Origin of the sequence: Bradyrhizobium sp. STM 3566, from assembly GCF_045571445.1 — a bacterium.
Taxonomy (GTDB): domain Bacteria; phylum Pseudomonadota; class Alphaproteobacteria; order Rhizobiales; family Xanthobacteraceae; genus Bradyrhizobium; species Bradyrhizobium vignae.
Map to the genome: position 1 here is coordinate 4,291,400 of NZ_CP120692.1, position 111,983 is coordinate 4,403,382.

A 111,983-nucleotide genomic window follows, 5' to 3' on the forward strand; every position below is an offset into this window, starting at 1 on the left:
GTGGCGCTGCGGCTCGCAGCATCATTGAGCCTCGTCGGCGCCATCGTCGGTGAATGGTTCGGCGACACCACCGGCCTCGGCGTGCTCTTGCTCCAGGCCATGTTCACTGAGAACGTCGTCGCGATCTGGGGCGCTCTGCTCGCCGCGGCCCTGCTCGGCACGGGCTTCTATGCGGTGGTCGCCGCGGTGGAGCGGCGGCTGGTGTTCTGGAGCGCCGAGCAATGAGCCGCGCGCTCGCCTCCCCTTCGCTCGCCGTCCAGCGCGGCATTCTCGGCGCCGTCATCCTGATCGCATGCTGGGAAGGCATCGCGCGCGGACTGCATCTGCCGGCCTATGTTCTGCCCGCGGTCAGCGACATCTTGGTGGGTCTCTGGTCCAAGCGCGCGATACTCATTGACGCCGCCGGCTACACGCTGCTCGAAGCACTAGCGGGATACGGCCTCGGCTGCCTGATCGGCATCGGCCTCGCCGTCGCCATCGCGCTGGCGCCGGCGTTGCGCAGCGCGATCCTGCCGCTCGCGACCGCCATCAATTCGGTGCCCGTGGTCGGCTATTCGCCGTTGATCCTGCTCTGGTTCGGCATCGGCGTCAGCTCGAAGATCGTTATGGTGGCGATGGCGGTGAGCTTCACCATCCTGCTGTCGATGCTGGCAGGGCTCGACCGCGTCGATCGCCGCGCCGTCGACCTGATGAAGAGTTTTGGCGCGAGCCGCCTCAGCGTGCTGTGGCGATTGCGCCTGCCGACCGCTCTGCCGCTGCTGCTGGCGGGCATGCGCGTTTCCACCGTGCGCAGCGTGATCGTGGCGATCGTCACCGAGATGTTAGGGGCCCATGGTGGGCTCGGCTGGGTGATCTACCAGGCCGTGCTCCAGATCGACTTCGTCCAGGTCTGGTCCGCGATCTTCGTCGCCTCGGCGGCGAGCCTCGCCTTCTTCGGCCTGATCGGCTTCCTCGAGCGAAAAATCTTGTTCTGGACATGACGCCATGAAACGACAGATGCATCTCGGATTGTTCATCCTCGGCACCGGCAGCCACGTCGCGGGTTGGCGCTATCCCGGTGCAGTCGAGAGTTTTCAGGACTTTGCGGCGATCCAGGAGATCGGCCGCACCGCCGAGCGCGGCAAGTTCGACCTGATCTTCATGGGCGACAATCTCTACGCCGATGCCGCCGCCCATCCCTCCTACGCGCTGCGGCTGGAACCCCTGACGATGCTGGCCGCGCTTTCGACTTCGACCAGCCATATCGGCCTTGGCGCGACCGTCTCCACCACCTACAGCGATCCGTTCTCGGTCGCACGCGTGTTCGCTTCGCTCGATCACATCTCCAATGGCCGAGCTGCGTGGAACGCGGTGACGACGGCGAATCCGGCAACGGCGGCGAATTTCGGCACGAGGCATCCCGACCACGCCAGCCGCTACGAGATGGCGGGCGAATTCCTCGATGTGGTCAAGGGCCTGTGGGATGGCTGGGCGGATGATGCCATCGTCGCCGACCGCGGCAGCGGCCTTTACATCGATCCGGCAAAGCTGCGCCCGATCGACCATGACGGCGCCTTCTTCAAGGTAAAGGGCCCGCTCAATATCGGCCGCAGCCCGCAAGGCCAACCCGTCGTGCTCCAGGCCGGCGGCTCCGAAGCCGGACAGGCGCTCGCCGCACGCACCGCCGATATCGTGTTCTCGGTGGTGCAGGATATCGACGAGGCCAAGGCCGGCTATACCTCGTTGAAGGCTCGCCTGCCGTCGTTCGGCCGCAAGGCCGAGGACGTCACCGTGCTGCCGGGCGTGATGCCCGTGGTCGGCCGCACCGACAAGGAGGCGTTCGAGAAGCTTAACGTGCTCCAGAGCTTTGTCAGCGGCAACAACGCGCTCGCGATCCTGTCTGACCGCTTCGGCCGGGACATGTCGGCCTACGATCTCGACGGGCCGATCCCCGACATCGCGCCCTCGGACAGCTATCACAGTTTCGCCAGCGTCATGCTCGCCAAAGGGCGCCGCGAGAACATGACGCTGCGCGATCTCTACAATCTCACCGCCGCCGCCCGCGGGCATTGGGTGCTGTGCGGCTCGGCCGAGCGCATCGCCGACACGCTCCAGCTCTGGTTCGAGGAGCATGCCGCCGACGGCTTCAACGTGATGCCGCCCTATTTCCACGAAGGCTTCGAGGATTTCGTCCAGCTCGTCGTGCCGATCCTGCAGGAGCGCGGGCTGTTCCGTCCGGACTATGAGGGCACGACATTGCGCGATCATCTCGGTCTTGCACGGCCGGCGAATCCGTTCTTCGCGGCTTAGAGCACGCCGACGACGCGCAGTGCCTGCTCGAGCGCCTTTAGCTCGCCCGGTGTCGCCGCCGGCTGCGGCGGCCGCGCCGCGTCGCACGACAGACGGCCGAGCCGCTTCAGGCAGGCCTTGAGCCGCACGGTCGCCCGTCCTCCCGGCGCATCCCGATAGATCGCGACAGCCAGCGGATAGAGCTTCTCATGTGCGGCGCGCGCCCGCTCCCAATCGCCGGCCTCCGCCGCATTCCAGAGGCCGACGACAAGTTCCGGGACGACGCAGGCAAGGCTGACCTGGCTGCCGGCCGAGCCGACGAGATAGCTGGTCAGCAGGTGCTCGTCGCCGGAGCCGAGCACGACGAAGTCCTGTCGCAGTTTCCGGATCAGCCTGAGATTCTGTTCGTAGGCCGCAACCTCCCAGCTGCCTTCCTTCACCGCAACGAAGCGCGGATCGGCAACGAGCCGCGTAAGCAGCGGCGGCGCGTAGGCCATCGCACCCGCGCCGACGGGCGCGGCGTAGAGCATCAGCGGAGCGGTCGTCGCATCACGGATGCGGCGATGATGCTCGATCACGCAGTCATCGGCGTGGCCGAGCGCCCAGCTGTTGGGCGGAAATACCAACAGCCCGTCCGCGCCGGCCTGTTCCAGTGCAGCCGCCTCGCGCGCCGCTTCCAGGCTCGATTCATGATTGACCCCGGAGACGATCAGGCAGTCCTTCGGCGCGTGCTGGCGCGCCAGCTCCACCACGCGCCGCTTCTCGGCCAGGGACAGCACAAAATTCTCGCCGGCGTGGCCGTTGACGAGGAGCCCATTAATGCCGAGTGTGGACGAAACCGACGCGAGATGGTTTGCGAGCTGCGCCTCATCGATCTCGAAATCGGGCGTCATCGGCACGATGGTCGCGGCGTGAATGCCGCGCAGGCGGTCGCTGAATGTCCGCATCTTGGCCGATCAGTGAATGATCTGGTCGAGGAACGTCCGCGCCCGCTCGGACTTCGGATGCTTGAAGAATTCCTTCGGCGCAGCCTGTTCGACCACCTTGCCCTCGTTCATGAACACGATGCGGTCAGCGACCTCGCGGGCAAAGCCCATCTCGTGGGTCACGCACAGCATGGTCATGCCCTCTTCCGCGAGCTTCTTCATGGTCTCCAGCACTTCCTTGACCATCTCGGGGTCGAGCGCCGAGGTCGGCTCGTCGAACAGCATGATCTTGGGACGCATGCACAGCGCCCGCGCGATCGCGACGCGCTGCTGCTGGCCACCTGAGAGCTGCCCGGGGAATTTCTCGGCCTGATCGGGAATCCGGACTTTTGTCAGGAAATGCATGGCGAGGTCCTTGGCCTCCGCCTCGCTCATGCCCTTCGCGGTCATCGGCGCCAGGGTGCAGTTCTCCAGCACCGTCATGTGCGGAAACAGATTAAAACTCTGGAACACCATGCCGGTGTCGCGCCTCACCGCATCGATGTTCTTGCGCTGATGGTCGAGCTCGACGCCGTTGACGTAGATCAGGCCTTCGTCGTGCTTCTCGATGTGGTTGATGCAGCGGATGAGCGTCGACTTGCCCGAGCCGGAAGGACCGCAGACCACGATCTTCTCGCCCCTGGCGACCTTGAGATCGATCTGGTCGAGCGCGGTGAAATCGCCGTAGTGCTTGTAGACGGCCTCCATGCGAACCGCAGGCACCTCGCGAAGCTGCGGCTCCACTGTTGCACCTTCCGTCGTCGTCATCGATATCTCGCTCATGCGCGGGCCTCCACACTCGCCTGCGCAACCGGCGCACTCGTTCTGACCCGCCTGGTTTTTGCGGCACTCGATCGACCGAAATGCTTTTCCAGCCGGCGTTGCACCGCATCCCAGACCGAGGTGAGGATCAGGTAATATGCCGTTGCCGCCGCATAGACCTCGAGGATCTGGAAATGCTCCTGCATCAGCATGTCGCTGCGGCGCATCAGCTCCTCGACCGAGATCACGGAGGCCAGCGAGGTCGCCTTCAAGAGCGAGTTGATGGAGTTGCCGAGCGGCGGGATCATCAGGCGGAACGCCTGCGGCAGGGTCACGCGACGGAACGTGACCCAGGGCGACAGGCTGAGCGCCCAGGCGGCTTCGCGCTGCCCCGCCGACACCGCCATGAAGCCGCTGCGTACGATCTCGGCGAGATAGGCCGCTTCGTTGAGGATCAGGCCGATGAGCGCGCAGGTGATCACACTGAACTTGATGCCAAGCTGCGGCAAGCCGCTGTAGATCACCACGAGCTGGATCAGAAGCGGCGTGCCGCGGAAGAACCAGATGTAGAAGCGCGCCGCGCCTGCGAGCACCGGATTGGACGACATGCGCAGCAACGCGATGCCCATGCCGAGGATCAATCCGCCGACGACCGCCGCCACCGTCAAGCCGATGGTGACGAGCACTCCCTTCATCAGGAAGTAGTTGAAGAAGTAGCTGACGGCGGCCGTCGGACTGAAATGGCTCATCGACTCGTCTCCGTAAGTATCAGGCCGGACCGGGACCGGCGATCGCGAGCGGCTGATCAGCCGGCATGGCGGTCAGGCCGAACTTGTCGAACAGCGCCTGATAAAAGCCGTCGGCGCGCATTGCGTTCAGCACCTTGACGACGGTATCGGCGACTGTCTTGTTGCGGAAACCAAGCGTGGTCCTGGCCGTGCCGAGCCCGCTCAGGACTTCCTTCACGCGGCCACGGCCGACCAGATCGCGCGCCACGCTGTCGACCAGCAGCGCATTGTCAACCTGGCCCGCGAGCAGCGCGCTGACGACGTTGGTCGCGGTGGGGAACGTCCGCATTTCGACGGCGGCTCCGCCTTTCGCAACGCTGGCCTCGCTGAGCTTCTTGAGCCAGTTCATCTGGTAGCTGCTGACCTCGACGGCGGACGATTTTCCAAACAGATCGCTTTCGGTAGCAATTCTTGTGCCGCTATCGGGGGCCACCACGACCGAGATCGCCTGAATCGCATACGGCACCATGTACATCAGCTTCGAGCGTTCCTCGGTCCAGAACATGCCGGTGTTGACGCCGTCAATTCGCGCTGCGCCCAAGGCAGGAATCATGGCCGGAAAATCCATCCGGACGAGTTCGACCGGAAGGCACAGCCGCTTGCCGAGCTCGGCGGCGAGCTCGACGTTGAGGCCCTGCAGCTGGCCGTCCTTGTCGACGAATTGCTGCGGCGGATTGGTCGGGTTGATGGAGAGCTGCAATTTGCCGGGCGCAATCAGATTGTCGTCGGTGATTGCGGGCGTGCAGGCGGCATGCACCGCCGTGGACGCGAGAACGAATGCGGCGGCCGCACTCAAGCGAAACAGGGTCGAGACCATGGATACCTCCAGTAAGACGCCAATGACCGATGCAATTCCTCGCCCGGGATTCCCCCTCGGTGCTTCTTGGATGCGGCCGGCCGGATCTCTCGACACGGCAGGCAGCATCGTCCTTGATCCGCTCAAGCCGGTCCCGACATCGGCCTGAGCTGGATGCGCATGAAATTCTTCACCAGGGACTCGAACGGACCAAAGCCCTTCACCTTCATGAACTCCGGCGTCTCGAATGCCCATCGCCCCGCGACTTCGTACATCGCGGCGTATTTCGGCCCATCGCCGATCGAGACGAAGCGCTTGGCCGAGAGCCAGCCGGGACAGGCGAGCAGATCAGGAAAATGCGTCTGCTCGTACCAGGCGTTGAACGCAGCCTCGTGCTCGGGATCGACGTCGACCCGCACGATATGGATGAAGGCCTCGTCCGGCATCTTCTCGTTCCTCATGCCAGACGGATGTCGCCGGCCGTGCGCGCTGCGCCGACTGTCGTTGCGATGGCATCGCACAACGCGGGCAGAACCGGCAGCAGCGGCGGCCGCGGATCGGCGTTGCGGATCAGGCCGAGCGCCTTAAGCCCGACCTTCATGCGCGTGTGCATGTCCATGATCGGCGCAGGCCCGTAGATGGCGCGGACGATCGGATAGAGCCGCTCGTTGACGGCGCGCATCGCCTTGAGGTCGTCGGCGAGCGCGGCCTGCCACAGCGCTGCGAACAGATGCGGCGCAAGGCTGACGAGACCGGACAGAATGCCGTCGCCGCCGACGGCGAGCTGCGGCAGGAACCAGTTGAAATTCGACGGCAGGATCGCCACGGAGGGATCAGCCTGCTTCACCGCCCGTCGGTTCTCGTCATAGGCCAGCATGGTATCGCTGCCTTCCTTAATGGCGATGACGCTGTCAATCGCTGCAATCTTCGCCAGCGTCTCCGGCGAATAGCCGAAGCCGGACGCGAGCGGATACTGGAAGACGGATACAGGAATGCCGATGGCGGAGCTCACCGCCTGCACGAACGCCACCGGCGCACGCGACGTCGCCGAGGCTCCGCCGCCGAGCGGCGCGGGCGGGAACAGAACGGCGCAATCGGCGCCGGCAGCTTCCGCGAGCTGCGCCTGATGAATCGCTTCCGCCGTGGAATGCGCGATGATGCCGGCCAATAGCGGCTTGCCGCCGATCTGCCGGCGCGTCCGCTCGATCACGGCCTGACGTTCCTCGTCCGAGAGCGACCCACCCTCGCCGGCGTGGCCATTGACGAACACCGCCGCGATTCCATCCGGGCACGCGCAATAGTCCAGCACGCGGGCGTATCCGTCCCAGTCGATCGAGCTGTCGTCCCTGAAGGGCAGCACGGTCGCGACCGTGACGCCGCGCAAATCCGGTTTCTTCATCGGCTTGCTCATGACGGTTTACGCCGCGGAAATTTCAGGCTCGCGCGCGCCTTCAGCACTTCGAGGCCGCCTTCGTTGCGCGCGCTCGCTTCCCAGATGATTGTGCGGGTCTCGTCGTGCTGCTCAGCGATCCAGACGTCGAAGGTGAGCGTGTCGCCGTAAAACACGGGACCCGTGAACCAGAAGCGGTCCTCCACCGATATGCCAATGGTGCCGACCAGCTCAGAGGTGAGGATGCTGGTGCAGAGGCCCGCAACCATGATCCCCGGCGCCAGCCTGCGGCCAAAGCGCGTCGCGCCGGCATAGACCTCGTCGACATGAACAGGGCCGAAATCGCCGGTCGCGGCGATGTAGAGCGCGCCATCGGCTTCGGTGATGGTCTTGCTCAGGCTGACCCTGTCATTCACCTTGAGATCGTCGAAGGATCTTGGTTCGTACATGGCTCAGGCCTTGGCAAAGGGAACCAGCGTCGCGGTGCCGTCCACCACGGTCGTGCCGGATGGCGACAGCGTGCAGGTGACCCGGCAGGTCGCATCGTCGCCCTCAACGGAGACGATCTCGGCCCGCGCTTCGACGGACTCGCCGACGATCACGGGCGCCGCAAAATTCAGTACGATGCTGCCGATCCGCCGCGTCGGCCCCCCGAGCTGGCCGAGACAGGTGGTGGCGAGACCGCCGACGGCAAGCTCGAACGCGACCATGTTGGAGGCGCCCGCCTTTTTGGCGCGCACCGCGTCGACATAGAGACCGCCGAGATTGCCGCTGATGCCCGTGAACATCGCCTGCTCGGCCACCGTCATGGTCTTGCGGAACGCAAAGGCGGCGCCGGGCTTGAGAGGTGCGTGCGACATGAGACGTTCCCTAGAGCTGCAAGCCGTTCTTGATGGTGCTGCGCGCGACCAGCATGCGGTGAATTTCGGAGGTACCGTCATAGATCCGGGTGACACGGGCATCGCGATACATCCGCTCCAGCGGCAGGTCCTTGCTGAAGCCCATGCCGCCGAACACCTGGATGGCGCGATCGACCACTCGGCCCTGCATCTCGGAGGCCGCGACCTTGATCATCGAAACCTTGTCGCGCGCATCTTTGCCCTGATCGATATCCCAGGCGGCGTTCATCACCATCATCTTGACGCCAAAAATCTCGGTGGCGGAATCGGCGATCAGCTTCTGCACCATCTGGAAGTCGCCGATGAGCTGGCCGAACTGGCGCCGCTCGCCGGCATGCTTGCGCATCATCTCGAGCGCGCGCTGCGCCATGCCGACCGCGCGGGCGCCGATATGGGCGAGCCGGATCTGCAGCACGCTCTGCATGATCAGCTTGAAGCCGCCCCCGACCTCGCCCAGCACGGCCGCTTTCGGAATGCGGCAATCCTCAAAACTCAGCTCGGCATGGCCATAGCCGCGATGGCCCATCATCGGCTGCGTGCGCGCGACCTTGAAGCCGGGCGTGCCGCGGTCGACCAGGAACAGCGTGATGCCGCCGCGGGCGCGCTTCTCCTTGTCGGTCAGCGCCATCAGGATCACATAATCGGCGATGTCGCCGTCGCTGATGAAATGCTTGGTGCCGTTGAGCACCCACTGGTCGCCGTCGAGATGCGCCGTCGTGCTGATCGACGCCGCGTCGGAGCCGGCGCCCGGCTCCGTGATCGCCATCGCGCAGATCTTGTCGCCCTTGACCGTCGGCAGCAAATAACGCTCGACCTGATCGCCCTTGCAGGCCATCAGCATCGGATAGACTTGGCCGAACACGCGGCGGATCAGCGCATCCGAGGTCTTGCCAAATTCTTCCTCGACCAGGCAATGCTCGACGCAGGATAGCCCGCCACCACCGACATTTGCCGGCATATTCATGGCGTAAAGGCCGAGCTTCTGTGCCTTGGCCTTGGTGACCGCAAGCGCATCGGCCGGCACTTTTGCTGTTTGCTCGACGACGTCTTCGAGCGGCTGCACCTCCGTCTCGACGAATCTGCGGACGGTGTCGACCAGGAGGCGCGTCTCCTCAGGGAGCGAAAAATCGATCATCGCGCCACTCCGACCGCCTTGCCGGCGACCATCGCGTCGATCTCTGCAGCGCCGTAGCCGATCTCGCCGAGCACCTCGCGCGTCTGTGCACCCAATCGCTGCGGCACAAGCCGCACCTCCGGCGTCCGGCCGTCATAGCGCGCGGGATGGGCGACCATGCGGATCGGCGCGCCGCCTGCGCTCTCGGCGCTCTTGAACACGCCGAGGTGCTTGAGCTGGGGATCGGATTCGAGGTCGCGATAATCCTGCACCGGTGCGTGCCAGACACGCGCCGATTCCAGCGCGGGCAGCCAATCGGCTGTCGACTTCTGCTTCAGACGCGCCGCGACGATCCGCGTGATCTCCTCGCGCTTCGAGAAACTGTCACCCTCCTCGAACTGCTTCAATTCCTCATTGTCGAGCGCGACCGCCAGCGCCTTGGGCGCTGCCATGGAGATCGCCATATGACCGTCCGCCGTGGCGTGAACGCCGTAAGGCCCGGGACTGAACCAAGCCGCGATGCCGGCCGGACCGCGCGACGTCGGCGACGGCGCGCCGTTCAGCCATGCGGTCAGCGGTTCGACCTGGAGATCGAGCGCGGCCTGGTAGAGGTTGACCTCGACGAGCTGCCCCTTGCCTGTCTTGGTTCTTGCAAACAACGCCGCGAGGATGCTCATGGCATATAGTGAGGCGGCGTGCTGATCGACGATGACAGCGCCGACCGCCGTCGGCTCGCCGTCCGCCCGCCCCGTCCGCATCGCAAGACCCGACATCGCCTGGAGCAGAAGATCCTGGCCGGGGCGATCCCTGTACGGCCCCTCCGATCCGAAGCCGGTTGCGACCGCGTAGATCAGGCCGGGGTTGATCGCCTTGAGCGTGTCGTAGCTGAGACCGAGCTTGGCCATCGTGCCCGGCCGAAAGTTCTCCATCACGACGTCGGCGGTCGCGACCAGCTTCTTCACCGCGGCAATGCCGTCGGGATGCTTGAGATCGACGGCGAGGCTGCGCTTGTTACGCCCGGTCGCCAGATGATTAACGCTGTCGCCTGCGACGAAATGATTGGCGACCGCCCAGTTGCGCTGAAACGCACCCTCGATCGGCTCGACCGCGATGACGTCGGCGCCGAGATCGGCGAGCGTCTGCGCGGCCAGCGGTCCCGCGAGATAGTGATTGAAGCTGAGGATCTTGACGCCGTCGAGCAGGTTCATCCGTTCACACCTCGGTTCAAGCAGCCGCGATTGGCGCGTCGCGCCAGGCGAGATCGAACGTCTTGACCAGCACGCGCGCAGCCGCATCCTGCACAGCCGGCAGCGGCAGACGTGGCGGGCGCGGATGGCCGGCTGCAAAACCCATATGACTGAGCAGCGCCTTGGTGCCGGCGACATAGGCCTGGCCGCCGACGAATTCGATCACCGGCAGGTATTTCAGATAAAGCTCGCGCGCTTCCCTGATCGCGCCGTGGTCGGCGACGAGGCTGAAGATGCGGGCCATCTCCGCCGGGACCACGTTGGAGGCAACGGCCACCCAGCCCTGCGCGCCCTCGACGAAGGATTCAAAGCCGAGGATGCCGCCGAACACCGTCATCCTGTCGCCGCAGAGACGGATGATGTCGCGCACGCGCGTCACCTCCAGCGTCGACTCCTTGATATAGAGGCAGTTGTCGATCTCGGCGATGCGCGCCACCAGCGGCGGCTTGAGATCGACATTGGCGGTCGCCGGATTGTTGTAGACCATGATCGGCAGCGCGATAGCGTCGGCCACCGTCTTGTAGTGATGGACGAGCTCGTCGTCGGTCGGCGTCGAATAGAACGGCGGGATGATCATCACACCGTCAGCGCCCAGTTTTTCGGCACGGCGACTGAGGCGCACCACCTCGCGCGTGTCCTCCGCGCCGGTGCCGATCAGCACGGGGACGCGGCCCGCGGCCTGGCAAATGACAACCTCGGCAACCAGCGCTTTCTCGTCATCGTCCATGGACAGGAACTCACCGGTCGAGCCGAGCGGGATCAACCCGTGAATACCTTCCGCGATCTGCCAATCGACGAAGGCGCGCAAGGCCGCGACATCGACCTCGCCCGCAGCCGTGAACGGGGTGATCATGACGGTGTAGGTGCCGCGGAACGTCTTCATCAGGGAACCGTCGGATGCTCGGGTGGAATCAGGCGATGGGCGCAGCCTGCGGAATATCCGCACGATTTATGCAATCGTTTGCATAAATGGCTCTGCATTGGGCAACACCATCCATTTTTTGAGCTTGATAAGCGTAGAATTAGCTCATAGCGTTTCTGCAATCGTTTGCAGTCTATCGGCAGGTTTGATGAGCGTCACGCTCAAAGATGTGGCACAGGCGGCCCGCGTTTCAGTCAGCACTGTTTCCCGAGCGCTGACGGGAACCGGCCTGACCAGCGAACGTACGCAGCAGCGCCTGGTGCGCATCGCGCGCGAGCTCGGCTATAGACCGAACCCTATCGCGCGAGGTCTCAAGACCGGACAGTCGCGGCTCGTGGCGCTTCTCGTCCACAACCTCACAAACGCTTCGTTCCAGGTGATGGCCGAAGTGGTGCAGGCACGCCTGAAGGCGCTGGGTTATCAAATGCTCCTGTGCATCGGCGGCGACGATCCGCAGCAGGAGAGCGACACCCTCGCCACACTGGTCGACCACCGCATCGACGGGCTGATCGTGGTGCCCACGGGAAAGAACGGCGCGCAGCTCAAGACGCTCTCGAAAGACGTGCCCATCGTCTGCCTGGTGCGACGCGATGACGCGACCGATCTCGAGACCGTGCTCGCCGACGATCCGCAAGGCGCTTATCTGGGCACGCGCCATTTGATCGAGCTCGGGCACAAGCGCATCGGGCTGATCGTCGGCCGCCAGGACACGACGTCCGGCCGCGAACGCTTGTCCGGCTATGTCCGCGCCCTGCGCGAGGCCGGCATTGCCAGGGACGACACCTTGATTCATGCCGGCCATTTCGAGCCCGAGACCGGCGCGACGTGCGCCCGCAAGCTGCTCGACCTCCCCCGGCCGCCGAGCGCGATCTTCGTCGCCAATCACGAGGCAACGCTCGGCGTGCTGCGCGTCACCGCGGAACGGAACATCGCCATTCCCGACGATCTCTCGCTACTCTGCTATGAAGACATGCCGTGGTTCGAGTGGCACCGCCCGGCCATCAGCATCGTCGACAACGGCGCGCGGGACCTTGCCAATCTCGCCGTCGACCGGCTGCTGCACCGCATGGACGCCAAGGGCAACGGCAATGACGGCGTTCGCGAATATCGCGTCGGCGCCCGGCTGATCAAGCGCGACTCCTGCCGCCAGATCGACGCCCTGGCCCCCGCGAAATCCGCCAAGTCCAAATCGTCTTCATCCAAATCATCTGCGGCCAAGTCGTCAGCAGCGAGGTCCGCGAAGGTCTGATCGATGCCCTATGTCGAAGTGCTCGGCCCGCAAGTCCCTTCTGATCGCAAGGCCGCGCTGGCGCAGTCCGTGACCGACGGCCTGATGTCGGCCTTCGGCGTCACCGCTGATACGGTCACGCTCTATTTCCTGAACATTGCGGCCGATGACTACGCCCACGCCGGTACGTTCGGCGCTCAGGCCACCGGCCAACGCATCCTGCTCAAGATCCATGCCTTCCGCCGCAGCGAGGTCGAGCGGCGCGCCGCCGCCATCGCGCTGACCCGCGCCGTATGCAGTGCCTATGGCGTGCCGGGCGACGATGTCGCGGTCTATTTCCTCGACCGCGACCGCAGCGAGGTCTCCCACGATTCCAAGCTCGCCAGCGACTGACGGGAGCACGCCATGGACCGCTTCTACAGCCAAGACCAGAAAGCCCTGCGCGACACCGCCCGCCGCTTCGCGGAAGCGGAGATCCTGCCGCGCGCGGCCGCGATCGATCGCGAGGACCGGTTCGACCGCACGCTCTACAAGAGCATGGCCGATCTCGGCCTGTTCGGCATCTGCCTGCGCGAAGGCGCCGGCGGCGCCGGGCTCGACGCGGTCGCGGCCTGCATTGCGATGGAGGAATTGGCGCGCTGCTCCGGCGCGGTCGCCAACGCCTTCGCGATCCCGGTCGAGGCCGTGCTGTTCTTCGACCATCACGGCACCGACGCGCACAAGGCGCTGATCCCCAAGATTCTCAGCGGCGACATCATTCCCGCCACCGCCGTCTCCGAGCCCGACCACGGCTCCGATGTCGCGAGCATCCGCACCAGCGCGGCGCGCGAGGGCAATGGCTGGCGGCTCAACGGCACAAAGGCCTGGGTGACGCTCGGCGGCGTCGCCGACCGCATCATGGTGTTCGCGCGCACCGGCGCAGATGCCGGCCATCGTGCCATCTCGTGTCTTCTGGTCGACGGCGCCCTGCCCGGCATCGCCCGCGGCAAGAACGAGGAGCTGCTCGGCATGCACGGCCTCGACGACTGCCAGATCACCTTCTCCGATGTGCGCCTGCCCTCGGACAGCGTGATGGGGCCGGAGAACCAGGCCTTCAAGATGGCCATGAGCAATTTCAACTTCAGCCGGCTGATGATGGCCTCGATGGCGCTCGGCATGGCGCAGGCCGCGTTCGAGGACGCCACCGCCTATGCCAAGGACCGCAAGCAGTTCGGCCAGGCCATCATCGGCTACCAGGCGGTGCAGTTCATGCTCGCGGACATGTCGACGGACATTGCGGCTGCGCGCCTCCTGATCCACCACGCCGCGCGCCTGCACGATGCCGGCGAGCCGATCGCCAAGGAAGCGGCGCAGGCAAAGCTGTTCACCACCGACATGGCGATGAAGCACGTCTCCAACGCGCTGCAGATCCACGGCGGCAACGGCTATTCGCGCGAGTACCGCATCGAGCGGATCTTCCGCGACGTCCGCCTCGCCCAGATCTACGAGGGCACCAACCAGATCCAGCGGCTGATCATCGCCCGCCAGGTCGAAAAGGAGGCCGCGTGAGGGCATGCTGAGCATCATCACGGCGAAAGAGGCTGCAGGCCTGATCCGCGACACCGATACGCTGATCGTCGGCGGCAATGGCGGCACGGGCGCAGCCGAAGCCATCCTCGATGCGCTGGAGCAGCGCTTCCTCGGCGGCCAGGGCCCGCACAATCTGACGCTGATCAATATCACCGGCGTCGGCGCCGTGACCGAGAAGGGCCTCTGCCATCTCGCCCATGAAGGCCTGATCGCGCGCGTGATCGGCGGTAATTTCGGCCTCCAGGTGCCGTTCATGCGCCTCGTCCGCGACGAGCTGATCGACGCCTACAATTTCCCGCAAGGCGTGATGAGCCAGCTCTGCCGCGCCATGGCCGCGAAACATCCGGGCGTGCTCACCCATGTCGGTCTCAACACCTATATGGACCCGCGCCGGGATGGCGGGCGCATGAACAAGCGCACCACCGCGCCGCTGGTCGACCTGCTCGAGCTGCACGGCCAGTCCTGGCTGCTCTACCGCGTCCCCACCCCGCCCGATGTCGCCATCATCCGCGGCACCTCCGCAGATGAAGATGGTTACATCAGCATGGAGCACGAGGGCACGACGCGCGAGGATCTCTCGATCGCACAGGCCGTGCACAATGCCGGCGGCACCGTGATCTGCCAGGTCAAGCGCATCGTGAAACGCGGCTCGATCCATCCGCAGATGGTGAAGATCCCGGGCTTCCTGATCGACCACGTCGTGCTCGAACCCGAGCAGATGCAGACCTACGGCACCGCCTACGATCCGGCACGCTGCGGCGAGACGCGCGTGCCGGTAGCGATGATCATACCCGATCCACTCACCGAACGCCGGGTGATCGCCCGCCGCGCCGCCTTCGAATTGCGCCCGCGCGACGTCGTCAATCTCGGCGTCGGCATCTCCGCGATGATCCCGAATGTCGCGGCCGAGGAAGGCATCTCCGACCTGATCACCCTGACGGTGGAATCCGGCGTCGTCGGCGGCGTGCCAGGTCACGCCCGCGAGTTCGGCACCGCGATCAATCCGCGGGTCATCCTCGACCAGGCCTATCAGTTCGACTTCTACGACGGCGGCGGCCTCTCCTGCGCCTTCCTCTCCTTCGCGGAGGTGGACGTAACAGGCAATGTCAACGTCACTCGCTTCGGCGAGCGCCGCGACGGCTCCGGCGGCTTCATCGACATCACCCAGAATGCCAAGCGGCTGATCTTCAGCGGCACCATGACCGGCGGCAAGTTCGACATCGGTGTCGAGAATGGCCGCCTCGCGATCCGGCGCGACGGTGCCTTCCGCAAATTCGTCCCACAAGTCGGCCAGATCAGCTTCAGCGCTTCGCTTGCCGCACAGCGTGGCCAGCATGTCAGCTACGTCACCGAGCGCGCCGTGTTCGAGCTCGAGAACGGCCACGTGACGCTGACGGAGATCGCACCGGGCGTGCGGCTGGAGGAGGACATCCTCGCGAACATGGGCTTCAGGCCGCGCATCAGCCCTCAGCTGAAGGACATGGACCCGCGAATCTTCCGTTCCGGCCCGATGGGAATCGCGCAGAGCTTCAAGGCGCTGCCGGCGCGGCCACGGAAGGTTGCCTGAGGGATCAGCATGGACACGAGCGCCTCGATCAATCTCCGTTACGAAGATATCGCGCTCGGTGCCGAGTTCGAGACCGCCGCGCACACCGTGACGGAAGCCGATATCGCGGCCTTCGCCGACGTCACGCGCGACCATCATCCGCTTCATGTCGATGGTGCCTACGCAAGGTCCCGCGGCTTCCCCGCCGTGATCGGCCACGGGCTGTACGGCCTGTCACTGATGGAAGGGCTGAAGTCGGAGCTGAAGCTGTACGAGGAGACCTCGGTCGCCTCGCTCGGCTGGGACGAGGTGAAATTCAAGGGGCCGATCGTCGCCGGCGATTCCTTGCGCGTCCGCTTCCGCTTCGTCGAGAAACGCCCGACCAAGAATCCCGGGCGCGGCATCGTCATCGAGACCCTCGACCTCCTCAACCAGCGCGACGAGGTGGTGACCGCGGCCCGCCACATCTCGCTGATCCTGACCCGGCAAGCCGACGCGACGGCGGCCACACGATGAGACAATGAAGAAGACTTCGGACCGGAGAACGGCTCCTCTGCCACCCACGATTTGATCGGAGTATTCAGATGCGATTTCCAAAAACCTTCTCCGCCATCGTCCTTCTGGTCGGCCTGACACAGGCCGCCGGTGCCCAGACCTGCACGCCGAAGGTGCCGGCGTCGAGCCTGATCGAGGCGCCGAAATGGCAGATGTCGATCAACCCGACGCTGCCGCCGCAGCAATTCGTCGACGACAAGGGTGAGTTGCAGGGCCTCAATGTCGAGCTCGCCCGCGAGATCGCCAAGCGCATCTGCGTCGAGCCGGTGTTCCTGCGCATGGACTTCCCGCCGATGATCCCGGCGCTGCGCTCGGGCCGGTTCGATGCCATCAACACCGGCCTGTTCTGGACCGAGGAGCGCTCGAAGATGCTCTACCTCGTGCCTTATGCGCAGCAGGCGATCAGCATTTACACCGACCCCTCCTCCAGCCTCAAGCTGGAGAAGTTCGAGGACCTCGCCGGCCGCGTCGTCGGCGTAGAATCGGCAACCTACACCGAGCGCAAGGCGCGCGAGTTCAACACCGCGATGGAGGCCAAGGGCCTCAAGCCGATCGAGCTACGCACCTTCACCACCGTCACCGCCACCTCGGCGGCGCTGCGCGCCGGGCAGCTCGAGGCCGCGCTCAACATCAACGAGACCGCCAACTCGCTCGAGCAGAAGGGCATCGCAAAGATCTGGGTCCGCGACATCGCTGGCACAGACATTACGTTTGCCTTCCGCGACAAGCTGCTGGCCCAGGCCGTTGCCGACGCGATGACGGCGATCCGCGCCGACGGCACCTATGACAAGCTGTTCGACAAGTTCGGCATGACCAAGCTGAAGGCGACGACGTTTGCAATCCGTGGGGACGGGCCGACGAACTGATTGTACACCATGTCGCAGTCATACCATGAATGTTGTCGCATGGGGCTACGCGCGTGCAGCAGAGGCGAGCGAGAACGAGAAGTGAACTTCTTAGCAAATTTGATGACGTCGAAAGCCGGTGCGGTCCATAAGGCCCACCACACGTTCAAATATGGTCTAAGCGACGCAAGGCTCGGCAGTCGCTCAAGCGGTATGCACGAGCAACTTCTTGGGCCGCGTAGTGAACATCGGCGAACCGCCGGAGGCCGCAGACGAATTCGATCGTAAAATCAGTCTGTTAATTCGTGCAATTGGATAGAACGGGATAGTCCCGGACGGGCCTGAATTATTCCCACTCGATCGTCCCTGGCGGCTTGCTCGTCACGTCATACACCACCCGGTTCACCCCCTTCACCTCGTTGATGATGCGCGTGGCGGTCTCGCCTAAGAACTTCATGTCGAACTGGTAGAAGTCCGCGGTCATGCCGTCGGTTGAGGTGACGGCGCGCAGGCCAACCACATAATCGTAGGTGCGGCCGTCGCCCATGACGCCCACCGTCTTCACCGGGAGCAGCACGGCAAAGGCCTGCCAGATCTCGTCGTAGAGGCCTGCTTTCCGGATCTGGTCGATGTAGACGGCGTCCGCCTTGCGCAGGATGTCGAGCTTGTCGCGGGTGATCTCGCCGGGGCAGCGGATGGCAAGGCCCGGGCCCGGGAACGGGTGGCGGCCGACGAAGATTTCGGGAAGGCCCAGCTCGCGCCCGAGCTTGCGGACCTCGTCCTTGAACAGCTCGCGCAGGGGCTCGACGAGCTTCATGTTCATGCGCTCGGGGAGGCCACCGACATTGTGGTGCGACTTGATCGTCACCGAGGGGCCGCCGGTGAAGGAGACGCTCTCGATCACGTCGGGATAGAGCGTGCCTTGCGCGAGGAAGTCGGCGCCGCCGATCTTCTTGGCCTCAGCCTCGAACACCTCGATGAAGAGGCGGCCGATGGTCTTGCGCTTCACTTCGGGGTCGGTGACGCCTTCGAGCTCGCCGAGGAATTGCTTGGAGGCATCCACGTGCACGAGCGGGATGTTGTAGTGGTGGCGGAACAGGTCGACCACCTGCTCGGCCTCGTTGAGGCGCATCAGGCCGTGATCGACGAACACGCAGGTGAGCTGGTCGCCGATGGCCTCGTGGATCAGCACGGCCGCGACGGCTGAATCGACGCCGCCGGAGAGGCCGCAGATCACCCTGCCCTTGCCGACCTGCGCGCGGATCTTCGCGATCTCCTCCTCGCGGAAGGCGCGCATGGTCCAGTCGCCGGTGAGGCCGGCGATCTTGCGCACGAAGTTGCGGATCAGCTTCGCGCCATCGGGCGTGTGCACCACTTCGGGGTGGAACATCAGGCCATAGTACTTGCGCTTCTCGTCCTGGATGATCGCGAACGGCGCGTTCGGCGAGGTGCCGGCGACGGAGAAGCCCGGCGGCATCTTGGTGATGCGGTCGCCATGGCTCATCCAGACCTGGTTCTTGCTGCCCGACGACCAGACGTCCGCGAACAGCTGGCTCTCGGCCTTCACCTCGACATCGGCGCGGCCGAACTCGCGGTGATGGCCGCCCTCGACCTCACCGCCGAGCTGGGCCGCCATGGTCATCTGGCCGTAACAGATGCCCATCACCGGCACGCCGGAATCGAAGATCAATTGCGGGGCGCGGGGCGAGCCGGCTTCATGCACCGACTCGGGGCCGCCCGAGAGGATCACCCCTTTCGGCTTCATCTCCTTGAAGGCCTCTTCGGCCTTGTTGAACGGGACGATCTCGCAATAGACGCCGTCCTCGCGCACGCGACGCGCGATCAGCTGCGTCACCTGGCTGCCGAAGTCGACGATGAGAATCTTGTCGTGCGCCGAGGCCACCGAGGGCGTCGACGCGGAGCGGTCGTTCTGTGCTGCTGTCATGGCCAGCCAATACGCTGGCCGCGCGCGGGCCGCAACCGCGGTCGCCGTGCGCCCACATGCTTCTTTGGGCATGGACAAACGAATATAGGTAAGTATTGTTGACCTATTATGCCCCACTCGCAAACAGGGGCGGTCAGGGAGAATGCCATGTCACAGCATCATCAGCCATCAACGCTCGCCGCGCTCGGCCGGACCTGGCGCGCGATCTCGAGCGCGTGCTCACGCTCTACGACGAGGCGGCCGTGATGACTTCGGACCGCATTCCGGCACTTGGGTTCGATGCCAGCGGCACCGTGCGCGGCAAGGATGCGCTTCGCGCCTATTGGGGCAAGGCGCTGCCCCTGCTGCCCAACCTCCATTTCTCGCTGATCGATCTGTTCGTCAGCCCGGACAGCCTCGTGGTGTTCTACGAGAACGAGCGGGGCAAGAAGATCTGCGAATATCTGCGGGTGAACGAGGCGGGGCTGATCGTGCAGGGCTCGGCGAACCATTTAGCGCATTGACGCTGGCGCGCGGGCCATCGCAGCAGCGCGCTTGGCGTGTGCGGACGATGCCGGCCCACCCAACGCTGTCATTCCCCGCGAAAGCGGGGAATCCAGTACGCCGCGGCTTCTCGATAGGCTACCGACGTCTCGGAGTACTGGATGGCCCGGTCAAGTGTTCAGCCCGGGGACATGACCGACGGGTGTTCGGGGACATAGCCGACACATCATAGTGCAGGGATTTGGCAGTAAAGGAGGCCAAGTCCATGCCCTGGCGAGAGGTGTCGGTGATGGATCAGCGGCGGGAGTTCGTGCGGCTTGCGATGCAGGAGGGAGCGAACCGGCGGGAGCTCTGCCGGCGGTTCAATATCCATCCCGACACGGGCTACAAATGGCTTGCACGATGGCAAGCGGATCAGAATGTCGACGACCGCTCGCGCCGACCGCATGCGAGCCCGGGACAGACCGATTGCGAGCTTGAGGCACGTATTCTCGCGGTACGCGATGCCCATCCGGCATGGGGAGCTCGCAAGATAGCTCACTGCCTGGAGCGCAATGGCTTGCGTTCGCCAGCAGTCTCAACAGTTCATCAGATCTTGCGTCGGTCTGGCCGCATCAAGCCTCCGATCGGCGGCCCGACGGCAAGCCAGCGTTTCGAGATGCCGGCCCCCAATCTGTTGTGGCAGATGGACTTCAAAGGCTGGGTTCGGCTCGGCAATGATACCCAGTGCCATCCTCTGACGGTGGTGGATGACCACTCCCGCTATGATCTGTGCCTGCAGGCCTGTGCCGATCAACGCACAGATACCGTGCGCAGCCGCTTGGAGAAGACCTTTCGCCACTACGGGCTCCCGGAGGCTTTCTTCGTCGACAATGGTTCGCCCTGGGGTGATCCTTCCGGCGAGCGATGGACACGGTTCTCGGTGTGGCTGCTCAAGCTTGGCGTCGCCGTCATCCACAGCCGCCCATATCACCCGCAAAGCCGCGGCAAGAATGAACGATTCCACCGCACCCTCGCGGCTGAGGTGTTCGCACTGCGACAGTTCCGCGATCTCGCAGAGACGCAGCGTGCCTTCGACGCCTGGCGGGAAGTCTACAACTTCGAACGGCCACACGAGGCGCTCGGACAACAGGTCCCGGCCAGTCGATATCGGCCCAGCCAGCGACCAATGCCCGATCGATTGCCACAGGTCGAATACGACAGCCATGAGATCGTGCGCCGCGTCTCCACGACCAAAGCCTATGTCAGCTTCAAGGGACGTCTTTGGAAAGTGCCACAGGCCTTCCGTGGCGAGCGCCTCGCCATCCGCCCCTCGGCAAACGATGCGCAATACGGGATCTTCTTTGCCGCCCACCAAGTCGCTATCATCGACTTGGCGAGCGGAGAATGTGTCGGCTATGTCCCCGAACACCCGTCGGTCATGTCCCCGGGCTGAACATCAAGCCGGGCGATGACACCGAGCGGGAGGCGCTAGCGTGCCACAAGCGTCATTGCGAACGGAGACTGCGGCGCGAGCGTGCGCTAACACTGCGCCCGCCGGCTCTGAGACAGGATTCCCCCATGAAACTCCCCACATCCCCTTTCACCGTCACCGACTGGAGCAAGGTCGAGCCGACCACGCATCCCGGCGAAACCGGGGAGGCCAAGTGGCGCACTCTCAATATCGGCGACTTGCGGGTGCGGATGGTGGAGTATTCGGCGGGCTATCTCGCCGATCATTGGTGCGATCGGGGCCACGTGCTCTACGTGCTGAAGGGCGAGCTCGACTCTGAGTTGCGTGATGGGCGCAAATTCAAGCTCACGGCGGGAATGAGTTACCAGGTGTCGGATTTCGGCGACGCCGCGCACCGGTCCTCGACGGCTGTGGGGGCGACGCTCTTCATCGTCGACTGAGACGCGAGAGCGGGGCTAATTTGCACCGCAAAATAGCAAAGTCGCGCGACGTTGCGGGCCACGGGTGGTGCCTTGAAGTGGCCCCAAATTCTCGCTATATTGTGATCATCGATACTTGGCCGAACGACTGGGCCGCTTCGCTTCGTTGCTGACGGGCGCGCACGCTTCAGATGAATTCTCCAAACATCGACTCATCAGGACTATGGGCGCAACGCTGCGTACCGGTCTGCGTGCGTACTCAACCTAACTAACTAAAGGAAATTCCCATGGCTATGGGCACCGTGAAGTGGTTCAACACCCAAAAGGGTTATGGTTTCATCCAGCCGGATGACGGCCAGAAGGACGTGTTCGTTCACATCAGCGCCGTCGAGCGCGCTGGCCTCTCCTCCCTCAACGAGGGTCAGAAGGTCTCGTTCGACATCGTCGCCGACCGCCGCAGCGGCAAGTCGTCGGCTGACAATCTCCGCGTCGGCTAACGCCGGCGCAGCGTTCTGACCACGGAGGTACCGGCAGAACGTTGGAACTCGAAAGCCCCGCGACCGGGATCGGTCTGCGGGGCTTTTGTTTGAATCCGCAATGACAACGTCGATCATCGGTGCTGTAGGGTGGGCAAAGGCGCGCCCTTCGCGCGCCGTGCCCACCACCGCTCAACATCTGAGAAAGACGTGGGCACGCTTCGCTTTGCCCACCCTACGAGAACTACGTCTTCTTCAGCACCGAAACGAAAAACCCGTCGGTTCCGGTCCGCCGCGGCGTCATCAGCCAGCCCTCGGGTGACTGCAGCGCCGCCTCGCCAAAAGCTTCAGCCTTGTCCCAGAGCACGCCCGCGGTCTGCTCGGGCGGAATGACCGCGAAATCGGGGTGGCGCGCGACGAACGCCCTCACCTGCTCGCCGTTCTCTTCCGCCAGCACTGAGCAGGTGATGTAGGCGATGCGACCACCCGCCTTCACCAGCGGCACCGCACGGTCCAGCACTTCGGCCTGGTCGCGCAGGCGGATCTCCAGCGCGCCCGGGCGCATGCGCCATTTGGCGTCGGGGTTGCGGCGCCAGGTTCCGGTTCCCGTGCAGGGCGCATCGATCACGACGAGATCGGCCGAGGCGCGGATGTCTTGGAGCGGATCGGCCTCGCCCTTGGGGGTGCGCACGTCGGCATTGTGGACGCCGGCGCGCGACAGGCGCTCGTGGATCGGGGCAAGCTGGCGCTTGTCGCGGTCGGTCGCGATCAGCCGGCCCTTGCCTTGCATCAGGGCGGCGAGCGCGAGCGTCTTGCCGCCCGCGCCGGCGCAGAGATCGATCACCTGCTCGCCGGGTTTTGCCGCGGTGAACTGGGCCGCAAGCTGCGATCCCTCATCCTGCACCTCAATGGCGCCCTTGATGAAATCCTCTTCCGCCTGGATGCCCGGGTTGCGCGCATCGGCCGAAAGCTCGATGCGCAGGCCCGTTGCCGACCACGGCGTCGGTTCCGCATGAAGATGAGCAAGCGCGCGCAGCACCTTGTCGCGATTGGATTTTAACGTGTTGACGCGCAGATCGAGCGGAGCCCGGCTCGCCATCGCTGCGGCCTCTGCGGCGCGGTCATCGCCGAACACTTTTGCAAGATGCGGATCGAGCCATTCGGGATAGTCCCCGGCGACCGCGGCCGGGGCATCCGCGAGCGAGTGCGAGGCGAGCGCGGCCTGCTCGGCCTCGGTCAGCGGCGCCGGCGCAAACCGGCTGCCGTCGAACAGCGCGGCCATGGTGGCCGTGTCCATGCCGCGCTCGAGCCGGAGCATGCCGATCAGCCGCGCCCGCGCGGTATCGGAACCCATCAGGTAGGCGCTCGAGGCGTAGCGGCGCAGCACGTCCCAGACAAGGCCGGCAATGGCGGCGCGGTCGCCGGAACCGGCGAAGCGGTGCGCGGTGCCCCACTCCTTCAGCGCCTTGGCCGCCGGCACGCGGTCCTTCTCGATGATGTCGATCAGTTCGATGGCTGCGGACAGCCGGGCAGCGGGGGTCATTTGAATCTTTCAGTTTTGCGCATGATCTTATCGGAAAACCGGCATCCACTTTGCGCGAACGCGGCCCTTCGGATCCGGATCATGCGCGATCAGATCAGCAGCAAAAGCTTCAGCGCGAAGTAGATCCACATCGCGAGCAGCACGAGCACGCCGGCGAGCCAGATCGTGGAGCGGCGGCCGAGATCGTTGGAGGAGACGAACACGCCGGCATGGGCAAAGCGCGTCACCACGAACACCCAGGACATCAGCACGATGAAGAGATCGGCGCGGCGCAGGGGCAATGCCAGCGCGATCAGGACGTAGAGCAGCATCGGCAGCTCGAACTGGTTGCGGTAGCAATTTGCGATTTGAGTGACGCCCTTCGGCCAGTTCGGCTCGCCCAGCGCAATGTCGCGGATTTTGGTCTCGCCCGAGACCAGGGTCTTGCGCCGCGCCAAGACCATGCCGATCAGAAGCGCGAAGGTGAGAGCGACCTGCACGAAGACCGGCAGCAAAACCATTTGAACGGACATCGGAACTTTCCCGGGGGGCAAAACGCCGCCGATCGTCATTAGCCCCGACTTTTGGCGCTGACAATGAACGACTTGAACCGGCGTTCCCGCTCTTGCGACCAAGCATCGATCGTTGAAGCAATTTCGGCCCTTGGGCCCGAGGCGAGATAGCGCCATGAACACCTGGACGGGCCTCTTCACCGAATCCGCTGGCGGCCAACTCGGCATCCTGATGTCGGCGCTGTCAGCTATCCTCGTCGATCGCATCGCCTCCCCGCTCGCCCCGCAGGGCGCCTACATGATCCGCTACCGCGTGCTGTGACCGCAATGCTCCGCATCAGATCCTGCGCGGCAGCCGCGCTTACGCTCGCCACCTTGCTTTGCCCCGCGCTGCGGATGCACGCCCTCGCCGCGTCGGCCGACATCGCCACCTGCGACCGGCTCGCCGCGCATCCCACCGATCTGGACAAGCCTGCCGATGTGACGGGCGTTCTCGATATCGCCGGCGCCGATGTCCCCGCCGCGCTGAAGGCCTGCAAGGCCGCTGCCGCCGCTCCCGATGTCCCGCGCCGCATCTGGATGGAGCTCGGCCGCGCCTACGAGTTCGCCCGGCAGCCGGCCGAGGCCGCAAATGCCTATCGCAAGGCGGCAGATGCCGGCAGCGCCGCGGCGATGACCGGGCTCGGTGTACTCCTGATCAACGGCAACGGCCTGAAGAAAAACGTCACGGAAGGACGGATGCTGATCGAGAAGGCGGCAAATGCCGGTGATGTCGATGGCATGACCAACCTGGCTTCGCTCTATGGCGCCGGCGTCGGCGCGAAGGCTGATTTCGCCATGGCGCGCAAATGGTACGCCAAGGCCATTGAGGTGAATTCCAGCGAGGCCATGTACCAGCTGGGATTGATGACCCAAGACGGCGATGGTGGCCCGAAAGACGACGTCGCGGCCAAGGCGCTGTTCGAGAAGGCCGCCGCTCTCGATCATGCCGATGCGCTGGAGCGGTTAGGCGCCTATGCCGAAGCCGGCCGTGCCGGCGAGAAGGATACCCAGGCCGCGATCGCCTATTACAAGCGAGCTGCCGCGCTCGGCAACGAAGATGCGGGCAAGGCGCTGGAGCGCCTGCGCTGTCCGTTCGGTATCAAGAATCGCGACGGAAAGTCCGTCGGGCGGATTTGCTTTGACGGCGGATAGCCGTTCCCGGCGAGGGGCGGCCGGCGCGTGCTTTAAACTTTGTTCGTTGCGGTCCATGCCGGCGTCGTCATCGTTCCGACGTGCGATAACGGGTAGGATGATTGCATGCCCGAATTTCGCCTGACCCAGATTTCCGACACGCATCTCGGCCGGCGCTTTCCCGGCCTGATCGCCAACTTCCACCGCATCAGCGAGCACATCGACGCCGGCAGGCCCGATCTCGTCGTCAACACCGGCGACGTCTCGTTCGACGGGCCGACGAGCCGCAACGACGTCGAATTCGCGAAAGCCCTGCACGACGCCCTGCCCGTCACCTGCCGCTATCTCCCCGGCAATCACGACATCGGCGACAATCCAACCGCGGTCGGGCCGGCGCCAAAGCCGCCGGTCAGCGAGGCGCACCGCCGGCGGTTCTGCGACATCATTGGCGAAGACCATTGGTCGTTCGAGGCCGCCGGCTGGTGCTTCATCGGCCTCAATTCACTCGTCATGAATTCAGGGCTCGCCTTCGAGGCCGGGCAGTTCGACTGGCTCGCCTCCGAGATTGCGTGCACGAACGGCAGGCCAGTCGCGCTGTTCCTGCACAAGCCGCTGTTTCTCAACCTGCCCGACGATCCCGAGACGCCGGAGACCTCGATCCGCTACGTGCCGCAGCCGGCGCGGGCGCGGCTGATCGAGATGTTCACGCAGGTCGACCTGCGCCTCATCGCCAGCGGTCACGTGCACCAACGGCGTGACTTCACCTGGCGCCACACCCGCCACGTCTGGGCGCCGTCGACCGGCTTCGTCATCAACGATAAGCGCCAGGACCGGATCGCGATAAAGGAAGTCGGGCTGGTCGAATACCGCTTTCAGCCCGACAGTCTCGAGGTCCGTCACATCCGCGCGGCGGGCCAGGTCGATGTCGATATCGAGGAGCTCTTCGCCCAGATGGGCGGCGAGCATTAACGCGCACAGCTGCTCAGGCGACGCTCTTGAGATCCTGCTGGATCGCGGCGAGCAAGGATTGCAGCGCTTCGCTGTTCACCGGCTTCGCCGCGGGATCATTGGCAGGTGGCTGCCCGCCAATTTGCGCGGCCTTGACCGGACGCTTCGGAAACGGCGGCGGTGGTGCCGGCATCGAGGCGGCAAACTCGCCTTCGTCCTCGGCGTGGACGAACTTACCATGGATGACGTCATCGCGGCGGCCCATGATGAACATCGCCACCCAATAGCCGGCGGCCAGGACGATTACGCAGAAAATACCAATCTCTAACATCGCAACACCCAAAATATGCGCGATGATTCAATGCTTTCGCCGGCCCGTCAATGAACCGGCGGTCACACCTGCGGCTTTTGCGGGCTGGTGTGACCGATTAGTGACTCTTTCTTAACCATCCACCGCCCGACGGGTAGGCTGGAATGTCGCCAAGTTACGCCCTGTCGGGACCAACCCGAACCAGCTGCTTGCCGAAATTGGCACCCTTCAGCAGGCCCATGAAGGCGGCGGGGGCGCTTTCCAGGCCTTCGGTGACGAACTCCTTGTACTTGACCTTGCCGTCGCGGACCCAGCCCGACATGTCGCGCAGGAAATCGCCGTGGCGGGCGGCGAAATCGGACACGATGAAGCCGCGGAAGGTCAGCCGCTTGGTGAGGATGTTGCGCATCATCGCACCGGCCCATTTCGGCGGCTTGGCCTCGGTGTCGTTGTAGTGGGCGATCAGGCCGCAGACCGGCACGCGAGCGAATGGATTGAGCTGCGGGAACACCGCCTCGAACACGGCGCCGCCGACATTCTCGAAATAGACGTCGATGCCTTTCGGACAGGCTTCCTTGAGCCTGGCCGCGAGATCGGGATCGCGGTGATCGATGCAGGCATCGAAGCCGAGCTCCTTGACCACGTAGTCGCACTTCTGCTTGCCGCCGGCGATGCCGACCGCGCGTGCGCCCTTGATCTTGGCGATCTGGCCGACGGCCGAGCCGACCGCACCTGAGGCACCGGCAACGACGACGGTCTCGCCCGGTTGCGGCTTGCCGATGTCGAGCAGGCCTGTGTACGCGGTCATGCCGGGCATGCCGAGCACGCCGATGGAGGTCGAGATCGGGCCGAGCTTCGGATCGACCTTGATCAGGCCCTTGCCGTTCGAGATTGCGTGCGTCTGCCAGCCCGAGCGGATGCGCACGATGTCGCCGACCGCGAAATCGGGATTGTTGGAGGCTGCGACCTCGCTGACCGCCTCGCCTTCCATCACCCCGCCGATCGGCACCGGCGCTGCGTAGGACGGTCCCTCGCTCATGCGCCCGCGCATATAGGGGTCGAGCGACAGCCAGATCGTGCGCAGCAGGACTTCGCCGGCCCCTGGTGCCGGAACAGCGAATTCCTCCAGGCGAAAATCAGACGGCTTGGGTTCGCCGACGGGACGCGCGGCGAGAACGATGCGTTTGCCTTGGGACATGGCTTCCTCCACTTTTCTCTGGTTGCGAGCGAAGCGAAGCAATACAGCCGCGTCAATACCAAAAGGGCCGGATTGCTTCGTCGCATCAGCGCAAAATTGCTACGCAATTTTGTCGCGAGCTCCTCGCAATGACGAGCTTGTGGCACGCAGCAGCCACAAGCTCACTGTCATCGCCCGACTCGATCGGGCGATCCAGTATTCCAGAGACGGTCGTTATTGAGCCGAAAAGCCGCAGCGTACTGGATGCCCCGATCAAGCCGGGGCATGTCAGCGGTGGGTGGAGTAACTAACCCCCGCCCGGATAGTTCGGGCTCTCGCGCGTGATCGTCACGTCGTGGACGTGGCTTTCGCGCAGGCCCGCGCCGGTGATGCGGACGAACTGGGCCTTGTCGTGCAGCTCCTTCATGTCGCGTGCGCCGACATAGCCCATCGCGGCGCGTAAGCCGCCGGCGAGCTGGTGCATGACGTTGCCGACCGGGCCCTTGTAGGGCACCTGACCCTCGATGCCTTCGGGCACCAGCTTGAGCGTGTCCTTGATGTCCTGCTGGAAGTAGCGGTCGGCAGATCCCCGCGCCATTGCGCCGACCGAGCCCATGCCGCGATAGGCCTTGTAGGAACGGCCCTGCCACAAAAACACTTCGCCGGGCGTCTCGTCGGTGCCGGCGAGCAGCGAACCGACCATCGCAATGTCGGCGCCGGCGGCGAGCGCCTTGGCGAGATCGCCGGAGTATTTGATGCCGCCGTCGGCGATGACGGGGATGTCGGACTTCTTCGCCGCTTCCACCGCATCCATGATCGCGGTGAGCTGGGGAACGCCGACGCCGGCGACGATGCGCGTGGTGCAGATCGAGCCCGGGCCGATGCCGACCTTGATGCAATCCGCGCCGGCGTCGATCAGCGCCTGCGCGCCTTCCGTGGTGGCGACGTTGCCGGCGACGACCTGCACCGAGTTGGACAGACGCTTGATGCGGTTCACCGCGTGCAGCACGTGACGCGAATGGCCGTGCGCGGTATCGACGACGACGAGGTCGACGCCGGCATCGATCAGCCGCTCGGTGCGCTCGAAGCCGTTATCGCCGACGGTGGTGGCCGCGGCGACGCGCAGGCGCCCTTGCGCGTCCTTGCAGGCGAGCGGATGGGCGACCGCCTTCTCCATGTCCTTGACGGTGATGAGGCCGACGCAGCGATATTGCTCGTCGACGACGACCAGCTTCTCGATGCGATGCTGGTGCAGCATCCGCCGCGCCTCGTCCTGGCTGACATTCTCGCGGACCGTGACGAGGTTTTCGTGCGTCATCAGTTCGGAGATCTTTTGCTGGCGATTGGTCGCAAAGCGCACGTCACGGTTGGTGAGGATGCCGACCAGCTTGCCGGGCGTGTTCTTGCCGGCGCCCGTGACGACGGGAATGCCGGAGATGCCGTGATCGCTCATCAGCTTGAGCGCATCGTCGAGCGTGGCGTCGGGGCTGATGGTGAGCGGGTTCACCACCATGCCGGACTCGTAGCGCTTGACTTGCCGCACCTGGGCGGCCTGCCCTTCGGGATCGAAATTGCGGTGGATGACGCCGAGGCCGCCGGCCTGCGCCATGGCGATCGCCATGCGGGCCTCGGTGACGGTGTCCATGGCCGAGGCCATGATCGGGATGTTGAGCGGGATGGCCCGGGTGACGCGGGAGCGGATGTCGACCTCGCCCGGCATGACGTCCGACAGGCCCGGCTTCAACAGCACGTCGTCGAACGTAAAGGCTTCGCGGATGCCCTGAAGTTGCACCGTGGCCATCTGCCAACTCCTTCCTGCGGCCTTGCCGCAAATGCTAATGGATGAGCGCCGCCCTCGGCGTCCCTTGCGGCAACGCCTTGAGAATCGGAGCCCATCAGTGGGGTTGACGCGGGTCGATAGCACGGCCGCGTGACGAATCAAAGCAATTCAGGCCGCTGGCCAGCCATGCACAGGCTTTTTTGGGCCGATTCGGGCAGGGACAGCCCCTGCGCGGCCCACCCGCCGTCATTCCGGGTTCACGCGAAGGGGGCGCGCCCCGGAATGACGGCGAAGCGGGTCACACCGTCGTTACGCAGGATCTAGGTGGCATGCGTCGATCCGCAATGGTCCGCGGCGGACGGCGGTGATAAGCCGCAACTCCGCCCTTCCTTCCGAATTTCATTGCCAATCCATCATGGTCGACAAGCAACGCGTGATTCCGCTGATCGTGGCCACTGCGCTCTTCATGGAGAACATGGATTCCACGGTGATCGCCACCTCGCTGCCGGCGATCGCGGCCGACATCGGAACCAGCCCGCTGACGCTGAAGCTCGCAATCACGTCTTACCTGCTGTCGCTCGCGGTGTTCATCCCGGCGAGCGGCTGGACCGCCGACCGCTTCGGCGCGCGGATGGTGTTTGCGATCGCGGTCGGCGTGTTCATGGTCGGCTCGGTCGGCTGCGCGCTCTCGACCTCGGTCACCGATTTCGTATTCGCGCGCATCCTGCAAGGCATGGGCGGCGCGATGATGACGCCGGTCGGACGCCTCGTGCTGCTGCGCTCCGTCGACAAGAGCGCGCTGGTCAACGCCATGGCCTGGGTGACGGTCCCGGCCCTGATCGGTCCCGTGATCGGACCGCCGCTCGGTGGCTTCATCACGACCTACGCGTCCTGGCACTGGATCTTCCTGATCAACATCCCGATCGGCCTGCTCGGCATCTTCATGGCGCTGCGCTTCATCGATCCGATCAAGAGTGAAGAACGCGAGCCGTTCGATCTCTACGGCATGGTGCTCGCTGGGCTGGGTCTTGCCGGCATCGCCTTCGGCCTATCGGTTGCCGGGCTCAATCTGCTGCCGTGGAGCACCGTTGCAGCACTGATCGCGGGCGGCGCGATCTCGATGACGCTCTACGTCTTCCACGCCCGGCGCACGGGCTCGCCAGTGCTGGATTTCTCGCTTCTGAACCTGCCGACGCTGCGCGCGGCCGTGCTCGGCGGCTTCATGTTCCGTCTCGGCATCGGCGCGCTGCCGTTCCTGCTGCCGCTCCTGATGCAGATCGGCTTCGGCCTGTCGCCGTTCCATTCCGGTCTCGTCACCTTTGCCTCGTCACTCGGGGCCATGGGCATGAAGACGCTGGCGGCACGGATCATCCGCGCCTTCGGCTTCCGCAATCTGATGACGGTGAACGCGATCGTCAGCGCGTTCTTCCTCGGCGTCTGCGCGCTGTTCACGGTGACGACGCCGCTGCTCATCATCATGGTGATCCTGGTCGTCGGCGGCTTCTTCCGCTCGCTCGAGTTCACCGCGATCAACACCGTCGCCTATGCCGACGTCGAGACCGCGCAGATGAGCCGGGCCACCACCCTAGTCAGCGTCAACCAGCAGCTCGCGGTGTCCGCAGGCGTCGCCGTCGGCGCGGCGTGCGTGGAAACGACGATGTGGTTCAGCCATATCAGCGAGCTCAACGCCACCGTGTTCGCGCCCGCTTTCATCGTGGTGGCGCTGACCTCGGCGGCGTCGAGCTGGTTCTTCTGGCAGATGCCGGTTGACGCCGGCCACGAGATCTCCGGCCGCAAGGCGGTGGAGATCGCGAGCCGCAAGGGTGCCGGCAAGGGTGCGGCCAAGGCCGCCGTCAAGGCGGCGAGCGAGGATACGCAGGACGTACGGGATCAGCGGCTCGGATAGAGGTCCGGCCGGCCGGTCGCCTCAGGAAGAGGCCGTCGGCTGTAGCGGGACCAGGGCATAGCCGACGCCGCGCACCGTCGCGATCGGCGCATCTTGCGGCGCAGCCGCACGATCAGAGTGTCGACCGTATCCTCGCTGATCTCTCGAGGGTCGCGGTTCGAGATGACGTCGAGCAGGAAATCGCGGCTGAGCGGTCGCGTCATGTAGGACGCGAGCGCGACGAGGATGTTGAGCTCTCCCGCCGTCAGGTTGACCATGCTTCCGTCAGGACGAAACAATTCGCGCCGGACCAGACTTCGGCAGTCGATCTCGCAGGCGTGCTCGGGACCAGGTTCAGCCATGTGATGGACACGCGGGCCGGCGCGCTCAAATCAAGCGTCTGCCGCCTGCCAGACCCGACCAAGCGGTCTCAGGCGTGCCGCGCCCATCAGAGGGCGCGCGTTCATCGAGATGAACGCTCGTTTATGTTCATGACTCCTGTTCCTCGCCGGCGCGCGCTTGCAACTTTTGCCCTTCGGCAATGTTGGCACGATGTCGGAACACCAAGGAAGGAGGGACGCGCATGAAAAAGACCGCACTTGTCCTGGCAACCGTCGGCGCGCTCGGCGTGAGCGCGGTGGCGGCACCGACGCCGGCGGAAGCCCGCTGGCACGGCGGTTTTGGGCCAGCGCTGGCAGGCGGATTGCTCGCAGGTGCCGTGATCGGCGGCCTCGCCTCGTCCGCTTATGCCTACGGTCCGGGCTACGGCTACTACGGGTATCCGGGCTATTATGACGACTATTACGCACCGGCGTACTACGGCGGTTACTATCCGTGGGGCGGCTACACCAGGACTTACTACAGCACCAGTTACGCCCCGGCCTACTATGGCTACCGCTATCGCCGTGTCGTGAGCCCGGCCTTCGCCTACTACGGCGGACCGTTCCCGCGGCGGCACTTCTATTACCATCGCTGGCGCCCTTACTGGTGAAGCGACGGCGCAACAGAAGGGCTGGCGCGAGGCGCTGAGCCTGCAGAGTGGATTTCTGGTCGATGTCTTTATGCTTCGATCAGGGGAGTCCTGCACGCGCGATAGCACCGAGACGGAACCGCGCAACTCTCCTGCATGATCGGAACGATGGCATCGCCGCACCGTTCACACACATCGGAAAACGCGAATGAGGGATCGTTTGTCTCGAGCCCGGAGTTCGAACGTTCCGTCAACGGATGCTGCAAAGCAAGCAAATGGAGGAGGTTCACGTGGACACGAGAAAGAACAGGTTCCTATTGACTACAGCAGTGCTGCTCGCCGGCGTCAGCCTGGCGTCGGCTCAAGGCATGCGTGAAGGCGCCGGCAGCGGGATGAGCGGAGGTGCGGGCGCCGGCGCGGCGGAATCCGGCCGATCGGGCGGCGGAATGTCGCAAGGTGCGGGCGGAGCCTCTCATGGCGAAGGAATGACCCAGGGTCGCGCAGGTGGTCGAGCCGAGAGCCCCGCTGCTGCGCCATCGCGTTCTGAGCGCAGTGAGGGAATGCGTGATAGCGGCAAGGCCGACAGGGGCGAACGTCAGTCCCTCGATCAGGGCCGCGGCGACCGCGACAATGCGCGTCAGTCCCGATCTGAAGGCGAGAAGCGCGGCAAGGACCAAACCGTCGGTCAGAGCCGAGGCGAACCCGACCAAGCGCGTCAGTCCAGGTCGGAGCGCGACAAGAGCGGAATGAAGGACCAGACGGTCGGTCAGAGCGGCAGCGAGCGCGACGCTACGCGTCAGTCGCAAGGCGCAGAACAGAAGGGCGCGGCAGGCGCTAAGACCAAGGAGAATGTCCAAGGCAAGAACGCGCAGGGTCAAAGCACGACGACGACCGGCGCGAACACCAAGGAGAATGCCCAGGGTAAGAACGCGCAGGGTCAGAGCACGACGACGACCGGCGCGAACACCAAGGAGAATGCCCAGGATAAGAACGCGCAAGGTCAGAGCACGACGACGACCGGCGCCAACACCAAGGGCGCCCAAGGCCAGAACGCCCCGGCTCAGGGCACGACGACTGGCGCGAACACCAACAACGCGCAAGCTCCGAGCGCCCAGCAGGGCCAGGGCACGACGACCGGCGCCAACACTCAGGGACAGGTCAACACCCAGGCCCAAGCCCAGGGTGGGACGACCCAGAGCTTGTCCGGCCGCGTGCAGCTGAGCGCGCAGCAGCAGACAACGCTGCAGCAGTCGGTGTTGAGCTCACGCAACGTGGATCGCGTGCGGGTCAACGTCAATTCGGTCAACTTCGGGATCAATACCGGTGTGGTGGTGCCGCGGAACATCTCCGTGGTCGCCGTCTCGACATTCCCGGCGCTGATCGACATCTATCCGGCCTATCGGGACGACAGCTTCTTCGTCGTGGATGACGAGATCATCGTCGTCGACCGAAGCCGCAGGATCGTCGACGCCATTCCCGCCGGCCCAAGAACGCACTTTGCCCGGCGCGGCAGCGTGAGCGGTGGCGGCGGCAACATCGCCGCGCTGGATCTCAGCCCCGACGAGCTCCGCATTGTTCAACGGGTGCTGATCGAACGCGGCCTGTTGTCGGGCGAAGCAGACGGCGTCCTCGGGCCCGCCACGCGCGAAGCGCTGATCACCTTCCAGCGACAGGAAGGTTTCCAGACCACCGGCTCGATCGATACCCGGACGGTCGCCGCACTAGGCGTCTCCAACCAGATCCGCGCCACGCAGGGTCAATCGACCACCGTTGGTCAGGAAGGTGCGGCCGGCCAGTCGACGCAGCAAAACACGACCGGGCAAAGCGCCGGTCAGACCAATGCGCCGGCGCAGCAGAACCAGACCACCGGCCAGGCTGGGCAGAACCAGCCATCCGCAACCGGACAGGCTCAGCAGAACCAACCGGCGACGTCGGGCCAGGCAGGCACACAACCGCCCGCCGGTCAGACCACCGGCCAGGCGCCGGCCCAAGGCAACAGTCAGTCCACCAACCAGCCTGCCGCCACACAGAGCCCGCAGTCTGGACAAACCAACCAGAACAATGCCCCGCCGCCTTCGCCGTCGGGTCAGCCGGCTCAGAACCAACCCAGCCGGTAAGATGCCTTCCCCGAGCCCTGCCCCTGGCAGGGCTCTTTTTTGCGGCCTGCGCGGCCGCGAGAGAAAGATGATAAAGTTTTCTGCGCCGGTCCCGACGTTCGCCAGGCGTTCGGCGGGGACGACGGTGGAGCGTGGGCTACTCCTTGGTCGCGCCCCGAAATCCCGTCGCCAGCACATAGCGCTCCGAGGAATCCTGCCGGCTCGCGGCGGGCTTCACATGGCGCACCGTCGCAAAATCGCGCTTGAGCTGGGCGAGCAGCTCAGCGTCGGCGCCGCTCTGGAAGGTTTTTGCCAGGAACGTCCCGCCGGGCTTGAGCACGTCACAGGCAAACACGGCTGCGGTCTCGACCAGACCGACGATGCGGAGCTGGTCGGTCTTGCGGTGGCCGGTGGTGTTGGCGGCCATGTCGGACATCACGACGTCGGCCCCGCCGCCCAGCATCGCGGTGAGCTTCTCGGGCGCGTCGTTGTCCATGAAGTCGAGCTGCGCGAAATCGACGCCGGGAATCTCCGGCATTTCCAACAGATCGATCGCGACGACCTTGCCCTTGCCTTCCGCGGAGCCGACGCGCTTGGCGGCGATCTGGCTCCAGCCGCCGGGGGCCGCGCCGAGATCGACCACGGCCATGCCGGGCTTCAAGAGCCGGAACTTGTCATCGATCTCCAGCAGCTTGAACGCGGCGCGCGAGCGATAGCCCGCCGCCTTGGCCTTGGCGACATAGGGATCGTTGAGCTGCCGCTCCAGCCACAGCTTCGACGACAATTTGCGCTTGCCGCCGGTCTTGACCTGGACGTGCAAGCGGCCGGTGGTGTCCTTGGCCATTCTCACCAGCTCCTGAGCGCGCCGTCCTCGCGCATCATCTCGACCAGCATGCCTTCGCGCAGGCCGCGGTCGGCGACGCGCAGGCGCGGCAGCGGAAAGGCGCGCCTGATGGCATCGAGGATGGCGCAGCCGGCCAGCACGAGGTCGGCGCGTTCGACGCTGATGCAGCTGTTGTTCGCGCGCTCCTCGTAGCTCATGCCGAGCAGCTTGTTGATGGTCGCGGTGATGTCGGCGTCGTTCATCCAGATGCTGTCGATACGGCGGCGATCGTAGCGCGGCAGGTTGAGATGGATGCCGGCGAGCGTCGTCACGGTGCCCGACGTGCCGAGCAGATGCATGTCGGCGAGCTCGCGGCCGTGCTCCTCCGCGAACGGCGCGACGTGGCTCGCGACCTCGCGCTCCATCGCGGCATAGATCTCAGCCGTCACGTCGCGGCCGCCGAACTGCTCGGCAAGCGTGACCACACCGTACGGGATCGACATCCAGGCCTTGATGCGTGGTTCCGGATTCTCCGGGTCGCGCTCGATCCGCACCAGCTCGGTCGAGCCGCCGCCGATGTCGAACAGGATGGCACCCCTGCCCCTGGGATCGACCAGCGGCGAGCAGCCGAGCACGGCGAGCGAGGCCTCGGTCTCGCGGTCGATCACCTCGAGCTCGATGCCCGTCTCTGCTGCGACGCGGCTGCGGAACCCTTCCGCGTTCGAAGCCGCACGGCAGGCTTCGGTCGCGATCAGCCGCAGCCGGCGCGCTCTGCGCAGGTTTATTTTGTCGCGGCAGATGCTGAGCGCCGCAATGGCGCGCTCGATCGCGGCCTCGCTGATCGAGCCGGTCGCCGAAACCCCCTCGCCGAGCCGGATGATGCGCGAGAAAGAATCGACCACGCGAAAGCCGTCGTGGGTCGGACAGGCGATCAACAGCCTGCAATTGTTGGTGCCGAGGTCCAGCGCCGCATAGACGCCGGTTCCCGGCGCTTGCGCGCCGACGGGCGGATCGGTGGCCAACGCCACCGCCGCCATCGACCCCTCCAGCTCGCCGTGCGGCCCATGTTGGCTTACATGGCCGTCGCGGAGCCGCGTGTGGTCATTCATACAAACTGTCTTTCCGCGGCCGGTCGGGCCGGTCTGGAATTGCTTTTTCGCCTGAAACATTAGCAGCGCGGCAGGCCTGCGCAACAACGCATCACATGGGACCATGTCCATTCGTGCGTTGTCGTGAACGGGGTCGTGGGTTATCTGAGTAGGGTCCGGCCCCCCTCCAGGCGCCCGCGAAATCGCGCAAATGCCGGCTTTTCAGGTCGATTCCATGCAAGAACACACCAAATCGTCCACGCTCGAGAACGCTATTGCACTGCAAAAATATGGCGTCGGGCAACCGGTCCGCCGCAAGGAGGACGACACGCTGGTGCGCGGCAAGGGCCGCTACACCGACGACTTCAACCTCCCCGGCCAGGCCTATACGGTGATCGTCCGCTCCACCCATGCCCATGGCGTCATCCGCGGCATCGGCCTTGATGCCGCCAAAGCGATGCCGGGCGTACTGGGGGCGTGGACCGGCAAGGATCTCGATGCCGCCGGCTACGGCCCCTTCACCTGCGGCCTGCCGTTGAAGAGCCGCGACGGCTCGCCTTTGCTCCAGACCAACCGCCAGCCGCTCGCCACCGACAAGGTCCGCTTCGTCGGCGATCCCGTTGCTTTCGTGGTGGCGGAGACGCTGGCGCAGGCGCGCGACGCGGCCGAAGCGGTTGAGCTCGATATCGAGCCGCTGCCCGCGGTGACCGATCCCGAGGAAGCGGCCAAGCCAGGCGCGCCCCAGCTTTACGACCACATCCCCAACAATGTCGCGCTCGACTACCACTATGGCGACATGGACAAGGTCAACGCGGCCTTTGCCAGCGCCGCCCACGTCACCAAGATCGACATCGAGAACACCCGCGTCGCCGTGGTCTCGATGGAGCCGCGCGTTGGGCTAGCCTCCTACGACAAGAAGACCGAGCGCTACACGCTTCAGGTACCGACGCAGGGCGTCGCCGGCAACCGCGCCAATCTCGCCAAGAACCTGAAGGTGCCGAACGAGAAGGTGCGCATCCTCACCGCCAATGTCGGCGGCTCCTTCGGCATGAAGAACATCAACTATCCCGAATACATGTGCATCCTGTACGCGGCGAAGGCACTGGGACGGCCGGTGAAATGGCTCGACGAGCGCTCCACCAGCTTTCTCTCCGACAGCCACGGCCGCGCCCAGAAGATCCATGCCGAGCTCGCGCTCGATGCCGAGGGGCATTTCCTCGCAGCAAAACTGTCCGGCTACGGCAATGTCGGCGCCTACATCACCGGCGTCGCGCCAGGGCCGCTCTCGCTGAACACCGGCAAGAACTTTTCCAGCGTCTACCGCACGCCGCTGATGGCGGTCGACATCAAGGTGGTGCTGACCAACACCACGCTGATGGGCGCCTATCGCGGCGCCGGCCGGCCCGAAGCGAATTATTACATGGAGCGGCTGATCGACCGCGCTGCCGACGAGATGGGCATCAACCGCCTGACCTTGCGCAAGCGCAACTTCATCAAGCCGAAGCAGATGCCGTTCCCGGCTTCTTCCGGCGTCACTTACGACAGCGGCGACTTCCAGGCGGTGTTCAACAAGGCGCTCGAAATCTCGGATCACGAGAATTTCGCCAGGCGCAAGAAGGAGAGCAAGAAGGCCGGCAAGCTGCGCGGCATCGCCGTCGGCTCCTATCTCGAGGTCACCGCGCCGCCGAGCCCCGAGCTCGGCAAGATCGTGTTCGATCCCGACGGCACCGTGCAGCTCATCACCGGCACGCTCGATTACGGCCAGGGCCATGCGACGCCGTTCGCGCAGGTTTTATGCGAGCAGCTCGGTGTCCCCTTCGAGAGCGTCAAGCTGGTGCAGGGCGACAGCGATATCGTCCACACCGGCAACGGCACCGGCGGCTCGCGCTCGATCACCGCGAGCGGCCAGGCCATCGTAGGGGCGGCAAAGCTCGTCATCGAGAAAGGTAGGCGCGCAGCAGCGCATATCCTCGAAGCGTCCGAAGCCGACATCGAGTTCGCTGATGGCAGCTTCACCATCGCCGGCACCGACCGCAGCATCGACATCATGGAGCTCGCCAGACGCCTGCATGACGGCAAGGTACCGGAGGGCGTGCCCGACTCGCTCGACGTCGATCACACCAGCGAACCTGTCGCCTCGGCGTTCCCGAACGGCTGTCACGTCGCGGAGGTCGAGATCGACCCGGAGACCGGCGTGGTGCAGATCGTGCGCTATAGCGCCGTCAACGATTTCGGCACGGTGATCAACCCGATGCTGGTCGCGGGCCAGCTCCACGGCGGCGTGGTCCAGGGCATCGGCCAGGCGCTGATGGAGCACATCCGCTACGACGAGAGCGGCCAGCCGATCACGGGCTCGCTGATGGACTACGCCCTGCCCCGCGCCGAGGACGTGCCGTTGATGACGGTCGGCGACCACCCGGTGCCGGCCACGACCAACCCACTCGGCAGCAAGGGCTGCGGTGAAGCCGGCTGCGCCGGTAGCCTGTCGACCGTGGTGAACGCCGTGCTCGATGCGCTCTCCGACTATGGGATCAAGCACATCGACATGCCGCTGACCCCGGAGCGGGTGTGGCGCGCGATTCAGGACGCGAAGGGGAAGGCGTAAAGGGCGCGCACTCTTTCCGCCGTCATGGCCGGGTTTGTCCCGGCCACCCATGCGTCGGCCACAAGGCACGAAGAACGCGGATGCCCGGGACAAGCCCGGGCATGACGATGTGGATACAGCGCGGCTTTCCCCCGCTACGCCGCGGCCTGCTCGCGCGGTTGATAGATCGCGGTGTGCCGGCAGTGGGCGAGCGGAGTGATTCCGTTGGCGACGACCAGGGAGTCGAGCTCGACGAAGCGGTGGCCCTTCTTCTCGTAATTGGCCGTGACTTTCGCACGTGCCGCGATCTCGTCACCGGCGCGCGCCGCGGATAGCAGCTGCATGCGGCTGCCGACGTGAATCCACGGACCCAGAATGGTGTTGTCGACGAGGACGCGGTTCATCACCCGCTGGATCAGGCCGGGGTGGCCGAGCCCTTCGCGCGCGAAGATCGGATCGCTCTCCCTGATGTCGGCGAGGTAATCTGCCGCATCCTGTCCGGCCCAGCGGCGCGGCGCCGTGCCGAGCCATTTGCCGGCTTCGAAGGTCGCCGGGCTAACCGGCTTGCGCTCCGCGACAGCGGGGACCTCGACATAATCACCCAATGACACCCTCGGCGCCTCCGCCGGCAGCGACGCTGTCCCCGTCGCGCAAAGTTCGGTGCGGCTGAACACCTCGATCGTCAGCAGGCCATTGTGCTCGGTGGCGTCGACATCGGCGGTCTCGCCGTCATAGACCGGCTTGATGAAGCGGGCCTCGACCAGCCCGCGCGACAGGAAATCGCGGCCCCAGCGTGCGATCGGCACGTGCATCATGTAGGCGAAGACGTCGACGCCGGGGACCAGCCCGCCTTCAAATCCGAAGCGGCGCGCCACCGTGTCGTCATGCATCTTGTTTTCGGACTGCTTTGCGGTGTTGTAGGCCTCGACGCGGTAGGTTTCGAGCCGGTTCGGCATGGCTGGCCTTCCCTGTTTTTGTTGTTTCGGGGCCAATCGTAGGCCCCGGGGAACAGCGGTCAATCCCCTCGCCTTTGCGATCCGAATGGGGTACCACGCGGCGAATGACCAACACCCCCACCCGCATCTATGTCGATGCCGACGCCTGCCCGGTGAAGGACGAGATTTATCGCGTCGCGATCCGGCACGGCGTGCCCGTGAGCGTGGTCGCCGGCAACTTTATTCGCGTGCCGCAGGACCCGCTGATCGAGCGCATCGCCGCAGGTAGCGGCATGGACGCGGCCGACGACTGGATCGCGGAACGCGCCAAACCCGGCGACATCGTGGTGACATCAGACATCCCGTTGGCGAGCCGCTGCGTGAAGGTGGGCGCCGACGTGATCGCGCCGAACGGCAAGCTCTTCACGGAAGAGTCGATCGGCATGACGCTGGCAGTGCGCAATCTGATGACGGACCTGCGCTCCGCGGGCGAAGTCACCGGCGGCCCGCGCTCGTTCTCGCCCCGCGACCGCTCCGCCTTCCTTTCGGCGCTCGACCAGACGCTGCGCCGGATCCAGCGCCGCCGCGCCGACCAGACCGCAACGAGTCAGGGCTGACGATGGCGCCCCCGCTGATCCAACTGAAAGACATCAGGCTGACCTTTGGCGGCACGCCGCTGCTGTCGGGCGTCGAGCTCAACGTCGCGCCAGGCGAGCGCGTCTGCCTGATCGGCCGCAACGGCTCGGGTAAATCGACGCTGCTCAAGATCGCAGCCGGCCTCGTCGAGCCCGATTCCGGCACGCGCTTCGTGCAGCCCGGCGCGACCGTCCGCTATTTGCCGCAGGAGCCTGACTTCGGCGAGCACAAGACCACGCTTGCTTATGTCGAGTCCGGCCTTGCACCGGGCGACGACCATCACCAGGCCCGCTATCTCCTCGAGCAGCTTGGCCTCACCGGCGACGAGAACCCGCACGATCTCTCCGGCGGCGAGGCGCGTCGCGCCGCGCTCGCCTGCGTGCTGGCGCCCTCACCCGACATATTGCTGCTGGACGAGCCCACCAACCATCTCGACCTCTCCACCATCGAGTGGCTGGAGCAGGAGCTCGACAGCCGCCGTAGCGCGCTGGTCTTGATCAGCCACGACCGCCGCTTCCTCACCAATCTCTCGCGCTCGACCGCATGGCTCGATCGCGGCAGGATCAAGCAGATCGATCGCGGCTTCGCCTCGTTCGAGACCTGGCGCGACGAGGTGCTGGCCGAAGAAGAGCGCGACCAGCACAAGCTCGACCGCAAGATCGTCGACGAGGAGCACTGGCTGCGCCACGGCGTCTCCGGACGGCGCAAGCGCAACGTCAAGCGCCTCGCCAATCTGCACGCGCTGCGCGCCCAGCGCCGTAACTATCGTGGCACCTCCGGCAGCGCCAATCTGGCGGCGGCGGAAGCGGAGCAATCCGGCAAGCTGGTGATCGAGGCCAAGGGCATCAGCAAGGCCTATGGCGAGCGGAAGATCGTCGAGAACTTTTCGACCCGCATCCAGCGCGGCGACCGGCTCGGCATCATCGGGCCGAACGGCGCCGGCAAGACAACGCTGGTCAACTTACTCACCGGCGGCCTGCAGCCGGACTCTGGGACGGTGCGGCTTGGCGCCAATCTGGAGATGGCAACGCTCGATCAGCACCGCGAAAGCCTCGATCCCAAATCGACGCTGGCCGAAGCGCTGACGGGCGGCCGCGGCGATCATGTCATGGTCGGCGGCAAGCCGAAGCATGTCGTCGGCTACATGAAGGACTTCCTGTTCGCGCAGGAGCAGCGCGGCACGCCGCTCGAGGTGCTCTCCGGCGGTGAGCGCGGCCGGCTGATGCTGGCCCGCGCGCTGGCAAAACCGTCGAACCTCCTGGTGCTGGACGAGCCGACCAACGATCTCGATCTCGATACCCTCGATGTGCTCGAGGAGATGCTCGGGGACTACGAGGGCACCGTCATCCTGATCAGCCATGACCGCGACTTTCTCGACCGCGTCGTCACCTCCGTGATCGCGCCCGAGGGCAATGGCAAATGGATCGAGTATGCCGGCGGCTACAGCGACATGCTGAGCCAGCGCGGTGCGGACCTGAAGCGCGAGACCGCCAAGGCGCAACCGGTCGCGGAGAAGAAAGAGGAGCGCACCGTTGCTCCAGTGTCGGCGCCGAAGCGGAAGCTGAGCTTCAATGAGAAGCACGCGCTGGAAACGTTGCCGAAGAAGATGGAAACGCTTCAGGCCGATATTGCCAAGTTGCAGCGCGTGCTGGACGATCCCAATCTCTACGCCAAGGATCGCCAGAAATTCGACGACACCTCCGCTGCCATCGCCAAGGCGCATGAAGAACTGTCAGCCGCCGAAGAGCGTTGGCTCGAACTTGAAATGCTTCGCGAAGAAATAGAGCAGGCTTAGATCATGACCACCCCCCTCGCCGCAAAAATCGCCCGCGAATACGGCACGCCCTGTGCCGTCATCGACATGGACAGGGTCGAACGCAACATCGCGCGCATCCAGAAGGCCTGTGATGACGCCGGCATCGCCAACCGCCCCCACATCAAGACGCACAAGAACCCGACCATCGCCAAGATGCAGGTCGCGGCCGGCGCCAAGGGCATCACCTGCCAGAAGCTCGGCGAGGCCGAGATCATGGCGAATGCCGGCATCGACGACATCCTGATCAGCTACAACCTTCTCGGCGACGAAAAGATGGCGCGCCTCGGCGCGTTGCAGGCGAAGGCGAACATGACGGTCGCTGCCGACAATTCCACCGTCGTGGCGGGATTACCCAAGGCAACTGCAGCATCGGGCCGTCCACTTTCGGTTGTCGTCGAATGCGACACGGGCCGCAAGCGCGCCGGAGTCGAGACGCCGGCCGAAGCGGTCGCGCTGGCGCGCGAGATCGCCGCGTCCAAGGGGCTGCAGTTCGCCGGCTTCATGCTTTATCCGACCGAGACCGGCTGGAGCGACGCGCAGAAATTTTTCGACGAGGCGCTGGCCGGCGTGCGCGCACATGGGCTGGACGCAAAGATCGTTTCGACCGGCGGCACGCCGAACCTCGTCAACATCGGCAAGCTCAAGGGGGGCACCGAGCATCGCTTCGGCACCTACATCTACAACGACCGCATGCAGGTCGCGGCCGGCGTCGCCAGCTGGGACGATTGCGCACTGCACATCTATTCGACGGTGGTGAGCCGCGCCGCGCCCGAGCGCGGCATTCTCGACGCCGGCTCGAAGACACTGACCACGGATACCGGCGGCCTCGACGGCCATGGCCTGATCCTCGAACATCCCGAGGCCAAGATCGCGAAGTTCGCCGAGGAGCACGGTTTCCTCGATTTGTCCCGCAGCAACACCCGCCCGAATGTCGGCGACGTCGTCCGCATCGTGCCGAACCATGTCTGCGTCGTCGTCAACATGATGGACGAAGTGGTCATGGTGCGCGGCGAGGAGATCATCGGCACACTGCCGGTGGCAGCGCGGGGGAAGTTGAGGTAGGAGCGCTTCGCTCTCGACCGTCATTGCGAGGAGCAAAGCGACGAAGCAATCCAGATTACCTCCGCGGAGGGATTCTGAATGCTTCGCTGCGCTCGCAATGACGGTGGTTAGCGCTTGAGCCACTCCAGCACGCCCCTGCCCGCGGCGACACCGGTCGCAAACGACGCCTGGAGCAGATACCCGCCGGTCGGTGCCTCCCAGTCCAGCATCTCGCCGGCGGCGAATACGCCTGGCAGCTTGCGGATCATGTAATCCGCGTCGACTTCGTCGAACGAGAGGCCGCCGGCGCTCGATATCGCGCGCGCGATTGGCGCCACGCCGGTGAGCTTGATCGGCACGGCGTTGATGAGCTCGGCCAATCGCTCGGGCGACATTGCCGACGGCGACTGTCCCGCACCGATCACAGCCTCCTGCAGCAGCCCGACGGCGACGGGCGACAGCTGCGCCGCCTTGCGCAGGAAGTTGGAGAACGATTGCTTGCCGCGCGATGGCGACAGACGCTTGACGAGCTCGGCTTGATCGACATCGGGGCGCAGAGCAATATGCAGCAGCGCTTCGCCGTTCACCGCGATAGCCTCCCGCAGTTCGGCCGACAGCGCATAGATCGCGCCGCCCTCGATGCCGGCCTGCGTGACGATCGCTTCGCCACGAAGCCTGTGCGGACCGAAGCTCAGCGCAATGCCCTTGAGCGGCTGGCCCTCGAAACGCGCGCGAAAAACATCGGACCATGCGATGGTAAAGCCGCAATTGGCAGGCCGCAGCGGGGAGACCGAGATACCTTTGTCGGCCAGGATCATCGCCCAGCTACCATCCGAGCCCAGGCGTGGCCAGCTGGCGCCACCGAGCGCCAGCACGGTGGCGTCGGCCGCGATGGCAAGCATCCCATCGCGCGCTTGGAACCGCAGCCGCCCCTCGCCATCCCAACCGCTCCAGCGATGACGAAGGGCGAACCGGACGCCGGCGGTATCGAGCCGCCGCAGCCAGGCCCGCAGCAGCGGAGACGCCTTGAACGCCCTGGGAAACACCCGCCCGCTGGTGCCAACGAAAGTCGGCTCGCCCAGCGCCTCGCTCCAGGCACGCAGCGCATCCGGCGGGAACGCCTCGATTGCGGCTTGCAGCCTCAGTGCCATCTCGCGATAACGCGTCATGAACTGCGGCAGCGGCTCACTGTGGGTGAGATTGAGCCCGCCGCGGCCGGCCATCAGGAATTTGCGGCCGGCGGACGGCATCGCGTCGTAGACGGTAACGCGCGCGCCGCCTAACGCAAGCACCTCCGCCGCCATCAGCCCGGCGGGACCGGCACCGATGACGGCGACGTCGGTCAGAGCTTGATCCCCGCCCGCGCCGCGGCCTGCGCTACATATTTCTGCGTCTGCTCGAACGCGCCCTGCAGCGCCTTTGCCTTCGACATGTCGCTGATCTCGGCGAAATGTGCGGCGATCGCGTCCGGCGTCCACTCGCTCTCCGGCAGGTTGATGCCTTCGCTCTCCAAAATCTTGATCACGGCGAAGGAGCCGGCGCCTGCGCCCATGATGGTGCGGGTGGGCGCATCCTCGCTCAGCATGTACTCGACCGCGGGCGTGATCGCGTTGGGCTTCATCAGTTGCAGCGCCTGCGGCGGCAGCAGCTCTTCGGTCATGCGGGTCGCCGCCGTCGGCGAGATGATGTTGACCCGGATGTTGTTCTTGCGGCCTTCTTCGGCCAGCACGTTCATCAGGCCGACCATGCCCGATTTCGCCGCGCCGTAATTGGCCTGGCCGAAATTACCGTAGAGGCCGGAGGACGACGTGGTCAGCACGATGCGACCGTAATTGCGGTCGCGCATGCCGGCCCAGACCGCCTTGCAGCAATAGAAGGTACCGACGAGATGCACGTCGAGCACCTTCTGGAAATCAGCCGCTTCCATCTTGCCGAACGACTTGTCGCGCAGGATGCCGGCATTGGCACACAGCAAATCGACGCTGCCCCACTCCCTGGTGGCGCGCTCGACCATCGCGGCGACCTGCTCGAAATTGGAGACGTCGGCACCGTCCGCCATCGCGGTACCGCCGGCCTTTCGGATCTCCTCGACCACGGCCTCCGCAGGCGACAACGAGCCGCCGGTGCCGTCGCGCGCGCCGCCGAAATCGTTGACGACGACCCTGGCGCCGCGACTGGCGAGACCCAGGGCGTGCGCCTTGCCGAGACCATTGCCCGCGCCGGTGACGATGGCGACGCGTCCGTCGAACCTGATTGCCATGAGTAAGGGTCTCTATTCTTCTTACCTTCTGCCCTTGTGGGAGAAGGCGGCGCGAAGCGCCGGATGAGGGGTCTCTCTCTACAGATGCGCTCGCGGAGAGAGACCCCTCACCCGCCTCGCGTTCCGCGAGGCACCCTCTCCCACAAGGGGCGAGGGGAAACCCCGCTCTGGGTTGCCTTTTGACCAGCGATGGGTTGCCGGGTCAAGGCCGGCAACGACGCCTCGAGCCTACGCGAAATAGATCAGGCCGAGCCAGTCGGCGACGAGCGCCGGCTTGTCCTCGCCTTCGATCTCCACGGTGACGTTGGTGCGGGACTGCAATTCATTCGGCTTGCGCAGCTTGGCTTCGGCCAGCACGAAGCGGCCGCGGACGCGCTTGCCCGAACGCACCGGCGAGATGAAGCGCAGCTTGTCGAAGCCGTAATTCACGCCCATCGTGGTGCCCGCAATCACAGGCATCACCTCATAGGACATGATCGACAGCAGCGACATCGTCAGAAAACCGTGCGCGATCGTGGTGCCGAAGGCGGTTTCCTTCTTCGCGCGTTCCGGATCGACGTGGATGAACTGGTGATCCTCGATCACGTCGGCGTAGGTGTCGATACGGGGCTGATCGATCAGGTGCCACGACGACACGCCGATCTCCTTGCCGACCATGGCCTGATAGGCATCCAGGGCAATCGGCGGCTTCTTCCAGACTTCGTTCACTTAAGTCTCACTCCGAGTTTTCGCCAGCTCCGGAAAATCCTCCTCGCGGAATTCCCGGCCGCGCAGCGGATCGTTACGATCATTGTCGCGTTCGAGCCGTCGTAGCTGCACACGGCGGATTTTGCCAGAGATCGTCTTCGGCAGCTCGGTGACGATTTCCAGGCGGCGGATGCGCTTGAACGGCGCGAGGCGCGTGTGCAGGTGCTTGAAGATCGACAGCGCGGTCTCCGGCGAACATTCCGCGCCCGAGGTCAGCAGCACGAAAGCCTTCGGAATCGCGAGCCGGATCGGATCCGGGCTCGGCACCACCGCTGCTTCCGCGACCAGTTCATGCTCGAGCAGTACGCTTTCCAGTTCGAACGGGCTGATTCGATAGTCGGAGGATTTGAACACGTCGTCGGAGCGGCCGACGAAGGTGAGATAGCCGTCCTCGTCCGCGAACACCACGTCGCCGCTACGATAGAGCGCGCCCTCTGCCCCGGACAATTTGCCATCGTCGCCCTGATAGCCCTGCATCAAGCCCGCGGGGCGATCGGGGCCCAGCACCAGCGTCACCTCGCCTTCCTTCGCCGGATGGCCGTCGGCATCGCTGATCTGCACGCGATAGCCAGGTAGTGGCCGGCCCATCGAGCCGATCTTGATCTGCTGACCCGGCGAGTTGCCGGCCAGTGCGGTCGTTTCCGTCTGGCCGTATCCGTCGCGGATGGTGAGGCCCCAGGCTGCCTGCACCTGGTCGATCACTTCAGGGTTGAGCGGTTCGCCGGCGCCGCAGACCTCGCGCAAGGCGACCTTGAACGAAGCAAGGTTCTCCTGGATGAACAGCCGCCACACCGTCGGGGGCGCACACAGCGTGGTGAGGCCGCAGCGGCCGATGGTGGCGAGCAGCGCCTTGGCGTCGAAGCGCGGCTGGTTGACCACGAACACGGTCGCGCCCGCGTTCCACGGCGCAAAGAAACAGCTCCAGGCGTGCTTGGCCCAGCCGGGTGAGGAGATGTTGAGATGGATGTCGCCGGGTTTCAATCCAATCCAGTACATCGTCGAGAGATGACCGACCGGATAGCTGCGCTGGCTGTGCCGCACCAGTTTTGATTTCGCCGTCGTGCCCGAGGTGAAATAGAGCAGCATTGGGTCGTCGGCATTAGTCGGACCGTCCGGCGCAAAACTTTCGGAAGCCTTTGCCGCCTCGTCATACGCAAGCCAACCGCCCGAGGCTGCGCCGACCACGATGCGCACGGTATTCTCGGCACCAAGGCTCGCAAATTTTGCGACCTGATCCTCGGCAGCCACCACCGCCTTCGCCTTGCCGCGATCGAGCCGGTCACGCAGCTCGTCGGCGGTGAGCAACGTCGTCGCGGGAATGACGACCACGCCGAGCTTCATCGCGGCGAGCATCGTCTCCCACAGGGGAACCACGTTGCCGAGCAGCAACAGGAGATGATCGCCGCGCTTCAAACCCTGCGCGCGGAGAAAGTTGGCGACCTGGTTGGAGCGCTTCGAGAGCGCAGCGAAGGACAATTTTGTCTGCCGGTCCTGCGCGGCGTCGACGATCCAGAGTGCGGGGCGGTCCTTGCTGTCCGCATTCGTCGCCAGTTCGGCGTCGAACCAGTCCAGGGCCCAGTTGAACGGAGCCGGATCGGGCCAGCGGAAGCCTTTGACCGCTGCCTCATAGTCCGTGCGGTGATCGAGCAGAAACGCGCGCGCTTCCTGAAATGTCGTCATGGTCCGGGCCCGTCGAAATGATGTTCGAGCGTAGCCCGGATGGAGCGAAGCGCAATCCGCAGGCTGCTAAGCCAATTGGAAGCAGCTGTCCCGGATTTCGCTTCGCTCCATCCGGGCTACGAAGCCCCGCTATTTTCCAGCGAGGCTGCGAACGTGCTTGATAATTCCGGAAAAATCCACCCCACCATGGCCGGCTGCGTCGAAAGACTGATAGATCTCCTGCGCATGCTTGCCGAGCGGCGTAGCAGCGCCGGCGGCCTTCGCTGCGTCCTGCGCCAGGGTCAAGTCCTTCACCATCAGCGCCGAGGCAAAGCCCGGCTTGTAGTCGTTGTTGGCCGGCGAGGTCGGCACCGGGCCCGGCACCGGGCAATAGGTCGTCAGCGACCAGCACTGGCCGGACGAGGTCGAAGCGACATCGAACAGCGCCTGGTGCGAAAGGCCAAGCTTTTCGCCGAGCGCAAAAGCTTCGCTGACTGCGATCATGGAGATGCCGAGGATCATGTTGTTGCAGATCTTGGCGGCCTGGCCGGCACCGGCGCCGCCGCAATGCACGATCTTCTTGCCCATGTTTTCCAGCACCGGCTTGGCCGCGGCAAAAGCCTTCTCCTCGCCGCCGCACATGAAGGTAAGCGTTGCGCCCTTGGCGCCGCCGGTGCCGCCGGAGACCGGCGCATCGATCGAGAGCACGCCGTGCTTGGCGGCGAGCGCATGCGCGGCCCGCGCGCTTTCGACGTCGATGGTGGAGCTGTCGATGATGAGCGTCCCCTTGGTCATGACGGGCACGACCTCATTCCACACACCGAGCACGTGCTTGCCCGCGGGGAGCATGGTGACGACGACATCGGCGCCCTTCACCGCGGCGGGCGCACTGTCGGCAATGCTGGCGCCATCGGCCCTGGCCTGATTGCGCGAGGCTTCGATCAGGTCGAACGCCACCACCTTGTGGCCGGCCTTGACCAAGTTGGCCGCCATCGGGCCGCCCATGTTGCCGAGACCGATGAATGCGATCGTGGCCATTGTCGTTTCCTCCGCTGTCGCGTTGTTAGTTGAACTTCAATTCGTCCGCGCCGATCTCGGCGAGATAGGGCGCAAGCATCTCCGGCGTGACATCTTCGATCCGCGGCGGCGACCAGGTCGGGTTGCGGTCCTTGTCGATCACGGCGGCACGCACGCCTTCGCGGAAATCGTCGCTCCGAAACACTTCCAGCGCTGCGCGGTATTCGCGCACCAGACATTCTTCCAGGCTCGACGATTTGCGCGCGAGGCGCAGCAGCTTCAGCGTCACCACCATGCCGCGCGGCGATTTTTCGTTGAGCGTCTTCAGCGCGGCCTGCGCGAAGTCGGAGCCGTCGCGCTTGAGCGCCGCGAAAATGTCCTCCATGCGGTCGAAGCCGAACAATGCATCGATCGCACGCTGCTTCGCCGCGACCGGCCCTGCGGTCTCGCCGGTTGCAAAGCCGTTGATGAGCTGACCGACGTCGGCGGCGGTTGCACCGGAGCCCAGTTTCGTTAGCGCCTCGCGCAGCTCCGGCAGCTTCACAGCCGGCACAACCCAGTCCGCGAACCTCGCGTGGATCGCGTCCGGCCCGTTCATGGTCTGGCCGGTCAGGCCGAAATAGGTGCCGATCTCGCCCGGCGAATGCGACAGCAGATAGGTGCCGCCGACGTCGGGGAAGAAGCCGAGACCGACCTCGGGCATCGCCAGCTTCGTTCGATCCGTGACTACACGGTGGCTGGCATGGGCGGAAAGCCCGACGCCGCCGCCCATCACGATGCCGTCCATGAAGGCGACATACGGCTTCGGAAACTTCTTGATCCTGGCATTGAGGATGTACTCCTCGCGCCACAGGATCTTGCCGAGATCGCCATTGACCTTCGAACTCTCCCAGAGCGTGCGGATGTCGCCGCCGGCGCAGAGGCCGCGTTCGCCGGCGCCTTCGAGCAGGATCACGCTGACGGCGGGATCGGCCTCGAAGCGGTCGAGCGCCTTGTCGATATCGCGAAACATCTCGAGCGTCACGGCATTGATCGCCTTGGGACGGTTGAGCCTGATGATGCCGGCCGAACCCTCGACGCGGGCGACCAGATCGCCCCCTTCCGCTGAACTCATCGCGCGCCCTCGATCAGTTTGCGCGCCACTATGAGCCGCATGATTTCATTGGTGCCTTCGAGGATCTGGTGCACGCGCAGATCGCGCACGATCTTCTCGATGCCGTATTCGCTGAGATACCCGTAGCCGCCGTGAAGCTGCAGGGCGTGGTTGGCGACCTCGAAGCCGATATCGGTGCCGAAACGCTTTGCCATGGCGCACAGCATGGTGGCGTCGGGGTCCTTGCGGTCGAGCGCCGCGGCAGCGCGCCACAGGAAGGTACGCGCGGCCTCCAGCTCGATTGCCATGTCAGCGAGGCGGAATTGCAAGGCCTGGAATTCGTCGAGCCGCTTTCCAAACGCCTTGCGCTCCTTCATGTAGGCGCGCGCCTTGTCGAGTGCGGTCTGCGCGCCGCCGAGCGAGCACGCCGTGATGTTGAGGCGGCCGCCGTCGAGGCCGGCCATGGCGATCTTGAAGCCTGTGCCCTCCTCGCTCAAGCGATTGGCGACGGGTACGCGGGCATTCTCGAACATCACCGCGCGGGTCGGCTGCGCGTTCCAGCCCATCTTTCGCTCATTTGCGCCGAAGGATACGCCCGGCGTCTTGCCATCGATGACAAGGGTCGAGATGCCGCCGGGGCCATCGCCGCCGGTGCGCACCATCACGACCAGGAGGTCGGTGCCGCCGGCGCCCGAGATGAACTGCTTCTGGCCGTTGAGGACGTAGTGATCGCCGTCGCGCACTGCGCGGGTGCGCAAAGCCGCCGCATCCGAGCCGGCGCCCGGCTCGGTCAGGCAGTAGCTTGCGATCAGCTCCATCGTGCAGAGTTTCGGCAGCCATGTGTGGCGCTGGGTCTCGCTGCCGAAGGCATCGATCATCCAGCTCGCCATGTTGTGGATGGAGATGAAGGCCGAGGTGGTCGGGCAGCCCGTCGCCAGCGCCTCGAAAATCAGTGCCGCGTCGAACCGCGTCATGGCGGAGCCGCCGACATCCTCGCGGATGTAGATGCCGCCCATGCCGAGGGTCGCCGCCTCGCGCATGACGTCGACGGGAAAATGCTTCTCCTCGTCCCAGCGCAGCGCATGCGGCGCGATCTTCTCCGCCGCAAACGCCAACGCCATGTCGCGAACCGCGACCTGATCCTCGTTCAGAGCGAATTGCATGCTGCCGCTTACCCTTTCACTCCATCGTCATTGCGAGCGCAGCGAAGCAATCCAGCATCCCTCCGCAGAGATAGTCTGGATTGCTTCGTCGCAAGGGCTCCTCGCAATGACGGCTGAGGAGATTACTTCATCAGCGGGATCGAGAACTCCGCGCCTTCCTTGACGCCGGACGGCCAGCGCGAGGTCACCGTCTTGGTCTTGGTATAGAAGCGGACCGAGTCCGGACCGTGCTGATTGAGATCACCGAATCCGGACTTCTTCCAGCCGCCGAAGGTGTAATAGGCGATCGGCACCGGGATCGGCACGTTGATGCCGACCATGCCGACGTTCACCTTGGCCGCGAAGTCGCGCGCGGCATCGCCGTCGCGGGTGAAGATGGCAACGCCGTTGCCGTAGTCATGATCCGACGGCAGCGCCAGCGCTTCCTTGTAGTCGTGCGCGCGCACGACCGAGAGCACGGGGCCGAAGATCTCTTCCTTGTAGATCCGCATGTCCTTGGTGACGTTGTCGAACAGCGAGCCGCCGAGATAGAAGCCGTTCTCGTAGCCCTGCATCTTGAAGCCGCGGCCGTCGACCGCGAGCGTCGCGCCCTCCTTGATGCCGAGGTCAATGTAGCTCTTCACCTTCTCGACCGCCTCGCGCGTCACCAGCGGACCGTAATCGGCCGACGGATCGATCGAGGTCCCGATCTTGAGCGACTCGACGCGCGGGATCAGCTTCTCCATCAGGCGGTCGGCGGTGGACTTGCCGACGGGCACCGCGACCGAGACGGCCATGCAGCGCTCGCCGGCCGAGCCGTAGCCAGCGCCGATCAACGCGTCGACCGCCTGGTCCATGTCGGCGTCAGGCATGACGATGGCGTGGTTCTTGGCGCCGCCGAAGCACTGGCAGCGCTTGCCGGTCTGGGCTGCCCGCTCATAGATGTACTGCGCGATCGGCGTCGAGCCGACGAAGCCGACGGCCTTGACGTCGGGATCGTCGAGGATGGCGTCGACCGCCTCCTTGTCGCCATTGACGACGTTGAGGATGCCGGCCGGCAGGCCCGCCTCGATCATCAGCTCGGCGAGCTTCATCGGCACGCCGGGATCGCGCTCGGACGGCTTGAGGATGAAGGCGTTGCCGCAGGCGATCGCGGGGGCGAACTTCCACATCGGAATCATCGCCGGGAAGTTGAAGGGCGTGATGCCGGCGACGACACCGAGCGGCTGGCGCATCGAATAGATGTCGATGCCGGGTCCGGCTCCTTCGGTGTACTCGCCCTTCATCAGATGCGGGATGCCGCAGGCGAACTCGACCACTTCAAGGCCGCGCTGGATATCGCCCTTGGCGTCGGGCACGGTCTTGCCGTGCTCACGCGCGAGCAACTCGGCGAGCTTGTCGTAGTCGCGCTGGATCAGCTCCAGGAATCGCATCATGACGCGGGCGCGACGCTGCGGGTTGGTCGCGGCCCATTCGGGCTGTGCTGCGCGCGCGTTCTCGACGGCGGCGCGGACCTCGGCCTTGGACGCCAGCGCCACCTTGGCCTGGACGTCACCGGTCATCGGCTCGAAGACGTCGGCGGTGCGGCCCGAGGTGCCCTTGACCTCCTTGCCACCGATGAAATGTCCGATTGAGCGCATGGAATGATCTCCTTCAGGCCGAGCGTGGTCGCTTTGACAAATCCTATTGACCTGCATTTTATAGGATTCAAGTCTGAGATAATGCACCATAGATGTGCGAAAATGCTGGATCAAGGCGCTATCGACTGGGACGACTTCCGCTTCGTGCTGGCCATCGTGCGGGGCGGCTCGGTGTCGGCTGCGGCAAAACAGCTCGGGGTCGATCATGCCACGGTGATCCGGCGCGTCGACCGGCTGGAGAAGCACCTCTCCGCCAAGCTGTTTGATCGGCGCAAGACCGGCTACCTCCTCACCGAGGCCGGTCAGCGCGTCGCCGACAGCGCGGAAGCCATGGAATCGACCATCGTCGCCAACCAGGAGCAGGTCGGCGGCTCCGTGGCGCGGCTGACCGGCACGGTGCGGATCGGCGCCCCTGATGGCTTCGGCACCGCCTTCCTCGCGCCGCGGCTGGCACCGTTCGCCGACCGGTATCCCGATCTCGATCTGCAACTTGTGGCCACCGCGCGGTTATTCAGTCTCTCCAAGCGCGAGGCCGATATCGCCATCAGCCTGACCATGCCGAAGGAAGGCCGCATCGTCGGCCGCAAGCTGCTCGACTACCGCCTCGGGCTCTATGCCGCCCCCGCCTATCTCGACCGCTTCCCTGAGATCATCTCCCGGCAGGATTTGGTGCAGCACCGCTTCGTCGGTTACATCGAGGAACTCTTGTTCACGCCGGAGCTCGACTATCTGCCGCAGGTGTCGCCGCGAATCTCCGCGCGCTTTCGCAGCGCCAATCTGATTGCTCAGCTCAACGCCACGCTCTCGGGCTTCGGCATCGCCGTGCTGCCGCATTTCATGGCGAGCGATTATCCGCAGCTCAGGGGCGTGCTGCCGGAGGAGATCTCGATCACCCGCACGTTCTGGATGCTGATGCACGCCGACAGCAAGGACCTCGCGCGGATCAGGGCCGTGGCGGATTACATCTCGGAGATTGTCGAGCGCGAACGGACGCTGTTTGCGGGAAGGTGAGTAGGAGAGCGATGAGACACGCGAACGCGCGACTCATAGCGTGCCCACCCCCCCTTCTGCTGACATCGTGGAGAGACGGTGGGCACGGCGCAAGTGCCTCTGCGCGCCCTACGGCATCCCGCTAACCCTGCTTCGCCTTCTTCGCGGCAGTCGCCTTCGGCTCGCGCTTTGCGCCATCGAGCGCGCTGTCCCGGCCCGCCTTCAGCACCTCGTCGGACAGTTCGCTGGAGCCGGCAATGCGCGCCAGCAGCACGGTGCCGGCCATCGTGGCCAGCGTCGCGATGGCCTGCTTACGGGCGGCCTTGCGCGGCATGTTCGGGATGTAGTCGGTCATCATCTCGATCATCTCGTCGAGCTTGCCGGCGAAGGCCTTGCGCGTCTTTGGGCTCTCGCGGGCAATCTCGGCGCCAAGCGAGGGGATCGAGCAGCCATGGCCGGGATTGTCGCGGTGCAGCGTTGAGAGGTAGCTCTCCGCAATCAGCGCCAGCCGCTTTTCAGGAGCGGCCTCGCCCGCGAGCTTGCGCCAGTGCTCCATCGAGCGGTCCATGGCATAGCCAAAGGCCTCGATCACCAGCGCCTCCCGGGAATCGAAATGCGCGTAGAAGCCGCCATGGGTCAGGCCCGCCTCCTTCATGAGGTCGGCGACGCCGATGCCGTGGGCGCCCTTCTCGCGCAGCCGCACGGAGGCCTTCTTCACGATCCGATCGTGGGTTTCCTGCTTGTGTTCCCGGGAATAGCGCATGCGGATCTCATTGAATGTCGGAGATCATCTCATAACACGAAAGCCACCCGAACGGTGCATTAATTCATGTTTAGTTGTTGCCGATCATGGAGAAGGTTGCAGTTGCATGCACCGCGAGGGCTCCCTTACCGTCGCGGACGAAGCCTTCAGTGTAGCTGGTCTGGCGGCCCAGCTTGACGATCTTGCCTTCGGCCGAGATCAGCCCGGATCGAACCGACAGTGGGCGCAAGTAGGTCAGCTTTAAATCGAGGGTCACCGAGCTTTGCCCGGCCTCGAGCCGGGTCGAGAGTGCACATCCCATGGCCGTATCGAGCAGCGCCGCTGCGGTCGCGCCGTGGAGCAGACCGATGGTGTTTTCGAGATCCTCGCGCGGCTCCAGTTCCATGACGATCCGGCTCGGCTCGACCACGGCCATGGTGAACCCGATCAGTTTCGCGAAGGGCGGCGGCGGCAGACGACCGTCGCGAATCCCCAGCATCGCGTCCATGCCCGACAGCCCCATGACAACTCTCGCAACCGGCGCAGGCACCTGCCAATTCACCACGCGCTCGCGCCGCTGGGCCGGTGAAAACAGGTCGAGTTGATCGATGTTCGCCATGGCTACCCCTTTGTATGATATATATCATACTATGCAACGGATTTCGCGTTAGCAACTCCGCCCTACCGCCCGCTTGACAAACCGGTCGTTTGGGCTCGGAAGTGATCCCGACCAGGGCAGCTTGCGCGTCCACGAAAGCCTTTCGAGATACCACGATGGAAATGCTCAACCACCACTGCGGCGTGACGCGCGATGCGCGTGGCGTCGTCCATGTCGCAATCTGCAACGCCGGCTCGCTGAACATTCTCGGCTCGCCGGTGATCGACGCCGTGCGCGAAGGCCTCCAGCAGCTCAGCTCCGACCGCAGCATCCGCGTCGTGGTGCTGCGCGGCGAGAGCGAGAAGAGCATGATCGGGGGGGCGGATATCAAGGAGATGGCGAAGCTCGGCCAGAAATCGGCCGAGGCCTTCATCAGCCGCCTGCGCGATCTCTGCGAGGCGGTCCGCCAGTTCCCTGCCCCGGTCATCGCGCGCATGCCCGGCTGGTGCCTCGGTGGCGGGCTCGAAGTGGCGGCGGCCTGCGACGTCCGGATCGCTGCACATGATGCGCATTTCGGCATGCCCGAGGTGCGCGTCGGCATTCCCTCGGTAATCCATGCGGCGCTCTTGCCCCGCCTGATCGGCTGGGCCCGCGCGCGGTGGCTGGTGATGACGGCGGAGAACATCGATGCTCCGACCGCGCTGGCCTGGGGCCTGGTCGACAAGGTCGCCGCGCCCGGCGAGCTGGATGCCGAGGTGGAGCATGTCGTGAAGGCGCTGCTCGCCTGCGGCCCTGAGGCGCTGCGCTCGCAGAAGGCACTGCTGCGGCAGTGGGAAGAACTGCCGCTGACGGAATCGGTGAATCTGAGCGTGAAGGTGTTCGGCGAATCGTTCTTGACGGACGAGCCGACGCGGCTGATGCAGGCCTTCGTGAACCGGAAGCGGTAGCCTTGGTCCTGGAGTGAAGAGGCTCCCTCCAAGCTAGAGGTGTCATGCCCCCGGCTTGACGGGGCGTCCAGTACGCCGCGGCGTCTCGGCTTAACACGATGGCCTCTGGAGTACTGGATTGCCCGCCTTCGCGGGCAATGACAGCGGAGTGTGAGGCGACGGCTACGCTCATGCCGAAGCGCCGGCGTCGATACGCTTCTCAAATCGCACGACCAAATCTCATCCGGACCACGACATTTTCTCATCCTTCGCGCGATTGCAATTTTTGCGCCGCATCATATGATGACCGTAATCCTACCTCGCCATCGCCAGGGAGTTCCATCATGGCCGAAGCCGCCGATCCCGTCGTCATCGTCTCCGCCGCACGCACCCCGCTCGGTCGCTTCATGGGCGAACTGTCACCGCTTCCTGCGCACAAGCTCGGATCGCACGTGATTGGGGCGGCGCTGGAGCGTGCCAAGCTCGCGCCCGAGAAGGTCGACGAGGTCTTCATGGGCTGCGTCCTGCCGGCCGGACAAGGCCAGGCGCCGGCGCGGCAGGCGGCACGCAGCGCCGGTCTCCCCGATGCCACTGGCGCCACCACGGTCAACAAGGTCTGCGGCTCCGGCATGAAGGCGACCATGCTGGCGCACGACATCATCCGTGCGGGATCGGCCGACATCGTCGTCTCCGGCGGCATGGAGAGCATGAGCAACGCGCCCTATCTGCTGGCCAAGGCGCGCGGCGGCTATCGCGTCGGCCACGACCGTATCATCGACCACATGATGATGGACGGCCTCGAGGACGCCTATGAGACCGGCCGTTCCATGGGCGATTTCGGCGAGGCGACCGCGGAGGCCTATCAGTTCACCCGCAAGGATCAGGACGCTTACGCAATGGAAACGCTGAGCCGCGCGCGCAAGGCGGTCGAGGGCGGCGCGTTCAAGGCCGAGATCGCGCCGGTCACGCTCACCGAGAAAGCGGGTCCCCGCGTGATCGCCAATGACGAGCATCCGCTCAAGGTCGATCCCGCCAAGATCCCCGGCCTGAAGCCGGCGTTCCGCGCCAACGGCACCATCACGCCGGCCGCCTCGTCCGCCAATGCCGACGGCGCTGCCGCGCTGGTGCTGACGAAACGGTCGCTGGCCGATCGCAACGGTCTGCCTGTTCTCGCAGAGATCAAGGGCCACGCCACCCACAGTCAGGAGCCGCAATGGTTCACGACGGCGCCGATCCCGGCGATCCGCAAGCTGCTGGACAAGGTCGGCTGGGCTGCCTCCGATGTCGACCTGTTCGAGATCAACGAGGCCTTCGCGGTGGTGGCGATGGCAGCGCAGCGCGATCTCGGCATTCCCCGCGACAAGCTCAACATCAACGGCGGCGCGTGCGCGCTCGGCCATCCCATCGGCGCGACCGGCGCGCGGCTGATCGTGACGCTGCTGCACGCGCTCGAGGCGCAGAACCTCAAGCGCGGTATCGCCGCGCTCTGCATCGGCGGTGGTGAAGCGACAGCGATCGCGGTGGAGCGGCTGGCGCACTAGGACCGATGTCCGAAATTAAGGGAAGTCTGTCATTTCAGACTTCCCTTCTTTATGCCAGATTGGAAGCATGACGCGGATCCGGCATGGACCGCCAACAACAATGAGGCCCAATGATCTCGAACTGGCTCGCGGCAGCATTGTCCCGCCGCAACATCCACTACGGCTGGGTGATGGTCGGCGTGACCTTCCTCGCCGCGCTCATCAGCGCCGGCACGGTCGGGGCGCCCGGCGTGTTCATCGTTCCCCTGCAGAAGGAGTTCGGCTGGAGCACGGCGGAGATCTCCTCCGCGCTGTCGATCCGCTTCATCCTGTTCGGGCTGATGGCGCCGTTCGCGGCCGCCCTGCTCAACCGCTACGGCCTGCGCAATGTCACGCTGGCCGCCCAGTTGATCGTGGTCTCGGCACTCGTGCTCTCACTCGGCATGACTGAGGTCTGGCAGCTCATCGCCCTGTGGGGCGTGGTGATCGGGATCGGCACGGGCATGACCGCGCTGGTGCTCGGCGCGACCATTGCCACGCGCTGGTTTGCAGCAAGGCGCGGTCTTGTCGTCGGCATCATGACGGCGAGCGTCGCCACCGGCCAGCTCGTGTTCCTGCCGCTGCTGGCAAGCCTGACCGAACGGTTCGGCTGGCGGCTCGCGCTCGGCTTCGTCTGCGTCATGCTCGGCGTGTCCGCGCTCGCAGTGCTGCTCGCGATGCGCGACCGGCCGAGCGACGTCGGTCTGCGCCCGTTCGGTGACGACGGCACCGAGCCCCTGCCCGCCCCGCCCGCGAGCCACGGCTCGATCACGGCCGTAGCGCTCGGCACGCTGCGCGACGCCTCGAAGTCGACGGCGTTCTGGATCCTGTTTGCAACCTTCTTCGTCTGCGGCGCCTCGACCAATGGATTGGTGCAGGTGCACCTGATTCCGATGTGCCTCGATTTCGGCATCCCGCAGGTGCAGGCGGCGAGCCTGCTGGCCGCGATGGGCATCTTCGACTTCTTCGGCACGATCATGTCGGGCTGGCTGTCGGACCGCTACGACAATCGCTGGCTGCTGTTCTGGTACTACGGTCTGCGCGGGCTCTCGCTGGTCTTCCTGCCGTTCAGCGATTTCTCGTTCTACGGTCTCTCCGTCTTCGCGATGTTTTATGGTCTCGACTGGATCGCCACGGTGCCGCCGACGGTGCGCCTCACCGCGCAAAAGTTCGGCCCCGAGCGCGCCAATCTGGTGTTCGGCTGGATCTTCGCCGGCCATCAGCTCGGTGCCGGCACGGCCGCGTTCGGCGCCGGTTTCTCGCGGACGGTCTACCAGAGCTACCTGCCCGCGTTCTTCATCGCCGGCGCGCTCTGCGTGTTCGCGGCCCTGATCGTGCTGGCGCTGTCACGGCAGCCGAAACTGCAGCCGGCGGCGGCTTAGTACCTGATCGTGGTGGTGACGCCGAACACCGCGGCGTCACCGATCCGCAAGACTGCGGTTGCACCAGTCGCCCGCACTTTACGGTCATGTCGGCCGCAAAGCCCGCTTACAGCATCAAGATGCCCAAGCTGCATTGGAAAGAGCGACTTCCAGCTCGAACCACATTCCCGTTAGACTCCCCGGCCAAAACGTGAACAATACCTCCGCACGTCACGTGCGCAGTGCACATCAAGATGCGCCAGAGGAAACAAATGCCGGCTGCCTTCCTGTCCTCCGATCCCATCATCCCGACCGCTGCTTTGACCTCCGAGATACGCGATGCGTTGCGCGCGATCGTCGGCGGGAAGGGTTTTATCGAGGACGAACACGGCATGCAGCCGTTCGTGATGGACTGGCGGGGATTGCTGGTCGGCGGTGCCGGCGCCGTCGTTCGTCCTGCCAGCACCGAGGAAGTGTCGAAGGTGGTCCGGCTCTGTCATGAGCACGGCATCGCGATCGTGCCGCAAGGTGGCAACACCGGCCTGATGGGCGGGGCGACGCCCTGGCCTGCGCACACCGGCATCGTGTTGTCGCTCGGTCGGATGAACCGCGTGCTTGACGTCGATCCCGTCGGCTATTCGATGACGGTCGAGGCCGGCTGTGTGCTGCAGACGCTTCAGGAAACAGCAAGCCAATACGACAGGTTCCTGCCACTCAGTCTCGGCGCCCAGGGTTCGTGCATGATCGGCGGCAACCTCTCGACCAACGCCGGCGGCGTGCAGGTGCTGCGCTATGGCAATGCCCGCAACCTCGTGCTGGGGCTCGAGGTCGTCCTGCCGAGCGGGCAGGTCTGGGACGGATTGCGCGCGCTCAAGAAGGACAACACCGGCTACGACCTCAAGCACCTGTTCATGGGCGCCGAAGGCACGCTGGGCATCATCACCAAGGCGGTGCTCAAGCTATGGCCGGCACCGAAGGACGTCTGCACCGCATGGCTGGCGATCCGGGATCCACGCGCGGCGCTGGAGATCCTGTCCGAAGCGCACAGCGCGTCCGAGGACAATGTCGGTTCATGCGAGCTGATGAGCCGTAGCGCGATCGATATGGTGCTGCGCCACATCCCCGGCACCCAGGATCCGCTGAAGGCGGAGACGCCATGGTATCTCCTGCTCGAATGGTCGTCGGCACGCCCACGCCGGGACGGGACCGAGGGCATGGCCGAGAAGCTGGAGCAGTTTCTCGCCGACCAGCTCGAGGCTGGCCGGGTGCTCGATGCCGCGATCGCTCAGACGGTCGGCAAGTCGCGCAACATGTGGCGGATCCGGGAGGGTGTCGCCGAGGCCTCGCGGGCCGAAGGACCTGGGCTGAGCTACGACGTCTCGGTGGCGATCTCCCGGATACCGGAGTTCATCGACAAGGGCACCAAGGCCGTGCTCGACATTCTCCCGAGTATCAGGCCCTACCCGCTCGGACACATCGGCGACGGCAATCTGCATTTCTCGTTCATGGGGCCGGTGGGCATGGATCAGCAGACGCTGGCTCAATACAAGGGCGCCATCACGCGGGCCGTCAACGATCTCATCACCTCGATGGGCGGCTCGATCTCGGCGGAGCACGGCATCGGCATCGACAAGCTCGACGAGCTCAGCCACTATCGCTCGAAGACCGAGCTCGACATCATGCGCACCATCAAGCGGGCGCTCGATCCGCAGAACATCATGAATCCCGGCAAGGTGCTGCGGCTGTGATCCATGCTACGTGGGCGGGTCGCGAAGATGTTGCGACCCGTCCATCGTCTTATCGAGAGTGGGGTCCGCTGTCCTCAAGCCATCGAACCGCCGCGCGGGTTGACGATCGTATACCCTTGCAATGAACGCGCATGGATTCGCGTCGCGTGCCCGCCCGAGTTGGCGTCATAGGCCAGCCAGACGTCGCCTCCGAGGTGCTGCTCGAGGACGAAAACGTGACCGCGTCGCGCAGCAACCATTCCTGGTGCGGGCGATGTCCGCGGAAAGCGCAGCCAGTTGGACGCAAGATTCAATTCCGGCACGATACGACCGAACACGCGCAGAGCCGCGCCGCAGCCGCAGAAAGAGGAAGGGCAGCCGGCTGGACGGCCACCGACAATGCGAGCGCTGGAGACACCGGAGACGGCCGCCGGCGCAACGCTGCCCCCGGCATCAGTCACCGTCAGTTGCGTCGAGCGGTAGGCTTGCAGTGAGGACCTGGAAATCAGCGAAGATCGAGAAGCTAGTGAGGACGTGGAAGTTGAGGACGCGGAAGCCCGCTCGCGTCGCGTCTGCGAATAGGAGAAGTCGCAGGGCATGGTGACATTGCATTCAGGAGCTTGATGAACGCGATATGGCCGCGCTTCCGAAGCGACAGAACCTAAGACAACGAAGAAGCACGCAGAAAATACTCGCTTGAACATTGCAGGACTCCAAATGAGAGACCCTGCCCCGGACAGCGAGGAACCAATAACAGTTTGGCTGAAATGGGGCCTAAAGAGCGGCTGAAAATGCTTGCGCGACGCGGTGCCGCGATCATCGGCGTCTACACGTAGTGACCGACATGATTCAAACGCATTGCGCGAATGCACGTCCCGCGCGAAAAACCTGCTGCATGCAGTCGAGTCCCGGCTCGCATTTTGGAGCGTTGCGGAGCCACTTGCTTGGCCAATATCCGGTTCGTCCCCGATGACAATGCGGCTATGCCTGCAGCAGCGGCATTAAGGGAAGATCCGCTCCTAACGCGCAGGCGCGTGCGGAATCTCCCATTGCTGAAGACGGTCGATTGACGCCTGCCGCTCGTGCTCGGCTAGCCATATCGTGAGAAGAACCAGCGCGCCGGCGAGAGCGCCGATGCCGAAATACAGGTTTCTCATACGCGTTGAATGCAGGACGCCGGACAAGGTTCCTATCAGCGCTCCTCTTCCCTGTACTGCTCCTGTACTGCTCCTGTACTGCTCCTGTACTGCTCCTGTATTGTCCGGATAGCCAGAACTCGCTGCCACTCACTGCAGCATCGCGGCCGCGATCTTCTCAGCCGACATCAGGACCGGGAAGTTGGTGTTGGCGCATGGCACCACCGGGAAGATCGAGGCGTCGACGACGCGCAGGCCCTGCACGCCCTTGACGCGGCCTTGATTGTCGACCACCGCCATCGGATCGTCGGCGCGGCCCATGCGGCACGAGCACGAGGCGTGCCACACGCCGATCGTCGCCTTGCGCACGAAGGCTTCCAGCGCCTCGTCGTCGTGCATCACCTGATCGAAGGTGAAGCCTTCCACCACGAAATTGTCGATCATGTAGTGACGCAGCGCCGCCGGACCGTCCATCAGCGCCGCGGCGATCGTGGTGAGTATCCTGTTCCTGGTGTTGACCACGCCGATCTTGCGGACGCGATCGGTATAGGCGGCCGGGAACGGCTTGTCCGTGACCTTCCTGACGACTTCGCTCATCTGCACCGCCGCCATCTTGCGGAAGCCGCTCATGAGGCGATCGAGGTCGCGCCGGTCGGACAGCAGGTTGAACTCGACGATCGGCTCTGCCGAGGGATCGCGCGAGGCAAGCTTGACCTGTCCAGTCTCGGAATAGGTCTTGTTGACGAAGGTCAAGAGCGAGCCGATCTGCGCGCCGACGGCGTGCCAGGCCGATTTGCTGATGACGACGACGAACATGTCGCCCTTGGGCACCCCTGGCAGCCCGGAGGAGTAACGCAGGCCGAGCTGCATGTGGCGCCTGGTGTGCTCGTTCATGCGCGCGCCGCGGCGGACAAAGGACGACAGCGAGATCGAGGGATGATCCATCAGGCGCTGGCCGACGCCCGGCAAGCCCATCAGCACGGGAATCCCTAAGTCCTTGAGGTGACCGACCGGGCCGATACCGGCGCGGAGCAGATGTGCCGGCGAATGGATGGCGCCGCTGGAGAGAATGATCTCGCGTCCGCGGAATTCCTGCTCGCTTCCGTCGACCATTGCCTTGACGCCGACGCAGCGCGTGCCGTCGAACAACAGCTCCCGCACTTGCGTGTTGGTGGAGATCGTGAGGTTCGTGCGCTTGCGGGTGTCGCGATCCAGATAGCCCATGGCGGCCGAGACGCGCTGCTCGGCCTGGTTGGAATGCGTCACCGGGAAAAAGCCGTCGACGAACTCGCCATTCTGATCGGCCACGAATTGATGCCCTGCCTGCTGGAAGGCTTGCGCGAACGCCTCCGAATGCTGCGTCCAGTGCTCCCGCGGGATGCGGCGGACCGGGATCCGGCCGTCCTTGCCGTGATATGGCCCGTCGAAATCGAGGTCGCGCTCGACCTTCTTGAAGAAGGGCAGCACGTCATTCCAGCTCCAGCCCTCGGCGCCCCGCGCCTCCCATTCGTCGTAATCGGTCGGCGCGCCGCGATTGGCCATCTGGCCGTTGATCGACGAGCCGCCGCCCAGCACGCGCGCCTGTTCATATTTGCGTAGCGGCGGACGCGATTCGTTCGGATTGTTGTGGCTGACGACCTGCGTCGTGACCTTCAGCTCGGTCCAATGGAAGCGCGGATCGAAATAGGCCGTGCCGGGATAGCTGTCCCTGATCTCGGCCGGCTCGTTGCCAGGTGGCGTGTCCTGCCCGGCCTCGCACAGCAGGACCTTGTTGGCGCTTCTAGCGGAAAGCCGGTGGGCCAGCACGGACCCCGCCGAGCCGCCGCCCACGATGATGAAGTCGTACACGATTGGCGCTTCCTGTTGTTCGTGTCCGGCAGCAATCCGCCATCCTGAGGTGCGAGGCATGGGACGCAACGCGTCCCATGGAGAGCCTCGAAGGATGCACGGCCCCGATGCAGCCGGCCCGTCGTCCTTCGAGGGCCGCTGAAGAAGCGACCACCCCAGGATGACGGCGATAGAGGCGTCATGACCGTCATCGCAGAGGGTTTCTGGATTACTTCGTCACAGCAGTTCCTCGCAAGAACGTTTGAGAGTTCTACGGCCTGATTGAAAAGTTCTCCGGCGGCCCTGCTTTTCGCAGCGGCTCGGCGAGGCGTACGAACTCGCACAACAGCGACCGCGTCTTCCTGGGATCGATGATCTCCTCGACCCAGAATTTTTCGGCCGAGCGGAACGGCGAGCGGAGCTTGTTGAGGCGCTCTTCGATCTCCTTCAGCTTCGCCGCCTTGTCTTCCGCCGAGTCGATGTCGGCGCGGTAGGCGGCTTCGATGCCGCCCTCGAGCGGAAGCGAGCCCCAATAGGCCGACGGCCAGGCATAGCGGATCGAGAAGCGGTCGGCGGGCTGATGCACCACGCCGGCAACGCCGAAGGCGTTGCGCAGGATCACGGTGCACCAGGGCACGGTGGTCTGGTTGACCGCGGCCATGGCGCGGACGCCGTGGCGGATGGTGGCCGCCTTCTCGGCGTCGAGGCCGATCATGAAGCCTGGGCAATCCATGAGATAGACGACCGGCAAATGGAAGGTCTCGGCGAAATCGACCCAGCGCACCACTTTCTGGCAGGCATCCGCGGTCCAGGAGCCGCCGTAGTGGAAACTGTCGCTGGCGAGCAGCAGCACCGCCCTGCCCTCGAGCCGCGCGAGGCCCACGATAACGGGCTTGCCGAAATTCTTGCCGACCTCGAAGAACGATCCCTTGTCGACGACGGACTCGATGATGGGGCGCATCTTGTAGACCTGCTTGCGGTTGCGCGGCACCGCATTCATCAGCGCCTCGTCGCTTCGCTCCGGATCGTCGGTGCAGGGCAAGGTCGGCGGCAGCTCGTAGACCGACGACGGCAGATAGGAGAGGAAACGGCGCGCGCAGGCGAACGCCTCCTCTTCCGTATCGACGGCATGATCGACCGCGCCGGCGCGGGTTTGGATCTCCGCGCCGCCGAGCTCCTCCTTGGTCAGATCCTGCCCCAGCGCCTTCACCACCGGCGGGCCCGCAACGAACATCGCGGACTTCCGCGTCATGATGGAGTAATGGCTGGCGGCAAGGCGCGCGGCACCTAAGCCCGCCACCGAGCCGAGGCCGAGCGCGACCACCGGCACCCGCGACAGATTTTCCGTCGTGAAGCGATACCAGCGCGTGCCGCCGATGCCGCCGGGCAGGTTCGCAGCGCCCTTGGTCTCGATGGTCCTGACCGAGCCGCCGCCGCCGGAGCCCTCGATGATGCGGATGATGGGCAGGCGGAAGTCATGCGCCATCTCCTCCGCCATCAACGGCTTCGCCGAGATCGACGCATCGGCCGAGCCGCCGCGCACGGTGAAATCGTCGCCCACCACGACCACGGTGCGGCCGTCGACGCGCGCGCGGCCGAACACGCAGTTCGCAGGCGTCAGCTTCTTCAGATCGCCGCTGGAATCGTACTCACCGATGCCGGCGACGGCACCGATCTCGTGGAAGCTGCCTTTGTCGATCAGCTTGTCAATACGCTCCCGAACAGTCAGCCGGCCCTGGTCATGCTGTCGCTTGACCTTGTCAACGCCGCCCATCTCCCGCGCGAAGGCTTCGCGCCGGGCGAGCTCGTCGAGTTCCGGCTTCCAGTTCATTCACTCCCTCCGAATTGATCGGCTTGTTGTTGTTGTGCACGGCCATGGCGACCGGCTTACGCGAGATACGGTTGTTGAAGGCGTTGCCCTCCGCGCCTTCCATCAGGCTGCCGAGCGAGCGGCCAAGCTCGAGCATCAGCGGAGCGACTTCGTCATGCAGACGCTGCTCGTCATACATCGCCGACAGCAGGCCGATCGTGATGACCACGAAGGTCTGGTATTGCGGCGACCAGATCGGCACCGCGAGGCCGTTGATGTGCGGGCTCCAAAGGCCGCAGGCCACGACATAGCCGCGCTCGCGCAGCGACTGCCGGTTGGCCTCCATGCGGGGTTTGAGAATCTTGGCAGCCTCGGGGGCTTCCCGCTCCATGTCTGCGACGAAGGCATCGCCGACTTCCGGCGCCAGGGCCGCGGTGTAGGCCGCGCCTGCGGCGGTCGACGCCATCGAGATGCGGCTACCGGTGCCCTCGTGCAGGCCGAGCGCGCTCGCCGAGCGCGCGAACAGGAGATAGACGAGATGGAAGCGATCGGGCACGACGAAGCCGACGGTGCCCGGCAGCTGCTCGGCCACTTCCTGGAGCCGTTGCCGGATCATGCTGCGCAGTTGCGCGCCCTTCATCATCGAGGCGCTCATCGCCACCGCGCTGGGGCCGATGCGATATTTCTGATCGCGCGGCAGATACACCAGCTGGCCCATGCGGGTCAGCGTGTGCGTGAGCCGCGATACCGTCGAGCGCGGCAAACCGCAGCGGTTCGAAATCTCGAGATTGCCGAGCCTCGCCTCGTGGCCCTCGAAGCATCGCAACACATCGAACGCGCGCGACACCACCTGGATGACATCACCCTCACCGGCATCACCAGCGAGCGCACCTTGCCTGCTCAACCGCTCCGAACGTCGTCCCATGATCCCTACCGTCTGTTTCGCTCTGCGGAATTAAATTCCACTTGCAGACGACGCTACCTCAGGCATTTTGCGACGACAACAAAAAGGCGATGGCATGCCAGAAATTAAGATCGTCACCGAGGTCGCGGGACGCATCTGCGCAACTCCCGTGCAAGTTGGAGGAACCGTCGCAGATGGCGATGACGTTGTGGTCGTCGAAGCGATGAAGATGGAGATCCCGGTGCTTTCGCCGGCGAACGGCACGATCACATCGCTTCTGGTGAAGCTCGACGACGTCGTCGCCGAGGGACAGGCGATCGCGATCGTCACGAGTTGAGTGTTTTATCCGGTCGTTTCCGCGACAATCTGTCAGCCGCATTCCCGCATGCACGTTACGGCGTTGCCATCGCGAATGCCCGGTGACATGATCTGCTCAAACAAAATTTTGTTTCAAACAAAGAAAGAAAATCTTCGCGACGAACGCGGGGATCATCGGAGGGAAACATGCTTCGTGGGCTGCTCGTGCTCGCGCCTGCCTTGGTGGCGGGCTTTTCTTTTGCGTCTACACGCTATGCGTTGGCCGAAGACATCAAGCTGCCGGCGACATTGACGTTCACTGCCTATGACACCGGCACCGCCGGCTTCAACATCGCGGTCGGCGTCGGCAAGATGATGAAGGACAAGTACGGCACCGACGTGCGCGTGCTCCCCGCCGGCAACGACGTGGCGCGTCTCGCGCCGCTGCGCGCCAGGCGCGCAGCTTCCGCGGCCATGGGATCGGGCACTTACTTCGCGCAGGAAGGCGTGTTCGAGTTCGGCTCGAAGGAATGGGGCCCGCAGCCGCTCCAGATCCTGCTCTCGACCGTCGACTGCAATTGCGGTTCGCTTGCGGTGGCCGCCGACACCGGCGTGAAGGAGCTGAAGGACCTCAAGGGCAAGCGCGTCGGCTTCGTGGTCGGCTCGCCCGCGCTGAACCAGAATTCACTCGCGGTGCTCGCCTTTGCAGGGTTGACGCAGAAGGACGTCAAGGCCGTCGAGTTCGCAAGCTATGGGGCGATGTGGAAAGGGTTGATCAACAACGACGTCGATGCCGCCTTCGGCACCACCATCACCGGCCCCGCCAAGGAGGCCGAGACCTCGCCGCGCGGATTGATCTGGCCGCCGCTGCCGGCCAACGACAAGGAAGGCTGGGCACGGATGCAGAAGGTCGGCTCGTTCTTCTTTCCGCAGCTTGCGACCTGCGGCGCCGGCATCTCGCCGGAGAAGCCGGTCGAGCTCGGCAACTACCCCTACCCGATCTTCGTCGCCTATGCCTCGCAACCAATCGACCAGGTCTACGCCATCTCCAAGGCGATGATCGTCAATTACGACGCCTACAAGGATTCCGCGCCCGGCGCCGGCGGGCTCGCGGCCGATCGCCAGACCAAGAACTGGGTGGTGCCGGTGCATCCCGGCGCCGTGAAGGCGCTGAAGGAGGCCGGGCAATGGAGCGACGCGCAGGAGGCGCACAACAACAAGCTGTTCAAGCGCCAGGAGGTGCTCGCCGCGGCGTGGACGGAGTACGGCAAGTCCAATCCACCCTCAGACGACAAGGCGTTCCTCGACGGCTGGATGAAGGCGCGCGCCGCCGCGCTGGCCAAAGCCGGCATGCCGAACGGGTTCGAGGAATAGAAGGTGGCGTTACCGGACTCGATCGCTGTCACGCGAGAGGTGCACTCCCTCTCCCGCTTGCGGGAGAGGTCGAGGAGCGCGCGGCGCTATCGATTCAACAACTCGCCATTCACGTAATCAGCAATGGCCAGTCCACGCGCGGGGTCGCTCATGTCCTCTTCCACTTCCTCCGCCTCTCAAGACGAGGCCAAGCGGGTCGTGTTCGACGATCCGCATGGCGCCGCCGGCAACATGCAGGAGGCGGAGGTGACGCGCGTGCGCACACTTCGCGGCGGCTGGCGCTGGGCGCTGGTGGCAGCAACCGCGGCGACGATCCTGCTCTGCATCAACCAGCAATTCTCGCTGCGCTTCTTCGTCGACTACACCCAGCTCAACACGGAGTATTTCTATCTCCTGATCGCGCTTATGCTGCCGTTCACGTTCCTCATCTTTCCGGGCACCGAACGGGCGCCGCTCGACCGGATCCCCTGGTATGACCTCGTCCTGTTCGTCGCGACCTTCGCGGCGTCCCTCATGCTGATGTCGAACGTGCGCAAGGCGGCGGAGGCCGGCTGGGAATTCGGCGGTGCGCCCAACACCGTGATTGCGGCAGGTCTCGTGATGTGGGTGTTGCTGATGGAGGCGCTGCGCCGCACTGGCGGCTGGAGCCTGCTGCTGAGCGTGCTGCCCTTCACCGTCTATCCGCTGTTCGCCGAGGCTGGCTGGCTCGGGCCGTTCCGCGGCACGCAGTCGACGCTCGAGCAGGCGACCGCCTATCACGTGCTCTCGGGCGAGAGCCTGCTCGGCATTCCCATCCAGGCTTTTGCCGACACCGTGATCGGCTTCCTGGTGTTCGGCACCGCGCTGATGATGACCGGGGCCGGCAAATTCTTCATCAATCTGGCCTTTGCACTGTGCGGCACCTTCCGCGGCGGCGCCGCCAAGGTCTGCATCTTCGCCAGCGGCCTGCTCGGCATGATGTCCGGCTCGATCATCTCCAACGTGCTCACCGCCGGCACCATGACCATCCCCGTGATGAAGAAGAGCGGCTTCCGTGCCTCCTATGCCGGCGCGATCGAGGCCTGCGCCTCGACCGGCGCGGTGCTGGCGCCGCCGGTGATGGGCGCCACCGCTTTCGTGATCGCGCAGTTTCTCAACGTCAGCTACGCCGACGTCGCGGTCGCAGCGATCATTCCGGCCGCGCTCTATTATGTCGGGCTGTTCATGCAGGTCGACGCCTATGCCGCGCGCCACAAGCTGAAGGGCATTCCGCGCGCCGAGCTGCCGCGGATCATGGATACGATCAAGGACGGCTGGTACTACGTCTTCGTCATCGCGCTCCTCATCGTGATGCTGCTCTACTTCAAGCGCGAGAGCCACGCGCCGTTCTACGCGACCGCGCTGCTGCTGGTGCTCAACCAACTCTTCTCCAAGGACACGCGCTGGACGTTGGCGACCATCGGTAAATTCCTGGAGGTCAACGGGCGCACCTTCGTCGAGCTGGTCGGCATCCTCGCCGGCTGCGGTCTCCTGATCGGCGCCTTCTCGATGACCGGCGTGGTGTCGAGCCTCGCCAACGACCTGCTGCACATCGCGGGCGACAACGCCTTCCTGCTGCTCGGCATGTGCGCCCTCACCAGCCTCATCCTCGGCCTCGGGCTGACGACGACGGCCTGCTACATCTTCCTCGCCATCCTGGTCGCGCCCGCCTTGGAGAAACTCGGGCTGAACCGCATGGCCGTGCACATGTTCATCTTCTACTGGGGCATGCTGTCCTCGATCACGCCGCCGGTTGCGATCGCCTCCTTCGCGGCCGCAGGCATCGCCGGTTCGCCAGCCATGAAGACGGGCTGGGAATCGATGTGGGTCGGCAGCATCATCTATTTCCTGCCGTTCTTCTTCGTGCTCAATCCAGCGCTGGTGCTGCAGGGGCCGAGCCCCTATCTGGCCGGCCTCGGCCTGATGGGCCTCGCCGCCTTCGGCACGCTGTTCATCTGCGGCGGGATCCAGGGCTACCAGCCCTTCGTCGGGGACCTGCGCGCCGCCGGCGCGCTGGAATGGCCAATCCGCCTGCTGCTCGTGATCGGCGGCTTCGTGGTGGCGACCCCCGGCGGCGGGATCATGCCGCTGTCACAGTGGCAGGTCACGCTTCTCGGGCTTGCGATACTCGCACCCACGATTCTGATCACCCTGTTGCTGGTGCGGCGGCAGTCGCCCTTGCCGAACGGGTTGCGCGTGCCCTGATTGCGTTGCACAAGGGAGGCGATGAAACCGCTCTCGCCTCTCGCCAATGCCTGGACCCGGTCGAAACCGCCCTTGCTGCGGTTTCTAGACAATTGCCTCAGCGAATTCTCGGCCGAAACGTCCGGCGACGTGGCGGACTACATTCCCGAGCTCGGCAAGGCCGACCCTGCCTATTTCGGCATCAGCCTCGCCACACTGGATGGGCATGTCTATGAAGTGGGCGACAGCCGGGTGCCCTTCACCATCCAGTCGATGTCCAAGCCCTTCGTGTTCGCGCTGGCGCTGGACCTTTTGGGCGCGAGCAAGGTCGAGAGCGCGATCGGCGTCGAGCCCTCGGGCGATCCCTTCAACTCCATCCGGCTCAATTCCGACAACCATCCGTTCAACCCGATGGTCAATGCCGGCGCGATCGCCTGCACCGGCCTGATCTATGACAGCAAGGGCAGCGAGGCCTTCGAGCAGATTCGCGTCGCGCTCAGCCGCTTTGCCGGACGCGATCTTGCCGTGGACGAAGCCGTTTATGCTTCCGAAAGCCAGACCGGCGACCGCAACCGCGCCATCGCGTATCTCCTGAAGACCAACGCGGTGATCTCGGACAATGTCGGCGGCGTCCTCGACGTCTATTTCCGCCAATGCGCCGTGCTGGTCACGGCGCGCGACATCGCAGTGATGGCGGCGACGCTTGCCAATCGCGGCGTCAATCCCGTCACCGGCGAGCAGGTGCTGAGCGCTTACGCGATCTCGCGCACGCTGTCGGTGATGACGTCCTCGGGCATGTACGACTATGCCGGCGAGTGGATCTACCGGATCGGCATTCCCGCCAAGAGCGGTGTCGGCGGCGGCATCCTGGCCGCGCTCCCTGCCCGGCTCGGGCTCGGCAGCTATTCGCCAAAACTCGACAAGCACGGCAACAGCGTGCGCGGCATCAAGGTCTGCGAGGCTCTGTCTTCGCACTACGATCTGCACATGCTCAACCGCAGCGACGACGCCCGCAACGCCGTCATCGCGGATTACGACATCGGCAAGAGCCCGTCGCGCCGCGTGCGCCGCCCGCAGGAGCGCGAGATCCTCGCCGCGCATGAGCAGGAGGTGCGGATCATCGAGTTGGTCGGCACGCTCTCGCTGTCGGCGGTCGACTACGTTTCGCGGCGGCTTGCCGGACGGCCGCGGCCGCAATTCGTGATCTTCGATCTTCACCGCGTGACCTCGACCACGCGCGCCGGCGCGCGGCTTGTGGCGGAAGCCTTCGTGGAATTGGCCGCGCTGAATGTCACCGTGGTTTTGTCAGGCGTGCGGCGCACCTCCAAGGAGTGGAACACCTTGCGCGAATGGACCGCAGAGCTGAAGAACGTCCGCGACTTCTATTTGCTCGATACCGCGATCGAATGGGCCGAAGACCAGATTGTCTACCGCTATGGCGGCTCGATCGACTTTCACGAGACCACCGAGCTCGCCGAGCAGCCGCTGCTGGCGGGGCTGAGCGAGGAAGAGCTGACCGATCTGGCTTCGCTCTGCGCGATCAGGACCTATCAATCCGGCGCGAAGATTCTCGCAACCGGTGATCCCGCCGATGCTCTGTACTTCCTACGCAGCGGCGCGGTGCATGTCACCTTGCCCGATGGCGTACGGCTGGCGACGCTCACCGCCGGCATGGCGTTCGGCGAAATGGCGCTGCTGGAGCCGACCCGCTCCGCCGACGTGTTCGCCGATATGGCTGCGACCGCATTCGAGGTGCCGCTGAAGGATTTCGAGCGCTACCGCAAGCAGCACCCGCGCGCCAGCGAATGCATCATGCGCAATTTGGCACAGCTGCTGGCCGACCGCCTCATCGTCGCCAACGCGAAGGTCGATATTCTGACATCGACCTGAGCGTTTGACATTCATTCAATGGTCGTCATGCCGGGCTTGTCCCGGGCATCCACGTTCTCCGTGCTAGTGGCAAGGCGTGGCAGGACGCTAAGGGGACTATCAGTGCCGCGCATCTTGCTCTACCGGCTCGCCGCCTCGCTCAACCGCCGCTTGATCTTTGCCGCACTCTTGTCGAGCAGTTCGGACGGCTTCTGGCCTGTCGCCGCGCACAGGCAGGCCCAATAGTAGATGACGTCGCCGAGCTCATCGACGAGACCCGCCTGGTCGAGCCAGTTGTCACGCAGCAGCTTCTTGATGTGGTCGGCGACCTCACCGGATTCGCCGGCAAGGCCAAGACCGAGATAGGACAACCGCTCGTTGGACGGATGCTCATCGACTTTCGCAACGCTCGCGGCCCAGACCGCATATTCATCGATCGTCATGAGTATCCCTCGCCGCCGCTTTGGATTAGCCCACCACTTCGGTGACGGGCTGGAGATCGATCTCGAACGTTTCCAGGAACTTTGAAGTCATGATGTAGAAGCCGACCGAGAGCTGCAATTCGACCAGTGCGGCCGGCGTCAGCTTCGATGCGATCGCCTTGAAGGTCGCGTCCGTCGGCTTCTTCAGCTTCACGATTTCGTCGGTGAAGGCGAGCGCGGCGCGCTGCACCTCGTTGAAGCAAGACGCGGCCTGCCAGTTCTCGAGCGCCTCGTTCTGCGCGTCGGTGACGCCGACATTCTTGCCAATCCGCTTGTGCGCGACGATCTCGTACGGAGCCTCGCACAGGATGCCGGTGCGCGTGATCGCAAGCTCGCGCACGACGGGATCGAGCTCGCCCTTGTGCCTGATGGCGCCTCCTAAGCGACAGTACTGCTCGAAATAGCTCGGCGAGTGCGCCATCATGCGGAAGATGTTGGCATGACGGTTCTTGTCGAGGATTTCGCGGGTGCGGTCGGATGCCTTGGACGGGTCGCTGTACTGAATGCGGGCCATGATTTTCCTGAAGTTTTCCCTGAGCTTTTGATGCTTTTTTGTCGCCGCCGGCGAAAGTTCCCAAAGACTCTATTCGCGCATCGACGCAGGAGCAACAACATCGAGTCAAATTGCCGCCGCATTGCTGATCGACCCTGACACAGTCGATATTCGCCGCGTGGGGACAAATCGCAGCGGATACTCGCAAGGGGTGTTCCGAGTACAAGCAATTGGCCGTCGTGTGCGCTATCCGCGCAACGATGAGTCACGCCCAAGTCTAGGGAGAAAACGGCATGAAGGAAGCCATCAAGGGGGCGGCCTCGGGAGCGCTCGCGCATATGCTGGCGGTGACGGCGATGCTCGTCATCGCCAGCATCTTGTTCTACGGGCGTTGAGCTAAGCGTTTAAGAGCTTTCGTCATTCCGGGGTGGCTCTCCCGGGACCGCGCAAAGCGCGGCCCTAGCAGGCCAGGCCCAGAATTCCCGTTCCAGGCTCGGTCCCATGACCGCCCCCGAATGACGGATCCCACTATTTGCTCTTGGCAAAGTACGGCACCAGCTTTCCGGCGAACAGCCTAAAGCTCGCGACGACCGAATCGCCGATGGCGAGGCCGTTGTCACCATGCGCCATCATGCGAAAACCCTCGGCGCAATCGACCAGCAGGATGTTGTAGGGCACGTGCGCGCGCGTCTGCGGCGTGGCCGCACGGCAGACCAGCGAAACCGCGTATACCCTGCCCTTACCGCTGGCGCGGTGCTCGCGCGGATCGGATGCCCCGCAGGCTGCGCAAAAGGCGCGGTGGAAATACTGGACGTGACCGCATGAGGTGCAGACCTGGAAGGTGATGGCCTGCTCACCCAGGGTCCAGTCGGCTAGCCGCTCGCTCATCGCACCCGCTCCAGGAACATGCTCACGTGGGAGGACAGCACGCCGCCGTCGCCGTGCAGCAGCGCAATGGACGCATCCCGCACCTGGCGGCTAGCCGCCCGACCCGTCATCTGCAAATGCGTCTCGACCAGATGCGCCATGGCGCCGCCGACACCGCAATGGCCGTAGCTGAGCAGGCCACCATGGGTATTGAGCGGCATCGCGCCGTCACGATCGAAATGGCCGGCACGCACGCGCGCGGCCGCTTCGCCGCGACCGGCGAGACCGAGGTCTTCCAGCAACATCGCTAGCGTGATCGTAAAGCTGTCGTAGATCGCGGCATAGCGCACGTCGGAGATCGCAAGGCCGGTAGCTTCCATCGCACGGGCGATGGAGATCTCGGCGCCGAGCTCACTGAGGCCGGGCGCGGTCGTGACATGCTGATGTGTGTGGGCTTGCGCGCAGCCGCGGATGCACACGCCGGCCTCGTTCGTTCGCTCGCGGCTGATGACAAACGCCGCGCCGCCGTCAGACACCGGGCAGCAGTCGAGCAGCTTGAGCGGCATTGCGACCGGTTTCGAGGCCATGACATCGGCGACCGTGATGGGATCATGGAATTGCGCGCCTGGATGGGTGCAGGCGTGGGCGCGCATCAACACCGCGAACTCGGCGAGGTCCTCTTCGGTCACACCGTATTCATGCATGTATCTGTTAGCGACGAGGCCGTAATAAGCGGGGATGGTCGGCCCGAGCGGCACCTCGTAGTCGGGATGGCCGACCTGCGCCAGCGCCTGGATCGAGGCGTCACGGCTCTGCCCGGTGAGGCGGTTCTCGCCGGCAACGACGAGCACGTTGCGCGCGACGCCGGCGTCGACGAGATGATGGGCGAGCATCGTCATCGCCAGCCCGGTAGCGCCGCCGACCTGCACGGCGTGGGCGTAGGATGGGCGAATGCCAAAATGCTCGGCGAAGACGGTGGCGAGCATGATGTGCGGGCAGACGGTAGAGTAGCCGCAGAGGATGCCGTCGATCTCGGAGCGCTTCAGCCCGGCATCGTCGAGCGCGGCTTGCGCGGCCTTGCTCATCAGATCGAGCGAGGACGAGCCGTCGTGCCTGCCGAACGGCGTGAGACCGACGCCGGTGATGAAGCTCATGGTGCTCTCTCCTCCTCCTCGTCATTCCGGGGCGGCCCGAAGGATCGAACTCTGGTGCGCCCTAGCGCACCTGAGAATCTCGAGATTCCGGGTTCGCTGCTGACGCATCGCCCCGGAATGACGGATGAGAGAGGCGTGGTCATCTCTACTTCCCTACTCCGGCGCCGCACGCGTGACGCCGTCGCGGACCATGGCCGCGATCTCATCGTGGGAGTATCCGATCTCGCGCAAAATCTCGGCGCCGTGCTCGTTGAGGCGCGGGGCCAGGCGCACGGGCTCGGCCTCGGTCTCGGACCAGGTCGCAGTCACCTTCATGCTGCGGATCGGGCCTTCAGTCGGATGGGTGACGACCGGAAAAAAGCCGGTCGCCTCCAGATGCTCGTCGTGCAGGATCGAGGCAAGATCGTGCATCGGCATCACGGGCACATCGGCTTTCGTCAGCAGGTCGATCCATTCGGCCGTGGTCCGCGTCTCGAAGATGCGCGCGAGCTCGGCGTAGACGAGATCGATATTGGCGGCACGGCCGGCGAAGGTGGAGAATTTTGGATCGGCGCGCAGGTCGTCGCGCCGCGTTGCCTTGAAGAAGTTCTCCCACTGCTTGTCGTTGTAGACGATGACGCTGAGATAGCCGTCGGAGGTCTTGTACGGCCTGCGGTCACGCGAGAGGTGGCGGGCATAGCCGCCCTTGTCGAGCGGCGGCTCATAGGTAAGCCCGCCCATGTGGTCGCCCATGACGAAGCCGGCCATGGTCTCGAACATCGGGATGTCGACGCGTTGGCCGCGCCCGGTGCGATCACGGTGCACGAGGCTGGCGCAGATTGCACCGACGGCGGTGAGACCGACGATGCGATCGACCAGCGCGTTCGGCACGTAGCGCGGCACGCCGTCGCCGGTCTGCGCCATCAGCGCCGGCAGTGCGGTGGCGCCCTGGATCAGATCGTCATAGGCGGGTTTTGCGGCATAGGGGCCGTTCTGACCGAAGCCGAACACGCCGGCATAAACCAGGCGCGGATTGACCTCGGAGACGACATCGTAGCCGAGCTGAAGCCGCGCCATCGCTTGCGGACGGACGTTGTAGACCAGGACATCGGCGTCCTTCAGCAGCCGCAGCACGGCTTCGCGGCCTGCGGGCTTCTTCAGGTCGAGGCAGATCGAGCGCTTGCTGCGGTTGGTGTTGAGGAACACCGGGCCCATGCCGGCGTGTCGCATCGGACCGATCAGGCGGGTGACGTCGCCGTCCAGCGATTCCACCTTGATGACGTCGGCACCGTAATCGCCGAGCATCTGGGTCGCGTAAGGTCCCATCAGCACGGTGGTCATGTCGATGACCTTGATGCCCTTCAGCGGCCCCATCGTTCGCTCCCGATTGCGCGGGGCTCACACGCCCTCGCGATTTCGGTCCAGCTAACGGCAGTGCCGCCGCTCACGCAAGGGCGGCCGCCGTATGGCGGCATGCATCGCGCGGCGATGTCGGCCGCTATTTCTTCTGGCGGGATTCGCGGATCTTGATGAGACGGTCGAGCTCGTCGTTCTGCTGGTTAATGCGGTCGGCGATCCGCGACTCGTTCTGCTCACCCGAGGCGGCAGCGGCCTGCTCGATGAGCTGGCGGATATTGTCCTCGAGGATCGCGATGCGATCGTTGAGAGCGTCCATCGACAGTGACGTTTCGTATTCATTGCTCATGATGCATTCCCTAAAAATCAATCAAGAGCATTAAGAGGGCCAGAGAAGCCCACCATGATCTAGCGCAAAGGGGGTGGGCGCGGCGCATGCGCGCCTTTGCCCACCTCCAGAACTGAGCTTACTTCAGCGGCTCCAGCACGGAAACGTAATTGGCAACCGCCGCACCGCCCATGTTGAAGATGCCGCCAAGCTTGGCATTCTTGAGCTGCATGCCCTCGGGCGCCTGCCCTGCGAGCTGCATCGCGGTCATCACATGCATGGAAACGCCGGTGGCGCCGATCGGGTGGCCCTTGGCCTTCAGCCCGCCGGACGGATTGACCGGCAGCTTGCCGTCCTTGAGGGTCCAGCCTTCCTTGATGGCGCGGGCGCCCTGCCCCTTCGGCGTCAGGCCCATCGCTTCGTACTCGATCAGCTCGGCGACGGTGAAGCAGTCATGGGTCTCGACGAAGGAGAGATCGGACAGAGTGACGCCCGCCTTCTCCAGCGCGCGCTGCCAGGCGACCGTGCAGCCCTCGAACTGCAGGATGTCGCGCTTGCTCATGGGCAGGAAGTCCTGGGCATGTGCGGTGGCGCGGAAGCCGATCGACTTGGTCATGCCCTTGGCCGTCTCGGCATCGGTCAGCACCAGAGCCGCGGCGCCGTCCGAGACCAGCGAGCAGTCGGTGCGCTTCAGCGGACCTGCGACGTAAGGGTTCTTCTCGCTCTCGGCGCGGCAGAAGTCGAAGCCAAAATCCTTGCGCATCTGGGCGAAGGGATTGGCGACGCCGTTCTTGTGGTTCTTGGCCGCGATCAACGCCAGCGCATCGGACTGGTCGCCGTATTTCTGGAAATAGGAACTGGCGATCTTGCCGAACACGCCGGCGAAGCCGCCGACGGTGTCGCCGTCCTCGGGCAGATAGGACGCCTTGAGCAGGTTCTTGCCGATCTCGGCGCTAGGGGTGCGCGTCATCTGCTCGACGCCGACGACCAGGACGATTCTGGCGGCCCCTGCGGCAATCGCGCGCAGGCCCTGATGCACCGCGGCAGAGCCGGTGGCGCAGGCGTTCTCGACGCGGGTCGCCGGCTTGAAACGCAGCTTCGGATCGGCCTGGAGCACCAGAGAGGCGGTGAAATCCTGGGGCGAGAAGCCGGCATTGAAATGGCCGAGCACGATTTCGTCGACGTCACTGGCCGAAATGCCGGCATCCGCCAGCGCCTCATTGGCCACGCGGGTGACGAGGCTTTCGACTGTTTCGGTGTCGAACTTGCCGAACGGCGTATGCGCCCATCCGACGATGCTGGCGGTCATGATCTTTTCTCCCTGGAGGTCTCTCCCTGAGCTAAGTCTTAGCCCAGGGATGGCAAGACTTCACGCGGCTTTCAGGGCCTGAAGCGTCCGCTGGCAGATGGCAGTTATGCCGGTCCAGTTCCCAGCCCGGATCTCCGCCGTCGGGCACAGCCAGGACCCGCCGACCGCGACGACGTTGGGCTCGGCCAGCCAGGTCGCCGCATTAGCCTCACCGACCCCGCCGGTCGGGCAGAAACGCACGTTCGGGAACGGGCCGCCGAGGGCACGCAGGCCCTTGATGCCGCCGGCCTGCTCCGCCGGGAAGAACTTTGCGACATCGAAGCCGTAGGACAGCGCCACCATCAGCTCGGAGGCTGTGGCAATGCCCGGCGCGAACGGCAAGGAGCTGTCGGTTGCGGCCTTGAGGAGATCGGGGGTCAGGCCCGGGCTGATGCCGAACGCGACGCCGAGCTTCTCGACACGGGTGAAATCGGCCGGGTTGAGGATCGTGCCGATGCCGACGACCGCCTCGGGGACCTCTGCCATCACCGCCCTCGCGGCCTCGATCGCAACTGGGGTGCGCAGGGTCACCTCCAGCGTGCGGACGCCGCCGGCGACCAGCGCACGCGCCAGCGGCACGGCATCCTGGATGCGTTCGATGGTGAGGACGGGAATGACGGTCGCTGCCTTGAACAGCGCGACGAGGTGATTCTGTTGGGCAGTCGTGGTCATGGGGCTCGATTTCGCTTGGTGGCTTCACTTGGTGGCCTGGCGAGAGCCCGCCGGCCGGTGCCGCTTCTTCGGCGGCATGGCATAGCCCGGAATGATGGCGCCGGGATAGCAGATCACGATGCTGGCGAGTCGGTGCCCGGCCTGGGCGGCCTCGACCGGCTCGGCGCCGGCGAGCCGGGCGGCAATGTACGCGGCAGCAAAGCTGTCGCCGGCGGCGGTGGTGTCGACCACGGGCTTGGTCATGGGCTCGGCGCGGACCTCGCTGGTCCCGCCGGGGAACCGCAGCAAGCTGACTGGCTCGGCGAGGCGGAACACCAGCTCCGGCGTGGGGATGCGCGCGATGAGCTGGTCGTGGGTCTCGCCAGGATGGAGCGCAAGCAGGTCCTCGGTCGAGGTCAGCACGATGTCGGCGGCTGCGAAGGCCGTGGCAAAGACCTCGCGGGCGACGTCGCGATCGGGCCATCCCCGCGCGCGGAAATTGGTGTCGAACACGAAGCGGGTGCCGAGCAGGCGCGCGCGCTTGATGGCCGTGAACAGGCGCTCGCGTCCGGGGGCGTCGTAGATCGAGAGCGTGATGGCGGAGAGATAGACGACGTCGTAGCTCATCAGCGAGTTGAGCAGCTCGTCCGTCTCCGGCAGGCTCATCAGCTGGCGCGCTGCCGCGCTGTCGCGCCAGTGGAAGAACTGGCGCTCGCCCTTGGCATCCAGCTGGATCATGTAGAGGCCGGGCAGCTTGCCCGGCAGCCGCACGACGCGGCGCGTGCCGACGCCTTCCGCATGCCAGGCCGCGATCATCTCATCGCTCAGGGCATCATCGCCGAGCGCGGTGAGATAATCGACCTTGAACTCGAGCCGCGCCAGATAGACGGCGGTGTTGAGGGTATCGCCGCCGAAGCCGCGCGAATAGAGCCCGCCGCCCTGCCCGGCAGAGGCGCCTCCTTGCGCCTGCCGGAGCTCGACCATGCATTCACCGATGCAAGCAACGCTCGCCATCACTCGGGTCCGCTCAGTCAGAGATCAGGCGGCGAAATTGCCGCCGAGCTCGTCTTCGATGTGAATGCGGATGATATCGTCGAAATTCTTCTCGGCGGTGGTGAAGCCGAGCTCGCGCGCACGCTTTGCATCGAAATTGCGCGGCCAGCCGCCGACGATGCCGACGATGAAGGGATCGGGCTCGCGCTTGATGCGGGCGGCGACCTTCTCGCCTGCAACACGCTTCAGGGCGGCGATCTGCTCGCCGACCGTGGCCGACAGGCCCGGCATGGTCAGATTGCGGCGCGGGCCGACGGTGGCGAGGTCCATGGTCCCCGCGTGCAGCAGGAAGCCGACGGCGGAGCGCGGCGTGGCGTGCCAGTGGCGGACGTCCTCGGATACGGGGAGGATCGCTTCCTTGCCGGCGAGCGGCTCGCGCAGGATGTTGGAGAAGAAGCCCGATGCCGCCTTGTTGGGCAGGCCCGGCCGGATGCAGATGGTCGGCAGGCGGATGCCGATGCCGTCGAGGAAGCCGCGGCGCGAATAGTCGGCGAGCAGGAGTTCGCCGATCGCCTTCTGGGCGCCGTAGCTGAGCAGCGGCGTGTGGAAGAACTCGTCGCCGATCGCATCGGGAAACGGCGCGCCGAATACCGCGATCGAGGACGTGAAGACGACGCGCGGCTTGTAGCCGCCGCCCGCCAGCCTGATGGCATCGAGCAGCATCCGCGTGCCGTCGAGATTGATGCGATAGCCCTTGTCGAAATCGAGCTCGGCCTCGCCCGAGACGATGGCCGCAAGATGGAAGATCACGTCGGGACGGCCGGCGATCAGCTTCTCGGCCGCGCCGGGCACGGCGAAATCACCGGACATGGTCTCGACGGGGAAACCGGCCTTCTCCGGTTTCTTCGGCTCGACCACGTCGTGCATCGTGAGCTTGGTGATGTCGCTCTTGCCGAGCCGGCCGTCGCGCAACAGCCGTTCACAGAGTTTGCGGCCGACCATGCCGGCGGCGCCGAGAACCAGAATGTGCAAGAGCTCAACTCCTTCTTATTGTCCGGAGCGCACCGCTCCTGATGCGCCCTCGGCAAGCCCCGCGATCATTCCTTCACGGCGCCGGTCATCGCCGACACATAATGCTCCACGAAGAAGGCGTAAAGGATCACGAGCGGCAGCGAGCCGGCCAGCGCGCCCGCCATCAGCGAGCCCCAGCGGTAGATGTCGCCGTCCACGAACTCGTTGACGATCGCCACCGGCACCGTCTTGTTGCTGGTCGACTGCAGGAACGTCAGGGCGTAGATGAACTCGTTCCAGCACAGCGTAAAGCAGAAGATGAAGGCCGAGATCAGGCCGGGAATGGCGAGCGGCACGACGATCTTGACCAGGATCTGCCAGCGGCTCGCCCCATCGATCAGCGCGCATTCCTCGAGCTCGAACGGGATGGTTTTGAAATAGCCCATCAACAGCCAGGTCGAGAACGGAATCAGGATCGTCGGATAGGTCAGGATCAGCGCCAGTGGCGAATCGAAGAGACCGTATTGATAAACGACGGTGGCAAGCGGAATGAACAGGATCGAAGGCGGCACCAGATAGGCGAGGAAGATCAGCCCGCCGACGAGATTGGCCCCCTTGTAGCGCAACCGCACGATAGCGTAGGCCGCGAACACCGATGCGACGATCGAGAGCACCGTGGCGCAGATTGCCACGTACATCGTGTTCCAGAGCCAGTGCGGATAATAGCTCTCGAACAGCAGCTTGTGGAAGTGCTTGAAGGTCGGATTCCAGGTCCAGAACGGATTGTACTTGTCGAGGTCGAGCAGCTGCTCGTCGGGCTTCACCGAGGTCAGCGCCATCCAGTAGAACGGGAACAGCAGGATGAAGACGATGATCGCCAGCGGCAGATAGAGCGTCACGATCCTGCGCGGCACCGACTGCAGATAACTCATGCCCTCGCTGTGATCGACGCGCGATGGCGACGATAGCACGCTCTTGAGATCGACTTTCGAGGCAGGAAGATCAGTCATTGCTTTCTCCCTGTTGCCACTTGCGCCGCTGCAGGCCGAACCAGGACACCATGATCGCAGCGAGCAGGAATGGGATCATGGCGCTGGAGATCGCGGCGCCCTCGCCCAGCTGCCCAGCGATGATCGCGCGCTGATAGGATAGCGTGGCCATCAGGTGGGTGGCATTGACCGGGCCGCCACGCGTCATCGCCCAGATCAACTGGAAGTCAGTGAAGGTGAACAGCACAGAAAACGTCATCACGACGGCGATGATCGGCGTCAGCAGCGGATAGGTGATGTAGCGGAAGTTCTGCCAGCGCGTGGCGCCGTCGAGGGTTGCGGCCTCATAGAGCGACGGCGAGACGGTCTGCAGGCCTGCGAGCAGCGTGATCGCCACGAACGGAACGCCGCGCCAGACATTGGCGAAGATCACGCAGATCCGTGCCCAAGTGGTGTCGCCGAGAAAGTTGATGTTCTGGCTGATCAGCCCGAGGTGTCTCAGCGACCAGGAGATGATCGAGAATTGCGAGTCGAAGATCCACCAGAACGCAAGCGCCGAGAGCACCGTGGGAACGATGAACGGGATGAGCACCATCGCGCGCAGCATCGCCTTGAAGGGCATGTGCTCATTGAGCAGCAGCGCCAGGTACAGCCCAATCGCGAATTTGAAGGCGCTGGCGATGAACGTGTAGAGCAGCGTGTTGAACACCGACAGCCAGAAGATGGAATCGTCCCACAGCCACTCGTAATTCTCGGTGGCGATGAAGTGCCCGACCCTGCCGATGCGGGTGTCCGTGAAGGACAGCCAGATGCCGAGCCCCAGCGGATAGGCCAGGAAGAAGATCAGGAAGGCCATGGCCGGCACCATGAACCAGAAGCCGAGCCAGTTGCGATTGTGTTTGAGCCGGGTCCAGGCGTTGTCCTCGCTCATCTGAGGCTTGGCCCGGGGAATTGCGACATCAGCCATGCCCGATATCCCTGATCGAGAAATGTTGACGAGCGGGCGGCGACACTGCCGCCCGCTCCGTGGCCGTCAGCGGTAGATGCGCTTCAGCTGGCGCTCGGCTTCCGCCATCGCGGCCTTCGCATCCTTGGCGCCGGTGCAGTAGTTGGCGAACATGTCGACGACGATGAAGTCGGCGATTGCAGTCGCCGCCTTCTCGCCGACCGTGCCGATACCGGACGCCGGCAGCGTGCGTTTGGAGGCCTGCGAGAACACGGTGTTCTTGGGGTCGGCCGTCCAGATCGGCGCATTCTCGTAGGCGTTCAGGGTCTGGGTCAGGTAGCCCTGCGCACCATCCAGCCACTTCTCGTAGTTCTCCTTCTCCAGCATGAAGGCGACGAAGGCCTTGGCCGCATTCGGATATTTGGTGAAGTTGAAGGCGAGGATCGGCAGCGCCAGCTGCAGCTCGGTCGGCTTGCCGACCGGACCGACCGGCCAGAGCGCGTGATAGGTGTCCTCGGCAAGCTCCTTCTTGCTGGGATCGGTCTTGGCGGCGACGTAGATCGAGATGCCGTTCGCCGTGCAATAGAGCTCGCCGGCGAGGAAGGCCTTGTTGTTGGAGGAATCGTTCCAGGACGCCGTGCCCGGGATGAAGCTCTCGTACAACGCCTTGCAATATTCCAGCGCCTTCGCCGTTTCCGGCGAATTGATGATGATCTTGTCGTTCTGGTCGACCGTGTAGGCGCCGTGCCCCCACAGCACCCAGTGCAGCCACGAATTGCCGTCGCCCGAGGCATGACCGAGCGCGAAGCCGGCGGGCGTGTTGTTCGCCTTCAAAGCCTTGCACATCTCGAGGAAGCCGGGGAAGTCCTTCGGGAATTCCTTGAAGCCCGCTTTGTCGAGCGCCGACTTGCGGTAGGTCATGTAGCCGCCGTTGGTGGCGACGGGAATACCGAGCCAGTCGTTGCCGAGCTTGCAGGTCTTGGCGGCTGCATCGGTCCAGCCGCCGTATTTCTTGCCGAGATAATCGGCAACGTCGTTCATCTTCAGCACTTTGGTGGGGAAGAGCTGCGGCAGCGTGTGCAGACCCCAGGCGAGATCGAGCCCGGAGCCGGTATTGGCCGCAACCGAGGCCTTCGGCTGCACGTCCTCGAAGGATTCGCTGAACACGTTCATCTCGGTGCCGGTCGCAGCCTTGAACGCCGCTACCATCGCGTTGAACGCATCGTCTTCCGCCGGCACGAAGCGCTTCCACCGCATCACGGTCAGCTTGGCACCGGGCTCGGCCTTCCAGGGCGCGCTCTGCGCCCAGGCCTTGGCGAAGTCGAACAGTGCCGGTCCGGTCAGCATACCGGTCGCAGCCAAAGCCGTGCCGCCTTGAAGCAGAGACCGGCGGGTAAAGTCTTGCATGTCGTCCTCCCTGTGATGCTTTTTGTTGTCTTATGCCTTGTCGCCTTATGCGCTAGGCGTTCATTCGCTTGCCCGTCGCATCGTCGAACAGATGTACCAGCGATGGGTCGGGCTTCAGCCGCACCTTGTCGCCCGGATTGAACTGGTGACGCTCGCGGAAGACGGCGACGACCTGCTCGCCGCCAAGCTTTGCGAACACCTGCGTCTCCGAACCGGTCGGCTCGACCACGATGATCTCGGCCTCGGCACCGTCGTCGGCGATGGTGAAATGCTCGGGCCGCACGCCGTAGACGGCGGGACGGCCGTCGGACGCCGTCGGCGCGGTCTTGAGCGGCAGCTTGACGCCGTTCGGCCCCTCGAAGGTGGCAACGCCGTTGACGCGCACATGGCCCTTGAGGAAGTTCATCGCGGGCGAGCCGATGAAGCCGGCGACGAACTGGTTGTCGGGCTTGTCATAGAGCTCGAGCGGCGTACCCATCTGCTCGACGATGCCGTCGTGCATGACGACGATCTTGTCGGCCATGGTCATGGCCTCGATCTGGTCGTGGGTGACGTAGACGGTGGTGGTCTTCAGCCGCTGGTGCAGCTCCTTGATCTCGGTGCGCATGGCGACGCGCAGCTTGGCATCGAGGTTCGACAAGGGCTCGTCGAACAGGAAGACCTGCGGATCGCGCACGATGGCACGGCCCATGGCGACGCGCTGGCGCTGGCCGCCGGAAAGCTGGCGCGGATAGCGGTCGAGCAGCGGCGACAGCGCAAGAATCTCGGCGGCGCGCTTGACGCGCTTGTTGATCTCGTCGGCGCTGGCATTCCGCAACTTGAGCGAGAAGCCCATGTTGTCGGCCACCGTCATGTGCGGATAGAGCGCATAGTTCTGGAACACCATCGCAATGTCCCGCTCCTTGGGCTGGACATTGTTGACGACGCGGTCGCCGATCGAGATCGTGCCGGAGGTGATGTTCTCGAGGCCGGCAAGCATGCGCAGAAGCGTCGACTTGCCGCAGCCGGAGGGGCCAACCAGGACGACGAACTGGCCGTCCTCGATTGGAATCGTCACGCCGTGCAGGACTTCAAAATTGCCGAACGATTTCCGCACGTCGCGGATTTGCACAGACGACATCTAATTCCCTCCTCGAAAGTCCACCGCGCCTCCAAGCGCCGCGACCGTCTTGTTTTTCAAACTTCACCGAACGAAGCCCGATCTTAACGGGCGACATTGTCGGTAGTTTGTGCGGTTTTGGCAATTTGTCTTTGGTTAGTCGTTGCTGGTAGCGCTGTCAACGTTCCTTTGTTTGCAGGACTGACTGTGTTAAGAGCAGCAAATGGGTCGAAAACGCACCAAGTCAGGCAAAATCCGGCTGGCCGAAGTGGCCGAGCTCGCCGGCGTCAGCCCGATTACCGCGTCCCGCTTCTTCCGCAACCCGGAGGCCCTGTCGGTCGCCAAGCGGACGCGGGTCGAGAGCGCCGCCAAGGAGCTCGGCTACGTGCCCAACCTTGCCGCACGGGCACTCGCCTCGCAACGCACCGAAGTCATCGGTGTATTGATCCCCTCTCTCACCAATAATGTGTTCTCGGACGTGCTGCGCGGCATCTATGACGCGTCCGAAGGCAGCCGTTACTCGATTCAGTTGTCCAACACGCGCTACAGCATTCTCCAGGAAGAAAAGTTGCTGCGCCTGTTTCTGGCGCAGAAGCCGGCCGGGCTGATCGTCACCGGCATCGATCAGACCGCCGAGTCCCGCGCGATGCTTCAAGCCGCGGACTGCCCGATCGTGCAGATCATGGAGATTGGCCCGGATCCAGTCGACATGATGATAGGCTTTTCGCACTATGATGCAGCCCGCGCGGCGGTTGCGCACCTTTTCGAACAAGGTCACCGCAAGATCGGCTTCGTCGGCGCACGCATGGATCCCAGGGTGCAACGGCGGATGGACGGATATGTCTCGTCCATGAAGGACGCCGCATTGTTCGATCAGCGCCTCGTCGTCACGACGGCCACACCGACGTCGGTGACGCTCGGCGGAGCGCTGTTCACCGATCTCCTGGCGCGGGAGCCCGATATCGATGCGGTGTTCTGCGCCAATGACGACCTCGCGCTCGGCGTGCTGTTCGAATGCCGCCGCCGGGAGATCGCGGTGCCCGGGCAGATCGCGATCGTCGGCTTCAACGACCTCGAATTCATGGCCTCCGCCGTCCCCACCCTCACCAGCGTCCGCACCAACCGTTACGAGATGGGGAAGACCGCGGCCACCATGCTGATCGAGGCGATCGAGGGCCGGCGCCCTGAGCAGCCCGTGCTCGATCTCGGCTTCAAGGTGATCGAGCGGCAAAGCTCGTCGGCGCGACGTTCAGACAGCAGGCCGGCCGTTTCCGGCGCGGGTGCCGCGAACAAAATGATAGCGTTACCAAGTAGCCACGACTAGTATCAGGCTCGTGAGGAAACGACCCGCCAGCGGGAAGGCAAATCATCGCTCGCGCCGTTGGGCATCGCGCATGCCGACACATGAGACGGACGCCAGTGCGTTTGCATTGCAGGAGAAACCAATGACAAAGAAACCAACCAATGGGCATGCCGCCGGCAGCAACGGTACTCGCCGCCACCTTCGCTCGCAGGAATGGTTCAACAACCCGCATAATCCGGGCATGACCGCGCTCTACATGGAGCGTTATCTGAACTACGGCCTCACCCGCGCCGAGCTGCAATCCGGCAAGCCGATCATCGGCATCGCCCAGACCGGCAACGACCTCTCGCCCTGCAACCGCCACCACATCGAGCTCGCGCACCGCGTCCGCGAAGGCATCCGCGAGGCCGGTGGCATCGCGATGGAGTTCCCCACCCACCCGATTCAAGAGACCGGCAAGCGCCCGACCGCGGCGCTCGACCGCAACCTCGCATACCTCGGCTTGGTCGAAGTCCTCTACGGCTATCCGCTCGACGGCGTGGTGCTCACCACCGGTTGCGACAAAACGACGCCGGCCTGCATGATGGCGGCGGCTACCGTGAACCTGCCCGCGATCGTGCTGTCGGGTGGCCCGATGCTCAACGGCTGGCACAATGGCGAGCGCACCGGCTCCGGTACCATCGTCTGGAAGTCGCGTGAGCGACTCGCGGCCGGCGAGATCAACTATGAGGAGTTCATGGAGATCGTGGCTTCCTCGGCGCCCTCGGTCGGCCATTGCAACACCATGGGCACGGCCTCGACCATGAACGGGCTTGCCGAAGCGCTCGGCTTCTCGCTGCCGGGCTGCGCGGCGATCCCCGCTCCCTATCGCGAGCGCGGCCAGATCGCTTACGAGACCGGCAAGCGCATTGTCGAGATGGTCTGGGAGGATTTGAAGCCTTCGGACATCCTGACCCGCAAGGCGTTCGAGAACTGCATCGTGATCAATTCGGCGATCGGCGGTTCGACCAACGCGCCGATCCACATCAACGCCCTCGCCCGCCACATCGGCGTCGAGCTGTCGATCGAGGACTGGCAGAAATACGGGCATGACGTGCCGCTCTTGGTCAACATGCAGCCCGCCGGCTTCTATCTCGGCGAGGAATTCCACCGCGCCGGCGGCGTGCCCGCCGTGGTGCGCGAGCTGATGAAGCATAAGCGCATCCATGAGGATGCGATCACGGTCAACGGCCGCGGCATCGGCGAGAACTGCAAGTCTGCGCCGGAGCCCGATAACGACGTGATCTGGGCTTACGACAAGCCGCTGGTGAAGGATGCCGGCTTCCTGGTGCTGAAGGGCAACCTGTTCGATTCCGCGATCATGAAGACCAGCGTGATCTCCAAGGAGTTTCGCGACCGCTATCTCAGCAACCCCAAGGATCCGAACGCCTTCGAGGGCCGCGCCATCGTGTTCGAGGGTCCGGAGGACTACCACGAGCGGATCGACGATCCCTCGCTCGACATCGACGAGCGCTGCGTGCTGTTCATCCGCGGCACCGGCCCGATCGGCTATCCCGGCGGCGCCGAGGTCGTGAACATGCAGCCGCCGGCAGCCTTGATCAAACGCGGCATCCTGTCCCTGCCCTGCATCGGCGACGGCCGTCAGTCCGGCACCTCGGGCTCGCCCTCGATCCTCAATGCGTCGCCGGAAGCCGCCGCCAATGGAGGCCTCGCGATCCTGAGGACCGGCGACAAGGTGCGCATCGACCTCAACAAGGGCAGCGCCAACATCCTGATCTCGGACGAGGAGCTGAAGAAGCGCCACGCCGAGCTGAAGGCCAATGGCGGCTTCAAGCATCCGCCGAACCAGACGCCGTGGCAAGAAATCTACCGCAACACCGTCGGCCAGCAGTCGACCGGCGCCTGCATGGAGCTCGCCACGCGCTACCAGAACGTCGCCGGCACCTTCGGTGTGGCGCGGGATAATCACTGACAGCCACACCGTCATTGCGATCCTAACGAAGCAAATCCAGGGATTTGTCCACGGAGAGAGTCTGGATTGCTTCGTCGCCAGCGCAAAATTGCTTCGCAATTTTGTCGCGGGCTCCTCGCAATGACGTGGGGTTGGCATTCGAATGAACACAAGGGAGAAGAAAATGGCAGACCGCCTCAAGGGAAAGCGCGCCGTCGTCACGGCAGCGGCAGCAGGCATCGGGCGCGCTTGCGCCATCGCATTCGCGCGTGAAGGCGCAACCGTCGTCGCCACCGACATCAACGAGGCCGGCATCGCGAGCCTGAGCAAGGAAGGCATCGCCGAGGTGGCAAAGCTCGACGTCCGCAACACCGCCGACGTCAACGCCTTCGCCAAGCGCGTCGGCAAGATCGACATCCTGCTCAACGCCGCCGGCTTCGTGCATCACGGCACCATCCTGGAGTGCTCGGAAGAGGATTTCGACTTCTCCTTCGACCTCAACGTCAAGTCGATGCACCGGACCATCAGGGCCTTCCTGCCCGACATGATTGCGGGCGGCGGCGGCAGCATCGTCAACATCTCGTCCTGCGCGGCCTTGAGGCCACCGGCGAACCGCTACGTTTACAGCTCGTCGAAGGCGGCGGTGTCGCTGCTGTCGCGCGCGGTCGCGCTCGACTTCATCACCAAGGGCATCCGCTGCAACTCGATCTGCCCGGGCACCGTCGAGACGCCTTCGATGCTCGACCGCGCCGCGGCGCAAGGGCCGCAGGGCAAGGAGATGTTCATCTCCCGCCAGAAGATGGGCCGGCTCGGCACCGCCGAGGAGATCGCGGCTATGGCGGTCTATCTCGGCAGCGACGAGAGCGCCTTCACCACCGGCGTCGACCTCGTCGTCGACGGCGGCTACATGCTCTGACGCCAAGGGCCCCGGCATGAACAAGATCGATCTCAACGGCCGCGTCGCTGTCGTCACGGGCGGCGCGCAGGGCTTTGGCCGCGCCATCGCCGAGCGCTTTGTGGCCTCCGGCGCCAAGGTCGCGATCTGGGATTTCGATGCCACGCTGGCCGAGAAGGCCGCAAAGGAGATCGGCGGCGAGACCAAAGTCTTCAAGGTCGACGTCACCGACACGGCTGCCGTGGAGACCGCCCGCGATGCCACGCTCGCCGCCTTCGGCAAGATCGACATCCTCGTCAACAATGCCGGCATCGCCGGCGTCAACAAGCCGGTCTGGGAGACCGATCTGGAGGAATGGCGGAAAGTTCTGCGCATCAACCTCGATGGTCCCTTCATATGCTGCAAGGCGGTCGTGCCCGAAATGCTCAAGCAGAAATACGGGCGCATCGTGAACATCGCCTCGATCGCCGGCAAGGAAGGCAATCCGAACGCCGCGCACTACTCGGCCTCCAAGGCCGGCCTGATCGCGCTGACGAAATCGCTCGGCAAGGAGCTCGCCGCCCATGATATCATCGTCAACGCGGTGACACCGGCGGCCGCCAAGACCGCGATCTTCGACCAGATGACGCAGCAGCATATCGACTTCATGCTGTCGAAGATCCCGAAGGGACGCTTCGTGCTGGTGGAAGAGCTCGCCGCATTGGTGAGCTGGCTTGCATCCGAAGATTGTGCCTTCTCCACCGGCGCGGTGTTTGATATTTCCGGCGGACGGGCGACCTACTGAAGTACTGGCCGCCCCTGGAGGGGCGGACCATGCGACTCGGACGTGATTTCAGGCGTCGGGATTTCGTGAAGCTCGCAGCGGGCGCAGGCGCGCTGCCGCTGCTGTCATCGACTGCGCTTGCGCAGCTCGCGCCCAACCCACCGAGCATCCGCCCGCCCTCGCCGGCCGAGCGCGGCGCCATGGCACGGCTCGCGCACAGCTTCATGGACAAGTACGGCGTGCCGGCCCTATCCATTGCGATCGGCTATGCCGGCACTATTGTCCATGTGGACGCCTTTGGTCTGGCCGATATCGAGCGGAACGAGGCCGTAACGCCGCGGCATCTGTTCCGGATCGCCAGCGTCAGCAAGATGATCACCTCGGTCACGATCTTCCGCCTGATCGAGGAGAACCGCCTCAAGCTGGCGGACCGCGTGTTCGGCCGAGGCGCGCTGCTCGGCACCGACTATGGACAGCCCAACTCCGCCGGCATCGACCAGATCACGCTCGAGCATCTCTTGACCCATACTGCCGGCGGCTGGAGCAACGACGACCGCGACCCCATGTTCACCCATCCGCGGATGGATCATGCCGAGCTGATCGCCTGGACGCTAGCCAATCGGCCGCTGGACCGACCGCCGGGCCGGCGCTACGCCTATTCCAATTTCGGCTATTGCGTGCTGGGCCGCGTCATCGAGAAGCTTACAGGCCAGTCCTATGGCGAGCATGTCCGCAGCGAGGTGTTCGCGCGCTGCGGCGTTACCGAGATGACGATCGCCGGCAACACCCGCGAGCAGCGCCAGGCCGGCGAAGTCGCCTATTACGGCCAGGGCGAAAATCCCTACGGCATGAATGTCCGGCGGATGGATTCCCATGGCGGCTGGATCGCGACGCCGTCGGATCTCGTGCAACTCCTGATGCATGTCGACGGCTACACGAGACCGGCGAACATCCTGCGGCCGCGCACCATCCAGCTCATGACCACCGCGCCCAGCTACAGTCCAGACTACGCCAAGGGTTTTTGCATCAACAAGTCAGGCAATTGGTGGCACAATGGCAGCCTGCCGGGTACGAGCACGATTGCCGTGCGCACTCATGGCGGCTTCTGCTGGGCCGCCTTCACCAACACCAGACGCAGGAATTCCGACATGGATGGCGATCTCGACAATCTCAACTGGAACATGGCGGGCCAAGTCGGCGAATGGCGGGTGGCCTGAGCCATGATCCGGGAAGGGGGATGCCTGTGCGGCGCGGTGCGGTTCAAGGCGGAAGGCGAGCCGCTCAACGTCCGAATCTGCCATTGCCGTATCTGCCAGAAGGCGATGGGATCGCCCTACTTCGCCCGCGCCCAGTTCGACCAGCGCGCGCTCAGCGTCGAGGGCGAGACCGCCCGCTATGCGTCCTCCGAGAACATCGACCGCGTATTCTGCAAGCGTTGCGGCACGCGCCTGTTCGCCTGGCGTCGCAACGGCACGCTGGCGGGCGTCGCCCTCGCTACTTTCGACGATCGCAACGCCTTCGCGCCGACCGAGCACATCTGGGTGTCGGAAAAGCTCGCCTGGGTGAAGCTCGATGATGGCCTGACGCAGCATCAGACGACGATCCCGGCGTGACGTCAGGTCTGGTGTGACGCAGACGCGCTCGCCGCCTGCGTGCGCCGTCCGGTTGTCGTCGCGATCCAGATCCCGGCAAACACCGCAATGATACCTGCCGCCAAATTCCAGCGCAGCGGCTCGTTCAGCAGCCAGGCCCCGACCAGCGAGGCCGTGATCGGATTGACCGTCACGGAGATCGCGACGCGCGTCGGCGTCGTGCGCTCCAGTGCGAAGGCCCAGAGATAGAAGGTCAGCGCCGCGCCGAAGGCACCCAGATAGAGGGCGCCCCACCACTGTGGCATGCCGAAGCCGGCGACCGGCGCAAAGCTGCCGCGGACATAGGAGAGCAGGATGAGGCAGGCCGCACCCGCCGCCATGCTCATGGTCGTAAAGGCGATCGGGCTGGAGCGCCGGATCAACGGCTTCGACCAGATGCCGTAGAGCGCCATGCACAGCGCAGCCGCCATCATCAGGAGATCGCCGCGCCAGGCGCCTGTCGGCGCCGAGGCGAGGTCGGAGAGCAGCGCGAGCGCAACGCCAAACGTCGCAGTCACGACGCCCATGGACTTGCGCCAGGTCAGGGCTTCCGCGCCGAGAATGGCCCCGATCAAGAGCGACAACAGCGGAAGCGTCGACAGCGCAAGCGCGCCGCGCGCGGCCGTCGTGAAGATCAGCGAGGCGTTGAACAGGATCGGAAACAGCGCAAAGAACAGAATGCCGAGTCCGACGGCGGCGGCCCAGTCCCCTTGCTTCGGCCAGCGATCGCCGCGCAGCAGCGTCAGGGGCAGTAGCAGGGAAAAACCGATGCCGAAGCGGAATGAGCCGATCGCGAGCGGATCGATGCTCCCGACGAGATAGCGCGTGGCACCGATAGATGTCCCGCCCAGCGCACTCGACAACACGGCGGCAAAAACGCCAAAGATCTCGCCCATGACTCGTCCCAACCGTTTTGCGAGCAGCATAGGAGACGCGCCGAAACGGGGAATGGAATTTCCATCATGGCAGGATAAGTTTTCGTCATGACCGCACCCGATCTCGACCCCGACCTGCTGAAGGCCTTCCTCGCCGTTGCCGATCATCAATCGTTCACGCGCGCGGCCGCGATCCTCAACCGCACCCAATCGGCGGTGAGCGTCCAGATCAGGCGTCTCGAAGAACGACTGGACGTCAGGCTGTTTCACCGCATGAGGTCGGGCGTCGCACTAAGTGCGGCGGGTCAAGAGCTGCTTGTCTATGCAAGACGGCTTCTCGACCTCAATGCAGAGGCGGTCGATGCGCTCCGCGCGCGCAAGCGCGAAGCCGTGGTCCGCCTCGGGGTAATGGACGACTACGGCACGATCGTCATTCCGCCCTTGCTGGCGCGCTTTGCCAAGAGCCATCCGGAGATCCGGGTCGAGATCGAGGCTGGGCTGACCGCCACGATGCCGGCCCGGCTCGGCGAGGCCTACGACCTTGTCATTGCCATGCATCCGGAAGGACATGGCGACGGCGAATTGCTGCGGCGGGAACAGGCGGTCTGGGCCGCAGCCGCGTCATATTCAGCCGCCGCGCCACGGGACATGCTGCCCGTCGCGCTCTACCCGCCGGGCTGCCTGTTCCGCCAATGGGCCACTGAGGCCCTCGATGCTGCCGGCCGCCCGTGGCGGCTCGCCTTCGTCAGCCGGAGCCTCGCGGCGGTGGAAGCGATCGCGGCACAGGGCCTCGCGATCACGGTCGTGAAGGTGGGCACCCTGCCCCCTCGCCTGCGCGTCCTGTCGGCGCGCGACGGCCTGCCGCCGCTGCCGGCCGCCGACATCCGCCTCCATCGCGCGCGCAAGCTGTCGCGTCCGGCGGCACTGCTGGCGGATCATCTGCAGCGGGCAATTTCGGAATTAAACGCCATATAACTGTGGATCGTAAAGGGCTGTGGCCCTATACGGCCTGCTTTGCAGAGCGCGCGGACCGAACCGGAGCGGATGAGCTGGTGAATATTTCCATTTATGATCTCTCCGTCTGGGTCCTGCCGCTGGTGCTCGCCATCACCTTTCACGAGGCCGCGCACGCCTTCGTCGCCGACAGGCTCGGGGACAACACGGCCTCGCAGCTCGGCCGCGTCAGCTTCAACCCTGTCAGGCATATCGACCCATTCGGTACCCTGATCCTGCCCGCGATGCTGCTGTTTGCGCATTCGCCATTCCTGTTCGGCTATGCCAAGCCGGTGCCGGTGAACTTCCGCAAGCTGAACAATCCCAGGCTCGACATGGTGTGGGTGGCGCTGGCCGGGCCCGTCACCAACATCCTGCTGGCGCTGGCCGCGGCCTTCGCTTTCCATGCCCTGCCCCTGGTGCCCGCGAGTTCGGCGAAGTGGGTTGCGGACAATCTCAAGAATGCCCTCGTGATCAATGCGATCCTGGCGGTGTTCAACATGATGCCGATCCCGCCGCTCGACGGCGGCCGCGTTGCGGTGGGACTTTTGCCGCGGGCGCTCGCCGTGCCATTGTCCCGGCTCGAGCCGTTCGGCATGCTGATCCTGATCGGTCTGTTGATCCTGCTGCCACTCGCGGGTTCCCAGTTCGGTCTAAATCTTGATGTTATTTCAGCAATACTGCGGACGTTGACCGGTTATGTGATTCAGGCTGTTCTCTTCCTGACTGGCAACGCGTAGTTGAACGCAACATTGGAACCCACGCCGAAGGGCGAGAGGCCGACTTGGTCAAAGCTGCCGATATGCTGATCGCGCGACGCGCCGACACCCGCGCCCGCGCCGATTTTGCCACCTGGAAGATGATGGCCAAGCTCAATGGGGCATCCGCGCTGCCGGCGGAGGCCCAGGAGTTCCTGGCGAGCTACCAGAACCTGCTGGCGCAGATGAGCGAGGACGAGGCTACCGAGGCCACCATCGGCGCGATCTACAAGGCCTATTACGCCGAGATGGGCGGTGCGGGAACGCCTCCCGACGTCCGCCCCCGCCAAGCCGAGCCGGCCGCGGACAATGTTACCGCCTTCCGCCGCCCGGCACCGAAACCGAAGAAGGCCGCCTCCTTCGGGGCGGCGGCATTCGCCGGCCCCCAGAAACGGCCGCTGCCGGTGGCGCTGATCTTCGCCTGCCTAGTCGTTGTTTATGTTGGGATCCGGCTCTACTGGCGCTGAGCCGTCTTCTTCTTTCTCTTGGCGTCAGGCGGCGTGAAGATGATGTCCACGGTGCGCTCGAACCGGTCGTCGGTCAATCCGACGGGCGGCTGCGGGATGGGATCGGACTTGCGAACGATTGAGACCGCTGCCGCATCGTAGGCTGCATCCCCCGACGACTCCACGACATCAACCGACAGCACGTTGCCCTTCCGGTTGATCGCGAAGCTCACCTTGACCTTCTGGTTGTTGGGCTGCTTGCCCTCCGGATTGACCTTGTGAGCCGCGAGGTGCGCGCTGATCTTGCGGTTCCAGTCGGCCGTGATCTTCAGGATGTCCTTGCCGAGCCCCAGCACCGGCGCCAGCGCTTTCTCGGCCTCCCGCGCGTCTTCATCGAGCATCTGCCGCGCCGTTGCAACCGACTTCGGCGATGCCTCGGCAGCGGGAGTCTCGACAGCTTGAATCTTCGGATCGTCTTCCGTGGGCTTCTTCGTGTGGTTCTCGGTCACGACGCGGTCAGGATCCTCGACCTCCTGTGACTGATCCTTCGGAAGCTCCGTCTCCTTGGTCTCGGCCTTCTGCTCGGGAAGCGCCTGCTGCTCCTGCATCGCCTCGCTATTGGGCCCAGGCGGCAGATCGGTATCGGGCGCCTTGGGCGAAGCCATCTCCACGGCGAATTCGGCGCCGGCCGCACCAAGGCCGTCGCCGTCATCCTCGGTGCGCAAATGAGCCAGCGCAAGCGCTGCACCACCCAGATGAAGCGCGAGCGCCGCCACTGCCGCCAAAATCCAGAGCTTCCGGGATGGTCTCGGTTCGTCTGACATCGTTGCGCCTCAAGGCTGAGCGGCGCCTGGCGGCGGCGCCCCCGGCGGGCCCTCCAGCGCGACCAGCTTCACCCGCGTATAACCGCCTGAGCGCAAGAGCTCCATGACGCCCATCAACTCGCCATAAGGGACCGAACGATCGGCGCGCAGGAAGACATACTTGTCCTTGCTCATGTCGGACAGGCCATTGAGGGTCCCGATCAACTCGGCCCGCTGAACCGGGTTCTCTCCGATCGCGAGCGTCAGATCGGGCTTGATGCTGAGATAGGTCGGCTTGTCCGGCTTCTTCTGCGGCGTCGCACTCGATGTCGGCAGATCGATCGGCAGGTCGACCGTGGACAGCGGCGCGGCGACCATGAAGATGATCAGCAGCACCAGGATGACGTCGATGAACGGCGTGACGTTGATGTCATGCGTTTCCGAGAAGTCGTCGTCGTCATCATTGTCTGCGAGCGAAACGGCCATGGTCTACTCCGCCGCACGCGAATGCGCGCTGCCGTGGCTGCGGTCGAGATCGCGCGAGAGCAGCCGCGCCGCCGCACCCGAGGCGCGGCTGACCAGCTCGAGATAGCCCTTCGTCAGGCGCGAGAAGTGATTGTAGATGATGACGGCGGGAATCGCGGCGACGAGGCCGATCGCGGTGGCGAGCAGCGCTTCGGCGATGCCGGGCGCGACCACGGCGAGATTCGTGGTCTGCGACTTCGAGATGCCGATGAAGCTGTTCATGATGCCCCAGACCGTGCCGAACAGGCCGACGAAGGGCGAGGTCGAGCCGATGGTCGCGAGCACGCCCATGCCGATCCGGATGCGCCGCTGTTCCGCGCGTACGATCTCGGAGAAGCTCGAAGCTGCGCGCTCGTTGATGCCGGCATCGCTGGACAAGCCGGCCGACATCCGCGCCTCCCGCAGCGCCGCCGCCAGGAAGGACGGCAGGATGCCCTCCTTGGTGCCGAGCGCCATCTGCGCTTCGGCGAGGGAGCGCGCCTCGGCAATTTTCTTCAGTGCCGAACGAAGCTTGCTGGAAGCGACCGACAGTTCGATCGACTTGGCGATGAAGACGGTCCAGGTCATCAGCGATGCGAAGGCGAGCCCGATCATCACCGCCTTCACGATGACATCCGCCGACATGAACATCACCCAGGGCGACAATTCCTTCATGGCCGGCGCGACGACGGCTGGCTCCGGCTTCGCACTCGCGGGAATGGCTGCCATGGGGGCCGCGCCCGCGGCAGCGGGAGCCGTCGAGACTGCCGGCGCCGGGGCCATCGGCGCAGTTGCCGGCGGAACCGTTCCGGCCGTCGGCGGCTGAGCTGTCGATTGGGCCGGTGCCGCCGGCGGGCTTTGTGTCTGGGCAGAAGCCGGGGACGCGAGCCAGGCGGTCGCCAGCATCAAAGCTGCGGCAAGGCTTGCTTGGAAGGTCATGGTCTTCATACTTCGGCCCAGTAGCGAATGAGGTTGTGATAGATACCCGTCAATTTGACCGTTTCGGGATCGTCACGCCCGAGCCGTTCCACCAGCGCCTGTATCGCGGTGTCGAGGTCAAAGATCATGCTCCGGGCTTGATCGTCCCGTATCATGCTCTGAAGCCAGAAGAAAGACGCAACCCGCGTCCCCCTGGTCACGGGGGTGACCAGATGGAGGCTGGTCGAGGGATAGAGCACGCAGTCCCCGGCTGGCAACTTGACTTCGTGCGAGCCGTAGGTGTCCTCGATCACAAGTTCGCCACCGTCGTACTCCTCCGGCTCGGCGAGGAACAGCGTGACCGACAGGTCTGTGCGGATGCGAAGGCCGGTCAGGCGGTCGCCGCGGATCGCGTTGTCGACGTGCAGGCCGAAATGGTGGCCGCTGTCGGCCGCATAGCGGTTGAACAGCGGCGGGAAGATCTGGAGCGGGATCGCCGCCGCGATGAAGCGCGGGTTGGACGTCAGCGCCGAGATGATGCGGTTGCCGAGCTTGCGCGCGACCTCGCCGTCCGGCGGCAATTGCTCGTTGCGCTTGACCACGGCCGACTGCGCGCCGGCGGTGGAGCGCCCGTCCTCCCATTCGCTGGCGTCCATGATGCTGCGGAAATCCGCCACATCGTCTTTGCTCAGAACGTTTTCGATGCATGTCAGCATGAAACTCGTTGTTGCTCCGTCAGTAGCGCGCTGACAGCACCAGGTAAGCGGCACGCCCCGGTGCTTCCAGCACGAAGGGCGCAGCGCTCTGGTACAGCGCGTCGTAGTAGCGCTTGTCGAAGATGTTGTTCACGAACAGCTTCACCTGCCAGTTCTTGTTGATCTTGGCCTCCGCGAACATGTCGAAGCGCCAATAGCTCGGAATCGACGTGCCCTGGTTCGCCGCGAGCAAAGTGCCGCCGTAAATCTTCGAGCGATACACCGCCTGTCCGCCCAGCTCCCAGGTGTCGTTGATCTGATATTTCGAGAGCAAGCTGAAGGACTGATGCGCGATGTTGGCGAGCGGACGACCGACATTGGTCGGATACAGCGCCTTGTTGGCCGACGGGGCCAGCGACTGCGTGACCTCCGATTCCATGAGCACGAGTCCGCCGAAGACGCTCCATTTGTCGGTGATCTTGCCGCCCACACCGAGATCGATACCGCGAATGCGGTAGGCTGCTCCGGCTGTGATACACGATATGTTGCCGGTCGTTCCGGTCGGATAGACGCATCCCAAAGGAGCTGCAGCGGCGGCGCTTCCCACGTTCTGCGACTCGCGTGCGTTCTCTTTCGTCGTCTGGAACAACGCTGCGGTCAGGAGCAGGTGGCGATCGAACAGCTCCCACTTGGTGCCGATTTCGATGGCCTTGTTCTTCTCCGGGCCGAATATCTGCGTATTGCCGCCCGGCAGGTTGGGGTTGAGGCCGCCATAGGTCGTGCTGGTGCCGTCGAATTCGGCGCCAACCGGGTTCGCCGAGGTCGCATACGCCACATAGACACTACCGTTCGGCGCCGGCTTCAACGTCAGGCCGAGGTTGAAGTTCGGAATGAGAAACTCCGCCGATTGCTGGCCAGGACTGCCGACCTTCCGCGTGTTGATGCTGTAATCGTCATAGCGGAAACCGCCGTTCAGGATCACCAAGTCACGATAGTTTGCGCTATCCATGACGTAGCCGCTGACGGTGTCGATGCCGATCTTGGTGGGACTTCCGGTGAGGCTCGGAATCCCGAAGGGAAGATTGGTGTATTGCGGAGCGAATACGCTGACGTCGGTCTTCGATCCGCCGCCGCTGAAGGGCGTGCCGGTCGTCAGCTCCGAGCTGAGGCCGGTATAACTGTCGATCGACGATCTCTCGCGGTCGTACTCGACACCGCCGAGCAAGGTGTGTCTGAAGCCTACATCGTCATTGAACTTGTAAGTTGCCTCGGTCTGGTTGGCGAACACGTCCGTGACCTGGAATCGGCTCTGCGGATTTGCACTCAGCGTCGAGGCCGAGAGCGGATCGACAAGCTTCGGCGCTTCAGGAAGCGTACCAATGTAATTCTGTGTCGAGCGGGACGCGCGGATCTTGTTGCTGACCATCAAGTCGGGGGTGATCTGCACTTCCGCATTGATGGTGCCGATGTCCTGGCCGGTGCGGAAGAAGTCCCGGTTGACGAAGCCATACCAATTGTTGCGATTGACGCCGAAGTCCGGGAACGGGCCGCCGGCCGTCGAGGTCGTGCTCGGCCGATAATAGGGAACACCAAAATCCGGGCGGCCAGTCAGTTCGGTATGGATGTAGTTGCCGGTGACCTTGACAGCATCGGTCGGCTTCCAGGTCGTGGCGACGAAGGCGCCGTTTCGATTATCGGTGACATAGTCGCGGCCAGCGACATTTGCATCCTGGAACAGGCCGCCGGCTCGGATGGCGAGCGTCGGGTCGATCACCTGATTGACGTCGAGCGTGACACGCTTGGTCTGGTCGGTGCCAAACGTCGTGTCCATGTTGTAGAAGTTGCTCGCCGTCGTCGCCTGCTTGGTGACAATGTTGATCGCACCGCCGGCGACACCGCGACCGGAGAAGGTCGAACCAGGACCGCGCAGAATCTCGACCTGCTCGGTGAAGAAGTTTTCGCGCACGCTGACGCCGGCATCGCGGACGCCATCGATGAAAATGTCGTTGCGCGCGTCGAAGCCGCGGATGAAGAACCGGTCGCCAAAGGCGTTGCCGCCCTCGCCCGTTCCGAGCGTCACGCCGGCCGTGCTGAGAATTGCCTGCTTCAGCGTCGTGGCGTTCTTGTCCTCGAGCACTTCCTTGCTGAGAACAGTGATCGACTTCGGCGTATCGACCAGCTTCTCCGGAAACTTGCCGCCGGCCTGAACGTGGTCAACCTTGTAGGGCGCAGCCGGATCGGCATAGGGATCGGCGTCGGCGGGACCGGAGGGCATCGTCGGAGCCGTCTGCGCCGCCTGCTGCCGCTGCGCTGCGCGGCGAAGCGCGTTGCGCGCGCGGACCTGATCAGGTGTCGGCTTCGATGCCGTCGGACGCGGACGCTCGACCGGAGCATCGACCGTCACCGGCGGCAGGTTCGACTGCTGCGCCTGCGCACCGCTCGACACCGATGCCACCGCGATCAAGCTCGCGACCGCGGAAACTTTTTTTCCGGAAACGCCCGCGAACCTCTCGTCCATCGGATCGAATGCTGCCACCGAACGCAACGATTTCGGTGCGACCACCTGCCCCATTACAACACGCCCCATCTTCATGTTCGCTCACTCACTTCGATGAGCGATTGGGCTGTTGGTATCGGCAGCAAAATAGTGGGTCAATGCGCGCAAGCCGCGAGAACGCTTGAATAAGTCCAGATCAAAACGATTCTAAACTGAAGCTTGAAACGGTTCTAAAGATAGATTGGACTCATTCCAAAACGTACGCGACAAATGCCGCGAAATCGGCGGGGATGCTCTCGGATTCAGTCGCTGCTCGGCGGCTTCATCAGCGAGAACAATTCGTCGACGGTCTTCTGCGCGACGGCGCGCACGCGATCGGTACTGTCCATACCGGCGATGTTGATGCCGTTCACGACGGCTTTGATCTCGTCGCGAAAGTCGGTGAGGAAGCGCAAGGGATCGCGCTGCTCGTTGGCGACACGCGCGATCAATCCCGTGATCAGAATCTGACATGCGATCAGCTTGCCGTTCAGCTCGTCCATCCTGCGCTCCATTTATGGCGGCGCCGATATGGACGATGCCGAAATGCCTGACAACCGAAACGGTCTCCACGCGATTTAGAACCGTTCTTGTGGTTGATCCGAACCACGGCCAGAGCGGCGTCATTCACATGAGCACACCGTCTTTGGCGTTGCGCATGACCGGCGCGCCGATCAGTCGTGCCGGGAAGATGCAGGACTGCACACGGCCGCGCCAGACCACTGCCCACGGGGTGCAAAGCTTTCCAATTGTTTAGGATTCTCAACCGATAGTGCTGTTTACACTGGAACTTGGCGTGTATTATACATCGCGATGGAACTCTACGGTTGCCCTATTATTCGTAGCTGAGGGCATACGAGCCGACACGAGACGACATGAAAAAGTCCCGGCCGATCCTCTGGCTTCTGATTATCGCGGCCGTGGCCTCCGCGGGCTATTATGGTTGGCAGAAATTCGGCTCATCCCAGGCTGGCAAAACCCAGACCGCACAAAAAGGTCCGCACCGGCCTCCCGCCGTCCCGGTCAGCGTTGCGCCGGTCCAGAAAACAGACTTTCCGGTCTACCTCGCCGGTCTGGGCACGGTTCAGGGTTTCAATACGGTCCAAGTCCGAACCCGTGTGGATGGCCAGATCGACAGGCTCGAATTTAAAGAAGGCCAGATCGTCAAGCAGGGCGATCTCCTCGTCTCGATCGACCCCCGTCCCTATCAGGCCGCGCTTGACCAGGCGAAGGCCAAGAAGGCGCAGGACGAGGCTAGTCTAGCCAACGCCAATCTCGAACTTCAGCGCGCCATGAGGCTCGGCGAATTCGCGACCGCACAGCGGGTGGATACCCAGCGCTCCACGGTCGCCCAGCTCACTGCCCAGATCGCCGCCGACGAAGCCGCAATCGCCAACGCCCAGACCCAGCTCGACTACACCCAGGTCAAGGCGCCGATCACTGGTGTCGCCGGCCTGCGCCAGGTCGACATCGGCAATATCGTGAACGCCTCGACGCAGACGGGCATCGTCACGATCTCGCAGGTCGAGCCGATCTCGGTGATCTTCACGGCGCCGGAAGACCAGCTCCCCTATATCAGCGAGGGCCAGAAAGCCGGCGCGCTCAAGGTGATCGCCTTCACGACCGACGGCAAGAAGACGCTGGCCGAGGGCAAGCTCGCGGTCATCAACAATCAGGTCGACACGACCAGCGGGACGATCCGGCTCAAGGCGGTGTTCGACAACAAGGACCACACGCTGTGGCCAGGCCAATCGGTCTCGACCCGGCTCCTGGTGCGAATGCTCAAGGATGCGACCGTGGTTCCGGATGACGCGGTCCAGCATTCAACCAACGGACTCTACGCCTATACCGTCAATCAGGACAACAAGGCCGAGGTGCACAAGATCAAGGTCAGCTATGGCATCGACGGGCGCTCGGTCATCGAGGAAGGCTTGAGCCCAGGCCAGCAGGTGATCGTTGGCGGTCAGTTCAAGGTTCAGCCCGGCAGCCTTGTGTCGACGGCGGTGGCAAGCTCGGATCCAGCCCAGAACAAGGTACGACAGGAATGATTGGGGGCGGGATTTCGGCACCTTTCATTCGTTATCCCATCGGCACCTCGCTGCTGATGGCTGGCATTCTCTTCGTCGGTCTCGTCGCCTATCCCCTGCTTCCGGTTGCGCCCCTGCCGCAGGTGGACTTTCCGACCATCCAGATCACCGCCAACCTGCCCGGCGGCAGCCCCGAAACGATGGCCTCGTCGGTGGCGCAGCCGCTCGAGCGGCAATTCGCCCAGATTCCTGGCATCGCGCAGATGACCTCGACGAGTTATCTGGGCACGGCATCGATCACCATCCAGTTCGACCTCAACCGCAGCATCGACGGCGCCGCGAACGACGTGCAGGGCGCCATCAATGCTGCCAGCGGCCAGTTGCCGAAAAACCTGCCTTCGCCCCCGACCTACCGCAAGGTCAACCCCGCCGACGCGCCGATCCTGCTGCTGTCGGCGACATCGGAGACGCTGCCGCTGACCAGCGTCAGCGACGCGGTCGACGCCCAGCTTGCTCAGCAGATCAGCCAGCTCTCGGGCGTCGCCCAGGTCTTCATCGGCGGCCAGCAGAAGCCCGCCATCCGCGTCCAGGTCGACCCGGCGAAACTCGTCGCCAAGGGCCTGTCGCTGGAAGACGTGCGCAGCCAGATCGCGATCACCACGGTCGACAGCCCCAAGGGTAATATCGACGGCGAAAAACGCGCCTACACGATCTATGCCAACGACCAGCTCACCCATTCGAAGGACTGGAACGACGTCATCATCGCTTATCGCAACGGCGGTCCGTTGCGGATTCGCGACATCGGCCAAGCGGTCAGCGCCGCTGAAGACGCCAAGCAGGCGGCCTGGGCCAACGGCAAGCGCGGCGTGTTCCTGGTGATCTTCAAGCAGCCGGGCGCCAACGTCATCGAGACCGTGGACCGGATCAAGGCGACCCTGCCCCGCCTCGTTGCAGCGATCCCGCCCGCGATCAAGGTCGAGCTGATCAGCGACCGGACCACGACCATCCGCGCCGCAGTCGAGGACGTCCAGTTCACGCTGCTGCTGACCATCGCGCTCGTGGTCATGGTCATCTTCATTTTCCTGCGCAGCTTCTGGGCGACGGTCATTCCCACGGTCACGGTGCCATTGGCGCTTCTGGGCGCGTGCGCCTTGATGTGGGTGGCCGGCTATTCGCTCGACAATCTGTCGCTGATGGCGCTCACCATCGCGGTCGGTTTCGTCGTCGACGACGCCATCGTGATGCTCGAGAACATCACCCGTTACATCGAGGAAGGCGAAACCCCGCTCGCGGCCGCCTTCAGGGGCTCCAAGGAAATCGGCTTCACCATCCTCTCGATCAGCATCTCTTTGATCGCGGTGCTGATCCCCCTGTTGCTGATGGGCGGCATCATCGGGCGCCTGTTCCGCGAATTCGCCGTCGTGCTGGCCATGACGATCTTCGTCTCGATGTTCGTGTCGCTGACGCTGACGCCGATGATGGCCTCGCGCTTCCTGCGCGCTCATGGCGAAGTCCGCCACGGCCGCTTCTACCAATGGAGCGAGCGCGCCTTTGACGCGATGCTGCGCGGCTACGAATATGTGCTCGACCACGCCCTGGCTTGGCGGCGCACCACGCTCGCAATCTTCTTCGCCACGCTCGGACTGTCGATCTACCTGTTCGTGCTGATCCCGAAGGGCTTCTTCCCGCAGCAGGACGTCGGCCTGATCACGGCCACATCCGAAGCCTCGCAGGACATTTCGTTCAAGGAGATGATGAGACGCCAGGAGCAGCTCGGCAAGATCATCATGGCCGATCCCGACGTTGCCAGCGTTGCCATGGCGATCGGCGGCAGCGGCCGCGCCGGTAACAACGGCGCCCTGTTCATCACGCTAAAGCCTCGCGACCAGCGCGAGGCCTCGGCACAGCAGATCATCGCACGTCTGCGTCCACAGTTCGACAAGGTCGAGGGCGCCCGCCTCTACATGCAGGCAGCCCAAGACGTCCGGCTCGGCGGCCGCCCGACTCGCACGCAGTTCGAATTCACCTTGCAGGATGCCGATCTCGCCGAGCTCAACGAGTGGGCGCCGAAAATCCTCTCCAAGATGCAGACGCTGCCGGAGCTGCGCGACGTCGCCACCGACCAGCAGACCGAGGGCACCACGGTCCAACTCAAGATCAACCGCGACACCGCCTCGCGCTATGGCATCCAGCCGCAGCTGATCGACGACACGCTCTATGACGCCTTCGGACAGCGGCAGGTCACGCAGTATTTCACCCAGCTCAACACCTACAAGGTGATCCTCGAGATCCTGCCGGAGATGCAAGGCAATCTCGACAGCCTGAACAAGCTCTATCTGAAATCGCCGCTGACCGGCGATCAGGTGCCGTTGTCGACCTTCGCGACCTGGACCACCGATCCGGTCCGCCCGCTCTCGATCAGCCACCAGGGCCAGTTCCCGGCGATCACGATCAGCTTCAATCTCGCGCAAGGCGTGGCGCTCGGCCAGGCGACGGAGGCCGTGCAGCGGGCAATGGCCGAGCTCGGTGCGCCACCGACGCTGAATTCGAGCTTCCAGGGCACGGCGCAGGCGTTCCAGCAGTCGCTCGGCACCGTGCCGCTCTTGATCCTCGCCGCCCTCGTCGTGGTTTATCTGATCCTCGGCATTCTCTACGAGAGCTACATCCATCCGATCACGATTCTGTCGACGCTGCCCTCGGCCGGCGTCGGCGCGCTCGCGATCCTGATGGCCGCTGGCTTCGACTTCAGCCTGATCGCGCTGATCGGCATCATCCTGTTGATCGGCATCGTGAAGAAGAACGGCATCATGATGGTCGATTTCGCGATCGCCGCCGAGCGCGACGAGCACAAGACGCCGGAGGAATCGATCCGCCAGGCCGCCCTGCTGCGCTTCCGCCCGATCATGATGACGACGATGGCGGCGCTGCTCGGCGGCGTACCGTTGATGCTCGGCCACGGCACCGGCGCCGAAATCCGCCAGCCGCTCGGCTATGCCATGGTCGGCGGCCTGATCGTCAGCCAGGCGCTGACGCTGTTCACCACACCCGTCGTCTACCTCTATCTCGATAAGCTGAACAACTGGTTCTCCACCTGGGGCCGTTCGGGTGGCGAAGGCGATGAGGCGCCCGAGCGCGGCAGCGTCAAGGAAGCCGCCGAGTAAACTTGCGCCGCGACTGCCGCGACGCTACAGCGAGACCCCGGTTCGCAAATGTGGTTTCGCCATGCCGATGCAATCCAGACTTGTCGCCCTTGCCGCTGCTGCCCTGTTGTCAGCGGGCGCCGCACATGCCCAGCAGGGCGCCAAGAAGAACGCCGCTCCTCCGGCCGCGCAACCCGCGCCTGCCCCGACGCAAGCACAGGCCGACAGCGCTTCCGGGCAGCCCGGCTGGATCGTCCGCTGCACCAGCGCGAGCCGCGATGCGGCGCTCGAATGCGCGATGGAGCAAAACGCGGTGCTGACCAAGACCGGCCAGACCGTCGTCCTGATCAACATCCGCATCACGCCCGACACCCGAACGCCGATCGCGCTACTGCAATTGCCACTCGGCCTCAATCTTCCCGTCGGCGCCAAGCTCCAGGTGGACGAAGGCAAGACCGTCGATCTCCAGATCCAGACTTGCGAGAACCGTGGCTGCTACGCCTCGACCCCGGTGGTGCCGGACCTGCTCGCCGCCTTGCGGTCGGGCAAGCAGCTGAAGGTCTCCTTCCAGAACATGGCCAAGGAGACGATCGCGATCCCGATGCCGCTCGGCGATTTCGCAGCAGCTTACGACAAGATCAAGTGACGGGCTTCCTTAGGCTGCGATGTCGCTCGCCCGAAGCAATGTCGTGAAGCCGCCATAGATCATGCGCTTGCCGTCGAACGGCATTCCCTCCATCTTCAGACGCGGGTCCGCCATCACCTTCTTGTTGACGGCATCTCGGCTCTCGCGATCGCGGTACACGATCCAGGAGAACACCACGACCTCGTCCTCCTTCGCCATTACCGCGCGCGGAAACGAGGTGAGTTCTCCATAGGGAACGTCGTCACCGATGCATTCGACATAATCGAGTGCGCCGTGCTCCATCCAGATCGCGCAGGCGGTCGTCGCCAGCGCCTTGTAGGCCTCGATCTTGTCCTTCGGTACGGCGAGAACGAAACCATCGACATAGGGCATGAGGGATCTCCTTGGGTTGTACGGCCCAAGGACGATACAGCGCGCTGCGATCCGACCTGAAAATGCGAATGTAAGGTGAGGCAAACCGTCGCGAGCAGCGAGGCGGCCGATGAACCTGGCATCCTGCGCAGGGGCTTGGAACCATACCTGGAAAAGTGCCTGGAGCTGGCTGGGGAACCTGGAAGAAATTCCGATCTTCCTAAGTTATTGTCGCCATATAAGATTTTGTTTTTTCTGCCTAAAACGAGCGCATGTGATACGACGGGGTGTTACGTCTTGCCTGCCCCGGAGATTCTCACGTGAGCGTTTCAACCAACGTTGTTCGCCGGCCTGGAAGCCGAAATTATTACGTCCGATTGGCGGTGCCGCGCGATCTCCAGGTCCGCATGGGCAAGCCGGGGAAGCCCCGCAAAGAGCTTTGGAAGAGCCTGAACACGCCGGACGCGCGAGAAGCCCGGCGGCTCTCCAGGCCGATCGTGGACGAATGGGAGAACATGTTTGCAGAGCTGCGGCGCCCCAAGCAACTCACCGAGGCCGAGCTCCAAGACGCGATCTGGCGCCGCTACCTGGAGCTGATCACGACCGATGAGAAGTTCCGGCAGTCTTTGCCCACCAACGACGACCTGGACGCGATCTGGAAATACCTGGAGGACGAATTCGGCGAGCAGAGCATATCGGCCTATCGCATCTATGAGGAACTTCGCGACCGGTTCGACAACAACCAGCGTGAGCGTGCCGCCCGCCTCGCCCAGATGAAGGCAGAGGCCGCGCGCGGCGAGACCAAGCTTATCGCCGACGTAGTCGAGCAGGTGATCGAGTCCCGCCGGCTGGGCGTTGATCCAGGCACCGCCGAATATCGGAAGTTGGCCCACGGGCTCCAGCGGGCGGAGCTGGAGGGCCTGGGACGGACGATCGAGCGCGACCAGGGCGACTTCTCGGGTGCGCCCAAGGACAAGCTGGTGCAACAGCCCAACGTGTTCGATCCACCCAAGGGCGAGCAGATCCTGGAGCTGTTCGACCGCTACGCGAGGGAGAAGGCCGGCCGCGTGTCCGCCGACACGTGGCAATCCAACCGCAAGGTGGTCGCCCTCTTTGACGACTTCGTCGGTGGCAAGGCGCACATATCGAACTTCAACCGAAAGAACGTCCGGGAGTGGAAGGACAAGCTGTTCGAATGGCCGGTGAAGGCGATCGAGGCGCGGGAGTTTCGCGGCCTCTCGTTCCGTGACGCGATCGAGCGAAACAAGGTCGTGGGCAAGCCGGTGATCCAGCACAAGACGATCAACCGCTACCTCGCGGCGCTGGGCGGCTTCTGTAGCTGGCTGCTCGCCAATGATTACGTCCGGGAGGATGTCATGCTCGGTATGTATCTGGAGGTCGATCGCAAGAAAAAGACGGTGCTGCCCTACACCGAGACCCAGCTGAAGACGATCTTTGGCTCTTCCCTCTTCCACCGCTGCGCTGGCGACAAGCTGGAGCATCAGGCCGGCGAGGTCGAGGTTCGCGATTGGCGCTATTGGGTTCCGCTGGTCGCGATCTATTCGGGCGCGCGGCTCGGTGAGATTTGCCAGTTGATGGTCGCTGACGTTCGACAACTGCATGGGGTTTGGATTTTCCATATCACCGAGGAAGGCGCCGGCGGGAAGAGCACCAAGACGGAAGGATCGATGCGCGTTGTGCCGGTGCACTCAAAGCTGATCGAGCTGGGCTTCCTAAAATTCCACGCGCGCCAGAAGGCATTCGGCGACAAGCTGTTCCCGGAAATGAAGCCGGATGCGCGTGGCTACATTAGCGGCACCGCGTCTTCGTTTTTCGGCGACTACTTCCGGACGATCGGCGTCAAGACCGATCGATCGAACAACTTCCATTCATTCCGGCACAATGTTGCGGACGCCTTCCGCGCGGCCGGATATCTCGATGAGCAACATGGCGTGCTGCTGGGTCACACCAAAGCTAGCACCACTGGGCGCTATGGCGTCTTGCCTGAGGGACCGCTGCGGGACCGTGTGACGATGATCGAGGCTGTGGTGTTTCCCAGCCTGATCCATTAGAGATTGCGGATTCGGAGCAATCGTGGCGCCTTTAATCCAGCATTGCGGTCAAGAGTTCGACGTCGGGCATTTGGACCAGCACATTGAAACCTGCACCTGGACGGGTGCGGCAGGCGAGTTCTCGTGCCTCGTCAAGATCCGATATAGCGACCACTGCTATTCATATGAAGACGACGGTAGCGAGCAGCCTGAGAATGCGCACATCTTCAATGATAGGAATGGTCAGCGTCGAGTCTTTTGTCCGACCAGACACATCCACTCGTGCGAACTGCCCGAAATTCTGCGGGGCCTTTGTGCCAAGCCAACGCATCCGGTGGCGCTCACGCCTGAGCGCAACTGGACGATCTTTCGGCTGATGATGCCCTCGCCTCTCGATACGGACGAAAAGTTTTGGATCTTCTTTAGGTTGAGGCTGCTAGTCGGCAACCTCAAAAAGCCTGAGGAGGTTGATCTCTTTGTAGAGAGTGCCTATCCGCGGAAAGATAGGCCGGTCCTTACAGGCCAGCGGTCGATGTTTGGACGGGCTTTGGAGCAGTTATAAAAAATTGGGCGGCCGAAGCCGCCCTCTTTTAGAAGATAGTAGTCTCGACTTACCAAGCCTTGCGGCCCACAGCCATAAGCAAGTGACCAAGCGCATCCTTGAACCATGGTGCTCAAGCGCTACTTGATGGGTTGAGGCCCTTGGCACACGGGGTGCCTGAGTCGATCTGTCCTCAACTGATGGAGTTTAGATATCGCTATCGGCGGCGCTTGTCAACATTTGGTTGACTAGGAGAGCCCTCCTCATCGCGAAAACTCCTTATTTTACAGGGCATTAACGTTTTAGCCCGGGATTCGTTCCACATCATTCCGGCTCTAGTTCCAACCAACCGCAGGTTTAGTCTTCCTTCACATAAACTAATAAGTAAGGTCTGGGAGACGACTGGAGGGACATCAGTTGGAGCGGATCAATCAGTTTTCTTTTTACGATTTCGGTAAGACCATCCAAGCCCTAGCCGAGCTTTCCGGAGACCTTCCGACAACACGAGTGTTTTGGCCTCTCTGGCAAGCGAAATCCAAAATGGACCGCCTGCTCGAAGGCGATCCACTCCCCATCGGGATCTCATCAGGCAAGGCCAGGGAAGCTGCGCGGCGTATGGGGGAACTATTCAAAAGACGGTTTGAAACGACAGACGAGAAAGGCGCTGCCACCCTGCGGTTCCCAGAAGATAACGACGCGCCGATCAGCGCATGGGAACTCAACTGGGTGAGGAGCGGAATTTCCGAATTCGAAACGGTCTTTGCAGAGGAGATGCGGGAAACAGCTACATACTTCGTTCCCCGTCGCGGAATTTACCACACACCGGCTTTAGTTGATGCGGCGGACAATACATTCCCGGCCGACCTACAGTCGCACATTCCCCAAAAAGCAAAGGACGACTGGAAAGCAGCCGGACGGTGCCTCGCATTCAATCTTCTATCGGCCTCAGGCTTCCATGTAGCCCGGGCGGTCGAGGCGTGTCTTGAAACCTATTACCAACTATTCAGCGGCAAGCCCGACGCTACCTTGCATGGTTGGAAAGACTATATCGATGCTCTGACCAAAATCGCCGAAGCCAAACCGACGCCATGCCCTTCAAAGAAGACGTTGGCCGAGTTGGACCAGATGCGTGAGGACTATCGCAACCCCATAGTCCATCCCCGAGTCGTTTTGACAGAAGGTGATGCCCGGATGCTCTTTGCCAATGGCGAGAGCTTGATCATTGCAATGGCACAAGAACTTGCGGAAGCCGCTAAGGGCGTTCAGGCCGCGCTCCAGCTTGAGGGCGGAAGCGGCGCCAAGATGATCGAGGCGCCGCAAGCCGTTACAGCGGAAGACAGCTCAGCTCTGTCAGGCTAGAGGTAATTGCTCGTCGCCGCTCCCCTCAGGCCATATGTCGCCGCCTTCACCTAGGGCTAGCATGATCTGATCTGCGGTCAGCTTGCCGGCGAATGGACAAGCCGGCGCGTTGACCAGCGCTTCGACAAGTCGGGCATAGCGATCGTGAGAGAGATAGATTTCCGATTCGGTCTGCATTGCTCAACCCCATGTGGTGATGCACGGGAAGTACGCATACGACGAAGGCCGCCTGATTGACGCATGCGCGCGAGCACGGCGAGTTCTACGATGGCGTTGCGTGAAGGGTCAGGCGGCTTGCTGATTGGCGGACTTGCCGGCTTGGTGCAGGAGCTTCCATTCCCAGGGCAGCAGTTCGCGCAGACGCGAGGTGGGAAGATCAGCGATCCGGGCGAGGACGTCGGCGAGCCAAGCCTTGGGATCGACGTCGTTGAGGCGACAGGTCGTGATCATCGTCAGCATGATAGCTGCACGATCGGCGCCACGCTGGCTGCCAGCGAAGGTCCAGTTGCGCCTTCCCAAGGCAATGCCTCTCAATGCACGCTCAGCGCAATTGTTGGTCAAGCAGATCCTGCCATCGTCGAGGAAGCGGACGAAGTCGTCCCAGCGCTTAAGCATGTAGTTCATGGGCTTCAGGACCTCGGCGGAGCGCGAGAGGCTTTCTCGCTCGCGGAGCAGCCAGTCGTGCATGTCGTCGAGCAGCGGCTTGCTCCGCTCCTGGCGCACGGCACGCCGCTCGTCGGCACTACGGCCGTTGATGGCGCGCTCGATCTCGAACAACGCATCCAGACGCCTGACCGCCTCCAGCGCGATCGGAGAGACCGGTTTGCCCTTGCCTTCCCGGGCGGCTTTCTCGATGTCAGCCAGCTCGAAGAATCCCCGCCGCGCATGGGCCAGGCAAAATGCCGGCGTGATCGGCATTGCTTTCCTTTTTGGGTCGAACAACGGCTCGAAGCCGCCATAGCAATCCGCCTGCAGAATGCCGACGAAGGCGGCCAGATGCCTCTGAGGATTTTCGCCCCGTCGATTGCCCGAGGCATAATAGACCGCCGCCGGCGGCGCAGGCCCGGCGAACGGCCGGTCATCCCGCACATACGTCCAGATCCGGCCGGTCGTGCATTTGCCCTTCGCCAGGACGCGGATGGTGGTGTCGTCGCCATGAAGGCGCTCGGCCGCGAGCACATGACGCTCGATCAGCTGGAACAGCGGCATGACGGCGAAGGTTCCGTGGCCGACCTGGTCGGCCAGCGTCGACAGCGGCAGATCGATCCTCTCGGCCTTGAAGCGCACGCTCTGGCGGTTGAGCGGGATATGCATGCCGAATTTGTCGAACAAAATCGTCGCCAGCAATTGTGGGCCGATGAAGCCGCGGGGCGTCGCATGGAACGGTGCCGGCGGCTGGCTGATCTTCTCGCAATCGCGGCAGGTGAACTTCTCGCGTACCGTCTCGATGACCTTAAAGCGACGCGGAATCTCCTCCAGCGTCTTGGTCACATCCTCGCCGACCTTCGCCAGCCGCGATCCGCCGCAGCAGGCGCAGGTCGTTGGAGCCTTGATGACGACGCGCTCACGTTCGATGTCGTCCGGCCACGGTTTGCGCACCGGCCGCTTGCGCGTGAAGGCGCTCACGCTCTGGGTTTTTGCCGCGGCAGCCTGCGCAGCCAGCTCATTCTCGGTCGCCGTGGTGGCGAGTTCTTCGAGCTCCAATTCCAACTGCTCGAGTAGCCGCGCCGTGCGCTCGGAGCGCTGCCCGTGCAGTTCGCGTTTGAGCTTCTCGATCCGTAGCTCAAGATGAGCGATCAGCACCTCGCTGTCCGACAGCTCCGCCCGCGCGTTGGCGGCATCCGCGAC

At 64.2% G+C, this 111,983-nt stretch carries 105 protein-coding genes and 1 pseudogene (2 of these 106 running past the window's edge); 47 read left to right on the forward strand and 59 right to left on the reverse strand.

All coding sequences use genetic code 11. The features are described from left to right. The 3 genes in view from P6U27_RS20775 to P6U27_RS20785 are tightly spaced (at most 4 nt apart) and all read left to right on the forward strand, a layout consistent with a single transcriptional unit that may run on beyond the window. Window positions 1–225 carry the 3' portion of an ABC transporter permease gene (locus P6U27_RS20775; protein ID WP_407192449.1) on the forward strand. Its footprint begins 591 nt before the window's first position, so the window shows 225 of its 816 coding nt (coding positions 592–816); its start codon lies off the left edge, out of view; it ends in the stop codon at window positions 223–225. Next, window positions 222–980 (forward strand): ABC transporter permease, encoded by a 759-nt coding sequence (locus P6U27_RS20780; protein WP_129143318.1) that lies wholly within the window; start codon window positions 222–224, stop codon window positions 978–980. Before P6U27_RS20775 ends, P6U27_RS20780 begins: the two co-directional genes overlap by 4 nt. A gap of 4 nt (window positions 981–984) precedes the next feature. Next, on the forward strand, window positions 985–2,289 hold the full coding sequence (locus P6U27_RS20785; RefSeq protein ID WP_407192450.1) for an LLM class flavin-dependent oxidoreductase: 1,305 nt from the start codon (window positions 985–987) through the stop codon (window positions 2,287–2,289). Here the strand turns inward: P6U27_RS20785 and P6U27_RS20790 are convergent. The 11 genes from P6U27_RS20790 to dapA all read right to left on the reverse strand — a co-directional run bounded on the left by P6U27_RS20790 (window position 2,286) and on the right by dapA (window position 11,115). Then, a complete protein-coding gene (locus P6U27_RS20790) occupies window positions 2,286–3,215 on the reverse strand; it encodes a dihydrodipicolinate synthase family protein (protein WP_407192451.1) in 930 nt (309 codons plus the stop codon). The genes P6U27_RS20785 and P6U27_RS20790 overlap by 4 nt on opposite strands. A 9-nt stretch (window positions 3,216–3,224) precedes the next feature. Then, window positions 3,225–4,016, reverse strand: a complete 792-nt coding sequence (locus P6U27_RS20795) for an amino acid ABC transporter ATP-binding protein (RefSeq protein ID WP_407192452.1) — start codon at window positions 4,014–4,016, stop codon at window positions 3,225–3,227. Further along, a complete protein-coding gene (locus P6U27_RS20800; RefSeq protein WP_122403675.1) occupies window positions 4,013–4,744 on the reverse strand; it encodes an amino acid ABC transporter permease in 732 nt (243 codons plus the stop codon). Before P6U27_RS20800 ends, P6U27_RS20795 begins: the two co-directional genes overlap by 4 nt. 19 nt (window positions 4,745–4,763) lie before the next feature. Then, window positions 4,764–5,600, reverse strand: coding sequence for an ABC transporter substrate-binding protein (locus P6U27_RS20805; protein ID WP_407192453.1), 837 nt, complete (start codon window positions 5,598–5,600; stop codon window positions 4,764–4,766). A gap of 122 nt (window positions 5,601–5,722) precedes the next feature. Continuing rightward, window positions 5,723–6,025 carry a hypothetical protein gene (locus P6U27_RS20810; RefSeq protein WP_407192454.1) on the reverse strand — a complete coding sequence of 101 codons (303 nt, stop codon included), beginning with the start codon at window positions 6,023–6,025 and terminating at the stop codon, window positions 5,723–5,725. An 11-nt stretch (window positions 6,026–6,036) separates the two neighbouring features. Further along, window positions 6,037–6,978: a dihydrodipicolinate synthase family protein gene (locus tag P6U27_RS20815; protein ID WP_244607670.1), complete on the reverse strand. Its 942-nt coding sequence runs from the start codon at window positions 6,976–6,978 to the stop codon at window positions 6,037–6,039. Window positions 6,979–6,986: 8 nt separating this feature from the next. Next, complete coding sequence (locus P6U27_RS20820; protein ID WP_407192455.1) at window positions 6,987–7,418, reverse strand: MaoC family dehydratase; 432 nt, start codon at window positions 7,416–7,418, stop codon at window positions 6,987–6,989. Between the two features lie 3 nt (window positions 7,419–7,421). After that, complete coding sequence (locus P6U27_RS20825) at window positions 7,422–7,829, reverse strand: MaoC/PaaZ C-terminal domain-containing protein (RefSeq protein ID WP_407192456.1); 408 nt, start codon at window positions 7,827–7,829, stop codon at window positions 7,422–7,424. A gap of 10 nt (window positions 7,830–7,839) precedes the next feature. Next, complete coding sequence (locus P6U27_RS20830) at window positions 7,840–9,003, reverse strand: acyl-CoA dehydrogenase family protein (RefSeq protein WP_407192457.1); 1,164 nt, start codon at window positions 9,001–9,003, stop codon at window positions 7,840–7,842. Beyond that, window positions 9,000–10,190: a CaiB/BaiF CoA-transferase family protein gene (locus tag P6U27_RS20835; protein ID WP_122403682.1), complete on the reverse strand. Its 1,191-nt coding sequence runs from the start codon at window positions 10,188–10,190 to the stop codon at window positions 9,000–9,002. The genes P6U27_RS20830 and P6U27_RS20835 overlap by 4 nt, the downstream gene beginning before the upstream one ends. A gap of 16 nt (window positions 10,191–10,206) precedes the next feature. Further along, on the reverse strand, window positions 10,207–11,115 hold the full coding sequence (dapA, locus tag P6U27_RS20840; protein WP_407194465.1) for a 4-hydroxy-tetrahydrodipicolinate synthase: 909 nt from the start codon (window positions 11,113–11,115) through the stop codon (window positions 10,207–10,209). A gap of 184 nt (window positions 11,116–11,299) precedes the next feature. On the opposite strand from dapA, the gene P6U27_RS20845 reads away from it, so the two are divergent. The 6 genes from P6U27_RS20845 (at window position 11,300) to P6U27_RS20870 (ending at window position 16,915) form a co-directional block, all read left to right on the forward strand. Next, window positions 11,300–12,400, forward strand: a complete 1,101-nt coding sequence (locus P6U27_RS20845; RefSeq protein ID WP_407192458.1) for a LacI family DNA-binding transcriptional regulator — start codon at window positions 11,300–11,302, stop codon at window positions 12,398–12,400. A gap of 3 nt (window positions 12,401–12,403) precedes the next feature. Beyond that, window positions 12,404–12,772 (forward strand): 4-oxalocrotonate tautomerase family protein, encoded by a 369-nt coding sequence (locus P6U27_RS20850; RefSeq protein WP_407192459.1) that lies wholly within the window; start codon window positions 12,404–12,406, stop codon window positions 12,770–12,772. A gap of 12 nt (window positions 12,773–12,784) precedes the next feature. After that, entirely contained in the window at window positions 12,785–13,927 is a 1,143-nt protein-coding gene (locus P6U27_RS20855) for an acyl-CoA dehydrogenase family protein (protein WP_407192460.1), read from the forward strand. 4 nt (window positions 13,928–13,931) lie between these two features. Next, the gene (locus P6U27_RS20860) at window positions 13,932–15,515 is read left to right on the forward strand and encodes an acyl CoA:acetate/3-ketoacid CoA transferase (RefSeq protein WP_407192461.1); all 1,584 of its coding nucleotides are present in this window, start codon (window positions 13,932–13,934) and stop codon (window positions 15,513–15,515) included. Window positions 15,516–15,524: 9 nt separating this feature from the next. After that, a complete protein-coding gene (locus P6U27_RS20865) occupies window positions 15,525–16,010 on the forward strand; it encodes a MaoC family dehydratase (RefSeq protein WP_407192462.1) in 486 nt (161 codons plus the stop codon). A 68-nt stretch (window positions 16,011–16,078) separates the two neighbouring features. Beyond that, on the forward strand, window positions 16,079–16,915 hold the full coding sequence (locus P6U27_RS20870) for an ABC transporter substrate-binding protein (RefSeq protein WP_122403689.1): 837 nt from the start codon (window positions 16,079–16,081) through the stop codon (window positions 16,913–16,915). Window positions 16,916–17,240: 325 nt separating this feature from the next. Here the strand turns inward: P6U27_RS20870 and guaA are convergent, their stop codons facing one another. Then, on the reverse strand, window positions 17,241–18,839 hold the full coding sequence (gene guaA, locus P6U27_RS20875; RefSeq protein WP_129143245.1) for a glutamine-hydrolyzing GMP synthase: 1,599 nt from the start codon (window positions 18,837–18,839) through the stop codon (window positions 17,241–17,243). A 147-nt stretch (window positions 18,840–18,986) separates the two neighbouring features. Between guaA and P6U27_RS20880 the strand changes: the two are divergent. The 4 genes and pseudogenes from P6U27_RS20880 to P6U27_RS20895 all read left to right on the forward strand — a co-directional run bounded on the left by P6U27_RS20880 (window position 18,987) and on the right by P6U27_RS20895 (window position 21,691). Continuing rightward, window positions 18,987–19,342, forward strand: a pseudogene (locus P6U27_RS20880) (nuclear transport factor 2 family protein). Between the two features lie 245 nt (window positions 19,343–19,587). Beyond that, window positions 19,588–20,757 carry an IS481 family transposase gene (locus tag P6U27_RS20885; RefSeq protein WP_122402679.1) on the forward strand — a complete coding sequence of 390 codons (1,170 nt, stop codon included), beginning with the start codon at window positions 19,588–19,590 and terminating at the stop codon, window positions 20,755–20,757. Between the two features lie 125 nt (window positions 20,758–20,882). After that, complete coding sequence (locus P6U27_RS20890; RefSeq protein WP_407192463.1) at window positions 20,883–21,215, forward strand: DHCW motif cupin fold protein; 333 nt, start codon at window positions 20,883–20,885, stop codon at window positions 21,213–21,215. A 266-nt stretch (window positions 21,216–21,481) separates the two neighbouring features. After that, entirely contained in the window at window positions 21,482–21,691 is a 210-nt protein-coding gene (locus P6U27_RS20895) for a cold-shock protein (RefSeq protein ID WP_008141931.1), read from the forward strand. Window positions 21,692–21,914: 223 nt separating this feature from the next. On the opposite strand, the gene P6U27_RS20900 is transcribed toward P6U27_RS20895, so the two are convergent. Both P6U27_RS20900 and P6U27_RS20905 read right to left on the reverse strand, forming a co-directional pair. After that, entirely contained in the window at window positions 21,915–23,213 is a 1,299-nt protein-coding gene (locus tag P6U27_RS20900; protein ID WP_407192464.1) for an RsmB/NOP family class I SAM-dependent RNA methyltransferase, read from the reverse strand. Between the two features lie 89 nt (window positions 23,214–23,302). Further along, window positions 23,303–23,725, reverse strand: a complete 423-nt coding sequence (locus tag P6U27_RS20905; protein ID WP_407192465.1) for an MAPEG family protein — start codon at window positions 23,723–23,725, stop codon at window positions 23,303–23,305. A 154-nt stretch (window positions 23,726–23,879) separates the two neighbouring features. On the opposite strand from P6U27_RS20905, the gene P6U27_RS20910 reads away from it, so the two are divergent. The 3 genes from P6U27_RS20910 to P6U27_RS20920 all read left to right on the forward strand — a co-directional run bounded on the left by P6U27_RS20910 (window position 23,880) and on the right by P6U27_RS20920 (window position 25,846). Further along, on the forward strand, window positions 23,880–24,026 hold the full coding sequence (locus P6U27_RS20910; protein WP_162500316.1) for a hypothetical protein: 147 nt from the start codon (window positions 23,880–23,882) through the stop codon (window positions 24,024–24,026). A gap of 5 nt (window positions 24,027–24,031) precedes the next feature. Further along, window positions 24,032–24,898: a tetratricopeptide repeat protein gene (locus tag P6U27_RS20915; protein ID WP_129146216.1), complete on the forward strand. Its 867-nt coding sequence runs from the start codon at window positions 24,032–24,034 to the stop codon at window positions 24,896–24,898. A 105-nt stretch (window positions 24,899–25,003) separates the two neighbouring features. Continuing rightward, on the forward strand, window positions 25,004–25,846 hold the full coding sequence (locus tag P6U27_RS20920; RefSeq protein WP_407192466.1) for a metallophosphoesterase family protein: 843 nt from the start codon (window positions 25,004–25,006) through the stop codon (window positions 25,844–25,846). A gap of 13 nt (window positions 25,847–25,859) precedes the next feature. Here the strand turns inward: P6U27_RS20920 and P6U27_RS20925 are convergent, their stop codons facing one another. The 3 genes from P6U27_RS20925 to guaB form a co-directional block, all read right to left on the reverse strand. Next, the gene (locus P6U27_RS20925; protein ID WP_122403697.1) at window positions 25,860–26,156 is read right to left on the reverse strand and encodes a hypothetical protein; all 297 of its coding nucleotides are present in this window, start codon (window positions 26,154–26,156) and stop codon (window positions 25,860–25,862) included. A 154-nt stretch (window positions 26,157–26,310) separates the two neighbouring features. Continuing rightward, the gene (locus P6U27_RS20930; protein ID WP_407192467.1) at window positions 26,311–27,333 is read right to left on the reverse strand and encodes an NADP-dependent oxidoreductase; all 1,023 of its coding nucleotides are present in this window, start codon (window positions 27,331–27,333) and stop codon (window positions 26,311–26,313) included. Window positions 27,334–27,619: 286 nt separating this feature from the next. Next, window positions 27,620–29,113, reverse strand: a complete 1,494-nt coding sequence (gene guaB, locus P6U27_RS20935) for an IMP dehydrogenase (protein ID WP_407192468.1) — start codon at window positions 29,111–29,113, stop codon at window positions 27,620–27,622. Between the two features lie 394 nt (window positions 29,114–29,507). Here guaB and P6U27_RS20940 point away from each other — a divergent pair, with 394 nt between their 5' ends. Next, window positions 29,508–30,998, forward strand: a complete 1,491-nt coding sequence (locus tag P6U27_RS20940) for an MFS transporter (RefSeq protein ID WP_122403700.1) — start codon at window positions 29,508–29,510, stop codon at window positions 30,996–30,998. Here the strand turns inward: P6U27_RS20940 and P6U27_RS20945 are convergent. Then, window positions 30,983–31,339 (reverse strand): winged helix-turn-helix domain-containing protein, encoded by a 357-nt coding sequence (locus tag P6U27_RS20945; protein WP_407192469.1) that lies wholly within the window; start codon window positions 31,337–31,339, stop codon window positions 30,983–30,985. The genes P6U27_RS20940 and P6U27_RS20945 overlap by 16 nt on opposite strands. A 221-nt stretch (window positions 31,340–31,560) precedes the next feature. Between P6U27_RS20945 and P6U27_RS20950 the strand changes: the two genes are divergently transcribed. Both P6U27_RS20950 and P6U27_RS20955 read left to right on the forward strand, forming a co-directional pair. Continuing rightward, window positions 31,561–31,968 carry a hypothetical protein gene (locus P6U27_RS20950; protein WP_407192470.1) on the forward strand — a complete coding sequence of 136 codons (408 nt, stop codon included), beginning with the start codon at window positions 31,561–31,563 and terminating at the stop codon, window positions 31,966–31,968. A gap of 269 nt (window positions 31,969–32,237) precedes the next feature. Continuing rightward, entirely contained in the window at window positions 32,238–34,064 is a 1,827-nt protein-coding gene (locus tag P6U27_RS20955; RefSeq protein WP_407192471.1) for a peptidoglycan-binding protein, read from the forward strand. A gap of 136 nt (window positions 34,065–34,200) precedes the next feature. Here the strand turns inward: P6U27_RS20955 and P6U27_RS20960 are convergent, their stop codons facing one another. Both P6U27_RS20960 and P6U27_RS20965 read right to left on the reverse strand, forming a co-directional pair. Beyond that, the gene (locus tag P6U27_RS20960) at window positions 34,201–34,887 is read right to left on the reverse strand and encodes an RlmE family RNA methyltransferase (protein ID WP_407192472.1); all 687 of its coding nucleotides are present in this window, start codon (window positions 34,885–34,887) and stop codon (window positions 34,201–34,203) included. 2 nt (window positions 34,888–34,889) lie between these two features. After that, on the reverse strand, window positions 34,890–35,975 hold the full coding sequence (locus P6U27_RS20965; protein ID WP_122406724.1) for a Ppx/GppA phosphatase family protein: 1,086 nt from the start codon (window positions 35,973–35,975) through the stop codon (window positions 34,890–34,892). Window positions 35,976–36,189: 214 nt separating this feature from the next. Between P6U27_RS20965 and P6U27_RS20970 the strand changes: the two genes are divergently transcribed. Beyond that, window positions 36,190–38,559 carry a xanthine dehydrogenase family protein molybdopterin-binding subunit gene (locus P6U27_RS20970; protein ID WP_407192473.1) on the forward strand — a complete coding sequence of 790 codons (2,370 nt, stop codon included), beginning with the start codon at window positions 36,190–36,192 and terminating at the stop codon, window positions 38,557–38,559. A gap of 134 nt (window positions 38,560–38,693) precedes the next feature. Here the strand turns inward: P6U27_RS20970 and P6U27_RS20975 are convergent, their stop codons facing one another. After that, complete coding sequence (locus tag P6U27_RS20975) at window positions 38,694–39,494, reverse strand: hypothetical protein (RefSeq protein ID WP_407192474.1); 801 nt, start codon at window positions 39,492–39,494, stop codon at window positions 38,694–38,696. 104 nt (window positions 39,495–39,598) lie between these two features. Between P6U27_RS20975 and P6U27_RS20980 the strand changes: the two genes are divergently transcribed. Genes P6U27_RS20980 through P6U27_RS20990 form a run of 3 tightly spaced genes read left to right on the forward strand, consistent with a single transcriptional unit; the run spans window position 39,599 to window position 42,987 of the window. Next, window positions 39,599–40,090, forward strand: a complete 492-nt coding sequence (locus P6U27_RS20980) for a YaiI/YqxD family protein (RefSeq protein WP_407192475.1) — start codon at window positions 39,599–39,601, stop codon at window positions 40,088–40,090. 2 nt (window positions 40,091–40,092) lie between these two features. Beyond that, window positions 40,093–41,904 carry an ABC-F family ATP-binding cassette domain-containing protein gene (locus P6U27_RS20985; RefSeq protein ID WP_122403707.1) on the forward strand — a complete coding sequence of 604 codons (1,812 nt, stop codon included), beginning with the start codon at window positions 40,093–40,095 and terminating at the stop codon, window positions 41,902–41,904. Window positions 41,905–41,907: 3 nt separating this feature from the next. Continuing rightward, entirely contained in the window at window positions 41,908–42,987 is a 1,080-nt protein-coding gene (locus tag P6U27_RS20990; RefSeq protein WP_407192476.1) for a D-TA family PLP-dependent enzyme, read from the forward strand. A gap of 107 nt (window positions 42,988–43,094) precedes the next feature. Here P6U27_RS20990 and P6U27_RS20995 read toward each other — a convergent pair whose 3' ends face one another. The 8 genes from P6U27_RS20995 to P6U27_RS21030 form a co-directional block, all read right to left on the reverse strand. Continuing rightward, window positions 43,095–44,270 (reverse strand): TIGR03862 family flavoprotein, encoded by a 1,176-nt coding sequence (locus tag P6U27_RS20995; protein WP_407194466.1) that lies wholly within the window; start codon window positions 44,268–44,270, stop codon window positions 43,095–43,097. A 38-nt stretch (window positions 44,271–44,308) separates the two neighbouring features. After that, window positions 44,309–45,226: an SDR family NAD(P)-dependent oxidoreductase gene (locus P6U27_RS21000; protein WP_122403710.1), complete on the reverse strand. Its 918-nt coding sequence runs from the start codon at window positions 45,224–45,226 to the stop codon at window positions 44,309–44,311. A gap of 228 nt (window positions 45,227–45,454) precedes the next feature. Next, window positions 45,455–45,934, reverse strand: coding sequence for a MaoC family dehydratase (locus tag P6U27_RS21005; protein WP_407192477.1), 480 nt, complete (start codon window positions 45,932–45,934; stop codon window positions 45,455–45,457). Beyond that, window positions 45,935–47,653, reverse strand: a complete 1,719-nt coding sequence (locus P6U27_RS21010; protein ID WP_407192478.1) for an AMP-binding protein — start codon at window positions 47,651–47,653, stop codon at window positions 45,935–45,937. A 129-nt stretch (window positions 47,654–47,782) separates the two neighbouring features. Continuing rightward, the gene (gene mmsB, locus P6U27_RS21015; RefSeq protein WP_407192479.1) at window positions 47,783–48,670 is read right to left on the reverse strand and encodes a 3-hydroxyisobutyrate dehydrogenase; all 888 of its coding nucleotides are present in this window, start codon (window positions 48,668–48,670) and stop codon (window positions 47,783–47,785) included. A 25-nt stretch (window positions 48,671–48,695) separates the two neighbouring features. Next, window positions 48,696–49,763 (reverse strand): enoyl-CoA hydratase/isomerase family protein, encoded by a 1,068-nt coding sequence (locus P6U27_RS21020; RefSeq protein WP_407192480.1) that lies wholly within the window; start codon window positions 49,761–49,763, stop codon window positions 48,696–48,698. Then, window positions 49,760–50,905: an isobutyryl-CoA dehydrogenase gene (locus tag P6U27_RS21025; protein ID WP_407192481.1), complete on the reverse strand. Its 1,146-nt coding sequence runs from the start codon at window positions 50,903–50,905 to the stop codon at window positions 49,760–49,762. The genes P6U27_RS21020 and P6U27_RS21025 overlap by 4 nt, the downstream gene beginning before the upstream one ends. A gap of 122 nt (window positions 50,906–51,027) precedes the next feature. Next, on the reverse strand, window positions 51,028–52,524 hold the full coding sequence (locus tag P6U27_RS21030; protein WP_407192482.1) for a CoA-acylating methylmalonate-semialdehyde dehydrogenase: 1,497 nt from the start codon (window positions 52,522–52,524) through the stop codon (window positions 51,028–51,030). A gap of 102 nt (window positions 52,525–52,626) precedes the next feature. Here P6U27_RS21030 and P6U27_RS21035 point away from each other — a divergent pair, with 102 nt between their 5' ends. Next, on the forward strand, window positions 52,627–53,535 hold the full coding sequence (locus P6U27_RS21035; RefSeq protein ID WP_122403717.1) for a LysR family transcriptional regulator: 909 nt from the start codon (window positions 52,627–52,629) through the stop codon (window positions 53,533–53,535). A 121-nt stretch (window positions 53,536–53,656) separates the two neighbouring features. On the opposite strand, the gene P6U27_RS21040 is transcribed toward P6U27_RS21035, so the two are convergent. Both P6U27_RS21040 and P6U27_RS21045 read right to left on the reverse strand, forming a co-directional pair. Beyond that, a complete protein-coding gene (locus tag P6U27_RS21040; RefSeq protein WP_122403718.1) occupies window positions 53,657–54,277 on the reverse strand; it encodes a TetR/AcrR family transcriptional regulator in 621 nt (206 codons plus the stop codon). A gap of 70 nt (window positions 54,278–54,347) precedes the next feature. Beyond that, the gene (locus P6U27_RS21045; RefSeq protein WP_407192483.1) at window positions 54,348–54,875 is read right to left on the reverse strand and encodes a PaaI family thioesterase; all 528 of its coding nucleotides are present in this window, start codon (window positions 54,873–54,875) and stop codon (window positions 54,348–54,350) included. A gap of 155 nt (window positions 54,876–55,030) precedes the next feature. Between P6U27_RS21045 and P6U27_RS21050 the strand changes: the two genes are divergently transcribed. The 4 genes from P6U27_RS21050 to P6U27_RS21065 all read left to right on the forward strand — a co-directional run bounded on the left by P6U27_RS21050 (window position 55,031) and on the right by P6U27_RS21065 (window position 60,448). Beyond that, on the forward strand, window positions 55,031–55,801 hold the full coding sequence (locus P6U27_RS21050; protein ID WP_407192484.1) for an enoyl-CoA hydratase: 771 nt from the start codon (window positions 55,031–55,033) through the stop codon (window positions 55,799–55,801). 323 nt (window positions 55,802–56,124) lie between these two features. Beyond that, window positions 56,125–57,321: an acetyl-CoA C-acyltransferase gene (locus P6U27_RS21055; protein ID WP_407192485.1), complete on the forward strand. Its 1,197-nt coding sequence runs from the start codon at window positions 56,125–56,127 to the stop codon at window positions 57,319–57,321. Between the two features lie 110 nt (window positions 57,322–57,431). Then, window positions 57,432–58,721: an MFS transporter gene (locus P6U27_RS21060; RefSeq protein WP_407192486.1), complete on the forward strand. Its 1,290-nt coding sequence runs from the start codon at window positions 57,432–57,434 to the stop codon at window positions 58,719–58,721. 251 nt (window positions 58,722–58,972) lie between these two features. After that, window positions 58,973–60,448: an FAD-binding oxidoreductase gene (locus tag P6U27_RS21065; protein ID WP_407192487.1), complete on the forward strand. Its 1,476-nt coding sequence runs from the start codon at window positions 58,973–58,975 to the stop codon at window positions 60,446–60,448. A gap of 74 nt (window positions 60,449–60,522) precedes the next feature. On the opposite strand, the gene P6U27_RS21070 is transcribed toward P6U27_RS21065, so the two are convergent. The 4 genes from P6U27_RS21070 to P6U27_RS21085 all read right to left on the reverse strand — a co-directional run bounded on the left by P6U27_RS21070 (window position 60,523) and on the right by P6U27_RS21085 (window position 66,125). Further along, a complete protein-coding gene (locus tag P6U27_RS21070; RefSeq protein WP_407192488.1) occupies window positions 60,523–61,131 on the reverse strand; it encodes a hypothetical protein in 609 nt (202 codons plus the stop codon). A 582-nt stretch (window positions 61,132–61,713) separates the two neighbouring features. After that, window positions 61,714–63,411: a GMC family oxidoreductase gene (locus tag P6U27_RS21075; protein WP_407192489.1), complete on the reverse strand. Its 1,698-nt coding sequence runs from the start codon at window positions 63,409–63,411 to the stop codon at window positions 61,714–61,716. 250 nt (window positions 63,412–63,661) lie between these two features. Next, the gene (locus P6U27_RS21080; protein WP_407192490.1) at window positions 63,662–65,221 is read right to left on the reverse strand and encodes an acyl-CoA carboxylase subunit beta; all 1,560 of its coding nucleotides are present in this window, start codon (window positions 65,219–65,221) and stop codon (window positions 63,662–63,664) included. Further along, window positions 65,151–66,125 (reverse strand): IclR family transcriptional regulator, encoded by a 975-nt coding sequence (locus tag P6U27_RS21085; RefSeq protein ID WP_407192491.1) that lies wholly within the window; start codon window positions 66,123–66,125, stop codon window positions 65,151–65,153. Before P6U27_RS21085 ends, P6U27_RS21080 begins: the two co-directional genes overlap by 71 nt. A 94-nt stretch (window positions 66,126–66,219) precedes the next feature. Between P6U27_RS21085 and P6U27_RS21090 the strand changes: the two genes are divergently transcribed. The 4 genes from P6U27_RS21090 (at window position 66,220) to glsA (ending at window position 71,867) form a co-directional block, all read left to right on the forward strand. After that, window positions 66,220–66,441: a biotin/lipoyl-containing protein gene (locus P6U27_RS21090; RefSeq protein WP_122403728.1), complete on the forward strand. Its 222-nt coding sequence runs from the start codon at window positions 66,220–66,222 to the stop codon at window positions 66,439–66,441. Window positions 66,442–66,608: 167 nt separating this feature from the next. Next, window positions 66,609–67,775 (forward strand): TAXI family TRAP transporter solute-binding subunit, encoded by a 1,167-nt coding sequence (locus P6U27_RS21095; protein ID WP_407192492.1) that lies wholly within the window; start codon window positions 66,609–66,611, stop codon window positions 67,773–67,775. Window positions 67,776–67,925: 150 nt separating this feature from the next. Next, window positions 67,926–69,998, forward strand: a complete 2,073-nt coding sequence (locus P6U27_RS21100) for a TRAP transporter permease (protein ID WP_407192493.1) — start codon at window positions 67,926–67,928, stop codon at window positions 69,996–69,998. A gap of 21 nt (window positions 69,999–70,019) precedes the next feature. Further along, window positions 70,020–71,867, forward strand: a complete 1,848-nt coding sequence (gene glsA, locus P6U27_RS21105; protein WP_407192494.1) for a glutaminase A — start codon at window positions 70,020–70,022, stop codon at window positions 71,865–71,867. 119 nt (window positions 71,868–71,986) lie between these two features. Here glsA and P6U27_RS21110 read toward each other — a convergent pair whose 3' ends face one another. The 14 genes from P6U27_RS21110 to P6U27_RS21175 form a co-directional block, all read right to left on the reverse strand. Beyond that, on the reverse strand, window positions 71,987–72,289 hold the full coding sequence (locus P6U27_RS21110; RefSeq protein ID WP_162500319.1) for a nucleoside triphosphate pyrophosphohydrolase family protein: 303 nt from the start codon (window positions 72,287–72,289) through the stop codon (window positions 71,987–71,989). 25 nt (window positions 72,290–72,314) lie between these two features. Continuing rightward, window positions 72,315–72,842 carry a carboxymuconolactone decarboxylase family protein gene (locus P6U27_RS21115; protein ID WP_100231867.1) on the reverse strand — a complete coding sequence of 176 codons (528 nt, stop codon included), beginning with the start codon at window positions 72,840–72,842 and terminating at the stop codon, window positions 72,315–72,317. Window positions 72,843–73,349: 507 nt separating this feature from the next. After that, a complete protein-coding gene (locus tag P6U27_RS21120; RefSeq protein ID WP_122403733.1) occupies window positions 73,350–73,709 on the reverse strand; it encodes a Zn-ribbon domain-containing OB-fold protein in 360 nt (119 codons plus the stop codon). After that, on the reverse strand, window positions 73,706–74,842 hold the full coding sequence (locus P6U27_RS21125; protein ID WP_407192495.1) for a thiolase family protein: 1,137 nt from the start codon (window positions 74,840–74,842) through the stop codon (window positions 73,706–73,708). The genes P6U27_RS21120 and P6U27_RS21125 overlap by 4 nt, the downstream gene beginning before the upstream one ends. Before the next feature lie 153 nt (window positions 74,843–74,995). Next, window positions 74,996–76,195 (reverse strand): CaiB/BaiF CoA transferase family protein, encoded by a 1,200-nt coding sequence (locus P6U27_RS21130; RefSeq protein WP_407192496.1) that lies wholly within the window; start codon window positions 76,193–76,195, stop codon window positions 74,996–74,998. Window positions 76,196–76,319: 124 nt separating this feature from the next. Beyond that, complete coding sequence (locus tag P6U27_RS21135; RefSeq protein ID WP_122403736.1) at window positions 76,320–76,526, reverse strand: hypothetical protein; 207 nt, start codon at window positions 76,524–76,526, stop codon at window positions 76,320–76,322. 118 nt (window positions 76,527–76,644) lie between these two features. After that, entirely contained in the window at window positions 76,645–77,814 is a 1,170-nt protein-coding gene (locus P6U27_RS21140) for an acetyl-CoA acetyltransferase (RefSeq protein ID WP_407192497.1), read from the reverse strand. 60 nt (window positions 77,815–77,874) lie between these two features. Further along, entirely contained in the window at window positions 77,875–78,525 is a 651-nt protein-coding gene (eda, locus tag P6U27_RS21145) for a bifunctional 4-hydroxy-2-oxoglutarate aldolase/2-dehydro-3-deoxy-phosphogluconate aldolase (RefSeq protein WP_407192498.1), read from the reverse strand. Between the two features lie 24 nt (window positions 78,526–78,549). After that, window positions 78,550–79,518 (reverse strand): sugar kinase, encoded by a 969-nt coding sequence (locus P6U27_RS21150; protein WP_407192499.1) that lies wholly within the window; start codon window positions 79,516–79,518, stop codon window positions 78,550–78,552. 24 nt (window positions 79,519–79,542) lie between these two features. Continuing rightward, entirely contained in the window at window positions 79,543–80,529 is a 987-nt protein-coding gene (denD, locus tag P6U27_RS21155) for a D-erythronate dehydrogenase (RefSeq protein WP_407192500.1), read from the reverse strand. 65 nt (window positions 80,530–80,594) lie between these two features. After that, window positions 80,595–81,518 (reverse strand): carbohydrate ABC transporter permease, encoded by a 924-nt coding sequence (locus P6U27_RS21160; protein ID WP_122403740.1) that lies wholly within the window; start codon window positions 81,516–81,518, stop codon window positions 80,595–80,597. Beyond that, on the reverse strand, window positions 81,511–82,464 hold the full coding sequence (locus tag P6U27_RS21165; protein ID WP_122403741.1) for a carbohydrate ABC transporter permease: 954 nt from the start codon (window positions 82,462–82,464) through the stop codon (window positions 81,511–81,513). Before P6U27_RS21165 ends, P6U27_RS21160 begins: the two co-directional genes overlap by 8 nt. A 66-nt stretch (window positions 82,465–82,530) precedes the next feature. After that, window positions 82,531–83,850 carry an ABC transporter substrate-binding protein gene (locus P6U27_RS21170; RefSeq protein ID WP_122403742.1) on the reverse strand — a complete coding sequence of 440 codons (1,320 nt, stop codon included), beginning with the start codon at window positions 83,848–83,850 and terminating at the stop codon, window positions 82,531–82,533. 52 nt (window positions 83,851–83,902) lie between these two features. After that, a complete protein-coding gene (locus P6U27_RS21175) occupies window positions 83,903–84,970 on the reverse strand; it encodes an ABC transporter ATP-binding protein (protein WP_122403743.1) in 1,068 nt (355 codons plus the stop codon). A gap of 202 nt (window positions 84,971–85,172) precedes the next feature. On the opposite strand from P6U27_RS21175, the gene P6U27_RS21180 reads away from it, so the two are divergent. From P6U27_RS21180 to P6U27_RS21205, 6 genes are all read left to right on the forward strand, one after another. Beyond that, the gene (locus P6U27_RS21180; protein WP_122403744.1) at window positions 85,173–86,273 is read left to right on the forward strand and encodes a LacI family DNA-binding transcriptional regulator; all 1,101 of its coding nucleotides are present in this window, start codon (window positions 85,173–85,175) and stop codon (window positions 86,271–86,273) included. Window positions 86,274–86,394: 121 nt separating this feature from the next. Beyond that, the gene (locus tag P6U27_RS21185; protein WP_407192501.1) at window positions 86,395–88,224 is read left to right on the forward strand and encodes an IlvD/Edd family dehydratase; all 1,830 of its coding nucleotides are present in this window, start codon (window positions 86,395–86,397) and stop codon (window positions 88,222–88,224) included. A gap of 163 nt (window positions 88,225–88,387) precedes the next feature. Continuing rightward, the gene (locus tag P6U27_RS21190) at window positions 88,388–89,119 is read left to right on the forward strand and encodes an SDR family oxidoreductase (protein WP_407192502.1); all 732 of its coding nucleotides are present in this window, start codon (window positions 88,388–88,390) and stop codon (window positions 89,117–89,119) included. Window positions 89,120–89,135: 16 nt separating this feature from the next. Next, window positions 89,136–89,882: an SDR family NAD(P)-dependent oxidoreductase gene (locus P6U27_RS21195; RefSeq protein ID WP_407192503.1), complete on the forward strand. Its 747-nt coding sequence runs from the start codon at window positions 89,136–89,138 to the stop codon at window positions 89,880–89,882. A gap of 29 nt (window positions 89,883–89,911) precedes the next feature. Next, window positions 89,912–91,078 carry a serine hydrolase domain-containing protein gene (locus tag P6U27_RS21200; protein ID WP_407192504.1) on the forward strand — a complete coding sequence of 389 codons (1,167 nt, stop codon included), beginning with the start codon at window positions 89,912–89,914 and terminating at the stop codon, window positions 91,076–91,078. A gap of 3 nt (window positions 91,079–91,081) precedes the next feature. Next, window positions 91,082–91,474 (forward strand): GFA family protein, encoded by a 393-nt coding sequence (locus tag P6U27_RS21205; RefSeq protein WP_129143191.1) that lies wholly within the window; start codon window positions 91,082–91,084, stop codon window positions 91,472–91,474. A gap of 2 nt (window positions 91,475–91,476) precedes the next feature. Here P6U27_RS21205 and P6U27_RS21210 read toward each other — a convergent pair whose 3' ends face one another. After that, on the reverse strand, window positions 91,477–92,388 hold the full coding sequence (locus P6U27_RS21210; RefSeq protein WP_407192505.1) for a DMT family transporter: 912 nt from the start codon (window positions 92,386–92,388) through the stop codon (window positions 91,477–91,479). 87 nt (window positions 92,389–92,475) lie between these two features. Between P6U27_RS21210 and P6U27_RS21215 the strand changes: the two genes are divergently transcribed. The 3 genes from P6U27_RS21215 (at window position 92,476) to P6U27_RS21225 (ending at window position 94,585) form a co-directional block, all read left to right on the forward strand. After that, a complete protein-coding gene (locus tag P6U27_RS21215) occupies window positions 92,476–93,342 on the forward strand; it encodes a LysR substrate-binding domain-containing protein (RefSeq protein ID WP_407192506.1) in 867 nt (288 codons plus the stop codon). A gap of 77 nt (window positions 93,343–93,419) precedes the next feature. Further along, the gene (locus tag P6U27_RS21220; RefSeq protein ID WP_129143189.1) at window positions 93,420–94,100 is read left to right on the forward strand and encodes a site-2 protease family protein; all 681 of its coding nucleotides are present in this window, start codon (window positions 93,420–93,422) and stop codon (window positions 94,098–94,100) included. 62 nt (window positions 94,101–94,162) lie between these two features. Then, window positions 94,163–94,585 carry a hypothetical protein gene (locus tag P6U27_RS21225; protein WP_129143221.1) on the forward strand — a complete coding sequence of 141 codons (423 nt, stop codon included), beginning with the start codon at window positions 94,163–94,165 and terminating at the stop codon, window positions 94,583–94,585. Here the strand turns inward: P6U27_RS21225 and P6U27_RS21230 are convergent. From P6U27_RS21230 to P6U27_RS21255, 6 genes are all read right to left on the reverse strand, one after another. Continuing rightward, the gene (locus P6U27_RS21230; RefSeq protein WP_407192507.1) at window positions 94,573–95,388 is read right to left on the reverse strand and encodes an energy transducer TonB; all 816 of its coding nucleotides are present in this window, start codon (window positions 95,386–95,388) and stop codon (window positions 94,573–94,575) included. The genes P6U27_RS21225 and P6U27_RS21230 overlap by 13 nt on opposite strands. 9 nt (window positions 95,389–95,397) lie before the next feature. Next, complete coding sequence (exbD, locus tag P6U27_RS21235) at window positions 95,398–95,853, reverse strand: TonB system transport protein ExbD (protein WP_407192508.1); 456 nt, start codon at window positions 95,851–95,853, stop codon at window positions 95,398–95,400. A 3-nt stretch (window positions 95,854–95,856) separates the two neighbouring features. Further along, complete coding sequence (gene exbB, locus P6U27_RS21240) at window positions 95,857–96,819, reverse strand: tonB-system energizer ExbB (protein ID WP_407192509.1); 963 nt, start codon at window positions 96,817–96,819, stop codon at window positions 95,857–95,859. Then, window positions 96,816–97,505, reverse strand: coding sequence for a Fe2+-dependent dioxygenase (locus tag P6U27_RS21245; RefSeq protein WP_407194467.1), 690 nt, complete (start codon window positions 97,503–97,505; stop codon window positions 96,816–96,818). The genes exbB and P6U27_RS21245 overlap by 4 nt, the downstream gene beginning before the upstream one ends. Before the next feature lie 19 nt (window positions 97,506–97,524). Continuing rightward, complete coding sequence (locus P6U27_RS21250; protein WP_407194468.1) at window positions 97,525–100,056, reverse strand: TonB-dependent receptor; 2,532 nt, start codon at window positions 100,054–100,056, stop codon at window positions 97,525–97,527. Window positions 100,057–100,283: 227 nt separating this feature from the next. After that, on the reverse strand, window positions 100,284–100,523 hold the full coding sequence (locus P6U27_RS21255) for a hypothetical protein (RefSeq protein ID WP_028135749.1): 240 nt from the start codon (window positions 100,521–100,523) through the stop codon (window positions 100,284–100,286). 372 nt (window positions 100,524–100,895) lie between these two features. Here P6U27_RS21255 and P6U27_RS21260 point away from each other — a divergent pair, with 372 nt between their 5' ends. The 3 genes from P6U27_RS21260 to P6U27_RS21270 all read left to right on the forward strand — a co-directional run bounded on the left by P6U27_RS21260 (window position 100,896) and on the right by P6U27_RS21270 (window position 105,833). Then, entirely contained in the window at window positions 100,896–102,068 is a 1,173-nt protein-coding gene (locus P6U27_RS21260; protein WP_407192510.1) for an efflux RND transporter periplasmic adaptor subunit, read from the forward strand. Then, window positions 102,065–105,208, forward strand: coding sequence for a multidrug efflux RND transporter permease subunit (locus tag P6U27_RS21265; RefSeq protein ID WP_407192511.1), 3,144 nt, complete (start codon window positions 102,065–102,067; stop codon window positions 105,206–105,208). The genes P6U27_RS21260 and P6U27_RS21265 overlap by 4 nt, the downstream gene beginning before the upstream one ends. A 61-nt stretch (window positions 105,209–105,269) precedes the next feature. Further along, complete coding sequence (locus P6U27_RS21270; protein ID WP_162500323.1) at window positions 105,270–105,833, forward strand: invasion associated locus B family protein; 564 nt, start codon at window positions 105,270–105,272, stop codon at window positions 105,831–105,833. Between the two features lie 9 nt (window positions 105,834–105,842). On the opposite strand, the gene P6U27_RS21275 is transcribed toward P6U27_RS21270, so the two are convergent. Next, a complete protein-coding gene (locus P6U27_RS21275) occupies window positions 105,843–106,205 on the reverse strand; it encodes a DUF1428 domain-containing protein (protein WP_122403759.1) in 363 nt (120 codons plus the stop codon). Window positions 106,206–106,504: 299 nt separating this feature from the next. On the opposite strand from P6U27_RS21275, the gene P6U27_RS21280 reads away from it, so the two are divergent. From P6U27_RS21280 to P6U27_RS21290, 3 genes are all read left to right on the forward strand, one after another. Then, window positions 106,505–108,256: a DUF6538 domain-containing protein gene (locus tag P6U27_RS21280; RefSeq protein WP_407192512.1), complete on the forward strand. Its 1,752-nt coding sequence runs from the start codon at window positions 106,505–106,507 to the stop codon at window positions 108,254–108,256. A gap of 22 nt (window positions 108,257–108,278) precedes the next feature. Next, entirely contained in the window at window positions 108,279–108,797 is a 519-nt protein-coding gene (locus tag P6U27_RS21285; RefSeq protein WP_407192513.1) for a hypothetical protein, read from the forward strand. Window positions 108,798–109,193: 396 nt separating this feature from the next. Continuing rightward, window positions 109,194–110,135 (forward strand): hypothetical protein, encoded by a 942-nt coding sequence (locus P6U27_RS21290; protein ID WP_407192514.1) that lies wholly within the window; start codon window positions 109,194–109,196, stop codon window positions 110,133–110,135. Here P6U27_RS21290 and P6U27_RS21295 read toward each other — a convergent pair. Both P6U27_RS21295 and tnpC read right to left on the reverse strand, forming a co-directional pair. Further along, on the reverse strand, window positions 110,127–110,312 hold the full coding sequence (locus P6U27_RS21295; protein ID WP_407192515.1) for a hypothetical protein: 186 nt from the start codon (window positions 110,310–110,312) through the stop codon (window positions 110,127–110,129). The two genes, P6U27_RS21290 and P6U27_RS21295, sit on opposite strands and share 9 nt — an antisense overlap. A gap of 108 nt (window positions 110,313–110,420) precedes the next feature. Next, a protein-coding gene (gene tnpC, locus P6U27_RS21300; protein ID WP_122401599.1) for an IS66 family transposase crosses the window boundary here: on the reverse strand, window positions 110,421–111,983 show its 3' portion. It continues 99 nt past the right edge of the window; 1,563 of the gene's 1,662 nt are visible here — the last part of the coding sequence; its start codon lies off the right edge, out of view — the gene reads right to left on this strand; its stop codon occupies window positions 110,421–110,423.

What these genes read in the sequence shown, in the direction of transcription:
- P6U27_RS20780 (WP_129143318.1), top strand. Translation starts at nt 222, where the DNA reads ATGAGCCGCGCGCTCGCCTCCCCTTCGCTCGCCGTCCAGCGCGGCATT.
- P6U27_RS20785 (WP_407192450.1), top strand. Translation starts at nt 985, where the DNA reads ATGAAACGACAGATGCATCTCGGATTGTTCATCCTCGGCACCGGCAGC.
- P6U27_RS20790 (WP_407192451.1), bottom strand. Translation starts at nt 3,215, where the DNA reads ATGCGGACATTCAGCGACCGCCTGCGCGGCATTCACGCCGCGACCATC.
- P6U27_RS20795 (WP_407192452.1), bottom strand. Translation starts at nt 4,016, where the DNA reads ATGAGCGAGATATCGATGACGACGACGGAAGGTGCAACAGTGGAGCCG.
- P6U27_RS20800 (WP_122403675.1), bottom strand. Translation starts at nt 4,744, where the DNA reads ATGAGCCATTTCAGTCCGACGGCCGCCGTCAGCTACTTCTTCAACTAC.
- P6U27_RS20805 (WP_407192453.1), bottom strand. Translation starts at nt 5,600, where the DNA reads ATGGTCTCGACCCTGTTTCGCTTGAGTGCGGCCGCCGCATTCGTTCTC.
- P6U27_RS20810 (WP_407192454.1), bottom strand. Translation starts at nt 6,025, where the DNA reads ATGCCGGACGAGGCCTTCATCCATATCGTGCGGGTCGACGTCGATCCC.
- P6U27_RS20815 (WP_244607670.1), bottom strand. Translation starts at nt 6,978, where the DNA reads ATGAAGAAACCGGATTTGCGCGGCGTCACGGTCGCGACCGTGCTGCCC.
- P6U27_RS20820 (WP_407192455.1), bottom strand. Translation starts at nt 7,418, where the DNA reads ATGTACGAACCAAGATCCTTCGACGATCTCAAGGTGAATGACAGGGTC.
- P6U27_RS20825 (WP_407192456.1), bottom strand. Translation starts at nt 7,829, where the DNA reads ATGTCGCACGCACCTCTCAAGCCCGGCGCCGCCTTTGCGTTCCGCAAG.
- P6U27_RS20830 (WP_407192457.1), bottom strand. Translation starts at nt 9,003, where the DNA reads ATGATCGATTTTTCGCTCCCTGAGGAGACGCGCCTCCTGGTCGACACC.
- P6U27_RS20835 (WP_122403682.1), bottom strand. Translation starts at nt 10,190, where the DNA reads ATGAACCTGCTCGACGGCGTCAAGATCCTCAGCTTCAATCACTATCTC.
- P6U27_RS20845 (WP_407192458.1), top strand. Translation starts at nt 11,300, where the DNA reads ATGAGCGTCACGCTCAAAGATGTGGCACAGGCGGCCCGCGTTTCAGTC.
- P6U27_RS20850 (WP_407192459.1), top strand. Translation starts at nt 12,404, where the DNA reads ATGCCCTATGTCGAAGTGCTCGGCCCGCAAGTCCCTTCTGATCGCAAG.
- P6U27_RS20855 (WP_407192460.1), top strand. Translation starts at nt 12,785, where the DNA reads ATGGACCGCTTCTACAGCCAAGACCAGAAAGCCCTGCGCGACACCGCC.
- P6U27_RS20860 (WP_407192461.1), top strand. Translation starts at nt 13,932, where the DNA reads ATGCTGAGCATCATCACGGCGAAAGAGGCTGCAGGCCTGATCCGCGAC.
- P6U27_RS20865 (WP_407192462.1), top strand. Translation starts at nt 15,525, where the DNA reads ATGGACACGAGCGCCTCGATCAATCTCCGTTACGAAGATATCGCGCTC.
- P6U27_RS20870 (WP_122403689.1), top strand. Translation starts at nt 16,079, where the DNA reads ATGCGATTTCCAAAAACCTTCTCCGCCATCGTCCTTCTGGTCGGCCTG.
- guaA (WP_129143245.1), bottom strand. Translation starts at nt 18,839, where the DNA reads ATGACAGCAGCACAGAACGACCGCTCCGCGTCGACGCCCTCGGTGGCC.
- P6U27_RS20885 (WP_122402679.1), top strand. Translation starts at nt 19,588, where the DNA reads ATGCCCTGGCGAGAGGTGTCGGTGATGGATCAGCGGCGGGAGTTCGTG.
- P6U27_RS20890 (WP_407192463.1), top strand. Translation starts at nt 20,883, where the DNA reads ATGAAACTCCCCACATCCCCTTTCACCGTCACCGACTGGAGCAAGGTC.
- P6U27_RS20895 (WP_008141931.1), top strand. Translation starts at nt 21,482, where the DNA reads ATGGCTATGGGCACCGTGAAGTGGTTCAACACCCAAAAGGGTTATGGT.
- P6U27_RS20900 (WP_407192464.1), bottom strand. Translation starts at nt 23,213, where the DNA reads ATGACCCCCGCTGCCCGGCTGTCCGCAGCCATCGAACTGATCGACATC.
- P6U27_RS20905 (WP_407192465.1), bottom strand. Translation starts at nt 23,725, where the DNA reads ATGTCCGTTCAAATGGTTTTGCTGCCGGTCTTCGTGCAGGTCGCTCTC.
- P6U27_RS20910 (WP_162500316.1), top strand. Translation starts at nt 23,880, where the DNA reads ATGAACACCTGGACGGGCCTCTTCACCGAATCCGCTGGCGGCCAACTC.
- P6U27_RS20915 (WP_129146216.1), top strand. Translation starts at nt 24,032, where the DNA reads ATGCTCCGCATCAGATCCTGCGCGGCAGCCGCGCTTACGCTCGCCACC.
- P6U27_RS20920 (WP_407192466.1), top strand. Translation starts at nt 25,004, where the DNA reads ATGCCCGAATTTCGCCTGACCCAGATTTCCGACACGCATCTCGGCCGG.
- P6U27_RS20925 (WP_122403697.1), bottom strand. Translation starts at nt 26,156, where the DNA reads ATGTTAGAGATTGGTATTTTCTGCGTAATCGTCCTGGCCGCCGGCTAT.
- P6U27_RS20930 (WP_407192467.1), bottom strand. Translation starts at nt 27,333, where the DNA reads ATGTCCCAAGGCAAACGCATCGTTCTCGCCGCGCGTCCCGTCGGCGAA.
- guaB (WP_407192468.1), bottom strand. Translation starts at nt 29,113, where the DNA reads ATGGCCACGGTGCAACTTCAGGGCATCCGCGAAGCCTTTACGTTCGAC.
- P6U27_RS20940 (WP_122403700.1), top strand. Translation starts at nt 29,508, where the DNA reads ATGGTCGACAAGCAACGCGTGATTCCGCTGATCGTGGCCACTGCGCTC.
- P6U27_RS20945 (WP_407192469.1), bottom strand. Translation starts at nt 31,339, where the DNA reads ATGGCTGAACCTGGTCCCGAGCACGCCTGCGAGATCGACTGCCGAAGT.
- P6U27_RS20950 (WP_407192470.1), top strand. Translation starts at nt 31,561, where the DNA reads ATGAAAAAGACCGCACTTGTCCTGGCAACCGTCGGCGCGCTCGGCGTG.
- P6U27_RS20960 (WP_407192472.1), bottom strand. Translation starts at nt 34,887, where the DNA reads ATGGCCAAGGACACCACCGGCCGCTTGCACGTCCAGGTCAAGACCGGC.
- P6U27_RS20965 (WP_122406724.1), bottom strand. Translation starts at nt 35,975, where the DNA reads ATGAATGACCACACGCGGCTCCGCGACGGCCATGTAAGCCAACATGGG.
- P6U27_RS20970 (WP_407192473.1), top strand. Translation starts at nt 36,190, where the DNA reads ATGCAAGAACACACCAAATCGTCCACGCTCGAGAACGCTATTGCACTG.
- P6U27_RS20975 (WP_407192474.1), bottom strand. Translation starts at nt 39,494, where the DNA reads ATGCCGAACCGGCTCGAAACCTACCGCGTCGAGGCCTACAACACCGCA.
- P6U27_RS20980 (WP_407192475.1), top strand. Translation starts at nt 39,599, where the DNA reads ATGACCAACACCCCCACCCGCATCTATGTCGATGCCGACGCCTGCCCG.
- P6U27_RS20985 (WP_122403707.1), top strand. Translation starts at nt 40,093, where the DNA reads ATGGCGCCCCCGCTGATCCAACTGAAAGACATCAGGCTGACCTTTGGC.
- P6U27_RS20990 (WP_407192476.1), top strand. Translation starts at nt 41,908, where the DNA reads ATGACCACCCCCCTCGCCGCAAAAATCGCCCGCGAATACGGCACGCCC.
- P6U27_RS20995 (WP_407194466.1), bottom strand. Translation starts at nt 44,270, where the DNA reads ATGGCGGCGGAGGTGCTTGCGTTAGGCGGCGCGCGCGTTACCGTCTAC.
- P6U27_RS21000 (WP_122403710.1), bottom strand. Translation starts at nt 45,226, where the DNA reads ATGGCAATCAGGTTCGACGGACGCGTCGCCATCGTCACCGGCGCGGGC.
- P6U27_RS21010 (WP_407192478.1), bottom strand. Translation starts at nt 47,653, where the DNA reads ATGACGACATTTCAGGAAGCGCGCGCGTTTCTGCTCGATCACCGCACG.
- mmsB (WP_407192479.1), bottom strand. Translation starts at nt 48,670, where the DNA reads ATGGCCACGATCGCATTCATCGGTCTCGGCAACATGGGCGGCCCGATG.
- P6U27_RS21020 (WP_407192480.1), bottom strand. Translation starts at nt 49,763, where the DNA reads ATGAGTTCAGCGGAAGGGGGCGATCTGGTCGCCCGCGTCGAGGGTTCG.
- P6U27_RS21025 (WP_407192481.1), bottom strand. Translation starts at nt 50,905, where the DNA reads ATGCAATTCGCTCTGAACGAGGATCAGGTCGCGGTTCGCGACATGGCG.
- P6U27_RS21030 (WP_407192482.1), bottom strand. Translation starts at nt 52,524, where the DNA reads ATGCGCTCAATCGGACATTTCATCGGTGGCAAGGAGGTCAAGGGCACC.
- P6U27_RS21035 (WP_122403717.1), top strand. Translation starts at nt 52,627, where the DNA reads ATGCTGGATCAAGGCGCTATCGACTGGGACGACTTCCGCTTCGTGCTG.
- P6U27_RS21040 (WP_122403718.1), bottom strand. Translation starts at nt 54,277, where the DNA reads ATGCGCTATTCCCGGGAACACAAGCAGGAAACCCACGATCGGATCGTG.
- P6U27_RS21045 (WP_407192483.1), bottom strand. Translation starts at nt 54,875, where the DNA reads ATGGCGAACATCGATCAACTCGACCTGTTTTCACCGGCCCAGCGGCGC.
- P6U27_RS21050 (WP_407192484.1), top strand. Translation starts at nt 55,031, where the DNA reads ATGGAAATGCTCAACCACCACTGCGGCGTGACGCGCGATGCGCGTGGC.
- P6U27_RS21055 (WP_407192485.1), top strand. Translation starts at nt 56,125, where the DNA reads ATGGCCGAAGCCGCCGATCCCGTCGTCATCGTCTCCGCCGCACGCACC.
- P6U27_RS21060 (WP_407192486.1), top strand. Translation starts at nt 57,432, where the DNA reads ATGATCTCGAACTGGCTCGCGGCAGCATTGTCCCGCCGCAACATCCAC.
- P6U27_RS21065 (WP_407192487.1), top strand. Translation starts at nt 58,973, where the DNA reads ATGCCGGCTGCCTTCCTGTCCTCCGATCCCATCATCCCGACCGCTGCT.
- P6U27_RS21070 (WP_407192488.1), bottom strand. Translation starts at nt 61,131, where the DNA reads ATGTTCAAGCGAGTATTTTCTGCGTGCTTCTTCGTTGTCTTAGGTTCT.
- P6U27_RS21080 (WP_407192490.1), bottom strand. Translation starts at nt 65,221, where the DNA reads ATGAACTGGAAGCCGGAACTCGACGAGCTCGCCCGGCGCGAAGCCTTC.
- P6U27_RS21085 (WP_407192491.1), bottom strand. Translation starts at nt 66,125, where the DNA reads ATGGGACGACGTTCGGAGCGGTTGAGCAGGCAAGGTGCGCTCGCTGGT.
- P6U27_RS21090 (WP_122403728.1), top strand. Translation starts at nt 66,220, where the DNA reads ATGCCAGAAATTAAGATCGTCACCGAGGTCGCGGGACGCATCTGCGCA.
- P6U27_RS21095 (WP_407192492.1), top strand. Translation starts at nt 66,609, where the DNA reads ATGCTTCGTGGGCTGCTCGTGCTCGCGCCTGCCTTGGTGGCGGGCTTT.
- P6U27_RS21100 (WP_407192493.1), top strand. Translation starts at nt 67,926, where the DNA reads ATGTCCTCTTCCACTTCCTCCGCCTCTCAAGACGAGGCCAAGCGGGTC.
- glsA (WP_407192494.1), top strand. Translation starts at nt 70,020, where the DNA reads ATGAAACCGCTCTCGCCTCTCGCCAATGCCTGGACCCGGTCGAAACCG.
- P6U27_RS21110 (WP_162500319.1), bottom strand. Translation starts at nt 72,289, where the DNA reads ATGACGATCGATGAATATGCGGTCTGGGCCGCGAGCGTTGCGAAAGTC.
- P6U27_RS21115 (WP_100231867.1), bottom strand. Translation starts at nt 72,842, where the DNA reads ATGGCCCGCATTCAGTACAGCGACCCGTCCAAGGCATCCGACCGCACC.
- P6U27_RS21120 (WP_122403733.1), bottom strand. Translation starts at nt 73,709, where the DNA reads ATGAGCGAGCGGCTAGCCGACTGGACCCTGGGTGAGCAGGCCATCACC.
- P6U27_RS21125 (WP_407192495.1), bottom strand. Translation starts at nt 74,842, where the DNA reads ATGAGCTTCATCACCGGCGTCGGTCTCACGCCGTTCGGCAGGCACGAC.
- P6U27_RS21130 (WP_407192496.1), bottom strand. Translation starts at nt 76,195, where the DNA reads ATGGGGCCGCTGAAGGGCATCAAGGTCATCGACATGACCACCGTGCTG.
- P6U27_RS21135 (WP_122403736.1), bottom strand. Translation starts at nt 76,526, where the DNA reads ATGAGCAATGAATACGAAACGTCACTGTCGATGGACGCTCTCAACGAT.
- P6U27_RS21140 (WP_407192497.1), bottom strand. Translation starts at nt 77,814, where the DNA reads ATGACCGCCAGCATCGTCGGATGGGCGCATACGCCGTTCGGCAAGTTC.
- eda (WP_407192498.1), bottom strand. Translation starts at nt 78,525, where the DNA reads ATGACCACGACTGCCCAACAGAATCACCTCGTCGCGCTGTTCAAGGCA.
- P6U27_RS21150 (WP_407192499.1), bottom strand. Translation starts at nt 79,518, where the DNA reads ATGGCGAGCGTTGCTTGCATCGGTGAATGCATGGTCGAGCTCCGGCAG.
- P6U27_RS21160 (WP_122403740.1), bottom strand. Translation starts at nt 81,518, where the DNA reads ATGACTGATCTTCCTGCCTCGAAAGTCGATCTCAAGAGCGTGCTATCG.
- P6U27_RS21165 (WP_122403741.1), bottom strand. Translation starts at nt 82,464, where the DNA reads ATGGCTGATGTCGCAATTCCCCGGGCCAAGCCTCAGATGAGCGAGGAC.
- P6U27_RS21170 (WP_122403742.1), bottom strand. Translation starts at nt 83,850, where the DNA reads ATGCAAGACTTTACCCGCCGGTCTCTGCTTCAAGGCGGCACGGCTTTG.
- P6U27_RS21175 (WP_122403743.1), bottom strand. Translation starts at nt 84,970, where the DNA reads ATGTCGTCTGTGCAAATCCGCGACGTGCGGAAATCGTTCGGCAATTTT.
- P6U27_RS21180 (WP_122403744.1), top strand. Translation starts at nt 85,173, where the DNA reads ATGGGTCGAAAACGCACCAAGTCAGGCAAAATCCGGCTGGCCGAAGTG.
- P6U27_RS21185 (WP_407192501.1), top strand. Translation starts at nt 86,395, where the DNA reads ATGACAAAGAAACCAACCAATGGGCATGCCGCCGGCAGCAACGGTACT.
- P6U27_RS21190 (WP_407192502.1), top strand. Translation starts at nt 88,388, where the DNA reads ATGGCAGACCGCCTCAAGGGAAAGCGCGCCGTCGTCACGGCAGCGGCA.
- P6U27_RS21195 (WP_407192503.1), top strand. Translation starts at nt 89,136, where the DNA reads ATGAACAAGATCGATCTCAACGGCCGCGTCGCTGTCGTCACGGGCGGC.
- P6U27_RS21200 (WP_407192504.1), top strand. Translation starts at nt 89,912, where the DNA reads ATGCGACTCGGACGTGATTTCAGGCGTCGGGATTTCGTGAAGCTCGCA.
- P6U27_RS21205 (WP_129143191.1), top strand. Translation starts at nt 91,082, where the DNA reads ATGATCCGGGAAGGGGGATGCCTGTGCGGCGCGGTGCGGTTCAAGGCG.
- P6U27_RS21210 (WP_407192505.1), bottom strand. Translation starts at nt 92,388, where the DNA reads ATGGGCGAGATCTTTGGCGTTTTTGCCGCCGTGTTGTCGAGTGCGCTG.
- P6U27_RS21215 (WP_407192506.1), top strand. Translation starts at nt 92,476, where the DNA reads ATGACCGCACCCGATCTCGACCCCGACCTGCTGAAGGCCTTCCTCGCC.
- P6U27_RS21225 (WP_129143221.1), top strand. Translation starts at nt 94,163, where the DNA reads ATGCTGATCGCGCGACGCGCCGACACCCGCGCCCGCGCCGATTTTGCC.
- P6U27_RS21230 (WP_407192507.1), bottom strand. Translation starts at nt 95,388, where the DNA reads ATGTCAGACGAACCGAGACCATCCCGGAAGCTCTGGATTTTGGCGGCA.
- exbD (WP_407192508.1), bottom strand. Translation starts at nt 95,853, where the DNA reads ATGGCCGTTTCGCTCGCAGACAATGATGACGACGACGACTTCTCGGAA.
- exbB (WP_407192509.1), bottom strand. Translation starts at nt 96,819, where the DNA reads ATGAAGACCATGACCTTCCAAGCAAGCCTTGCCGCAGCTTTGATGCTG.
- P6U27_RS21245 (WP_407194467.1), bottom strand. Translation starts at nt 97,505, where the DNA reads ATGCTGACATGCATCGAAAACGTTCTGAGCAAAGACGATGTGGCGGAT.
- P6U27_RS21250 (WP_407194468.1), bottom strand. Translation starts at nt 100,056, where the DNA reads ATGGGGCAGGTGGTCGCACCGAAATCGTTGCGTTCGGTGGCAGCATTC.
- P6U27_RS21255 (WP_028135749.1), bottom strand. Translation starts at nt 100,523, where the DNA reads ATGGACGAGCTGAACGGCAAGCTGATCGCATGTCAGATTCTGATCACG.
- P6U27_RS21260 (WP_407192510.1), top strand. Translation starts at nt 100,896, where the DNA reads ATGAAAAAGTCCCGGCCGATCCTCTGGCTTCTGATTATCGCGGCCGTG.
- P6U27_RS21265 (WP_407192511.1), top strand. Translation starts at nt 102,065, where the DNA reads ATGATTGGGGGCGGGATTTCGGCACCTTTCATTCGTTATCCCATCGGC.
- P6U27_RS21270 (WP_162500323.1), top strand. Translation starts at nt 105,270, where the DNA reads ATGCCGATGCAATCCAGACTTGTCGCCCTTGCCGCTGCTGCCCTGTTG.
- P6U27_RS21275 (WP_122403759.1), bottom strand. Translation starts at nt 106,205, where the DNA reads ATGCCCTATGTCGATGGTTTCGTTCTCGCCGTACCGAAGGACAAGATC.
- P6U27_RS21295 (WP_407192515.1), bottom strand. Translation starts at nt 110,312, where the DNA reads ATGCAGACCGAATCGGAAATCTATCTCTCTCACGATCGCTATGCCCGA.